The sequence below is a fragment of the Sutterella massiliensis genome, from assembly GCF_016899755.1.
Taxonomy (GTDB): domain Bacteria; phylum Pseudomonadota; class Gammaproteobacteria; order Burkholderiales; family Burkholderiaceae_F; genus Sutterella; species Sutterella massiliensis.
In genome coordinates, this window is the sequence record NZ_JACJJC010000011.1 from 1 (window position 1) to 100,039 (window position 100,039).

The window sequence follows — 100,039 nt, forward strand, 5'->3', positions numbered from 1 at the left end:
CCAGAGGAAGAGCGCGATCGTCCAGCCCCAGTGGCTCGTCGCAACCTGTTGGGTGAGATTGAGCATGTCAGCCGTCATTTCGATACCACCACGAAGAAGTTGGGCTTCGTGCCTTTCTGAGGCAGGATCTTTTCACACCGCGACGAAGCAATGCGGCGGGAAATTTCCGAGTTCTCGTCATTGATGTCGCCGAAGCTCCGTGCATGCACGGGGCAAACCGACACGCAGGCGGGGAGTTCCCCGTTTCTGACGAGCTCTTCGCAGCCTTCGCCCATGCACTTGACCGGGAGCCCCGTCTTCGGGTGCATCCAGCGTACGTCGTAGGGGCAGGCGGTGACGCAGTACCCGCAGCCGACGCACCGATCCGGGTCCGTCTTCACCATGCCCGTTTCGGGGTCGACGACGTTGGCGCCGAAGGGACAGACCTTTACGCAGGGCGCATCCTCGCACTGCTGGCACTGCACAAGGATCTGCACCGGGCGGCGGGCACGCTCGACGGTGGCCTTGCGGATATTCGCCGGCAGCCATGCCCAGCCCGAGTTTTCACCTTCGAGCAGGTCCGGGTAGTTCACCTGCGCGCAGGCAACCACGCAGGCGGAGCACCCGACACATTGCGTCGCGTCGAAGAGGTGCGCGAGACGCTTTTCTTTTTTCTGACTCATGAGTGACCTCCATCAGACGCGCTTGATGCGCACGGAAACGTTGTTGGCCATGTTCCCGCAGGAGACCTGCGAGTAGCCCGTCGCGAACCAGTGTGTGTTGATGCCTTCGCGCACCCACTCGTATTCGGGCGGGAGGTTCTTCGTGCGAACGCCCCCGGAGAAGCCGTGCGAGAAGAGGACGCCCGCCATCACGCGGTTCGTCACCGTCACTTTGGTGCGGCCCTTGACATGGTTGTCGAGCCCTTCTACTTCAACCGTGTCGCCCGTCTTGATGCCGAGGCGCTCGGCGTCGACCGGATTGATCCAGAGCGTGCGGTCCCCCAAGAACTTCGTCGGCCACGTGAAGAGCGTCACGCCCGCGTTCGTCGCGCCGTCCTTGCCGGACACGATGATGAATTCGTCCGAGAGGGGCTTGGGATGCGTGTAGGCCTTCGTCGTGTAGTGTTCCGGAATCGGCTGAATGCCTTTCGCCGACGGCATCGTGAGGACGTAGAAGGAGACGATTTCGGCCTTGCCCGTGGGCGTCGTGAAGGGGCGCTTGTAAGGCACCTGGTCGTAGACCTTCCAGGCCGTCTGCGCGTAGCCCTTTTCCTCGACTTCGCGGGCGATGCGGTCGCCTTCGCCGGGCTTGGCGGCATTCTTCTTCGCGATGAAGCCCGCCCAGGCTTTGTCGACAATCTGCTTGTCCCAGAAGGCCTGCCATTCCTTGCGGGTCTTCAGTTCCTTCGTATAGCCCACGCGCGCGGCGTATTCCGGATTGATGCGGCGCAGGAGTTCCATGAACTGCCAGATGTCGTGGCGCGCCTCGCAGCCTTCGGGCGGATCGAGCGTCGAATCGGACTTCTGCACCCAGCCGTCGCGGGCGTAGTTGACGCCGAGATACTCGTGATTTTCCATAAAGAAGGTCGACGGCAGCACGTAGTCGGCCCAGTCGTTCGATTCCTGCGGAAGGATGTCCTGACTCACGATGAGGTCGAGCGACTTGAAGGCGTCGATGAGGCGCTGCGAATTGGCTTCGCGGTGGAACATCGAGCAGCCCGTCATGATGAGCGCGCGGATCGGATAGGGCTTGCCGGTCTTCATCGCTTCGAAGGTCGTCCAAAGCGTGCCGATGCCTTCGGGGAAGAACTGCTTGTCGAGGGGCTTCCCGGCGTTGTATTCCCAGCTGACGCCCGTCGGACCCGTGCGGGTCTTGCCCGCGGCCTTGATGCCCGGACCGCCGTAGCCGCCGCCCACCGTAATGATGCAGCCGCCCTTGTGGTCGAACCGGCCCGTGAAGAGGTTGAGCACGTTCATCATGCCGTAGGCTTCGACGTCGTTGGCGTTGCGCGACGAGTACCAGCCGTCGTCGCAGACGCCGCCGAGCGTAAAGAATTCGCGCGCAGCTTCAATGATCGTGTCGGCGGGAATGCCCGTGATCTTCGCGGTTTCCTCGGGCGAATACTTGTCGTTGACGGCGCAGAAGGCGTGATAGGCGGTTTGCGCATTGATCGAGCGGCCGTCGGCCGTCGTCACCGTGCCCGTCCAGTCGAGCGCAAGCTCAAGCGTCGGGTCTTCGTCAAAGCCGACGGGCTGACCCTTTTCATTGAGCTTCGGGCCCTGGAAAACCATCGAGCCGTCCGACTTCGAGATGACGGCGAAGCGCCGGTTGCTTGCTCCGCTCTCTTCGCCCTTCATGACGCGTTCGGTAACGGGCATCAGGTCTTCGCCGACGAGGTAGGCCGCGTTCGTCCAGCGGGCGAGCCACTCGAGGTCGACCAGTTTTTCCTTGCGGCCGACGTAGATCATCGCGTGCAGGAAGGCCGCATCGGTACCGGGCTTGATCGGGATCCACTGTGCGTCCGCCCAGGCCGTTTCCGGCATGCGCGGGTCGACGAAGACGATCTTGCAGCCGCGCTCGCGGGCACGCGCAATCGTCGTCTGCACGCCGATGGCGCAGCTCACGGTACGACCGACGAGGAGGAGATAGCGGGCGTTTTCATAGTCGGGTTCGACAAGGCCGAGGCCCGAGAACGTCGGCCCGAAGATCATGCGGCGACCGAGCGTCGACGCGGAGTTGCAGGTGGCCGAATGGTTAATGACGTTGGGCGTGCCGAAGGGCGCCGCAAACCAATTCTGATAGCCCGTGAAATTATGGGACGTGAGGCAGATCGAGCGTTCGCCGTGCTTGGCGGCGAGTTCCTTGATCTTGCCGGCGATTTCGTCGAGCGCCTGATCCCAGGAGATTTCTTCGAATTTCCCTTCGCCGCGCTCGCCCACGCGCTTCAGGGGCTTCTTGATGCGCAACGGATGGTCCCAGGCCCAGATCGCCTGTGCGCCGCGGCCGCAATAGCCGCGCTGCGGATGGTCCGGATTCGGGAAGATGCGCACGGTCTGCATCGAGGGCTTTTCGCCTTTCTTCTTCATCGCGAGCATGCCGCAGCGCGCACCGCACATGCAGCAGGCCACCGGGTGCGCTTCCCAGCCCTCGGCCTTGAGACGCTCGACCTCTTCCTTGGCCGAAGCCCAGGCAGAAGCGCCGAAGCCGCCCGCAGCAGCGGCCATGGCGGCGCCGCCCACGAACGTTCGCCGCGAGAGCTTCAGGCCGGCGTTGGCGGTCTGTTCTCGGGTTTGCTTTTCCATATTGAGTCCTCCTTGTCGCGCCGCACCGCTCCCCCGATACGGGACCTTCGGCGGGAGGCTTCGGGTCCGGCGATCGGCGGCGCGAGCGCTCGGAGGGTCCTCGACCTCTTTGTGTTCGCGCCGTCCGCAGCGGCACCGCGCATGCGGGTCTTTTGTCACCCGGTCTCGACAGTCGAAACGCTCGGTGTCGGGACCTGACGCTCGTACATTAGGAGGAGGCTTTCATCTCGCTAATGGGGGTTGACCCTTAGAAAACGAACATGCGCTATTCATGAAAGGAATAATGAACTTTTAGAAAATTCAACCGCTTTCGTTGACGAAAAAATCTTTTGACGGTGTTTCCAAGGAAATCAGGTTATTGCGGAACAACTGCGATGACGGCCGTCTGAGTCGCTCACAAAATACGTAGTAAATAGCCCTATTCGATCGACTGAATTGGAATTGGCTATATCCGAAAAACGGAAGTTGCTTGAAAAGCCTTGAAAAAGGCACTGTCGTTTCGATAAATCGAATAAGAAGATTGAAGAAATCGAATGCGAGGGCGCGCTCTGCTAAGCTCTGTTCCTATTGCCTCCTCTATACTCTTCCGGGAGTTATTCGAGCATGATCGGGGCAAAAAACAAGATGAATTCGCCCCCCGTAGCGGCGGTCGGACCGTGCTCGGTGCAAAAGAAAGACGCGTGCGCGAGCCGACGCCGCAAGAAGAGACGGCCGCGCAGGCAAAGGAGTGAGCGAAATGGGCGAAGATCGCCGAAAGTGTCTGATTCGCCGGGAGGAACAGACCGAAGGTCTTGCGGGCGACGAAGAGCGCTGCCCGCTCGAATACGGCTTTGAAATTTTCTGCGGCAAGTGGAAGCCGCGGATTCTCTGCCTTCTCGGTACAAGCGAAACGATGCGCTACTCGGCGCTGCGCCGCGAGATGGCAAACGTCTCCGACACGGTGCTCGCGCAGGCGCTCAAGTCCCTCGCCGACGAAGGCATTGTCGAGCGTCGTCAGTACGCAGAGATTCCGCCGCGAGTCGAGTACACGCTCACCGAGAAAGGCCGCTCGGTGCTGCCGATTCTCAAAAGCATCTGCCGCTGGTCGCGCGCTTACGGAAACGAGGCGACGCTGCGTTCGGCGCGCGATTGCAAGGGGTGCTGCTCCTCTTGATGGCAGACAGTCGAAGACGCACGCCAAAGAAAAAGTGCGGTGCAAGCGTGAGAAACAATCGGGGCGCACGGTGCTCAAGCCGTACGCCCCGAGTTTTTCAGGCGATCAGTCGATCGGCTGATGTGCTTTTAGAGCAGAACCGGATCGAAGTAGCCCGCAAAGAGGATCGCCGCGCGAAGCGCAAGCGCACCCACGATCGACGCAGCGCCCGTGATGAGGCCGAGGTTCGGGAGGCTCTTGCCGATGCGGTTCATGACGAGCGGCACCACGATGCCGACAAAGACGGCGCCGCCCCAGAAGAGCGTGGCCTGCGCGCCCGCAACGAGTGCTTCCGCGCCCGCAGCGGCACCCGGCGTTCCCGAGAAAGCCGACTGCACGAACGCAAAGAGCACGAGCGCTTCGGCAATGTGCGCGACGTCGGCGGCGGTCGTGAGGCCGTGCGGCGCATGGACGTCGAGCTGCTTACCGCTTTCGAGCATTTCAACGAGACCGAAGGCGCAGGCAAGGCCCGAAAGGAGCCAGAGAACCGGAAGCGCCGCGGTGTTCCAGAGCGCAACGCCCGCCGCCTGCGTGAGAAGAAAGCCCGAGTACGCGGTCGCGGCGACGCCAAGAATGGCATTGAGCCAAGCGACGATGTCGCTCTCAAGGAACGTTTCGTACTCGTTCTCGGGTTCCTTCTTCTGTGCGGCGATGACGAGGAGCGACTCGATCACCGTCACGATGCAGAGGACCGCAAGGATGCAGATGCCGATGAACATCCAGCTGCCGAAGTTGAGACTCCCTTCCATAAGGGCGTTGATCGCCGCAAACGGGAGGTTGAGGAGCCGCGTCAAGTGGGAAACCACGAGAAGCGTCCCCGCGACACCGGCGACCGTCGAGAGAAGGAGCACCTTCTTCGAGCGCAGCCAGAAGTTGAGCGTGAGGCTCATGCCGGAGAGCCCCACGAGCCAGAGGAAGAGCGCGATCGTCCAGCCCCAGTGGCTCGTCGCAACCTGTTGGGTGAGATTGAGCATGTCAGCCGTCATTTCGATACCACCACGAAGAAGTTGGGCTTCGTGCCTTTCTGAGGCAGGATCTTTTCACACCGCGACGAAGCAATGCGGCGGGAAATTTCCGAGTCGGCGTTGTTGATGTCGCCGAAGCTTCGGGCGTGCACGGGGCACACCGAGACGCACGCGGGCGCCTCGCCCCTGCGCACGAGCTCTTCGCAGCCTTCGCCCATGCACTTGACCGGCAGCCCCGAGACCGGGTGCATCCAGCGTACGTCGTAGGGGCAGGCGGTGACGCAGTACCCGCAGCCGACGCACCGGCTCGGATCCGTCTTCACCATGCCCGTTTCGGGGTCGACGACGTTGGCGCCGAAGGGGCAGACCTTTACGCAGGGCGCGTCTTCGCACTGCTGGCACTGCACGAGAATCTGCACCGGGCGGCGGCTCTGTTCGACCGTTGCGCGGCGGATGTTCGCCGGCAGCGACCCCCAGCCCGTGTTTTCACCTTCCAGAAGGTCGGGATAATTCGTCTGCGCGCACGCGATGATGCACGCCGAGCATCCGACGCACTGGGTCGCGTCAAAGAGGTGCGCGAGCTTCTTTTGTTCTTTCGTAGACATGTACTGCTACCTCCGTCAGATGCGCTTGATGCGTACCGAGGAATTGTTGGCAAGGGATCCCGTGACGGGTTCGCGGTAGCCCGTGGCAAACCAATGCGAATTGACGCCTTCGCGCGTCCAGGCATAGGCCGGGTGGAGCTTCTTCGTGCGAACGCCTCCGGAGAACCCGTGCGAGAAGAGAACGCCTGGCATCACACGGTTCGTCACCGTCACCTTGGTCGTCCCCTTGACGCCGTTGTCGAGCCCTTCGACTTCGATCGTGTCGCCCGTCCGGATGCCGAGGCGTTCGGCGTCGACGGGATTGATCCAGAGGGTGCGGTCCCCCAAGAACTTCGTCGGCCACGTGAAGAGCGTCACGCCCGAGCACGACGCGCTGTCCTTGCCGGAAACGAGCACGAATTCGTTTGAGCGCGGCTTCGGTTCCGTGTAGGCGAGTTCCGCCTCGTGGGTCGGCACGGCCTTCCAGCCCTTCGTTTCGTACTTTTCCGCGCAAAGGAAGCTCACGAGTTCGGGTTTGCCCGTGGGCGTGCCGAAGCACTTCTTCGTCGGATACTGGCCGAACTTTTTCTTCGCGGCAAGCGCCCAGCCGTTCTTTTCAACGTCGCGTGCGATGCGGTCGCCCTCGCCCGCTTTTTCGGCGTTCTTCTTCGCGATGAACTTCGCCCAGGCCTTGTCGTGCTTGGCGTCGAGCCAGGCGCGGAATTCTTCCCGCGTCTTCATTTCGTGGTCGTAGCCCAAGCGCTCGGCGGCGCGCTCGGGATAGGCGCGGCGCAGAATTTCGCAGAACTGCCAGATTTCTTCGCGTGCGTCGCACCCTTCGGGCGGCACGAGACCGGCGTCGTTCTTCTGCACGCACCCGTCGAGGCACCACTTGAGGCCGGCGTACTCATGCCACTCGAGGAAGAACGTCGTCGGGAGCACAAAATCCGCGTAATCGATGATTTCGTGCGGGAAGATGTCCTGGACGACGAGAAGATCGAGCGCCTTCATGGCTTCTTCGAGGCGCGCGGAGTTCGCTTCGCGATGGAACATCGTCGTCCCCGTCACGAAAGCGGCGCGGATCGGGTACGGGTCGCTCTTCGTCATGGCGTTAAAGAGCGCCGAGAACGTGCCCGAACCTTCCGGGTAGTACTTCTTGTCGAGCGCCTTTTCCTTCGGCACCGCCCACTTCTGGCCGTCGGGGCCCTTGCCGGCCTTGACGCCCGGGGCGGAGTATCCGCCGCCCTGCGTGACGACGAAGCCGCCTTCGCGGTCGATGTTGCCCGCAAAGACGTTGATGAGGCTCATCAGCTGGTAGGCGGGCGTGTCGTTGCCGTTGCGCGCGGAATACCAGCCGTCGTCGCAAACGCCTTCGAGCGTAAAGAATTCGCGTGCAATGCGAACGATCGTCTCGGCGGGGATGCCTGTCTCGGCGGCGGCTCTTTCGGGCGTCCAGGCGTTCGCTTCGCGCATGAAGGCGGCAAAAGCCGTCTCTACGGCCATGCGCGTGCCGTTCACTTCGATTTCACCCTCGAAGTCAAGCACGGGCTTGATGCCTGCGGGTTCGTTGAAGCCCTTCACGGCGCCCTTTTCGTCGCAGTGGAGCCCCATCGCGGCAAAACCGCCCGACGCCTCGTCCATGACGACGTAGCCGTTTTCGGCAAGCCCGCAGGCTTTGGCATAAACGGGGCGGCGAGTGTTCTTTTCGATAAGGTACGGTGCATTCGAATGCTTGGCGAGGAATGCGCGGTCGACGAGGTTTTCGCGTACGCCTACGGCAATCAACGCCTGCAGAAACGCCGAGTCCGTACCCGGCCGAATCGGCACCCATTCAGCGGCCGAGAGCGCGCCTTCGGGCATGCGCGGATCGACGAAAACAACGCGCGCACCGTTTTCTTTGGCCTTGGCGAATACCGACGCGACGCCCATGGCGCAGTTGAGCGTGCGGCCGATGAGGAGCAGATAGCGGCAGCGTGCATAGTCGGGTTCGACCTTCCCCGCACCGTCAAAGCCCTTGCCGAAGACTGCGCGGCGGCCGGCGACCGAGGCGGAATTACAGGTCGACGAGTGGCTCACGATGTTGGGCGTGCCGAGCGCGGCGCCGAACCACTGCTGGAAGCCCGAGAAGTTGTGACTCGTCATCGTCACGGCGTGTTCGCCGTAGTGCGAAACGATGTCCTTGACGCGGGCGGCGATTTCGTCAAACGCTTCGTCCCAGGAAATTTCCTTGAATTCGCCGCTGCCGCGCTCGCCCACGCGCTTCATGGGCTTGCGAAGACGCATCGGGTGGTTCCAGACCCACATGGCCGACGCGCCGCGCGCGCAGCAGCCGCGCTGCGGGTGCGTGGGATTGGGCATGATGCGCACGGTTTCGGGTGAGGGCTTCGTGCCTTTCTTATGCATGGCAAGCAGTCCGCAGTAGCCGCCGCACATATTGCAGGCACACGGGTGGGGTTCCCAGCCGTCCTTCTTCAGGGCTTCGACTTCACGAACGAGCTCCGCCACGGAGGCGCCCGGTGCGAAGGCCGCACCGGCAGCGCCCGCTGCGGCGCCCAAGAAAGTGCGCCGCGAGAGCTGCGGGCCCGAGCCCGCGCCGATCTGATGATTCATCTTTTTGTCTCTCCTTACGACATCGGCAGGCATCGCGCGGAAAAAGTAGGCATGCGCGACCCGCTCGAGGTCTTTTGGCGAGGCGCGTGCAGTTCTTTGTCGCGACTGCTTTCCGGCCGACGGCGTCGGTCGTTGCACCTCAAACGGGCTAATCCTAAGGATTACTTAGAACTTAAGACTTAGTAATTTCCATGTAGGAACGTAGCGCAAGTATCGTTATGTAGCTTTAGGAATAACCGTGCGCTTTAATCGAGATTTTTATGGAAAATAACCCGAAGACACTGAAAACAAATCGGATCGATCTTACGAGGAAATACTTCTAAGCATGATTGGGAGCTTGATCTGCCTTTTGCGTATGGCGAGTTGAGAGGATATCCGAAGCGATCGGTTTGTTAGGTACAAGCTATTGCTAAAGAGAAAAGCGTTTAGCTAAGCCGAACGGCAGTCTTGAGACGAAGAAATGCGAGGCTGCTGCGGGCGGTTTTGTCGACTGCCCGCGTGGAAATGACATGCGCGAGAGTGCACGAAAGCGAGAACCTTCCTAAAATGATCGGATTCGCTCGAGGACGGGCCCGGGCGAAGCGACCCCGCGGCCCCGCCCTTTTGAGCCCGAAACGGAACAACGCAATCAACAAGAACCCACGCCCGCGCAGGCGCCCGCCCGCGCGGCACAACATTTTTGAGAAGGTAGAAGCAAGTGTCCGCCATCATTCTCGGTCATAAGAACCCCGACACCGACAGCATCATTTCCGCCATTGCCTGCGAGCACCTTTACAAGGCCCGCGGCCTTGACGTCGTCGCGCGCGCGCAGGGCGAGCCCGCGCCCGAAACCGCGTTCGTGCTCGAGCGCTTCGGTCTCAAGGCCCCCGAAGTGATCACGTCCGTTGCCGGCGAAGACGTCTACCTCGTCGACTACTCCGACCTCGGCCAGGCGCCCGAGGACTTCGCGCAGGCGAATCTGAAGGGCATCGTCGACCACCACAAGCTCGGCGACGTCACCTCCTCCTCGCCCGTCGAATGCGTGATCATGCCCGTTGGCTGCACGAACACGATTCTGAAGGGCATGTACGACTTCCTCGGCATCGAAATCCCCGCCAACATCGCGGGCGCGATGCTCTGCGCGATCCTTTCGGATACGGTGATCTTCAAGTCGCCGACCTGCACGCCCGCCGACCGCCGTGCTGCCGAAGAGCTCGCGAAGATCGCCGGCATTGAAGACCTCCAGGCTCTCGGCATGGAACTCTTCACCGCGAAGTCCGCCGTTGCGGGCGTCGCGCCGCGCGCGCTGATCTGCCGCGATTTCAAGGACTTCAACATGTCGGGCGCCAAAGTCGGCGTCGGTCAGCTCGAACTCGTTGACCTCGCGATCATCGAAGACCGCATCCCCGAACTCCTCGAAGAGCTCGCCGTCATGAAGGGCGAAGGCCGTCACACGGCAATGCTGCTCCTCACCGACATCATGAAGGAAGGTTCGCGCCTCCTGATGGCTTCGGACGATCCCGCGAAGATCGCCGCTGCTTTCGGCGCCGAACTTGCCGACAAGATTTGGCTGCCCGGCGTCATGAGCCGCAAGAAGCAGGTTGTCCCTGCCCTTGAAGCCGCTTTCAAGGCCTAATCGGCTGGAAACATCGTTCGAGCGACCCGGTCGGCCTTTCGGCCGGGGTTCGCTCTCGGCGCAAGACGCCCGACAAAAACGCCCGCATCGTGCGTTCAAACGAAGTGCGGGCGTTTTGTTTTTTTGAATGCGCGACGCAGCGCCTGAGTCGATCACGCGGTCTTTTTGAGAAGGTCGCGGATTTCGGTGAGAAGCGCCACCGTTTCGGCGTCGGACTTCTTTGCCGCGGCCTGGATCGCGGCCTGTGCGGCGTCTTCCTTTGCTTTTTTTTCGGCTTCGGCCGCCTTCTCTTTGGCCTTTTCTTCGGCCTTTGCCTTCTCGGCTTCAAGCGCAGCCGTCTTTTCGTCCGAAAGCAGCTTTTCGGCCGTTTCGGCAATTTTCGCGCGTGCCGTCATCACGATCTTGATGAGCCAGAAGACCGCGAAGGCGAGGAGCAGGAACTGGATGACGGCCGTGAGGAACGCGCCGTAGCCGAAGACCGTGGCGCCCGCCTTGACGAGTGCCTCGTAGGTATTGGGGCCCGTGTACCCCTCAACGGGCTTGAGCACGATAAAGAGGTTCGTAAAGTCGGGGCGACCGACGAGCACGCCGAGGATCGGGTTGACGATGTCCTTCACAAGACTGTCGACAATCTTCGAAAACGCCGCGCCGATGATGACCGCAACGGCGAGGTCGAGCACGTTGCCGCGGGAAATGAAGGCCTGAAATTCGCTGAGAAACTTTCTCATTTTTGGGGTTCCGAGGGAGAGTGTTTGGGCGGTCGGCGGACGACTCGCTGAGTGCGAAAGCTGCGCGCGGCTTCGGTCCTGCGTCCGAATGAGACTACAGGGGCGAGCTCGCTTATCTTCGTCGGCCGCTGCGGCAGATGCCGCTCTGGGCGCGCACGCCACGATTGTAGCAGGCGTGTGTCACTAGTCTTCGGGTTTTCTTGAATCTGTGCCCGCACTGCCCTCGTTTTCAAGCCGTGCGGCAGTCGCCGCCGGGCGGCTATCGGCTGCCAGCGGGCGTTTCGACTGCCCCGCTCGGGACGTCGAGCCCGTCTTTGGGTTTTGAGGCATAGACCGTGCAGGGCGGCAGGTTCGCTGCGATTGTCTTGATGGCGAGCGTGAGCGACTTCTTCGCATCGTCGGAAACACGATAACTGTCGCGCACCTTCTGCACGGCTCGCCGTATCGTGACGATGTCGACCGACTGGGTTTCTGCGGATTCGCGCAGCCACGTTGCGATTTCGTCGGGGAAACGGATGAAGAAAATCGATGCCGCCCAAGCGAGCGCCATGGAGACGTAGTAGTAGCGGCGTGCGTGTGCCCGGACGTTTTGATTGGAAAAACCCTCGAGAACCCAATCGAGTTCGTTGCGGTCGATGTAGTGGTGGAGCATGAGAACGAGACCCGTACGCACGTACCAAGGCGACTCGCTCACGAGCAGCGATTCGATAAAGGTCCTGCCCGCCGCTCGGTTTTGCTCAAAGTCGCGAAAGGCCTGCGCAAAGGTGTCGCACGTGGCCCAGTTGGTGAGAAACGGGAGGTAATGCCGCGTCGCTTCGAGCTTCTCTTCAAAAGTCATTCGCCAGTCGCCTGCGAGCACAAGACCGACGACGAGAATGACCTCGTGGGTTACGAGCTTCACGGAAGCGGCCTCCGTGAGGAGCGCGCGGGTTTCACCGAGCCGAATGATGTCTCGCGCAGCTTCTCGTACAACGCTCATCGGTACGCCCATGCGGTTGGCGACGCCCGGAAGCATCGCGCCCGCGGTGTCGTAGTAATGCGGGTGGGCGCCCATTTGGAGCTTGAGGTGAAGCTGATCGAGAAGCATTAGACTCATCCATAAATTCCGTGCAACAGTATGGATGATACGACGAGCCGCCCAAGGGCGTCGTTTACGGATTCTGTTTCGAAGCGGCGCTGCGCATTGAGTGCATTTCACCGAACGTACTGTCAGCGCAGAGAAACCGAGCGAGGTGAAGCATGAACTACGTGGTACGAGCATTCAAGCCGAGTGAAGAACAGTACGTCGCGGATCTGCACGAGCGGCTCTATAGCGGCGAATATGCCTGGGGCCCCGGCTTCATCGACTATGCACGGAAGATTGCGCTCGAATTCCCGAAGCGCCGATCCCCCGATACCGATGAACTTTGGGTCGCCACGGACGAGCGTGACCGGCCCGTCGGCTCGATCATGCTTTGCCCAACCGACGACCCGAAGGTCGGCCAGCTGCGGCTCTTTGCGGTCGAAGAGACCTGCCGCCGACAAGGGATCGGCGGGAAGCTCATGGGGGCACTTCTTGAAAAAGCGCGCTCTGTCGGCTTCGAGCGGCTCGTGCTCTGGACGGCGGCGTCGCTTGAGGACGCGATCCGTCAGTATGAGCGCATCGGTTTTCGTGTGGTGGAAACGGCTGAAAACACGTCCTGGCGCACGGACGAAGGCACCGTTATGGAAATCAAAATGGAACTGACGCTTTGAGGCGTCCCGGTCGAGCTTAGTGAGCGCCGCGGGCGACAAAAGACTCGGTTAAGTCGACAAACGGTTGCCGTTTGGCGCTCTGAAATGCAAAGAAGCGGCATTCTGTTGCGGCTGCGCATCCATTTTCCTGCAGAGGACGCCTTCTGAGCAAAATTGCCGATATGAAAACCGAACGTCTTCTATAAAATGCAGAGACGCTCCCCAAAGGAGGTATTGTGTCCGGCGCATGTTCGCAAACGAGTTCGGCACAGGATTTCCGGGGCCAGCGGCGTCGGACGGCCTGCCCAAGTCGGCATTCCGGCGTCCTTCCGACAACGACAAAAATAGTGCTTGCAAGGCACGCAACGACTGGGAGACAACAATGTCCAGCAAAGAAGAAGCGCCCGTCGCACCCGAAGAAGAAAAGGTAACGATCGGCGGCTACATCTCTCTCATCATCGCCGTTCTCTTCTTTTCGGGTCTGATGGTGTCCGACCGATGGTGGGGGATCTTCGACTACACGGTCTTGAACGGCAGCTTCGGCCAGCTCGTCTCGAAAGTGACCGAATCGGGCGGCGAACTCACGACGCAGATGGCGAGCTTCCGCGGCAAAGGCGGTTCGGGTGCCATCGACGGCTTCATGTTCGCCTTGACGCTTGTGCCCTCCGTGATGCTCTCGGTCGCCATGGTGAACGTGTTCGAACACTACGGCGCCATCAAGGCTGCCGGGCGTCTTTTGACCGTCATCCTTCGCCCGATCTTGGGCCTTCCGGGCTACACCGCCCTTTCGATCATTGCTTCGCTGCAGTCGACCGACGCGGGTGCGGCGCTCACGCGCACGCTCAAGGATGAAGGTCGCCTCACCGAGCGCGAAACGCTCATTTTCGCGACCTTCCAGATGACGGCAGGTGCTGCGATCGGCAACTTCCTCTCCTCGGGCGTCGTGATCTTTACACTCACCGACGCTTCGGGTGCGCTCTGCGTGCCGACCACGATCGGTGCCTGCCTCGGCATCATTCTCCTCGGCAAGCTCCTCTCGGCCAACATGATGCGCTTCATTCTCATGCGCAAGAAGGATTGATCCGGCCGGCGCAAAAGCCCAATCCGACAAACGAACCCGTCAGAGCGACAACTCCGGCGGGTTTTCTTTTTTACTGAGAAAGCGCGGCGACCGTCCGGGCAGGTGTTTTTGACGGAAATCGAAGAAATTTCAAGGAGATGAGTGTAAAATTGTAAAATTCTGTCACACTTCGGGACCCGTATGTCCATCGTCAAACGCTTCGGATTTCACCTCCTCGCCCTTTTTGTCATCGTCTGTTGGGGGCTCACCCCGATCTCGACGAAGGTGCTCTATGACCACGGCATGGGTCCGTGGGCCGTTCTGGTGCTTCGCGTCGTGCTTGCCTACGGCGTTCTGATATTCATATCGCCGAAGATCGTTTACGCGGGCACTCCCCGCGACGAAGGTCTCTGCGTTCTCTTGGGACTCACGCTGGTACCCGTCTATTACGGTCTTCAAAACATTGCGCTCGATATCGGCAGCGCGTCGACCGTGGCAATCGCTTCGACCATGGCGCCCATTCTGATCGGTGCGGTTGCGGTGGCGCTCTTTCGCAAGCCCGTTCACTGGCTCATGGGGCTTGGCGCCTGTGCGGCGGCAACGGGTCTCGTTCTTCTGGGGTTTGACAGCTGCGTCATGCAGGAGATGCCGCTTGCCGTGATCGGGTGGTCGTTCGGGGCGGCGGCGGGTTTTGCGCTCTATTCGATGCTCTTGCGTGCAGCGGGCGACCTGCCGCCCCTCCTGATGCTGCGCAAATCCATGGGTTACGGCCTTCTCGGGGCCTTCCCCTTTTATTACACGGAATTCAAGACGGAAGCCTTCCTCCTCACGGACCCGGTCGTTCTCGGCAACCTCCTCTTTCTCTCGGTCGGGGCGCTAGCGATCTGCTGGGCGCTTTGGCACGTCGTGACGCGCAACATCGGTGCATCCGCTGCCGGGATCTGGAGCTACTTTGCGCCCGTGGCGACCATTCTCGGCGGGATTTTCATCCTCAACGAATCGATTTCCTACATCGGCATCATGGGCGGGACGATGATCATTTGCGGCGTGATTTGCGCGCAGACGGGGCTCGCGAAGATTGCCATGGATGTTGCAAGGCGATTCTGACGGCTGCTTGAAAAGTCCATCACGTTTGTCAAAAGACGGCGCGCCCGGATTTTCGTCCGGGCGCGCGTCTTTTTGGGATGTCGTTGTTGGAGCGTTCAAGCGCCTGCCGTTAACTCGCTGCGCAGGATGTCATCGGCGAATTCTGCGGCGTAGCGTGCGCTGCGAGAACCGAAGACGGGACTTCGGGCAAACGAATTTCGTCGTTCGTCGACTGGAGATAGTCGAGCATGATCGCTTCGGCGGGCGGTTCGTACCATGTGCCGTCGGGCAGACGAACGGAGGTTTCCTTCAAGCGAGCGGCAGTAGCGCCCACCGTCCAGAGTTTGTAGGCGCGCATCTGGAAGCAGAGGCACGTCTTTGAAGCAATGTGCGGGCGCTTCACGCTCGGGTCGGCTGCGAGCGCCTCGCGATAGGCCTTGAGGTACTGACAGTCGCCGTGGTCGAGCATGTAGCCGTATGCTTCGCACTGGGGCTTCGCGTCGGAGTTGATCGCAGGCGAGTTCGCAAGCATGCGCATCGGGTAGCCCGTGGGCGAAATGCCGTTCACGACGACGTCGCCGGCTTCGGCGTTGAAATACTGCTGCTTCACAGCCGAGGGTATGCCGGATTCCTTGGCAATCGTGAAGCGCGTGGCAACCTGCACGCCGGCGGCGCCCGCTTCAAGCAGGCGTACGCCGTCCGTACCGGTAAAGACGCCGCCCCCGGCAATCACGGGGATGTCGAGCGACTTTTCCTTGAGGAAGGCAATGACTTCGCCCGTAATCGTCGCGAGGTCGAACTTCTGCCAGTCCTCGAGGCCGAAGCCCAGGTGCCCGCCTGCGAGCGGCCCTTCCACGACGACAAAGTTGGGCAGACGGTTCGTCTTTGCCGTGCGGCGCAGAAAGATGTTGAGCGCGCGCACGCTCGAGACGACGATGCCGAGCTTGGCATCGCGAAAACGCGGATGGTCAGCCATCATCGCAAAAGAAGACGTGTGCAGACCCGCGGAAAGACTGATGCCGTCGATGCCGCCGTCGAGCGCGGCATTGAGACGGTGGCGAAGCGTTTCGCCCGCGTCGTTCATCGTGAGTTTTTCCATGCAGTTGATGAAGACGAGGCCGTCGCCCTTCTTTGCACTCATGACGTCCTGGACGTACATGCGCGTGGCGCGTTCGATTTCGATCGGGTCGAAATGCATGTCGGGCTTGGGGTCGATGCCGGCCATAGACTTGCACTGACGGGCCTTCAACGACGTGAAGCGCGTGTTGTAGAGACGGTCGGCGACGTCGGGCATCATCGCGTCGGAAATGTGGCCGACGCCGCCCAGGCGTGCAACCTCGAGCGCGAGCTCCTTCGTGGAGATATTGACGCCCATTCCTCCCTGGAAGATCGGCTTGACGGTCTTTTCGCCGAGCTTAAGCACGTAGTCGTCGATTTTCTTGTTGGAAAGGTCCATTTGCGTGACTTCCTTATGGACCGCACAGCACGTTGTGCAGCCTAAAACTACCGTCTCGGATGCGCATCGCGTCCCGAGCGCTTGTTGAATTCGGGTCGAGTCGAGCCTCGGCTGCCTGTGTGGAGCTCTCTAGCGAGCGCAAAGGAGGCTTTGCTCGGCGGCAACGGTCCTTCCATAGAAGGGAGAAACCGAAGATCCTCACCCGAAGCGGCGCATCTGCCGCCCGACTGTTCCTCATGCCCCGAGTGTTCGGGGCGACGGGCCGAAAGGTTGGGCTGCTTGCGGATGAGGCACGGCGAATATTCGCAAGCGAGAAGCCTGAAGAACGCGTTCTAAAATTCGGGTAAATCCCGATATAAAGCCCCCTGCGGCGTGCATGCGAAAGTGACGTCGGCGCGAAATCAAGGGATTGGAGGCTGCCGGCGTGATTTGCAATCATCCGAAGAGATGATCTGATCAACGTGATTATCACTGGGTATAAGTCGTAGGTAAGGACGCGACTTCATGCGATCCTTTGTCGTTCGAACGGCAGCAGCCCGCTGTCCGGGATCGTTGCGCGGCGGTTATAGGCGGTACGGCCGCAGCGTGACGAGGTAGTCGCAGCGAGCGACCCCGTCCGGCTTGTATCTGAGTGTGCGTCTCTTGATCGACGGCGCAGCCCGAGAACGACCTTGCAACGGCGTCGGTTCGAAGAGTGCGTTGCGGCACATCGAAGACGAATGTCGCAAGATCATTCTGAAAGATCGAATGACGCATCGGAACTTCGCAAACAAACATTTCGATCATTCGAAGTAAATCGACACAGTCGAATAGAACGAAAAAGAAATCTTCCGAAGTATTGAAGGCCGTTGCCCGAAGCGGCTTGAAGCACCATAGGCAACTTCTTTTCGTGACCTTCCCGAATTAAAAGGGAGTGCAGTGATTTCGCTTCAAATTCCTGCTATCGGAAGCATTGCCGAACGTATTTCGCACGAATTTCCTTTGCCTTGAGGCGTCCTCTTTCTGCAGATGTGCTCTGAAAAGCCTTTTAAACGCGTCACCTCATAAATGACATCATAAAAGCTGATGAGGCTAAAATCAGACCGGTCCCGTCAACGAGAGGAGAGCGTGAGGCCACGACGAACGCATCGAAGTGTGATGTGCGTCTTTAACTGAGGGCAAAATCGAAACCGCCCGCAGCTGTTCTCAATATCGGCTGAACGGTGACTCACTGGACGCGTGTCCGGGAATTCGGTTTTTGGAGAAGACTCGACAGAAGAAGACTTACAGGCGAGCGAAAAGCTGGAAACAGCACTCAAAACGGCAGGCATTGACCAATCGATAACTGGAACTCAACGTCATTACCTGACGAACCCCCTTTATAGAAATAATCTCAATTCGCAAAATAAGGTAAATAAAACCTTTTAACTCTAAATATAGTGTGAATAAAAGAAATTATTCAGCTTTGTTAAATATCTCGGAATTCACTGATAATCGAAGAAGAAGATCAAGTAAACACTTAGTTGATCCTAGCTTGTTGACCGACGTATAATTTCACGTATCTTATGAACAAAACAAATTAATTCATAGGATTCGTGAAGTATGAGAGCATCGTTCGCAGTTGAAGAATCCGTTCGCCTCCTCGGCGAAAATATCCGTACGGCGCGCTTGAAGCGTCGCCTACCCCAGGCACTGGTGGCAGAGCGCGCCGGGATTTCCGTGAACACGCTCTCAAAACTCGAGAACGGCGACCCCGGGATTGCGATCGGAAATGTCGCAGCTGTTCTTCAGGCGCTCGGTTTTGAATCCCCCCTCGCCTCGCTCGCGGATGCCGGCACTGATGATACCGGGCTTCTTCTGGAGGCGAAGCGCTTGCCGAGACGCGTTCGTTCGAAAAAGAATCCGTATGCAGAATAACCCTAGCAATCAGCAAAATTGATGTCGAAAATGAAGCGTGCTTACGAAGTCGTGGCGACGGCCATTCCCGGCGCGCCCAAAATAGGCACCCTATTCTTTCCGGTTCTCGATACTGGTTCTGAAAGGAAAACCTCGGGGCAGCGCTCCAGCGGACGGCGAGACAATTCCAGAATTGTTCACGAATACGATTCCAATCTTGAACGACGAAACGAATTTGAATCAAGCTTCACTTTTTCGAATGAGCGTCGCCCATATCAAACGGATCGTTCCCAGCAATCTCGTCATAATCCTTCACTGAATCTTCGAAGCGATTTCGACAATCGCCCCATTTTTTTATATGACGAGAAGTGGCTCGAAACGGGTTTTGCAATTGGGGCCGATCTGCCGCTCGGTGCAGAGCCGATTCGCCCGCCCGACGGCATGCGTACGTTCGCCTTTTTGAAAGAGCGTTCCATCGACCGCGTCGCGATTGCCCTTTTGCGTGATGCACTGACGGACGCTTCCGGCGATGTTGATGGCATGTCGGCTCGTTCTCGGCGCACGCTCTCCCGCTTCGGCTTGAAGTCGCGCATCAAAGATGGGGGTGCTGCCGCCGCCGATGCCGAGGATGCGTCGCTCGATGCCGCCCCCTCGTCTGCCGACTTCGGACTCGAGATCGGGCGCGGCGTCGACCGACTGTTTGCCGGCGGCCTCTACTCGCCCGAGGAACTTTCGGGCGTAAGACTTCCGCATGCGTTTCGACATGGGGGCGGCATCGATCTGATTGAGAACGGAGCCGCCTGCGGCATTCGTACGCGTACGGCTTCAGAGTCGACGTCGCTCGACGCCCTCATCTACGCTTTCCACGCCAACGAGCACGGTCGCGCGCATGCGAACGACCGGCTTCGGCTTGCGGCGGATGCGGTCCTCGGCGGTCGGCGGACGCGCATATCCGTCATGCATAAACGAAGCGAGTGCGCCGTGACGCTTCGCCGGCTCGATGATCCGATCGACGTGCCTGTTTGGCGCGCCGTGGCGCTCACCTTGGCCCGTCGTGCCGGGATCGAGACGCTCGACTTCACCATTCGGAGCGCAATGGGTACCGCCGCACTGCTGACGGACCGCTTTGACCGGACGATCGATTCGACGACCAAACTGCGTACGGCACCGCTTTTGACGCTTTCCGCGGAAGCGCTTCTTCCCGTGAAGCCTCTGGGTCGAGGTTTTGCCGCGCCGCGGCCGGGGCGGCTCCCCTATTTGGCGCTCGCAGACATACTCAACCGCACGGGGGCTTCGCCCAAGACCGATCTGCCTGCGATGTGGCGGCGAATGGCGTTTTCGGTGATGCTTGGCGCCAAGCCGAAGACGTCCGACTGGCAGTTCGCAAGAACCTCGCTCGATGCGCTCGGTTGGCGTCTTTTGCCGATGCACTCGATCTCGATTCTGCCGCGCGACTGGGCGACGGGTTCGGGCGCAACGCTCGACGGGCGCACGCCCCTTGAAACGCCCGAAGCCTGCATTGCCTACGCTCGTTATTTTGCGATCAGCATGGGCGAGGCGAAAACCGCGATCTTCGAGATGCGCCGTGCACTTGCCGACTGGGAGCGCGTCGCGCTCGATTTCGGTGCCGATCCCCGCGAGATCGACCTGATGGCATCTGTCTTTGAAGAAGGCTGAAAGCGGTTCGGCTGCCCGGTTTGCTTCTTCTTGAGCGTCATAGAAACGACGAAGCCCGAAGCGCGCGGTCCTGCGTTTCGGGCTCCGGTTTTTTGCGCCTGCGAGCCGCAAGCGCTTTTCTCTCCGGGGCCGCGGTAATGGTCGCTCTCGCTACCCCGGTGCGGACTTTCTCAGTCTTTTTCGACGAACTTCACCGAGTTCTTCGTCTTTTTGGTGCGCGGACTGATGTAGCCTGCCTTTTGGCCGCGTTTGCGCACAACCGTCTGCGGTTCTTCGGGCTGGGCTTCGGCATTGGGTTCGTATTCGCCCTTGAATTCGGCTTCCCAGACGTGTTCGCCGTCGCGCTTCATCACGGCTTCGTTCTCGAGTTCTTCAACGGTAAAGCGAGCGCCCTCGCCCGAGATCGTGAGCGAGGCGCCGAAGTGATGCAGCACGTCGATCACCATGCCGATTCGGATCGTTTCCTTGCCGTTTTCGAGTTCGTTGAACCAACGACGTCCGACGCCGCATGCCTTGGCGGCTTCGGTCTGCGTCATGCCGGTGCGCAGCCGCAAGACGCGGATCAGGGCGCCAAGTTCTTCGGTCGAGCGAATGTAGGCGTGGCGCGTCCGATAGACAAGGTGCTTGCCCGCCGAGCGCGAGCGTCGATTGCCGCCTTTTGTCGACCTAGTGCTCTTGGCAGGCTTTACGGTCTTGTCGGCAGACGAGTCCACGGCCGCAGCCGCCCCATCATCGTGTCGGTTTTCGGCAAAAGCGTCTTCTTGCCGAGTGTTCTTGGTCTCTGACATATGTTCTAGCCTTCCCGTTCTTTTGGCGACGGGTAATGCGTTTTAACTGGTCCGTCGATCAGTTTACAAGAGTTTTCGGCGATCTCTTGTGTGTTTTTACACAAAATTTTAATGCCTACTCGCTTCGTATTCAGTGGTTTCAGGCGAATTTGCCGAGTTCTAGCGGACGGCTTTCCGTCTGCTTCGTTCGCTTCTGTCCGTGCAATGTCGCACGTACGCAACGGTCGACCGGCGGGCGCCTATTGTCGACATTTGTCGCCGAAAACTGCAACTTAAGACAACGAACGTTAACGTTAAGAGGATACGAATAATAATGGGTCGCAAAGTAATTTTGGAAAACCGGTGCGGTCTGAAAACGGTTTTTTCTTGTTACTGTCGCAAGCGACCGGCCGGCACGAGCTTGGCCGGCGCTTTTTGCGAGTTCGGAAAAGGAAAGGGCCGCAGCTTTTCGTCGCTGCGGCCGCTTTTTCGTGCCGTTTCTCCAAGGTGCTGATCAGCCTCGTTGAGCTTAGTTCTGCGCTTGTGCGCTTCGATCGAACGTGAGCGTCATGTCGTACCAGACGGCGCCGCCGTGAACGGAAGCCGAGACGCCGCTCGAAACAAACCCGAAGCGCGAGTAGAAATCGATGAGTTCCGCTTTGCAGGTCAGGATGACGCCCGCACGGCCTTCCTGACGCGCTTTTTCAATGAACGAGCGCAAGAGCGCGGAGGCGTAGCCCTTCTTGCGGTCCTGCGGGCGGACGGCGAGTCCAAAGATGCTCTGCCATTTGCCGCGTGGGTCGTGCAGCTCGGCATTGGAGAACATCTCGTCGCGAATCTTCGGCTCGTTCGTCACCATCCCGTCAATGAGGCCGACGGCCCGGCCGTTCTCTTCGAGAATCAGAAAGCAGTCGGCAAAGGCGGCGAGGCGCTTTTCAAAACTCTCGCGCGTGGCCTTTTCGGCGGGCGGGAAGCTTTCCGCCTCGATTTCGGTCAGCGTGTCGACGTCCTTCATTGAGGCCGTGCGGATGCGGATCACGTCAAATCCTCCTCATGTTGTCGTGGTCACTTCTTCTGTCCCTGACGGGCGCGAGATTTCATTATGCACGGCCCGCTTTCCTTTGACACGATTTGGCGTGCAGGACGGGTATGTATCGCCCGTCCTGTCGCTTTTGCGCAACGACGGTTCGTTCACGATTCTTTTCGTTTCTTTTCATTGTTGGCGCCGGTATGGATGCGCTCGTCAGTGATAATGGACACATGAATTGTCTTTCACTCATTTTCGCGAGGTGCCCGAGATGCAAGGAACGAAATCAAAGACACGAAAGACTCGCCGAGCGGTTTTTGCCCTGTCGGCTGCAGCGCTCGTCGCCGGCCTCACGGGCTGCCATCACTGGCATCACCGTCCTCCGGCGGGCGGCGGCCCGGGTCGTCCCGGTCCGGGTGGTCCGGGCGGACCTGGAGGCGCAGGCCCCGGGCCTGGCGCCGGTCCGGGTCCGGGCGGCCGTCCCGGCGGTCCTCGGTAATCCTATGAGGCAGCTCTTTGGGGCTGCCTTTTTTACGTGTTCACCGGTGTTACTTCGGCCGGCAATGTCGGTGCGCAGCGTGCGCAGAGAAAAAATGCCGATGGCCGCGGATCCCGAAGTGCTGCGTTGCTTGAGGCGCGTCGAGAAGCGGCTCAATGCCGTTGCTGCGGCGCTTTCGCGCTTATTTGCCGCTTTCTGCTGCAGCTGCCTTCTCGCGGGCGATCTTCGCTTTCATTCCGCGGTCGGTAGCGTCCCAGCAGAGAAGCGAGCCCGCAACAACAATCGCGACGCCCGCCCAGAAGGTGCCTCCGAGCTCGGCGTTGATCCAAAAGACGGCAAAAACGCACGAGAGGACGGGCGTGAAGTAGGAGGCGAGCGCCAGGATCGTGATATTGCCCTTGCTCATCCCGTGCGTCCACGCGGCATAGGCGCAGCCCATGGCAAGGCCGCCGAAAACGACGGAAAGAATCCCGCGCATAGACGCTTCGTCGGGGCCGCTGCCGATCCCGGCCGCCCAGAGGCAGCCGAAAATCAGGGCGTCGACCATGAAGACGAACGTACTCGGATTGATCCCCTTCGACCAAGCGCGCGTCATGCTTGAGAATGCAGCCCAGGTGAGTGCGGCGAGGAGCGCCAGTACATAAGAGACAGGATGCGCCGCCACACGGTCGGCGAATTCCGTTAACGAGAAGCCGTGGTCGCCGCTCAGAATTACGACGATCCCCGTAAAGGCGACGGCGAGTCCCGGAAAAAGCCACCATCGCGTGCGAACGCCGTTAAAAACGACGGCAAAGAGAATCGTGAGCGAGGGCCAGAGGTAGTTGATCATGCCGACTTCGACCGTCTGGGCGCCCCCTTCGGAAAAGAAGATCGCCAGGCAGAACGTGAGTGAACTCAGGTTTGCCGTCGGTATGCCGATGCAGAGGTAGCGCTTGTCCATGCGCCGAAAGTCCGGCAGCCCTACGAGAAAGAAGAGGAAGACGGCCGCGACGCAGTAAAGAAGACACTGTCCCTGGGCGAGCCCGAATCCTTCGGCAATGCCGCGTACAAGACTCACCGACATGCCCCAGCAGATCGGCGCAAAGAGGCCGATCATCGTCGCCCGGCGAACAAGCGAGACACTCGTGTCGCTTGCGTTTGCCGAGACGGGTTTGGGGGCGCCGTTCTTGGAAACTTCTGCGGTCATTTCTGCGATGTCCTTTGTGCGGTTTCGTGGCAGAGCGCCGTCATGAGCGGTCGAATGGAGACGACGTGCTGCGAGAGTCAACTATGCACGAACCGCCTTCAAAGAGCGCCTTGCCCTTTGACGATGCTCAATGAGGAATGCGAAATCGAATCGAGCTGCGCTGCCCGCGTCTCTTCCGACCCACAGTCTCGATTCACCGTCCGCCCTTTTCTCATCCTTACCGCCTCTCGGACCGATGCCTGCGTTTGTGATAGCTTCAAGCTGTCTTTACGCGGCTTTGGCTCGCCTTTGACGCGTCCGCAATAGTGTTTTCTCGTGCAGCAAGTGTCCTGAAAACGACGGGAGGAGCAGCGAGATGAACGGTCAACGGTCCGAACGGTCCGAATGTTTCGGTCGGATGTACGAGACGCACTCGCGATCGTGCGCTCGGTCCACTTCGGCGGAACACGTATCCGCTGATGCTTTGGCTTCGCGCCGGCACATGAACGAACCACTCGCTTCAGTTCTCCAGCCGCTCTTTGTGCATCGGTTTCGTTTGTCGCCGATTCCGAGGATCGTGACCGTTGCCGTTGGTGCGTCGCTCGCGATTTCGCTTGCGGCAGGCGTCTTAATTGAACATGCCAAGCGTTCGGATTCGGCGCTCCTTTTGCAAACGCCCGCCTCGCCTTTGGTCCTTCAAATTGTCGAGGCGTCGGCAAAGAACGGCGCTCCGGGCTTCATTGCGCACGCTGCCGGCGAATTGGATGGCCACAAGTATCTCAATACGGAAGAAGCACTCAACGCTTCGCTCGCTGCGGGCTACCGCTACATCGAGCTCGACCTCAAGAAAACGCTGAGCGGCCGCTTTTTCGGGGCGCATTCCGTGCTTGAATTGAACGATCGTACGGGAGCGAGCTGGTCCTGGCGTATTCCGCCCGTCTCCGAAAGAGCGGTTCGCGAGCGCCGCATTGATGGTCGTTACACGCCGCTTTTGCTCTCGGATCTGAACGAACGCGTTTCGGGTGATCCGAATGGGCTCGGTTTTGTCCTTGTCGTCGACAAGACGGATGACTATGAGGGCCTCTTAAAGGCCTTCCCGCACCCGGAGCGCATGATTGTGGAGACGGGTACGCTCGCCGAATACGCCGAATACGCCGAGGCGCTGCGAGCGGGCATCACGACGCCGGCACTTGCCGTCAGTCATTTTCATGAAGCGCTTACGTCGGGGGTGCGGGCCGTCGTCGTTGATCCGCGCACCGTCAAGAGCGATCCCGCCGGCGCTGCCCTCTTTCGTCATAAGGGCGGCATCATTCTCGCGGCGACGGTCGAAGACTGCCGAGCGGTCGGGGAAGACCCGACGCTCTCGGCCAATGTCGATCTTGTGTATGTAGACAGATGCGAAGCGCCAACAAACGAAATGCTGAATGAGGTCAAAAGCGCAAAACAGCGCCCGGTCGAAACGATGACCGAGCGCCTTGATGCTGCTTCACCTCACGAATCGTTCACCAAGCCCGGATGGGTTAAGCGTGGTGCTTTGCGTTCGATTCGGTGCAAAAGGTCGTGTTTCGCCTGCGAGGTCAGGCCGCACGTTCCTGCCCGGCATTTGTGCCGGCAATTTGCCCGTAGACAAAGCAATCGAGAAGCGCGTTGCCGCCGACACGGTTCGTACCGTGGATGCTGCCTGTGATTTCGCAGGCAGCGTAAAGACGCGGCATAACGTTTCCTTGCCAGTCGAGCACCTGCGCCTTGACGTTGCAAGAGAGACCGCCCATCGTATGGTGAACGGTCATCCCTCTGTAGCAGGCCCAGAAAGGACCGTGCTTGAGCTGCAGATCTGCCTCGCGGCGATTGACTGATCGGTTGTGTAGCCCAAATGTCACAAATAAGTAACAAAAAGATGAAGCGATATTTAGGACGTTGATTTTTCGAAGAATTATTTGCTGCCCAAGACGTGCTTCTTCTTTTGAAGATGGCTGAAAGTGACCTTATGCGGCATCTGCCCGCCCCATTTTTCCCCTCGTCGAGTGCGACAGACGCGTTGCCCGTTCTGCACGTTTCAGCCAAGTGTCATATAGCGTCACGCAATCTTCATCTTGCCTTAGCGGCGGTTTCATATCGAACGGCAAGAATGTGCCCTGTCGACAAGGAGGCCGTCTGAATGTGCTTCAGGGGAAGTCCGGAATCGACCCGAATTCAGCTTTTCGAGCCTGCACCGCTTCTTTCGCAGAATCTTCGAAACGACCCGATGGTGCGAATGGCGGCAAGGGGCTTCTTCGAAAACCGCTCTTACTGGCAGGCTCGAGGCAGGAATCGCGAAATACGCGAAATTTTCAATCGACAGTATCTACCGCTCCATTCCGAAGGAATCCGTACCGAAGCCGATTGAATGTTCTCGAGTCCGATCGGCAAGTCTTGTTGAATGTCTGTCGTAACGATCGAGAATATCGAGCATTCATGGCTTTGAGAGTGATTCCCGAGGATCGCTCGAAAAAATGAAATTTGCCAAGCATTCCGTCTCCGCTCTCGTCCTTGCCCTCGCGGGCGCCTTCTCTGTTGCCGCTCAAGCGAGCGCCGACAACATGGTTGTCGCTGTGCAGCAGCTCCCGCCCACTGTTGAGCCGCAGGGCGTCAACAACAACGCCAACGACCGCGTCGCCTATTCGATTTACGAAACGCTCATTCGCGCCGACCAGAAGACGGGTGAACTCCATCCGGGGCTTGCCGTTTCCTGGAAGCGCATCTCGCCTGAAACGGTTGAATTCAAGCTCCGTGAAGGCGTGAAGTTCCAGGACGGCACGGACTTTACGGCCGACGACGTCGTTTTCTCCTTCGGAGAAGAACGTTTTATGGGCAAGAATGCGCCGGGCCGAGCTGCTGCGGGTGAATTCTTGGGTGGCCTCAAGTCCGTCGAAAAGGTCGACGACTATACGGTTCGCGTTACGATGAATACGGCCGATCCGTTGATCGAACGCCGATTCTCCGCCCGCATGTCCGAAATCATTTCCGAAGACGGCTACAAGAAGGCGGGTGGCTGGGACAACTGGATCAAGCATCCGATCGGAACGGGTCCTTACGAAATCGTCGAATTTAAGACCGGCAACCGTCTTGCGCTGAAGCGCTTCGAAGGCTACTGGGGCGAAAAGGCGCCCGCCGCGAAGCTCACGTTCGTCGAAGTGCCGGAACTTTCGGCACGCGTGGCGGGTCTTCGTTCGGGCGAATTCGACATCATCACGGAAGTGCCGCCCGATCAGGTGAAGCCCCTCTCGGCCGACGGCCGCATTGACGTTGTGGGCGGCCCGATCGACAACATCTACGGTTTCGTCTTCGACTCGAAGTCGAACAAGATTATGCAGAGCAAGGAGCTCCGCCAAGCGTTCCTCCACGCAATCGACCGTGAGATGCTCGTGAACGCCCTTTTCGCTGGCCGCACGACGCCTGCCTACAGCTTCCAGAGCAAGACCTTCGGCGACCTCTGGATCGAAGACTTCAACAAGAACCTCTACGATCCGGCCAAGGCCAAGGCCCTCATCAAGGCTTCGGGTTATAAGGGCGAACCGATTGTCTGGCGCATTCAGCCCGGCTACTACACGCTCGAAATGACGGTTTCGCAGGCCGTTGCCGCGATGCTCAAGCAGGTCGGCATCAACATCAAGCTCGACGTCAAGGAAAACTGGACGCAGGTTGAAGCTGCCGGGCGCGACCGCATGATCAACAACGCCTCCTTCTCCGCTTATTACCCGGATCCGGCCGCGCAGCTTTGGCGCCGCCTCAAGCCCGGTGCCTTCTGGGAGGCCGACGGCTTCATCGTCGAGAGCCCTGAATATCAGGAATTCGTCGCGCAGGGGAAGATTCTCGAAACCTCGATCGATCCGGCCGAACGCAAGGCCGCCTGGTCGAAGATGCTCAAGGCCTTTGCCGAGAACCCCTATGCCTGCCCGCTCTATTCGCTCCCGATGATTTACGCCAAGCAGAAGAACGTCGAGTGGACCCCGGGTACGCAGGGTTCGATGGACTTCTCGGCAGCGAACCTGAAGTTCAAGTAATGCGCGGCCGCTGAGCGGCCCCCCGAAGCGTCGAGCGCCGTTCGACGCCCGAGATTCCGAAAGCGAGGATCGGGCGCCGCAGCGGCACTTCGACGTACTTCTTCTCATGAAATCAAGCGCTAGGGTGTTTCGTTTGTGCCGGCAGTCGTCCGGTCCGAACCCCGAAGCGCAGCCCTCGGCAACCATTCAAAAAAGAAGCCTCCACCATGCGCACTCCCCAAGCGGCAAATAAAGTCAAAGCGCCGCTCCTCAAAATCCGGGACCTGCGCGTCGCTTTCGGCGACGTCGAGGTCCTGCACGGCGTCGATCTCGACGTCGTGCCCGGTGAAATCCATGCACTGATCGGCGAATCGGGCTCCGGAAAGTCCGTGCTTGCACGATCCATTCTCGGGCTCGCCGGTCACCGCAGCCGCCTCACGGGCTCGATCGAATTCGACGGCCGCACGATCTCGGGTCTCACCGAGCGTGAATACGAAAAGCTGCGCGGTGCCGACATCGGTCTGATCGTTCAGGACGCGATGGCCGCACTCAATCCGATGCGAACGATCGGTCAGCAGCTCGTCGAAACGATTCTCTACCGTCATCCGAAGTTCCGTACGCAGGGCAACAAAGCGGCGCTCGCCGCGAGTCACCGCGCGGAATTGAACGAGATGGCGGTTTCTTACTTGAAGCAGGTCGGGATCACCGCCCCCGAGAAGCGCATGACGAGCTACGCGCACCAGCTCTCGGGCGGTATGCGCCAGCGCATCATGATTGCGCTCGCGCTCGTCGGTGAACCGAAGCTGCTCCTTGCCGACGAACCGACGACGGCTTTGGACGTCGTCGTGCAGCGCGAGCTTCTGCAGGAAATGCGCGAAATCGTGCTTGCGCGCGGCATGTCGATGCTCCTTGTGACGCACGACCTGCACCTCGCGCACGACGTCGCCGACCGCGTTTCCGTCATGTACGCGGGCTACATTCTCGAGGACGGGCCGGTGGCGAAGGTGCTGCCGAATCCCTCGCACCCCTATACCGAAGGGCTCCTTGACGCGATGCCCGATATGGAGAGTACGCGCGGGACACTGAAGCCCATCAAGGGCGAGATTCCGCCCCCTGAAAAGCTCGGCCGCGGCTGCCCCTTTGCAAGCCGCTGCGTGCTTGCAACCGAGCGCTGCCGCGGGTTCCTGCCGAAGATGGCCGAAGTGGCGCCGGGGTGGACCTCGCGCTGCATGGAGGCGCACGTCAAGGCTGCCGAGCTTGACGACCTGGCGCTCGAGGACGCCGAGCGCGAACGCGAAGCCTCGGGCGTCGCCAAAACCGAAGGCAATCCCCTCGGGCACAAGCAGGATACGGATTTTGCCGTCGTCGTCGACGCTCGCATTCTGCGCCACTGCTACTACGCCCGCAAGGGCTTTTTCGGGCGCCGCCGCCCCTGGAACGTGCTCGAAGACGTTGATCTTAAAATCCGAACCGGCGAAGTAATGGGGCTCGTTGGCGAATCGGGCTGCGGCAAGTCGACGCTCGCGCGGCTCATGCTCGGTCTTGCGCGTCCGACGGAAGGCTCCGTGCGTTTTAAGGGCGAAGAATATCCTGAGCCCCGTACGCGCGAATGGCGCGCGCAGCGTCCGGCCGCACAGATGATCTACCAGGACCCCTTCTCGTGCTTTGACGAGCGCATGTCGGTTGTTGACCAAGTGGCCGAACCCCTCATGGTGCACCGAGGGCTCTCGAAGGACGAAGCGCTCGCCAAGGCTTTTGCCGTGCTGCGCGCTTCGGGGCTTCCCGAACACCACGCCAAGAAACTCCCCGGCGTCATGTCGGGCGGGCAGCTGCAGCGCGCGGCGATTGCCCGAGCGATTGCGCTGCGACCGGCGCTTCTCGTCTGCGACGAACCTGTTGCGTCGCTCGACGTCTCGATTCAGGCGCAGGTGCTTGAACTTCTGAACGAACTGAAGCGCACCACCCGCATGGCGATGCTCTTTGTCTCGCACAATCTCAACGTTGTGCGCTACATCTGCGACCGTGTCGCGGTGATGTACCTCGGGCGCATGGTCGAAACGGGCGACGTCGACGAAGTCTTCCATCGGCCGCTTCACCCGTATTCAAAGCTCCTCACGGCGTCGACCCCGGGCGCGGACGCTTCCGTCATCCGCATCTATCCGAAGGGCTCGATGCCGAGTCCGATCGACCGGCCTGCGGGCTGCGTTTTTGCGAACCGCTGCCCGCTCGCGCAGTCGCGGTGCCTCAAAGAAGTGCCGAAGCTCACTGCCGTCGAAGGCATGGGTGAAGGGCGCGCCGTTGCGTGCTTTGCGCCCTTGGAAAAGCTCGTTGCACTCTCCGAATACGACGCGCTCGCAACGAGCGAATTCGCCCAAAACGGCGCCATTCAGTCAACCCTCGCGAACCAGCCGGAGGCATAAGCCATGGCCGCACTTATTCTTCGCATTGTGGGTCGTGCGCTCCTTACGCTCCTTCTCCTCACGGCCTGCGTCTTCTTTGTTCTTCACATGACGGGCGATCCCGCGCGTCTGATGCTCGGCACCGATGCGGATCCCGCCGCCATCGAAGCCTTCCGAGAGCAGTGGGGGCTCAATCGTCCGCTCTGGGAGCAGTTCCTGGTCTACCTGCAGAAGGCCGTTCACTTCGATATGGGGATGAGCTACATGACGGGGCTGCCCGTCAAGGACGTCTTCCTCACGGCGCTCGGGCCGACCTTGAACCTCATGATTCCGACGGCGATCGTGACGCTTGCGATCGGTATTCCTGCGGGCGTCATCGCAGCGCTTCACCGCGATACGGCGATTGACCGCGGGATGATGGTCGCTTCCGTCTTTGGCTACGCCGTTCCGAACTTCTTCATGGGCGTCATTCTTCTTCTCATCTTCTCGATCTGGCTCGGGTGGCTCCCCTCATACGGCAACAGCACCCCCTGGCACTACATCATGCCGATCGTGACGATGGCTACTTCCGAAGCGGCGATCTTCTCGCGCTATGCGCGCAGCGCCATGATCGAAGCGATGCGACTGCCCTGCGTTCGTGCGGCGCGCATGCGCGGGCTGCCCGAATCGCGAATCATTTGGCTGCATGCGCTTCCGAACGCAATGCTCTCGATTCTCACGATTCTGGGCTTCTTCCTCGGCACCCTCGTTGCCGGGGCTGTCATCACGGAATCGGTTTTCTCGTGGCCGGGCGTAGGCAAGCTGCTCGTACAGTCCGTTGCCAACCGCGACATTCCGGTCGTGCAGATGATCGTGCTCGCAACGGGCGCTTCGCTCGTCACCGCGAACCTCCTTATGGACATCCTCGCCCTCGTTGTCAACCCGCGCCTTCGCAAGGGCTGATCGGCATTGAAGAACCCAAGTCAGACATCTCAAACCATGCTTAAGAACTTCTTCAGATCGCTTTCGAGCGCCCAGGCGGGCTTCCTTGTGAAGCTTTCGGGATGCATTCTCGCGGTCTTCTTTGTGTGCGGGCTTCTTTCGCCCTGGATCGCGCCCTACGGGCTCGAAGACATGGACCTCATGAGCCGCCTTGTGGCGCCCTTTACGTCGCTCGCGCACCCGCTCGGTACCGACGAGCTTGGGCGCGACGTGCTTTCGCGCCTCCTTTATTCGCTGCGCCTCTCCTTCATTCTGGCGGTGACGGGTACGCTCCTCGGTGCCGTTCTCGGGACGGCGCTCGGGTTCCTTGCGGCGCGCTTCGGCGGCATCGTTGACGACCTCGTCAACACGGGGATCGACTTCACGGCGTCGCTTCCCTTCATCATCCTCGCGCTCACGATCCTCGCCTTCCTCGGCACCGACGTCACCGTCATCATCGTAATCATGGCCGTTTACGGGTGGGACCGCTATGCGCGTCTCACGCGCAACCTCGCGCGCTCGGCCTATACCGAAGGGTACGCGGCGGCGCTCGAAGGACTCGGCATCCCGACGCGGCGCATCATGCTCGGGCACATTCTCCCGAATATTGCTTCCGCACTCGTCGTCAACATGACGCTCAATTTCCCCGGGATGATTCTCCTTGAAACGTCGCTCTCCTTCCTCGGTGTCGGCGTGCAGCCCCCGATGAGTTCGCTCGGCACGATGCTCGGGTTCGGTCGCGACTACCTCACGACCGCTTGGTGGATTGCCGTTATTCCGGGCGTGGTCATCGTGATTTCGACGCTATCGATGTCGATTCTCGGCGACTGGGTTCAGCAGCGACTCGAGCCGCAGAATCGTTGATATAAAACTGCAGTTTTCGGTGCATCCGGCGATCCAAAACGATCAAGCACTCATGATCGACCGGTGCATCGATTCGATTTGAAAACTAGACGAGCATCTGATTTACGCCTTCGTCGTAGCGAAATTACGAAGAAATAACCGTACGGCGAAAGGCTTCGGTGAAAAAAAAGTTATGACTGAAAAGATCAAAAACAATACGACTGCTTACGGTGAAGCACCGATCAAATTCATCATCGTCGGTTTTGACGGTCTTCGACCGGACTATGTGAAGCCGGATGAAATGCCGGCTCTTTCGAAGTTTGTTTCGGAAAGCCACCACTGGACGGACTACCTCGCCTGCTTTCCGACGGAAACGTACGTGAACCATCCGTCGATCTTCTCGGGTTTCCGTCCGAATCGACACGGCATCATCGCCAATTGCTTCTACAACGCCTCGCCCGAAGCGAAAACGCCTGACGAAAAGCTTTTCGCCGGCTGGAGCGTTGCGAGCGTCATGGCGAACGACCGGCTGGCGGGGGGCCTCTATCAAGTGCCCGACCTGGGTGAACGGCTCGCACGCGACGGCAAGCGCCTGCGCGTTCTGTGCGCGAATTCGCCGGGCAGTACGCGCCTGCAGCACGTGCATGCCGAAGGATGCGACGGGCACCTCAACTGCTGCGTGCATGCGGTGCACTCGACGCTTCCGACCTCGGAAGCCAAAGCGCTCGCGAAGGAATACGGCGACGGCGTGCCGCTGCAGTTCCCCGACAAACGCGGCACGGATCTTCTGGCCGAACTCTTCTTTAAGCGTGAAGCCGTCAACGGTGCGGCGGGTCTTGCGGACGTAACGGTGCTTTGGATCGGCGAGCCCGACCACTCGCAGCATGAATTCGGGCTCGACGACCCGCGTACCGTCGAAGCGCGCCGCCACGCCGACGCGACCTTTGCGCGGATTCTTGCCTGGTGGGAAGAGAACGGGCGCGACGCCAACGTGCAGCTCGTCGTCATGTCGGACCACGGTCACGGCGAAGTCGTTCGTCACGTCGACCCGAAGGCGATCCTCGAGCGCGCAGGGTTTAATGTCGCCACGGGCGACGACATTCGCGAGGGGCGCGACGTCTCGCACGCCGACATCGTGATGGTGGGGACCTATGCGACGGGGCTTTGGCTGCGCAACAAGACCCCCAAGATGCTTGCCGCCGTGCGCGACGTGCTGATGGCGTCGCCCGAAATCGGTCTCGTCTTCTCGCAGCCAGCGCTTTCACGCCCGAACGAAGATCTCGCCGCCGTTGACCCCGTCGAAGGGCGCGTACCCGGCACGTTCTCGGAAGCGCTTGTCTTTTCGGATTCCGAACGCGGTCCCGATCTGCGCTTTGTCACCCGAGGCGAGCGCTCGACAGGGAAGCTTGTGATGGCAGAAGAGCTCGCGATCGGTGCGGGCAACCACGGTGGCCTCAATCCGCAGGAAACGCACTCGCTTCTTGCGATTGCGGGCTCGCGCTTCCCGGGCTACGGCGAACACCAGGAGCCGGCTTCTCACGACGACGTTGCGATGACGATGATGACGATGCTCGGGCTCCTCGACGACGAAGCAGCAGCCCCGATGCCGACGGGCCGCATCCTCGGCGAAGCGTTCCGTCCGCTCACGAATGATCCGATTGTGAATGAGCGCCTCACGCTCGGCTGCGGACGCTTCGAGCAGGAAATCGTGCGGCTCGTCTATAAGGGGCACGCCTATGTGATCGAAGCGGGCCGTATCGACAACGACGGCTGGACGGCCGAAAAAGGCATCGTGCGATAACCGCGTTCGATCGAGGTATGCCGCTTGACGGCTGGCGGCGCCCCCATTGGCGGCGAAGAACGTTGAGGCGCTCTTCGCCGCCCAATTTTTTGTTTCGGTTTCAAGGCGTGCAGTTCGTCTCTTTGGCCGATATCAAATCTTCATTTCAATAGCCGGCTAATAAAATAAATGATCGGCGATACATATCTTGCTCATAATGAGCAATTTTATTTACAAATAAACGAAATATCAAAACAGCAGGAATCTCCGGGACCGCAATGCACCCATGACGCCGGGTGAGCTCGCCGAACGTTTGGGCGTTGCGGATGCCACCGTTTCGGTGATGGTGAAGCGCATGCTTCGCGAAGACCGCCCGCTCATCGAGCGTATTGCTTCGCCCACGGACCGACGCAGCGTTCTTGTTGCGCTTTCGCACGAAGGCTGGGCGCTTCTGCAGCGCACGGCCCCCGGGCACTTCGAGCGCCGCTACCCGCCTGATCGGCTGCCCGTTGCCGATCCCGACCCTCGTGCGGCTATTCGGGTTTTGGCGCGACATCGGTCTTCGCGGCCTCGATTTCAACGCCATTTCAGGCTCGGTCGGCTGGTTTCTTCTTTACCGCGTGTTTCTGGCGATCCTCTTGACCATTCGCTTTCGCATGGACGAATTGAAGCGCCGATCGGAAGTGCGCGCCTATTGGCGTGCCCTGGGTGAAACGGGCCGAGGTTCGCAACTAAGCATCGATCGCGGATAGACCGAACATATCTATTGCGGTGCGCAGCGCTCGATTGGCGTTCCGAAGCGAGTATTCTTTTTTTAATCGTTTCTGGCATCAGAGCCGACGGCGAAAAAGAAGAACGTAAAACGACAATCCGCGCGGAAACGCCCAACGGATAAACCAGCACACCGGACAACCAAAAGGACTGCGCATGAATTCCTCTTTCCCTCCGAACGGCAGAAAGCGCGCTCGTGAATACGGCATCCGAATCGGCGTCCTCCCGACGGGCGAAAACAACGCCATTACGGACGTCGAAGGCGTCCTCGTCGGGCACGTGACTTTGAACGACGAACGCATCGGCATGCACACCGGTGTCACGGCCATTCGCCCGCATCCGGGCAACGTTTTTCAGGAGAAGGTCCCCTGCGGCGTTTTTCTCGGGAACGGCTTCGGGAAGATGACGGGCTATGCGCAGGTCAAGGAGCTCGGCAACCTCGAAACGCCGATCATCCTGACGAACACGATGAGCATTGCCGCGGCGATCGACGGCCTCATCGATTGGACGTTTGAGTATGAAGAAAACGAAGACGTCATGAGCGTCAACTGTTTTGTGGGCGAAACGAACGACTCGGGCGTGAACGACATCCGCGCGCGCTTCGTGCAGAAGGCGCACGTACTCTCTGCGTTGAAGCACGCCGCTTCCGGCCCCGTCGTCGAGGGTGCCGTAGGCGCTGGTACGGGCACGAAGGCTTTCGGCTTCAAGGCGGGCATCGGAACTGCTTCGAGAAAGCTCCCCGATTCGCTCGGCGGCTGGACCGTGGGCGCCCTCGTGCAGGCAAATTTCGGCGGCATTTTGACGATCGACGGCGAAGCGCTCGGGCTCGAGCTCGGCGGCTACCCCTACGAGAAGCCGATTGAGGCGGCGCTCGCCAACGCCATGGAAAACGCGGACGGCTCGATCATGATGATTGTCGCGACCGATGCGCCGCTCGACGCGCGCGGGCTCGAACGGCTCGCCAAGCGGGCCTTCATGGGGATGACGCGCACGGGCGGCGTCGCTTCGAACGGTTCGGGAGATTTCGCCGTGGCCTTTTCAACGGCCGAGAGCGTGCGCGTGAAGCACAAGGCGCCCGAATTCTCGCTCGAAGGCGGCAAGCTCGTGCGAAACGACGACATGACCCCCCTCTTCATGGCAGCGATTGAGGCAACCGAAGAAGCCATTCTCAATTCGCTTTTCCTCGCGCACGACATGACGGGCAGCGACGGCAAGTTCGTGCGTGCGATGCCTCTCGAGCCCGTTCTTGCTCGCCTGCGCGCAGCGGGGAAGCTTCACGCGGACTGAGCGCTCTAAGGCGCCCGGCGTCGTTGTCAAGCGCTTCGGTACCGGCCGCGGGCAATAAAAACGGCGGACTGTTTCGCGTCAGTCCGCCCTAATCAGACAACAGTTAAATAAAAAAGACGCCCGGACTCCCCGGCCGCATGCACGCGCGGCCGCCCGAGTGAGGCGCCTCGCCCTCTAGAGGCGCCTCGTGAAGGCATCGCGAGAAGGTTACTTCTTCGCTTCGCCTTCGGCAGCTGCGGCAGCCGGTGCCGCCTCTCCCTGAGCCTTCTGCTCAGTCTTCTGTTCGGGCGCAGCGGCAGGCTGCTGTGCGGGCGCCTGCTGTTCGGCAGCGGGAGCAGGCGCAGGTGCCGGTTCTTCGGACTTCGAGCAAGCAGCGGTCGAAAGCGCGAGAACGACGGCAGCGGCCGATGCGGCGAGAACGGACAGTTTCGTCATAGATTGTCTCCTTTGCTTTGCTGTTCGGTCATAGGGTGCTCTCAATTGAGTTCCCTTATGGACATACTATCGGGCCGCACCGTAAAGCGCAGTTCGGATTTTGTATCGACTCGCCGACAAACTTTGCAAAATGCAACGGCATGCGCAAAAATGTGCAGATTCGCCGCTCGAAAGAGGCGTTTCGCCCGACTGCATTCGAATGCTTTCGCCCGTAATCAAAGGACCTTCAGGGTGGGCATATATTCGATCGCCGGCAACGCCGTTCGCAAATTTCGAGCGGAATTCATGTCGATACCCATAGGTGCGGGAAGGAGGCCCGGATGACGTTATTCGAACTGAGACAGACCGTTCTGCTCTTGATTACCGCAGCGATTTGGGGCTGCACCTTTGTTGCGCAGTCTGTCGGCATGGATCACGTGGGCCCCTTTACATTTACGGCTTCACGCATGTGCTTAGGCGCCCTCTTTCTTTTGGGACCGGTGCTTTTCATGCGCGCGCGCCTCAAGAAAACGAAGCCCGACGAGTGGAAGCGGCGCAAGGACCCGGCCTACATTCGATCGCTTGTTGTCGGTGGCGCCGCCTGCGGGCTTTGCCTCTTTGGCGCCGAGTCGCTGCAGCAGTTCGGGCTCGCTGCCGAAACGGAAGCCGGGAAGTCGGGCTTCATCACGGCGCTCTACATCGTTCTCGTCCCGCTTTTGGGTCTCCTTCTCGGCAAGCGCTCCCGCCCGGCCATCTGGGCGGCGGTCGCGACTGCCTGTGTCGGTCTTTGGTACCTCTGCATACCTGCGGACGGTTCGTTTTCGCTTCGGCTCGGCGACTTCTATACGCTCCTTTGCGCCTTCGTCTTCTCCTGCCACATTCTGGTGATCTCGCACTTTGTGGTGCGAGTCAATCCGGTCGAACTCTCGATGATGCAGTTTGCCGTGGGTTCGCTCATGGCCTGTACGGCGATGCTTCTTTTTGAATCGCCCGAATGGGACGGCTGGGTCGCGGCGCTCATTCCGATCCTTTGGGCGGGCATTATGAGTAACGGCATCGCCTATACGCTTCAGATCGTCGGTCAGCGCGGCATGAACGACACGGTTGCGAGCCTCATCATGTCGCTCGAGAGCGTGGTCTCCGTGATTGCCGGGTGGCTCCTTCTCGACGAAGTGCTCTCCGGGCGCGAACTCTTCGGCTGCGTCGTGATGGCGGCGGCCGTCGTGATCGCGCAATTGCCCGAACGCAAGAAAAAGACGTCGGCCTCATGACCCCTGTTGGCCGATCGTTTTGATCCATCGCTAGCTAGATGGACAAAGGGCACGCGCCAAAAAGCCGTGCCCTTTGTTTTGACGTTAGTTGCCGGCAGCGCCTTTGACGAAACGGCAACTTTACCGAGTCGCAATCAGTCGACAGCAACCATGACGCTCGAAGCCTTGATGACGGCGTAAGCCTTGTCGCCGATCTTGAGGCCGAGATTCTTGGCGGACTTATGCGGCGACCCAAGTCATAAGTGTTTCCCTGAATTTTCTGTTGATGGTGTCCAACGCCGTTATCCGCTCGAGACTGCCTGAAAAACAGCGGATTGCCGCAAAGAACCAGGAAGAACGGCGAATGGCGGCGTGCTTCTGCTTTCCTATAATGATTCTCAAACACCTTTCGTTAACACCCAAACGAAAGTGTGGCAGTTGAAATTCAGGAGGAACCCGGATGAATTTTTTCATCATCAATGCGGGCTGCCGGCATTTCGGTCGAGGCGGCACGCTCTCGAAGACCTTTGTCGAGACGGCACGCGAAACGCTTGAGGGCTTCGGTCATGAGGTCGTCGTTACGAATCTCGACGACGGCTGGGTCATTGAAGACGAAGTGAAGAAGATTCTTGCTGCCGACGTCGTGATCGTGCAGAGTCCCGGCTGGTGGATGTCGCCTCCCTGGCAATTCAAGAAGTACGAGGATGAAGTCTTCGTGCAGCCCGGTATCAGCGCGGGCGACGGGCGCAGCCGTCACGATCCGACGAAGCGCTACGGCACGGGTGGTCAGCTCAAAAACAAGCGCTACCTCCTCTCCTCGACTTGGAATGCGCCGCTTGAAGCGTTCACGGATCAGGATCAGTTCTTCGAAGGCCGGGGCATCGACGGCGTCTGGATGCCCGTGCACAAGACGTTCGAATTTATCGGCATGCAGCGCCTGCCTTCCTTCATGGCCAATGACGTCTTCAAGAATCCCACGATTCCCGAAGACCTGGAGCGTTGGAAAAAGCACCTGACCGAACTCTTCGGTTGATGCCTGAGCGAAAGCAGGACTGAACGAAAAGCCTGCCGACTGAATGCGGCGGGCTTTTTGCACATATTTAGCCGCCGAGACGCGTTCTCATCGCCTCTTCTTTGGCGGCGACGAGCCTTGCCGCTTGAGCGGCCCGTTCACCCGTGAGACGGCCGATCACGAAGCAGTTCGCGAGCGATCCGCCGCCGAGACGGTCGCGGCCGAAAATGCCTCCCACGACTTCGCCTGCGGCAAAGAGTCCAGGGATGGGGCGTCCGTCCTTGTAGACGACGCTGCCGCGCGGGTCCGTCGCGATGCCGTCGAAGCTCGTGTGTACGTAGATGTGTTCTTCACCCCAGTAGAAAGGCGGCTTTTTGATTTCCTGCGCGAAGACATCCTTTCGGAAGACCGGGTCGAAGCCGTCGCGCACGCACCGGTTGTATTCGTTGATCGTGCGCTCGAGTGTTTGAGCGGGTATCCCCATACCGTCGGCCATCTCTGCAATCGTCTCGGATTTCTTCACGATGCCGTTCAATAGCTTGATGCCGAGTGTCGCCCCCTTATACGACTGTGCATCCGTGATGACCCAAAAGCGTTTTTCGGGAAGCCGCAGAATTGCTTCGGCAATGCGTCCCCAGCTCAATGCTTCGTTCACGAAGCGCTTGCCCTCGAGGTTCACATAGATGTCGCCGCCCACGTAGTCGAGGAGACGACCGCCCCAAAAGGGCAAAAGCTGCAGCCCGTAGCCCTCCATGAAGATCCCGCCAGCGGATAGCGCGAGATCGATGCCGTCGCCGTCTGCTCCGTCCCAAACGCGTCCGTAAGGATTGGCGCTCGTGTGAACATCGGCGCCGACGAGCGGATTGATGCGTTCGCGTCTTGCCACATTGGCTGTAAAACCGCCCGTCGCAATGACGACTGTTCGTGCTCGGATTTTTCGAAGCGCCTCGGTCTTGCGGCCCATTTGGGGCTGCAGCTGCGTGGCGCCCACATTCACGCACCAGCCCGAGCCCGTACGGGCTCGCTCGAGCGACACGGCACGCGCGTTCATTTCGATTCGTACGCCTATTTCACCCGCGCGCCGCGCAAGCGCAAGGATGTAATTGCGGCCCGCACCGTTTCCCGGCATGGCGTAGGAGCGCGGTCTCACTTCCGAGTACGCAATGAAAGGTGCGCCAAAACGCACGCCCATGCTTTCGAGCCAGTCGAGCGCCGATTCGGAGCCGAGTGCGATTTCGCGCAGATGCGCAGCGCTTCCATGGTTGCCGCCCACAACAAGGGCGTCGGCGACGAACTGTTCGATGCTGTCTTCGGTCCCGGTTGCGCGCGTGCGTTTCGGGGAAACGGCCGCTATGGATCCCGAGGAATAAAGCGTGTGTCCGCCGATCAAGGGGCCTTTTTCGAGGAGCAGCACATTGGGCGCGCCCGCCTCGCGTGCGGCAACGGCCGCCGATAGGCCCGCCGCGCCCGAGCCGATCACAAGAACGTCGACCACGGTGGGCGCCGTGCGGGCGGGGGGCCGGGCACGCAGGGGTCCTGCAGCGAGACTTAGACCTGCCAGGATTGCACCTTCGGTGGCGGCCGCAAGAAGCCGACGGCGCGCGGGGCTCAACGGGCTCTCCAATCGATAGGTTGTCATGCGCTACCCTTCCCGTCCGATTCGTTCTGCGCCTTGACGGCTTTACCCGAGAGCGGTTGCGGAACGTTTTCGAGCCATTGGTAGGCTTCGAGCGCGCTTCTGACGCCGATTTTCCCGAAGGCGTTGGCGCGGTGCATCTTCACCGTTTCGGGACTTAACCCCAGGCGTTCGCCCATGTCTTTGTTCGAGAGGCCGTTGGCCGCCATGCGCAGCACTTCCTTTTCGCGTGCGGATAGCGCGTCGAACTTTGCTTGCTGCATGCGGTCGGCGTTGAGTGCGTGAAAGGCGCTCACGGACTTCTCGCACGCACGCTCGACGGTTTCAACGAGCACCATCGGGTCGCCCTCTTTCTCGATGAAGTCGAATGCGCCCGACTTCATCGCATGGACCGCAGTCGTTACGTTGCCGTGTCCGGTCAGAAAAATGACGGGAATTCGTTCAGCGACATCTTCGAGTCGACGTTGACATTCAATGCCCGTCATTCCCGGCATTCGGATATCGAGGAGAACGCAGCCCGGACGCTCCGGATCAAATGCATCGAGAAAGGATTGTGCGTCGGGCCAGTCTGCCACCGGCAGATTCAGTGCGCACAAAAAGAGCCGCAGGCTTTCTCGAAAGCTTTCATCATCGTCAACGATTCGAATGAGCGGTTCAAATTCGGTTGCCATGTTTTCAATCCTTTCTTATTGACGTTTCGCCGGGGCTTCGGCGTCAGCGGCATCGTTCGTCGTCTCTTCGAGCGCTTCCTGCGGTTCGGCGGCAAAGACTGCAAAGGCTGCGATACCCCCGGCGGCGCGGCGCTCGAAGTGAAGTTCCGCTGCGTGCGAGTCCGCGATGCCTCGGCAGATCGTGAGTCCGAGTCCCAAACCGGCCGGCGCAACGGCCACTGAGTCGCCGAGTCGCTCGAGCGCTTCAAAGGCACTTTCGCCGAGCGGTTCGCCTGAATTTTCCACTTTGACGAGCCAAGCAGGTTTCCCCATTTCCATGCTCGATTTGCAATCTTCGGAAAGCGATCTCTTCGACTTTTCGGGATTGGAAGCCGGCGCATCACCGACCGTTTCGCTCGCATGTGATCTGTTGCCGCTTAAAACCGTTTTCTCGATGGAAATCGAAACGAAGGGCGCATGTTTTTCAAGCGTACACGACATTCGATTGGCCGCATTCACACCCGCGACGGCTGCTCTGGCACCGTTTCGAATGAGGTTCAGGAAAAGAATTTCGAGTTCCAGAGGATTGCCGAGAATAACGACGGGCGCATCCTTTTCGCTGCAAATGATTCGGCACGCGCCCGTTCCGCGGCCGTCGGCTTCGGCACGGTACGCAGCGATGCTTTTTGCGAGAACGGCTCGAAGATCACAGGGGGCATGCGCCTGTGCGGTTGATTTTGCGTAGGCGCGCACGCGGGAAATGATGCCGCTGATGCGAACGGCTTCCTTGTCGATGGCGAGAACGGCGGACGCGATGAGGCGGCGGTCGGCTTCACTGGGCGTTTCGGCCGTCATGCGGGGCATCGGCGCCGCACCGGAAACATCGGCGGACGGCTGCGTGCGGATGCCGAGCTTCAGGCGCAGGAGCGCCGCGTAATTGCGCACGACGCCTACGGGGTTATTGATTTCGTGCGCGATCATGCCCGACATTTGCTGCACGATCGAGCGGCGCTCGAGTCCGGCCAAGCGCGTGCGGATTTGCGCGGCTTCCTTTTCCGTTCGCATCCGGGCGGCGAGCGCCTCCCGAAGGTCCGCCGTGCGTCTGCGAACGATCCGGTGCAGACGCCATTCGTTGAGCAGCAAAAAGAGGACAAGGAGCGCCGCCGTTATGAGTTCCGTGCGGTAACGCGCAAAGAGCGCCGACGGACTCATGTCCCGCAAATACGCGTAGGGTCCGATTCGAAGGGAGCGCTGCAGCTGCTGCACCGTGATGTCCGAGACGTTCGTCACCCACTCGTAGTCGGGGTTCGTATAGTCGATGTCGCGTTGCTCTCGGGCGGATTCTTCGCCTGTCTGCATGGCGATTCGACCGGCTTCCCGTTTGGGAAGCGTCAAGAGCGCCACCGTGACGTCGCGCACGGCCTGCTCGGGGGCGGACGCAAGCGCATGAATCGATACGTCCGGGTAGAGCGCCGTCGAATGACGGCAGGCGAGGCCTTCGTTCTTTTCGTTGACGACGCGCAGGTTTGATGCGTCGACAAGCCGCATCTGCGCGGCCGTCTCAAGCAGGCACGCGGGCAGAATCGCTACGTCGATACGCTTGGCTAAAAGCGAACTCAGGACGTCCGGATAGGCGTTGTTCGAAAAGTCGACTTCACTGAAGAACTTTTCCGGATCAAACCCGCGGGCTTGAATTTCGCCCGAGGCGGCCACCCAGCCGTCGATCGCCTGCGGAATGCTCGCCCCTGCGCGCATGCCTTGCATGGACGCGAGATCCGTAATGCGCGTATCGGTCTTGCGAACGACAAAGGCGGCCCCGACCGACGCCGAGGCACTTCGGGCAAAGGACGTTCTGCGCGTCGCGATGCGAAAGCTGCCGACGCCGCGCTCGAGCTGCGCTTCGGCAGAAAACCCGGCGGACGCAAAAATGAAGTCCGGTTGCGCGGCGCGAATGTTCTCGTAGGCTTCGGCCGTCGTCAACGTGATCGTTCGCCACTCGTACTGCGGCAGCGCTCTTTCGAGCGAAGCAACCGTATCGCGAAGCGTGAAGGCGTCAAGCGGATTGATGAGCGTATCGAGAAGTGCGACCGTGAGAAGGGGCTTCGTTTCAAACGCATTGAGCGCTTCTGCGTCACGGCCCCCGTCTGCTTCGCTCTCCTTGTGCGCGGTGGCCGCTGAGAGAGCGTCCGGTGCTTCGGCGGCGAACGCTTGTGTCTGCGTGCCCTGGTGCCCCCCAAGCATCGCGAGACCGATCGAGAGCCAAAGCATTGCCCGCTTTGTTCGGCGCACAGTCGCCCGCACATACACCCGGCCGGCGCGGCGTGCGTCCCAAGCGGCTTCTTCATTCGGTACGTTCCTTGTCGGCATGTGGCGGATCGGTGTTCGGTCGGATGGTCGTCTGGCGAATGGGCAAACGCGTCGAGGAGCGTTCTCACGATGCGGCCTTGCGCTTCATTATAGGGAGCGGCCATTCGCGCAATTCCCAGAAGTGCTTCTCCAAGGTACGTTTGCGAGCTTGCCTGCGGTGCAGCGGAGCCGATACCCCCGTCGAGGGGTATGTCTTTTTGCCCAATTCCGAGAGAATGCCTCTCGAAGTCGACGGCCGGTCGTTCTCTGACCGCGCCCGCGGCGGTTTTTGCGTGTGCGTGCAGCATTGCGGAAACGTCATTCGGGCACCCCGGCCGACCGTCTGTCTCTTATGAGCGTCTCTAGCCCAACCTTGCGACTCGGCCGTCCGTCGAGACGCGGAGAACCACATACAGATCAGAAAGGATTCGAAGATGAAACGCCGTCAATTCCTCTTTGCCGCTGCGAGCGGTGCAGCGCTCGCCGGTGCAGCGCACGCGAGCGTCGTCGACAAGTTCGGCGACAAGATCCGTCCCGTCGACACGATGAACCACGTCGAAGGCTGGGATCACGGCACGGTGAAGCCCTTGGTTCTCAAGGGGCGCGAAATCGGCGTGGGTCGCCCGAAGATGATTGCCCCGACGACCGCGAAGGACGTCAAGGGCCTGATCGAGAATGTTCGCACCTTTGCCGGCATGAAGGAACTCGACATGATCGAGGTTCGCCTCGACTACCTCGGTAAGCTTGAACCGGCCGCCTACGGCAAGGCCGCCGCGGATGCGAAGGCAGCGGCAGGCGACAAGATCGTGCTCGTTACGCTTCGAAACGGCACGGACGGCGGCGGCTTCGTCGCTGACGACGCCTTCTACGAAAAGGCCAATGCCGCGATTGTCGAAATGGGACGTCCCGACGTCATCGACTTCGAGCTCTTCCGCAATGCCGACATGATTCGCCGCCTCGTGAAGCAGGCCCATGCTGCGGGCACGAAGGTCATCATCTCCGACCATGAATTCAAATTCATGCCCGACGAAGCCGAACTGATCCGTCGCCTCCTCCTCGAGGAAGAATTCGGCGCCGATATTCTGAAGCTCGCCGTCATGGCGCACACCGTTGAGGACGCGCTCACCATCATGAGTGCGACCGCCAAGGTGCGCCGCTACTACTCCAATAAGCCCATGCTGACGATGGCGATGGGCAAGTGGGGCGTGCTTACCCGCATCACGGGCGAAGCGTTCGGCAGCGACCTGACCTTTGCGAGCGTCGGCGGCAAGGCAAGCGCCCCCGGTCAGATTCCTGCCGAAGACTGCGAAGCCGTGCTGCGCATCCTTCACGAAGCGATGAATCCCGGCGCCTGATCGCTGGGGAGCTAAGTTACAACCAAGGTCCGCTACTCATAATGAATGCGGACCCGAAACGATTTTTTGGAGTCAAGAACCATGAAAACCAAGTTGATCGCATTCGCTGCCGTTGCAGCGTTCTCGGCCGGCGCTGCCTGGGCCTCTCCGCAGTTTAAGGCCGGGACCTACCAAGCCAAGGCCCCCGGCATCCACGGCGACGTTGTTGTCGAAACGTCCTTCTCGAAGGACCGCATCGAGTCCGTGAAGGTTGTGAAGCAAACCGAAACACAGGGCATCGGCACGAAGGCCGTCGACATGCTCCCCGGCCGCATCGTTGACGCGCAGTCGACGAAGGTCGACACGCTCTCGGGCGCAACGATCACGTCGAAGGCCATTCAGACGGCCGTTGACGACTGCATCCGTCAGGCCGGTGTCGATCCCGCGACGCTTGTCCCCGTTGTCGTTAAGAAGGCTGCCGCTACGAAGGAACTGACGACCGACGTCGTGATTGTGGGCGGCGGCGGCGCGGGCATGTCCGCGACGATTCGCACCCGCATGAACGGTCTCGATGCCGTTCTCGTCGAAAAGATGCCCTTCATCGGCGGCGCCGCTTCGATTTCGGGCGGCCAGGTCGTTGCTCAGGGCTCGAAGCTCCAGAAGGCCTTCGGCTCGACGGACGACTCCGTCGATTCGATGGTGAAGGACTTCCTCGCCAACGGCAACAACTTGAACGACCTCTCGAAGCTCACGCTCTATGCAAAGAACGTCGGCCCCACGATCGACTGGCTGCACGAAGAAGTGGGCGTGAAGTTCATCCCGAACGACCTGCCCTTCCTAGCCGAATATTCGCACCGCCGCGCCCTTGAATTCCAGGGCGGCGCCGGCACGATGGCGCAGCACCTTCGCGACGTGATCGCCAATAACGGCGCGCATGTTCTCTACAACACGAAGGTCGAGTCCCTCATCGTCGAGGACGGCAAGGTGATGGGCGTGAATGCCGTCGACACGGCTTCCGGCACGAAGTACACGATTCGCGCGAAGAAGACCCTCCTTTCGACGGGCGGCTACGGCAACAACAAGGCCATGCTGACGCCTGAAATGCAGAAGGTCCTCTACTACGGTCCGGTCTCCTCGACGGGCGACGGCCTTCGCATGGCACAGGGGCTCGATGCCAAGACGCAGCTTCTGCAGTACGGGAAGCGCTATCCGAACGGCATTGAAGTTGCGCCCGGCATCGCCAAGTCCACGATTTACGCCAATGTCGGCGCGTTCGACCAGGCGGGCATCCTCGTCAACGTCGACGGTGTTCGCTTTGTGAATGAAAAGGCTTCGAACCGTCACATCCTCGAGCCGATGCTCAAGAACAAGAACGGCCAGGCCTACGTCTTCATGGACCAGAAGTCCTGGGAAGGCTTCTATAAGCGTGCGCCGGAAACGGGTGTCTCGCAGGCCGACATGGACAAGTACCTCGCCAACGACGGCAAGAGCGCTCCGCTCTTCGTGAAGGGCGCGACGATTGAGGAAGTCGCCAAGAAGGCGGGCATCAACGCCGAAGCGCTCAAGGCCACCGTCAAGAAGTACAACGACTTCGTGAAGGCCAAGAAGGATGCCGACTTCGGTCGTCCGGTCGAATACATGAAGGCTGAAATCGCAGCCGAAGGCCCCTACTACATCGTCGAACAGAAGCCGCGCTTTGCGACGACGATGGGCGGCGTCTGCACGGACGACAACCTCAACATCGTGAAGACCGACGGCAAGGTCATCCCCAACCTTTACGGTGCGGGTGAAATCGTCGGGGGCGTGATGGGCGACGACTCGCCTGCGGGCGCCAACGTCGGCTGGGCGCTCACCTCTGGTCGCGTGGCTGCCGATGCGATGGCGAAGGCCATCCGCGAAGGCAAGTAATTGCACAATCGGTCGGTCTCTCTTGAGACCGGCCGACGAAAAGCAAACATTGCCCCTCAAGGCGAAGAGCTTCCGTTTGACCTCGCGGAGGCTCTTCGTCTTTTGTGTTGAAGTCGTTGCGGAGAATTCAATTGAGTTTTGTGCGTTCGTTTCTCTGCCTCATTTCACAGCCGTCAGGTGTGCCGGATTTGAGTCGATAAAACTTTCCATCAATGACGAAGCGGTCCGAATCATTTCGATGTCGGACCGCTTTCACTCAATCGATCGCTTTCAAACTTCGATTACATGATTTTGCCGTTGAAGGCTTTGTTCACGTCGAAGGCAAACGCCTGATAACCCGTCGTATTCTTCAACTGGATTTCGACAGCAGGCGTGGTCGAACCCCATTCGAACTCGTCAAGGTACGGGTTCGGTGCCGAAGTGAGACCGCCCGTCTTGAGGTCGTAATTGGCACCTGCCGTGGCGGCATAAGCGATGATGGAGTCCTTGTCGGGCATGTATTCGACCAGGCTCGTCACGGGGCTGAACCATTCGTGGCCCATTTCCTTGCCGTATTCCCAGATCTGTTCAACCGTTCGCTTTTCCTGATCGATCTTGTAGATGACCGCACGGCTGTACTTCATGTCGGGAAGCGGCGGCTGATCAAATCCGCGGCCGTCGCCGTTGTCGAAGACCGAAATGAAGATCGTTTTCTTATCGGACTTCGAATCAATTCGGAATGCCGTGTGCTGCGTCCAGGTCCAATCGAAGTTCGTGTTTTCGCAGGCGGCATCTCCGCAGGCGAGTGGCTTTCCGTTTGCGTCAACCGGCGTCAGCAGCGCGTCCGACCAAGGCTTCTTCCAGCCGCGCGGCGCACCGAGGATCCATTTCACCTTCTTGTCGCGCCCGATCTTGATCACCGCGCACTGGTGGCGCGACGAAATAATGATCGAGTCGTCCGTCGGATCGTAATCGACCGAGTTGACGTGCGCCCAGTTGCGCCCCGGTCCCGTACCGACAATGTCGCCGAAGTGCGCCTCTTTGTCGAGCTTCTGGAGGTCTTCACTCGAAAGCGTCTTGCCGGCGAGCTTCGGATCGATGTTGAGGCACACCGCCCCCTGGTCGAGCGCCTTGATAGCCGTGTCGCGGTACGGGTCGAGGATTTCCCAAAGACGCCATTCTTCAACGACGTTGCCGTTCTGATCGACTTCAACGATCATGTCGCGCACTGTACGCACGTTGCGTCCGTCGCTGCGCTTCAGGTTTGAGGAGGCAACGCGCAGGAAGTAGTGGCCGTTTTGCGCGGCGTCCATCGTGTGCGAGAAGTCGTTGTACCCGTAGGGAAGTCGCCGATTCCAGATTTCGCGCCCCATGATGTCGTACTTGACGTAGTGCTGGCCGTAACCCCAGGTAATCGCGCCGTCTTCATTCTGGCGCAGGCCCATCATGATGCCGCCGTCATAGAGCGAGTCGACGTCGTAGATGCCGATCGGATAGAGGTACCAACGAACGTCGCCTTTCGTGTCGATAATCATGTTGAGCGGATAGGACGACCACTGCAGCGCACCGCCCTCGGGGTTGTTCCAGACGGCATGGCGCGTGTTGTTGTTGCCGCCGATGTTGTTGATGTAATAGAGGCGGTCTGCGAATTTTGCAGGCGCGGCTTTGCGAACGACGGCCTTCGGGAACGGATGAAGACCGAAGATATCGTTCGTTGCCATCGTGTAAGTCTCCGTGATGCGCTCGGTCTTGCCGTAGAAGATCCGGTCGTACGTCACTTCGACCTTATTGCGGTAGTCGGGATAAAGACCGAAGACCGGAATGCCGCCGTGCGTGAGGAGCTGCGAATCCGAGACTTTATAGGCGATTTCCTGGCCGCCCTCTTTCGGGACGATGCGAACGCTTGCGTTCCTGAGCTCATAGCCGCCGTTGCGGATGATGGCCGTGAGCGGTGCGATCTTATAAGGATTCATGATCACTTCGCCGATCTTCTGCTTCTTGTAGATCGTCGAAGGTCCGGACGGGCCGCCGAAGGCGTGAGCGACCATCGGGACTGCGGCTGCGGCGGCAGCAAAGACAGTGAGGCGTGCAAAATCGCGGCGTGAAATACCGGACATGGTTTTCTCTCCTTTTAACGAAGCTTTTGCGCGGTCTAGGCTCGCGCGGCGACCGAGCGCAAAGACTGTCAATCATGCTGAGAGACTTTAATGAGCAAGTAATTTGATGAAAATTGATCTTTCCCCTCGGCGAATTCGCATTTTCGTCAAAATGTTTTCAATGTAATTTTTCCGTAGACTCGTCAAAAGCAACGTTCTTCTCTCCCGAGAGGGGCATCCTTTTACGCTTTGAGGTTCTATCTATGTCGAAATCGCCGCTCGACAATCTCCAGTCGCTCAGACTACTCGAAGAAATTTTGCGTACCGGGCAGCTTTCCGCTGCCGCCGAGGCGCTTCTAGTGAATGTGGCGACGGCAAGCCGGCAGCTTAACGACTTGCGCTCGGCGCTCTGCGATGAACTTTTCGTGCGTAACGGCAAAGGACTCGTGCCTACCGCACGCATGCTTACGCTTCGGCCGATTGTTCGCCAGATTCTTCAGAACGTGGAGGCGCTAGCAAACGACGATGTTTTCTCGCCCGAACGCGCAACCGGCACTTTCCGAATCCTCACTTACGACAACGCTCTGCTCCTTTACATATTTCCTGCGCTGCCGACCATACGGTGTAAAGCGCCCGAGCTTAATCTCGAGTTCGGCTTTGTTGCAACGACCGAGCAGCTTATCGACGAGCTTCGCCGCGGCGAAGCCGATCTAGCGATCTTTCCTGTGCCGCCCAAACGTTCCGACATGATTGCGATCGACCTCGATGCACAGCATTACCGGCTGTTGATGCGGCAAAACCACCCGCTGTCAGACCAACGCATTCCGATAAATGCGGTCACGCTGCGGCCCTACACGCAGCTGATGCCGGGCAGTCGACCGATTCGTCCCTGGACGACCCTTCGTGATGAAGGCCAGCCGTCGATCGTCATTCCCTATTTCAATACGGCGCCGTTTCTCGTCTTGGAAACCGACTTCATTATGTGGATTCCTTCGAGAACCGCCGAATATTGGCTCGCTCGAGGCGGCTATGCCGTACGCGACTTGCCGCCTGAGCTTGCTTACGCCTTCAGTCCGAAGCTCATCTGGAACACGCGCTCGGATGGCGATCCGCTGCATCAGTGGGTGCGCTCTCTCGTAGCCGCACATCATGAAGCGGGAAGCGAATTGTCTGAAAAGTGAATTTTGTCGTTGCTATTCGTACGCGAATAATGGGAAAGCGATTTGGTTGTGTCGTCGGCACTTTTGCAAACTGACGTCGATCAAACCAAAACATTTTATGCGGATGCGAACGATTTACATTCGTTCCTATTTCGTCGAAAATTGACAGCCTGAACTGCGGATTTGCTTTCACCGGCAGGCGGCATACAATTAGTGGGGTCGGATCCCAATGGACCGCGCATGACTGCAAGCCCTCCGTATACCCCCGCAAACGGTTCAGTGAAGCGTGAATTGCGGAAGCGTTAGACCGATCGATAACCATTAATCAATGATCGGGCGTTTCCGTCGTTGGAGTAACAGAAAAATGAATCAGAACGTCAAATACGGACTCTTTTTCCTCGGAGGGGTTGCCCTCGGTGCGCTCGGCGCCGTTGTTGTTACCCGCGGCAAGCTTGATGTGAAGCCGCTCGCGACGAATCTCATTTCGGGCGGCATCGACCTGCGCGAAAAGGCGCTCGCCGCCGTCGAATCCGTGAAGGAAGACATCGCCGACGTCGTTGCCGAAGCGCAGGTGAAGTCGCAGGAAAAGCGCGAAGCGGCCGAAGCCGCCGCTGCTGCCGCGACGGCCGCCCAGTCGGAAGAAAAGCCCGCCGAGGCGCCCAAGGCTGAAACGCCCGCTGCGCAGCCTGCCTGCTGATTTGAACGAAGAAGTCGTGCGCATGCGCGGCCGCCCGGACGTTACCCTCGTCCGGCGTTTTGCCCATGCGCACCATTCGCTATCTTCAATCGACTGACGCAATCGCGTCCGTTCCTCGTTGAAGACGGAACGGGCGCTTTCGCCGTCACCAGGGAGGCAGCATGATTTTTACTTTGAAGCACGCCGTCGGCAACCGCGAGCGCTGGCGTACGACGACGCCCTTGACGGCCGCGAGTGCCGAGGTGCTCGCCGACGAAGTGGCTTCGGTTGACGGAGTCACGGGCGTTTCCGTCAACGTTCGTACGGGCTCGGTTGTTCTGACGGTCGATTCGCTCGAGGCGAAGCGCCGCACGGCCGCTTACTTCGCCTCGCTTGCGAAGAATCCCCTTTATTACAGAGCTGCTCGCAAGAAGAGCGCATCTCCTGAGAGGCCGGCTGCGTCCGCCGCGTGCGCGAAGCTGCCGCGAGATCGTGCTCTACGCAACGATCTCCCCGCGCTCGAAGCGCGCTCGGGTGCCGCCCGGAGTGCGGCTTCGCAGGGCTTTATTTCTGCTGGCAACATCATCGAAGGCACCGTGAACGAAATCGGCCGCGGTTTCACCCGTATGCCGCTTCTTGCGGTGCTCGGCCGCATTCGCGAGATGATCACCGAGGCGCTTTCGGGCGTCAAGCGCGGCAAGAATGCACTGACGCGCGCAGCCGCTTCGTCGGCGCTTTTGCCCGTGAAGCCGGAAGACGGTGCCGAGCTCGATTTTTCGAGCCTCGCGCGCTACGTTTTTTTGCGTCCGGTTCTTCCGATGATTGTCAATATCGGCAACGCCGTTCTCGGCGCACTGCCGATCATTGCAGAGGGCCTCAAGAATCTCTTTAAGGGCAAGCTCAACGTCCCGGTGCTCGATGCCGCCGCGCTGATCGTGTCGCTCTTGCGGCGCGACTTCAAGACCGTGGGGCTTCTCGTCGTGCTCTTGGGGCTTGGCGAAATGCTCGAAAACTACACGCGCAAGAAGTCCCTCGATTCCCTTGCCGACGAGCTTGCTCTCAAGGTCGACAAGGTGTGGGTGCGCCGCGGCGAGACGGGTGAGCGCGTCGAGTCGATTCCGCTCTCGGACCTCACGCTCGAAGACACCGTTGTCGTGCGTGCGGGGTCCGTTATTCCAGCGGACGGCATCGTTGTCTCGGGCGACGCCTCCGTCAACCAGGCGACGATGACGGGCGAGCCCCTCCCTGTCCACAGAACGGCGGGCGGGAGCGTTTTCGCGGGCACCGTTGTCGAAGACGGCGAGATCGACGTGCGCCCGACGGCGCTCGGCGACAAATCGCGCCTCTCGAAGATCGTTCGCTTCATCGAAACGAGCGAAGCGGCCAAAGCGGGCATCCAGGGGAAGGCCGAACACTTGGCCGACGCGATTGTGCCCTACAACTTCCTTTTGGCTGGTCTCGTTTGGCTCTTTACCCGCGACCTCACCCGCACGGCTTCTGTGCTCCTTGTCGACTATTCGTGTGCGCTTCGTTTGGCAACGCCGCTCGCCATTCTTACGGCGATGCGCGTCGGCACGGGCCGCGGCGTCCTCGTGAAGGGCGGTCGATACCTCGAGGCGCTCGCGGAAACCGATACGGTCGTTTTCGACAAGACGGGGACCCTCACGCAGGCGTCGCCCGTTCTTTCCGACGTCGTTTCGCTTGATCCCGCATACGACCGCAAGGCGCTTTTGAAGCTCGCGGCGTGTCTCGAAGAGCACTTCCCGCATCCCGTTTCCCGCGCCATCGTACGCGCAGCCGACGAGGAAGCGGTCTTCCACGACGACGAAAAGCACGATACCGAAGTGCGCTACATCGTCGCGCACGGCATCTGCTCGTCGGTGGACGGTTTGAAGTGCGTGCTCGGCAGCCGACATTTCGTCGGCGACGACGAAGGGGTGGACCTCGCGCTCGCGCAGCCTGTGGTCGAAACGCTCGCGGCCGATGGCAAGTCGATTCTCTATTTCGCCGTGGGCGGCAAACTCGTGGGCGTACTCGGTATCGAAGACCCGCTTCGCGAAGAGGCGGCCGAAACGGTTCGCGCGCTTCGCAGCCGCGGCATCAAGCGCATCGTGATGCTCACGGGCGACGACGAGCGCACGGCTGCGACCGTCGCGGCGAAGCTCGGTCTCGACGACTTCCGCGCGCAGGTGCTTCCGGAAGAAAAGGCGGCGCACGTCGAGGCGCTTGTTCGTGCGGGCGCCAAGGTGCTCATGGTGGGCGACGGCATCAACGATTCGCCTGCGCTCTCCGCGGCAAACGTCGGCGTCACGCTTCGCGACGGCACCGATATCGCGCAGGAAGTGGCCGACGTCGTCCTGACGGGGAACAACCTCCTCGGTCTCCCGGTTGCTATCGACCTCGGCCGCGCAGCCATGCGACGCATCAAGCAGAACTTCGCGATCTCGGTGGGTCTCAATACGGGGTTCCTCGCGGGCGGCTTGACGGGGCTCCTGCAGCCCGCGGCCGGCGCGCTCCTGCACAACGCGACGACGATCGGCGTTTGCCTCAATGCCATGCAGCCGACGCTTGCTCCGCAAGGACATCGTACTTTTGCCGACCGCATGAGCGACATCGCCGAAAACCTGCATGGTACGCTCGAGCACATACGCGGCGACGCAGCGGCTGCTTCCCCTGTTGCTGCCGCTTCATGAAGAATTGAGAGGTTTTCATCATGGAAATGACCGACATCAAAACCTGCGTTCGATCGTTGACGCGCGGGCGTGCTCGGCTTCGTCACGAGAGGCTTTCCGGGCTTGACGCGCAAACGATCGCAACGGCCGAATCGTTTCTCATGGGGCTCGAAGGCGTAACAAGCGCCGCGATCAATCCGCGCGTGGGGAGTCTTCTTCTCACGTGGGACGAATCGGTGACGAATGCCGAAACGCTTCTCGAGTCGGCGCAGTTTTTCATGGCCTTCCTTGGCGACGATGAGGACGCTCCTCGCGATGCGTGCGGGTCCGAACCCTGTTGCGGCGAATGCGACTCGGCCGAATCCGCATCGCAGACGGCTTCGCACGCCGATTCGTGCCGATGCTGCGAATCGGCGCGCGGTGCGATCCGCGCCGTTGAGGGCGCCATTCACCGCACGGGCGGCGCAGCGCTCGACCTCTTTGCGCCTGTCCTTGCGCCCGATCAGCATAAGGGCGGCCGAAAGCGTCGCGTAACGCAGAACCGCCTGATGCTGCTTGCCTATCTTGCAAGCATCGGGATACTCGGCTTCGGTGCAAAGCGTCTGCACTGGGTGATAGGAACGGGCTTTACGGCGCTCCTCGGGGTGCACCTCTATCAGCACCGCCGCGTGCTCTGACGGATCGCCTTTCTTGGCTATAGTGCACAAAGCTGCGGATGCGTTTCCGAAAAGCGCATCCGCAGCGCCGTTTCGGGCGTCGAATTATTTTGAAAAACGCCCTTCTCTCTCCCTCTTGCAGTCGCTGCCGCTATGAAGAAGCTCCTTAAGAACGGCGTTGCCGGTGTAGCCGCCCTGCTCCTTGCAGCCGCCGCCATCGCACTCCTCGTTTTCGCGTTTGCGACGCTCCTTGGCGTAGCGGCGGTTCTCGGACTCGTCGCGGCCGGCGTACTGATCGGTGCGCCTGCGGACGCCATAACCCTTATCCGAGACCTCATGGGTGCCATTTCGAAGTGGGTCGCGGATTTTGAGCGCATTGTTGCGTCTGCCGGGGAAACGATGCTCACGCTTCTCGGGAAGCACGCAGCGCAGGCGCCCGCGGATGGGGACGCTGCGACTGCGTCTTCAGCCGGTAAATCCGGTACGGGGGCGTCAGTGCAAGCGTCAGATGATAAGCCACGCCAAAGTGCTGGCGACAAAGCGCTGCATCCCGCAGCGGCGGCTATCGTCTCTGCCGAGCGGTCTGAGCCGCCCGCTTCTTCTGATGCGGCTAAACCGAACGCCCCGGCCAATAAATAGTCGCAAAAAACGCGACCGATATTTGTCGACCAATACTGAAATTATTCGGCCCGTATTCAAACAAAACCTGCTATAGTAGGCACTTCAGCCTGCGACGTGCCTTAGGCATGCCGCAACTTCGAGCATCTCCCCCTTGATCTTTCTCGGAGATGCTCTTTTTTTTAGATCCCGCCCGGTCTCTCTACGAACCGGGCGGAATCTTTTTGCTCAGGCTGTCCGTCGGCTGTGACCGGCTCTTCACCTGCTCTCGCGTTGAGGGTCGAGACGAATGCACGTTTCGTTCAGACCTCTCGAGCAGAATATCGCCGACGCTGCGTCGCTTAACGACGCAAACGATACGGGCCGCACGTGAGGCCTCATCTTGCGTATGCTTGGCCTCTTGACTCGCCCGCTCTCTACAAAGAACGTTCATTGCCATGACCCATTCGACGGTGCCGACCTTTCGCCCTTCTCAAACCGCATCCGCTTGCCGCGGCGACTTCGAAATCCTTGCGCCTGCAGGCAGCGATGCGGCGCTCTCCGCTGCCATTGCGGCAGGCGCGAATGCGGTCTATTTCGGTGTCGGTGAGCTCAATATGCGCGCGCACGCAACGGGCGACTTCACGGTGAACGATCTTCCTCGACTCGCGCAGAAGTGTCGTGCTGCGGGTGTTCGCTCGTACCTTACCGTGAACACCGTTCTCTATGATTCGGACCTTGAAGCTGCGAAGCAGCTCCTTGAAGCGGCAAAGGCGGCCGGCATCAATGCCGTTATTGCGGCCGACGTTGCTGTGATGCTTTACGCCCGATCGATCGGACTTTCGGTGCATCTCTCAACGCAGCTTTCCGTCTCGAATGTCGAAGCGCTGCGCTTTTACGCGCAGTTTGCCGACACGGTGGTGCTCGCTCGCGAGCTCACGCTTGAGAAAGTCGCCTACATTGCCGAAGCGATTTCGCGCGAACAAATCGTCGGTCCTTCCGGCCGACGCGTTCGCATCGAGTGTTTTGCCCACGGCGCGCTCTGCATGGCCGTGAGCGGCCGTTGCTATTTGAGTCTGCACACTCGCGGCAAAAGTGCCAATCGCGGCGAGTGTCTGCAGACCTGCCGACGCCGCTACCGCTTGACCGATCCCGAACGCGGTACCGAGATCGACGTTGAAGGTACGCGGTTTCTCTCGCCCAAAGATTTGAGCACGATTCGCATCTTCGACAGACTTGTCGCGGCGGGTGTTCGCATTTTCAAGATTGAAGGCCGTGCTCGCGGTCCCGAGTACGTGAGCGCGACCGTGCGAAGCTACGGCGAAGCGCTCGATGCGGTTTTGACCGGGACTTTTACCCCGACACTTGCCCAAGCACTCGAGAACCGCCTTGCGCGCGTCTTCAATCGCGGCTTCTGGGAAGGCTGGTACATGGGTGCGGATACGCTTGAGCGCACCGACGATTACGGCTCGAGCGCGACAGTGAAGAAAGTCCATGCCGGGAAGTGCATCAACTTCTTTGCGAAGGCCGGCATCGGGCACTTTTCGATTGAAGCGGGCAAGCTTGCCGAAGGCGATGAAATCATGGTGATCGGCCCAACGACGGGTGTTGTGGAAACCCGTGTCACTGGGCTTCGCATCAACGACTTGCCGGCAGCGCCCGAGGCTGCCGCCAAGAAAGGCGACGAAATCACCTTTGCGCTTCCCGCGCGCGTGCGCCCGGGCGACAAACTCTACCGCGTCGTGCCGCGCTAAAAGTTCGCTTTTCGCAGCAAGCATTCTCTTTTTGCACTCGCCGCTCACGAGAACGAGAAGTCAACTTGGTAGAAAAACCGATCTCAAGGTCGGGATTTCGGTTTAGGCTCTCTGCATAACCTCACGAACGGCGCGCTTGCGTCGCCTTTGCCGGCAGCAGAAGCGATGCGCCGCGCCGAGTTCTTTGCCAAGGGAGTTCACATGACGAACGGCAAACTTTTCGCGCTTTCGCTTTCGCTCGCTTTCGGTGCGCTCGGCGCCTTTTCGGTCGCTCAAGCTGCTCCCGTCACGACGGAAGGTACGGGAACGGGCAAGCACGGCGACTTGGTCGCCGCGGTTACTTTCGATAACGGCAAGATTCAGGCGATCGACATCAAGAAGTCGAACGAAAACAAGATTCTTGCCGAGAAGGTCTTCACCGACATGAAAAACGCGATGATCGAGCACAACACGGCCGATGTCGATCTCGTTTCGGGCGCGACGATGTCCTCGAAGGCGCTCCAGGACGCCGTCAAGGCCGCTGCCGAGAAAGCCGGGGTAACCTTGGCCGGGCCCGTCGTTCTCATGAAGCGTGCAACGAAGGTGCCCGAATCGAGCGTCTACGACGTTGTCGTCATCGGTGCGGGCGGCGCGGGTTTCTCGGCTGCCATCACCGCGAAAGATGCGGGTGCCAGCGTCGTCGTGCTCGAAAAGATGCCGACGGTCGGCGGCAACTCCCTTATTTCGGGCGCCGAAATGGCCGCCGCCAACAATTGGGTTCAGCGTAAGCTCGGTATTCTCGACGATTCGGTTGAACGGCACTTCGAAGATACGATGAAGGGCGGCGACTACAAGGGCGACCCTGCGGTCGTGCGCACGATGGTCGAAAACGCTCTTCCTGCCGCGCTCTGGTGCCGCGACGTAATCGGCGTTGAATTCCAGGAAGACAACCTCTTCTTCTTCGGCGGTCACTCGCGCAAACGCTCCCTCATTCCGAAGGGCGCGACCGGCATGGAATTCATTCAGAAGTTCATGGCTGCTGCAAAGAAGCGCGACATTCCGATCATCACGGGCATGAAGGCCGAAGAACTCGTGAAGTCGCCCGAAGGCCGCATCGTGGGCGTCAAAGCGACGATGGACGGCAAGACCTACACCTTTAACGCGAAGAACGGCGTGATTATCGCTTCGGGCGGCTTTGCTGCGAACGTCGAAATGCGCGCCAAGGCGAATCCATTCTACGGTGCGGGTTTCAAGACGACGAATGCGCCAGGCGCGACGGGCGACGGCATCGTGATGGGCGAAAAGGCAGGTGCTCAGGTGGTCAATATGGACCTCATCCAGACCTATCCCATGTGCGACCCGATCACGGGGGCGATTGAACTCATCGACGACGCACGCTTTGAGGGCGCCATTCTTGTCAATCAGGAAGGGAAGCGCTTCGTTGAAGAGCTCGAGCGTCGCGACGTCATGAGTAAAGCCATTCTCGAGCAGACCGGGCAGTACTGCTACGCGCTCTTTAACGATGCGATCGAAAAGAAGTCTCACGCGATCACCCATCACCAAGACGAAGTGGAAGTCTTCACGAAGGCCGGGATTCTTCACAAGGCCGATACGATCGAAGAAGCGGCCGAATTCTTCAAGATTCCTGTTGAGAACCTCAAAGCCACGGTTGCGCGCGTGAACGAATTCGCCAAGACCGGCAAGGACCTCGACTTCAACTATCGTGCGCGTTTTGTCGATCTTTCAACCGGCCCCTATTGGATCTATCGCGGCGTGCCGTCGTGCCACCACACGATGGGCGGCCTCAAGATCAATCCGAAGGCGCAAGTGCTCGACAAGAACGACAAGCCGATTCCGGGCCTCTGGGCCGCCGGCGAAGTGACGGGGAGCACGCACGGCACGAACCGTCTCGGTTCGAACGCCTATGCCGACATCATCGTCTTCGGCCGCATTGCTGGCGCAGAAGCGGCGGCAGCCAAGTGAGGCGCAGCAGCGCAGAAGCTTTGAACCCAAATACCTTTGAATTTTGAGCCTCTCGATCGGCGCCCTCGGGCGCCGATCGTTTTTTGACGGTGCTCGAGAATGCCCTCATGATGCCGGCGGGCGCCGCTCAGACTGTTGCCGAGCGAACGTATCGTTCGTCGCATCCGCGCTTCGCGTGTATTCGGTGTACTTCGCGATGACGTCGGAATTCTCAGCGACGAAGCGCTCCGATATGAGACAGAGTGCCATATGCATGCCGGTGTAATGTCCGAAGCCGTGCAGAACTTTCCGTCGACGCATCGGCGGGCACGCTTTTGCTGCTTCGTGTCGATGAGCTTCTTGCAGCCGAGGTTCTCGACCAGATCGTCCGGCGGCAATTGGCCGTTTTCTTCCAGACGAAAGTTTTCTCTGCGAAGAACCGTCGATCCCGTCCAGATTTAGAAGTCAAAGCCGACGACGAAGAGCTTGCGCATCTTCATTTCCGCAGAAAGTTCGGTCGAGAAGCGATATCGAGGATACTCTCAGGCATCCGACCAAGGGACTTGGCAAACCGGAGCCGCTCAAAAAGGATTTGTCCAGTTTTTGGAGTCGTCGCATCAATCAAGAGCACCGATTGGTCTATGCTTTCGACGAAGAATCCGTAACGATATTCCATGTCGGGGGCATGACGCATGACCCTCGCGGCGTCTCGAACCAGCCATGAATGATGAGGCTTGCGGAGCCGTGATGATCAGCCGGAGGGGGGGTGCATGTCCCTGCTCGGGCGTAGTCGCGCTTCGCGGTTCGTTCGTTTCCGCCTCCTCGGCTGCCAACGTCGCGGCGGCATCTTCTTGTCCTGCCTCGCCGCGTCCGACGAGGCTAACCGCTAGGTCTCATGCCTCTGCATAAGCGACGATCCGATTTCTCGTGCCTACAATTGGACTCGGATTCAATGACGACGGGAGAACATCATGAGAAAGAGCGCGCGCGCCCTCGCTAATCGCGATGCCGAACACATTCGGGCAAGGGCTGAAGCGAAGTCACCTGCTCCGAAACGCGGCCGTCAGGGAATCAAGGAAAACCGCAAGGGTGAAATGAGTCGGAAGGCCATGCTTACGGCTGCGAGACGGCTCATCGTCGAAAACGGCATCGAAACGCTCTCGCACAACACGGTGGCGTCCGCGCTCGGAATGAGCAAGAGCGCCGTGATCTGGCACTTCCCAACAAAGCGCGCCCTCTGGGAGGCGCTGATCGTCGAGTATGTCGAGCACCTCGAGGCAGAGCTCGATCGGCATTGCGCGCCCTTCGTTCGTGCCGGTCTCGCGCCCGATCGCGCAATTCTTCCCGCGATGCGGAGCTGGTTCGGGAGCTTCAGCGCGAACCGCGAAGGCTGGATTGAAGTGGGCGCCGCTCTGATCGGGCTTGCCCGACATGACGCGGCCCTCATTGAACCCATTCGTGCGTGGTACCGCGAGCTCTATGCGAGGCTTTCGAGCTCGGGGCTCGAGCGCACGGCTGCCTTTGCTGCCATGATGGCTTTCGACGGCTTCTTCAACGCTTCAAAGATGGGCATTCTCGTTCTCTCGCGAGAAGACGCCGACAGCGTGCAGAAAGCGGTGCTTCGGACGGTTTTCGGCGACTTGCCGGTAGGCGTTCCCGAAACAAACTCAGATAAAGTCTCGATTGCATCCAGCGAAGCGCAGTAAGACTTCAAAAACACAAAAGCGGGCGACCCGGCAACGATGCCGGCGCCGCCCTTGAGCAAGATTCCGGAAGCGTACTTTCGCACGGCCTTCGCCGCATGCGGGTCGTCCGCTCCTTGCTCGCATGGCCGAACGTCCTCGCAGCAGGCAGTCAATTGTTTGAAGCTGGCGCGCCTCAGAACGAATGCACGAGACCCAACCCGCCCTGGAAGGCCTTGGTCTCAAGCTTTTCTCCGCCATCCGGCTCCGTTTCCTGGTCGTAGTAGCCCATACCGAGGTAAAGGCTTGTGCGGCTGCTCAGCTCATAGTTGTGGAAGAACGCTACGCCCCAGACCGAGACGTCCGTCTTCGTTTTCACGGGGTTTGAGGCGCCGCCCGTATAGACGTCGCCGTCGCCGTCAGACCAGAAGGCCGAAAGCTGTGTTTCGCCGAGAGAGTTCAGCACAACCGCCCCGAGATGAACAGCGTAGCCGTCAAGATCCGCATAGTCGCTGCCATCGGTGTCAAAGCCAGCGATCGTGTTTTCGTGCTTGCCGTATTGAAGGCCCAAGAAGGGTTTGACGACGCCGAAGTCGTAGTTGACGCCAAAGCTCACGCCGAGAGCATCGTCTCGATCTTTGGCGTAGTGGTTTTCATCAATCGAGCGATTTGCTAGCACCGAGTCGACAACAAGTACGGCATTGAGGTTCCCGGCCGTAAAGGTTGCGCCCAAAGCGGCATAACGGTCCTTGCTGCGGGAGTGATTCGCATCGTCGGCATTCGTGCCGAAGGAGTACTGCGCAAAGGCCGTGAAGCCCCCAAATTCAGGCGACTGATAGGTCGCCATGTTGTCGTAGATGCCGCGATCGAGCCAAAAACCCGTGCCGACGTAGTCGCCGTAGCCGCCGTCCATCGAGTCGGCGTGAAGCATGAAGATGTCGTACGTGCCGTCGCCGCCCGTGAGCGACCCCATGCGGCCGAGCGAGAGCGTACCCAAACGCCCTGAGATCGACACCTGTGCTTCTTTGTCGAAGAGGCGGCTGTCTTCATCGGCAAAGGTGCCGTCGTCGGAATTGAATGAATTTTCGAGCACGAAGCTTACGGACATGCCGCCGATCTCTTCAGTGCCGCGCAAACCGAAGATCGATGCGGTGTTGAAGCCGGAGCTCATGGCGAAGTTGTCCTGCTTCTCTTCTCCGGTGACGTCTTCATGCGTGTAGACAAGACCCGTATCGATCGTGCCGTAGAGAGTGACGTCGGCAGCAAAAGCGGCGCCCGAGATGGTCGTCATCACAGCGGCGGCAACTATGGATTTTTGAAACATGTGGTTCTCCGATCAAGGAGGCCGCACGCTGTTTCCGCGAGCGTACGACCAGGAAAGTTGAGGAAACGAGAACGATTCGCGTTCGTTACGTTTCGCAATTTTATGCAAACGATTCTCACTCCCGTCAAGAGCAATTGATCGGAAAACGGTAGGAAGACTGCGAAGTTGCTTTAAATATTTCGAGGTATATGCAATGAATATTTGCTTAATTAACAGGAAGATGAAGAATTTTTTCTTTCAGTTTGCCTCTGTTGATTCCGTTGCTTTAAAGCAACGCAACTGAAAACCATTCGCGTTTCTTGAACATCTTTCACCTTCTTTCGACGCTTCTCTGAGATGAATTACTACATACGAAAGCGTCTCATCCGCATCCTCATTGATATTTGCTACCGACAATAGTTGGCTGATTGCAAATAGCTCTCGGTTGCATTTCGGTTTGCATATGAGAAACGTTCTCGTTAGTATTTCGGTGTTCCCGTGCGCAGGCCAGCGGCCGGCGCTCCTTTTTTCTTCAACAAGCACTACGAAGGTCGGAAATGATGAACGGCACAAAGCGCATTCGGACTTTGACGGAGCTCGGCCCGAATTCCCCGGCGACGGTGGCGCGCATGAAGCTCGACCAGAAAGATATTGATCGGCTTGCCGATCTCGGTATGCGCTTGGGCGCCGAAGTGCGTGTCCTGCAGTCTGCCCCGGAGGCGCCGCTGCTCGTTGCCGTGCTCGACGCACGCATCGCAGTCAACTACGACATCGCCAAACGCATCTACGTGTATTGAGATTTCCAATAAGCGAGGTCGGTGCTTTAAAAAGCCCGGCCTCTGCGCCATTTCGACTCGGCGAAACGGAAACCAAGCCCCATTCTCAGAATTAGACAAGAGAGGTAACCCCGCATGTTTCTCAAAGATCTTCCCGTTGGCAGCAAAGGCCGGATCGTGAGCTTCGGCAAGGACCATCCCGAATACAGGCGACGCCTCGTGATGCTCGGTGCAACGCCGGGCACGCCGTTTGACGTAGTCCGTATCGCGCCCTTGGGCGATCCGATCGAAATCCGCGTTCGCGGCAGCTTCATCAGCGTGCGACGAGACGAAGCCGAACTTATGCAGGTTGAGCGCATCGACTGACGTCGCTCTGTTTCAACAATCGACAAGAAACCGACAAAAAGGCAGATTAAGACATGGCCAAGCACATCGTTGGCGTCGTCGGCAATCCCAATTGCGGCAAAACGACGCTTTTCAACGCCCTCACCGGCTCCAAGCAGCGCGTCGGCAACTGGCCGGGCGTGACCGTCGACAAAAAAACGGGGTTCTTCTCCCACAAATCTGAAGAGATTGAGCTTGTCGACCTTCCGGGCATTTATTCAATCACGCCTTCGTCCGCTTCCGGCGAAGATGAGCGCGTCGCTCGCGATTACATTCTTACGGGCGAGGCGGAGGCAATCATCAACATCGTTGATGCGTCGAATCTCGAGCGCAATCTTTACTTGACGGCTCAGCTGATCGAGATGCGCGTTCCGATGATCGTTGTCGTCAACATGCTCGATATCGCCAAGCAGCATAAGCTCAAGCTCAATCTTGAGGAGCTTTCGCACGAGCTTGGCTGCCCGGTCGTCGGCGTCATCGCCAACCGCGAGTCGGGCGTCGACGAAATGAAAGACGTTCTAATCGACTTTCTCGCCAAGCCAGCCGTGCCGCCGCTTCGCGTTCGGTTTGAAGAGAAAATCGAGGTTGCGCAGAAGTCTGTCACGTCAATTTTGAGCGATGCAGCCGTTTCGCATGCGGACTGGTTTGCCGGCCAGCTTCTCGAGAAGGCGCCGGGCATTGAAGAAAAGCTCCCGGGGGTTGATCTTTCAAAGGCTCGCGAGATCGTCTCGAAGCTCGACGAAGAGTACGACGGCGACCTCGATATTGCGATTGCGAATGCCCGCTACGAATTCGTTGCCAAAGTTGCCGAAAAGTCCCTCGTTCGCGAAGGAGAGATGTCGGCGACGATGACCGACAAGATCGACCGAATTGTGCTCAACCGCTGGCTCGGGCTGCCGATCTTCCTTCTCATCATGTACGTGATGTTCCTCTTCACGCAGAATCTCGGGGCGGTTTTCATCGACTTCTTCGATGTTCTTGTGGGCGGCGTCATGGTGGACGGCTTCGGGCAGCTTCTTGAGTCTATCGGTACGCCCGAGTGGCTCAAGGTCTTCTTGGCTGACGGCATCGGCGGCGGCCTGCAGACGATTTCGACCTTTATTCCGGTCGTCTTCTTCCTCTTCCTTTTCCTCGCGTTCCTTGAAGACTCGGGCTACATGGCCCGCGCCGCCTTCGTTATGGACCGTCTGATGCGCGCGCTCGGTCTGCCGGGGAAGGCCTTCGTACCGCTTCTGGTCGGCTTCGGCTGCGGCGTGCCCGCCATTATGGCGACCAGAACGATGGACCGCGCAAGCGACCGTATCATTACGGTCATGATGGCTCCGTTCATGAGCTGCGGCGCGCGTCTGCCCGTCTATGTTCTCTTTGCAACGGCTTTCTGGCCGACAAACGGTCAGAACCTTGTTTTCGGACTCTATTTGATCGGCATTCTCGCTGCTATTCTCACCGGGTTCCTCTTGAAGCGCACCGCGCTGCCGGGGGCAGCTTCGGCATTCGTGATGGAAATTCCTCCGTACCACATCCCGACCTTCAAGGGCGTGATGCTTCGCACGTGGGATCGCGTGAAGACCTTCATGTTCCGTGCGGGCAAGGTGATCGTTATGATTGTCGCCTGCATTGCGTTCCTCAATTCGCTCGGCACTGACGGTACGTTCGGCAACGAAGATTCCGATAAGGCTGTTCTCTCATCGATCGGCAAAACGATCGTGCCGATTTTCGAGCCCATGGGTGTTCAGGAAGAAAACTGGCCCGCTGCAGTCGGCATCTTTACGGGCGTGCTTGCTAAGGAAGCCGTTGTCGGCACGCTCAATTCGCTTTACGACACCATGACAGTGAACAAAGCGAAGAAGGTTGAGGATGCCGCTGCAGGCGGCGCTTCAGAAGAAGCAGCCCCGGAAGAAGCGGCCGAACCGTGGTCCTTCTCTGCCGTATTCTCCGAAGCTGTCGGTACGATCTCTGAAAACTTCGCCGGTCTTGCCGGCGCCCTTACCGACCCCTTGGGCATTACCGTGGGCGATCTCTCCGAAGAGGCCTCTGCGGCTGAGGAACAAGGAGTTTCGACGGGTACGATCGATACCATCAAGGTCCTCTTCGGCTCGAGCACTGCTGCTTTCGCCTATCTGCTGATGGTTTTGCTCTACCTCCCCTGCTGTGCTGCCATCGCCGCGATTTACCGCGAAGTCGGTGCTGCATGGACGATCTTTGCTGCTGCTTGGACGAGCGTTCTCGGTTACAGTGCGGCGACGATCTTCTATCGGGTGGCCACCTTTGCCGAAAATCCGACCTACTCGATCATAGCGATTGGTGGCTGCGCAACTGCACTTGTCGGGATGTATTTCTGGATGCGTTCCTTTGCCAAGCGTGATGCCGCAAAGGGGCCGAAGGTAATTCCCATCTACGCGAACAAGTAAGCCAAGAACACGTTCGCATGAAACCAATGTCCGGGATGGGATAGTCGTCCCGGACGCTCACAAAGTCCAAAGCCCCGAGATCGAAAGATCCCGGGGCTTTCGCTTCAAATGCGGTGTTTTATGCAGGGAGCCTCAGCCGAAGCAGTCTCTTCGCTCTCTTGTCAGATGCGAATGAGAATGAGAGGCTTCCGGAGGTTCGCTGCAAGGTCGCGCGCCGTCGTGCCGATGACGAGTGCCTTGAGGTTGCCCTTGCCGTGCGAACCGGCGACGATCATGTCGAGGTGTTCGGCCGTATAGTCGGCGAGCATCTTGCCCGGACGCCCCTTTAGCTGCACGCCCGAAGCCTTGAGTCCCGCAGCGTTGAGCTTATCGACCACGGGCTTCACGATCTTCTCGTACTCCTCCGCTTCCATGTCGGGCACGCTCGGGACGATCTTCGAAGCCATCGCACTCATGTAGTTCGCAATGAGACCCGCATAGTCCGGCACGACCGTGATGACGACGAATTCCGCATTGGCGCCGAAGAAGTTCTTCGCGCGAATGATAAAGTCCACCGCAGCCATCCCGTAGTCGGAGCCGTCAACGGCAATGCCGACCTTGAGACTCGCCTTTTTGGGTGCACTCTGCGGATGAACGATCATGAGCGGCGTCTTCGATTTCACGATGACGCTCTGCGAAACGGAGCCGAGGAACACGCCCTCGATCATCGAGTTTCCGCGCGCGCCCATAACGATCATTTCGGCTTCGGACTGCGCAGCATATTTCGCGATGGCCTCACCCGCATCGTTTGATGAAACGACCTTCTTTTCGGGCTCTGCCGGGAGTTCCGCCTTGTCAATTCCCAGCTTTTTGAAGACCGCCGCCGCTTGGGCGGCAGCGTAGGCTTCACGATCGAAGATGGAGAACGCCGAAGCGAGATGCGCCGGAATGGTCGGCTCGACATTGAGAAGCGTCAGTACGGGCGCATCGGATTCGAGCCAACTCTTGCGACTTGCGACGAAATCGAATGCTTCTCGCGCGCTGTCGCTGCCGTCGACGGGAATAAGGATCCGCTTTAGCATGAACGCCTCCTTTCTGCAGCAACTGCAGGATTGCGGTTTTTCGTTTTTATGGCGGGGAAGAAGCGCTCACATCGACTGGGACAGCGTTTCTTGTCCCCTCGTATTCATATTAACGCGCGTCAAAAATACGACAATGGGCATTTGTCAAATAATCCGTTTCCTCTTCGGGTTAATCCTTGGTTTTTCATGTTTCAACGCGTTCGAGTAAACCGAACGGAACGTTCGGCAAGCTTTCAACAAACTGAAAATTCTGAAATAAATCCTTGCAAAGCGTTTCAAAGGAATCGACAGCTTTAAGGTTCCGAGAAAGATTCATCGATTAGTATTTTTCCCAACACGAGGACGGAAGGCAGACCGTCCGAGTTGCTTGGTCAAGAGACGGGGTCGCGTCCGGCGCAACGGAGGCGGCCCCGTCATTTTTTCAATATCGTGTGTCAGCGTTGCCAGGAAACATCGACTGCGCCGTCAGCCCGGCAAATCGCGCAAGAATCCTCGCAGCCGCCTATCATTTGGGGATCGAATCATTTTTTGGGCGGCCACCATGAAAAAACGCGATCCCGAGATCCTCGTTCTTCAACCTTACGAATTCTGGAAGGCTGTTGAGCACCTTCCCGTGAAGCAGCAACTCGTGCTGCCCTTGCCGCTTTTGAATGAAGGCGATACGGTGTTCGGCCTCATGCGCAACGAACTGCGTACGCCCTGGGGAATTTTTCTTGCTTCGTTTCCCGTTTCCTGGCGGCGCAAGTGCTTTGAAAAGCCCCGCGTGCTCGAACCGGTAGAGATCACCCAGAAGCAGCTCGCGAAAATCGAACTGAAGACCGATGACCCGTATCTCCTCACGAAGATCCTTCAGAAAGTCGGCCTTTTCAAGACCGACATCGACGACGATTTTGAAGATGTGAGAACACCGGGATTTGTCGGCCGCGTCGATGACGATTGTCTCGAAGGCGAAGCGAAGCTCGTCTTTGAAGACACGGATGCGCCGGTCGATGACCTCATCTGGGTACCGCGCGACATGCGGAGCGTTTGCCGTGTCGTCGATGGCGCCGTTTTTGCGCCGAAGGACGTTCTCGAACGCCACGACGTCTACTGGCGCTGAGAACGACCTTAGAAACACAAAAAGCGCCCGAAGGCGCTTTTTCTTTGGCTTGGAAAGGATAGACCGCGATGACTCTCCTTTCCGCATTGCTCCCATTAGCCGTTCACGGCCTTCTTGAGCGCGGTGCCCGGCGTGAACTTCGGACGCTTGCCGGCCGGGATTTCGAGCGTTTCGCCCGTCTGGGGGTTGCGGCCGGTGCGAGCGGCATACGTACCCACTTCAAACGTGCCGAAGCCGATGATCTGAACCGATTCACCCTTGGCGAGCGCGGCTTCGATCGTGTCGCAGAAAGCGGAAACGGCCTTGGCGGCATCAACCTTGGAAAGGCCGGCCTTTTCGGCAACGGCGGCGGTAAGTTCAGTCTTGTTCATGGAATTTGCTCCTTGCTCAATCAATCGTGCTTCCGGCTAGAGCATGCGCAAGCACGTTTAGAATTCGGCTCCTACTATACCTAAGAAATAACCAAACCGTAAGACTCTTTGCCGCGGCCTACATCGGCGGTTTTGGCTGTACTGCAGGGAAATGCGGCTGTCTATTTCCAGACCTCAAGGTGTACCGCTCCCCCCTCTTCGAGTCAAATTTCAGACGACTGAATTAAACAATACGTTCAAATTTTTCCCGTTTTCCATTGAGTTAGCTTCGTGTGAAACGAGCGATCGTTCTCATCTGCGGGTCACCGACCGATACTGCTCTTCGTTGTTTTCACGTCTTTCCTTTTCCTGCAAGGGAACTGAGAACCAACCGCGTTCGTTGTTTTACGCCTGTTAAAGAATGTAACAGAGTGATTCTTCTTTGACTCAAGCCAAATAACGAAGGGTTTTGACGAAGCTTGCTCATCTTCAGAGGGCACGGAAAATCTCTGTTTGTTCTCTTCAATCGGACAGGAGTCCTGCGTCTTTTCTCGTGCGTCTTGCGTTTACGCCACGTCCATGGCGGAATCCGAACAGCGGCAGTCGCTCGATATTTCGCTACGATCGTCTGTCTGGATCGAAAAGGAAACGCTCATGCTCAGCATGTTCAAAAATTTGCCTCTCGGAACGTCCGACTTTAAAGCACTGCGCTCACGCGGACAGATTTATGTGGACAAGACGTCGATGCTCCTACGCCTTGCGGAGGGGCGCAGCGCGAAGGTGCTTTTCACGCGGCCTCGCCGCTTCGGAAAAACGCTTTTGTTGTCCACATTCGAGTCTCTCTTTGCGGAAGGCCTGCGACACTTCGATGGACTTGCGATTGACGGCCGCTGGACGGACCACACGTATCCTGTCGTTCGACTGGACTTTTCACAGCTTGCTTTCTTTGCCGACGCGGCTGAATTCGAAAGGAAGTTCCGCGATTTCATTGCATTCAGTTTTTCGGAAGCCGGTTTTGAATGCGAGCAGCCGGACGGTTCGCTTGGTTTTCGACTCTCTCGGTGGTTCAACGGCTTGCCGCCCGACAGTCTTGTCGTCCTCGTTGACGACTATGATGCGCCGCTTCTTGCTGCTATGGGCTCGCCGTCGACTTTTGAAGCAGTCGCCTCTCTACTTCGCGAATTCTTTGCGGTGCTGCACTGCAACGAGGATGTTTTGCGTTTTCTTTTTGTCACGGGGACGGTCAAACCCGCCAATGCACGCGTGTTTGACGGATTCGGCAGTTTGACCGATATTTCGCTCGATTCGGCATACGGCACGCTCGCGGGCTTCACGATCGAAGAGCTTGAACGCGACTTGACACGTCCTCTTTTCAATGCAGCAAGCGAACAGTGCCTAGGCAAAGAGGCGCTTTTGTCCCAACTTGAGGAAATGTACGGCGGCTATCGCTTTGACGCCTTAGCCGAGCAGCCGGTTTTGTCGCCGTGGTCAGTGTTGCGATTTCTCGCTGAGCCCGCGAGAGGCTTTGAGCAATACTGGTTTTCAAGTCCCGGCTTGTCGGCGAAGCTCCTGGATAATCTCGGCGAGAATCCCCTGTTGGTGCCGAGCGCTTATTCGACGGCGCACGAAGTTCGTCTCTCCGAACTTCAGGCGGCACCTCTTCCGAACGATCTGGGGCAGGTCGCGCTTCTTGCGCAAGCCGGCTACTTCACCGTTAAAAGTGTGAATGCTGCAGGCTTCGCGTCGCTCGGCTACCCAAACCGTGAGGTAACGGTCGGCATGGCGCAGATCTATGCCGACATGCTGCTCGGGCGCCGTCGATAATCTCAATCAACCGATATAACTCATCGAGACGAAAGGCGGCGGAAGGCATTTTCGCTGCCATCAACCTTTCAGAGTCGCCGTTCGAGCACAATCATGTCGGTGAGGCGAACACCGGCATCAACGATCGGATGGTCGTAGTTCGCCGTGAAGAAGTTTTTGATTCGGTAGACGCGAACGAACCCGCACTTCTCATAGAAAGGCAGTGTTGCAGGGCTTTCGCCCGTACCGACACGCAGCACCGAAAAGCGGTTCTTATATTTTTCGACGAGGAACTCGATCATTGCACGGCCGTAGCCTTCGCCTTGATGCTCGGGATCGGTAGCGAGGTTCTTGATTTCGAGAATGCCCTCTCCTTCATCCGTTACCACGCACTCGCACTTGATGCCGTTGTCGTCCAGTACGTACATGGTGCCGCGCTCGAGGTAGCGGTCGATCATGGCTTCGCTCTCGTCGGCGAGAAGTAGGAGCGCGAGGAACCGCTTTTTATCGTCTGTAACTTCTCGAAATTTCATGTGCAGTGACCTTTCTGGCTTGTTGATTGCTGTCGACTATTCTGCGGCGAAATCCTGTTCGTGTTTCGATTATTTTGAGGGCAAGCATAACGGCAGCGCTTCCAGGGTCGCTGCCGTTATGCACTCTGTCAAAGTGCGCCGCGTTTCGAAGTTATCTCATCCACGAGGTGACCGGCTTCGACATCTTCGGGAGCGTTTCGCTTAATGCGATCTTCGGCGATCGCGTTTTGTCACCTTGGGTTGTTGAGACAGCGCTGGCGACGACGGGCAATTCATGCTGTACAAGCATTGGAGAAAGCTGGTGCATCCGTTAACGACATCGATACGTGGATAAAGCACGTAACGGCTTCTCTTCTAAGTATTGACGATCAATAATTTTATTCACTTAAAAAAGAAAGGTGCTTCTCCATGACGGAAAGCACCATCAAGTCATTAATACTTATATTTTTTCGATTTATGTCTTTTAAACAAAGAATTAGTTTGATGACTTTTTAATTTCAATCGCTTTACCTTTGTCTTTGTTTTTGTCACTCGTTACGATATAGGCACCGAGCAAAACAAAGACGAGTGCGATTGGTTTATCCCAAGTAAAGACGTCCATGCCGATGAGAATGGCAGTAATCGATGCGACGATCGGCTGCAGGTCATATAGATGCTGACGACCGCTGCACTCACCGTCCGCATGCCGATCGGGATCAAAATGTAGACAGCAATCGTTGCAAAAATGATTAAGAAAGCAATTTCCGTAATACCCCGCCCAATCGCCGGTGATGCAAGAATTGGCTCGGTGAGGTATGTGCCAGAGAGCACCCAGTACGGGCAGACGAGAAAGGCGCTTAAACTGAAAATCCATTTCATCTGGGTGACTGCGTGATACTTGCGACTGATGTCGGCACAAATTACGACGTAGCCGGCAAAGGAACTTACCGATACGATAGCGAAAAGAATCCCAAGCAGGTTGTTGCTCCCTTGTGCGCCGGCTTCCATAGCCGCTCTCACGGCAAGGATTGCTGCACCGAAAATGCCGAACGCAATGCCAAGCATTTTTCTTTTTGTAATCTTTTCATTGAAAAAGATCGATTGCAAAATGAGAACGACGACCGGTGACAAAGCTAAGATCAAAGAGAAATAGACTGGTGTCGTGTACTTGAAACTCAAGGATGTCAGATACTGTGAAAAGACAAACCCTAAGAAGGCGCCTAGAAGGATGAGCATAAAATCCTTGCGCTCTATTTTCTGCTTTTTTGCGAAGATCTGTACGATCCAAAAGAAAAGCGCCGTGACGGCTGCGCGGATACCAATATAGGCAAATGGGCTAAAGTAGTTCAGAAGAATGTCACGCGTAACCGGAATGTTCAAGCCCAGAACGACCTGCGTGAAGATGATCAGGAGGTGGCCCGCGACGACTTGGTTTTGCTTCATAGAATTCTCTTCATTGAGATCAGTGTAACTTTACGTTTCGCGGCCTTCGGGTAATTGCCGATTCCTTCCGAAGAGTTGATTGACTCGATCAGCCTTTACTGCTCTGGACACTTTTTCCATAGGGGTTTCGAGTTCGCTGCTATCACAAACCGTCTCTCCTTTGCTCTCCGAATTCTCGTATCACAAATCGGACTCATTATTTGTCATTCTCTATTGAAAAGAGGAAATTAGTCGTTTTAAATAACCGCATAGAATGATAGTTCTAGGCGGTTATAATGACATTCGAAATTCTTACTCGTTCGCCTGCTCTTCACAAGTTAATGGCGTTTTTCGTCTGTCCTTTCAGGAACGAAAAATGGAATTACTGTTCGGGTATGGTGTTTTCAGAGGCGAATTTAAATTGCGTTTCAGAATTACTGGCGAGTATCTGATTGACGAGCGAAAAAATAAACGCGTCTCTGTAGACAGGATTGGTAGACATGAATCCCGATTATTCCGTCCTTGATGTCGTCGAAATGCCGATAATGAACTCAGGTAGTCAACTTTCGACGCATGTTTCCAACTGTACAAGTACGCCGCTCAACCCTGCGCTTAAATACCTCGAGACCTTGTCTTCAGAAAATTCAAGAATTTCAATGGCAAGCAAACTCAATGTTGTCGCGAGAATGGTTGGCGCCGAGAATCTACTCGTCTGCGACTGGTCGACGCTCCGCGCAGAACATGTGCTTTCCGTCATGAAACGGCTCGAAGTCCCCGACTATGGCGAGCGCAAGCATGGTCCCGCAACTGTGAACTGCTACCTTTCCGCCTTGAAAGGTGTGGCAAAAGCGGCTTGGCTTTCAGGGCTGATCCCGCACGAAGTTTATCTACGGATTCAAGCAGTTCGCCAGCGACGCTTTCACCGGCTCCCGACTGGGCGCAGCCTCACCTTCTCCGAGTCCAAACAGTTGGTGGCGGCTTGCGATCTTTCTTCACCCAAGGGTTGCCGCGATCGGGCGATTCTGCTTCTCATGCTCGGCTGCGGTTTGCGACGCGGCGAAATTCCTGGACTCATGCTCGCGCACTACAACATCTACGACCGCTCTCTTTCCGTCATCGGGAAAGGCAACAAGGAGCGGCGTGTCTTCCTACCCGATCAGGCAGCGGCAGCACTCAATGCATGGATTAATAATTTTCGTGGCGCAGAGCCCGGAAGGCTATTTGGACGAATTTATAAGAATGGACGCATTTCACTTGAGCATCCAATGGCAGCTCGTTCGATCGGCGACATCCTCGCGGTCCGCATGAGCAGTGTCGACTCGCCCGAAGACGCGTTCGGCCGCAGGCCGAAGACAACTTCGCACGATTTGCGCCGAACCTTCGCAACTCGACTTCTCGACGAGAACATCGACATTGTGACGGTCAAGAACATGATGGGCCACGCGAGTGTGACGACGACCGCCCAGTACGATCGCCGCGGCGAGGATGCGCAGCGCGCGGCGGCGAATCGAGTTCGAATCTAATCATTTACCGAAACCAAGACAATTTCGGTTCCGACTCCACCCGCATTTGCTCAGCGTCGGTAAAGCATCATCGACGAACCTTTTGCATTGGAAGAAAGCCGTGGCAAGCGTAAAACATGCAGGAATGTTCGCGAATCATCGTCGTTAGGCTCTGTAAGAATACCTCGAGACCCGTCGATCTCGGCCACTTGCCATGTTCTTTCTAATGCAGGACGAAGAAGATCATACCCAAAGCAGCAAAGCTGATAGTGACTCTCGACAGCAAGTCTTCCGAACAAAATAACCGAGATAAGATTGGATATGTTTCTACGCAGCGCGCATTGATTTCACTATGTATCAGCGCATGATTCGAGTTGCAGCAGTAACAAGCAAAATGACAAAAAGCGTTGGTTGTCGGTACGTAAGTCCGACTTGAGTGCAAGGTCCTTAATTCGGTCTGCTTCTTTCGTGGAGTTATTCATTCAAAGATCTGACACCAAATCGAAGTTTTCAAACGATATCTCTCCGAGTCTGGTAAGCGGTTTGGTTCATTGAAGCTTAATCCGCTCATGACTTATTGACTTACGGTAAGGGTCGGATTCAAGTCGACGGCGCCCCTCCCGAACCTTCTGGCTTAGTGGTTGTCGAGAATATCCATGACAGCTTCAAACTGTGCGTCGGTCAGATAAGTGACGTTTCTGTCGAGTCGTGAAGCGAACACAGATCCGAGATCTTCTACAATGAGATCCGTTTTCGTCAAACTTGAACTTTTGAAAAGTTTATCCAGTCTTTTTGTAGTGAACACTGAAAGTCGAACTTTGAACGCGACAGACATATATTCCTCATTTAGGTTGCTTATCTTGTCTATTAATCAGATCATATTGCAAAATGCAATACATAAAGATAGATAGATAACATCGATTGTCCGTCTTGTTTAAATCAGAAAAGAGCCCGCTTGTTAGTGATGAAAGTTCATCTTTCAAAGAGACTAAATAAAACGGAGATTGTCTAAGGAAAGGTTAATGCTATTTAGCATTATGAAGGTAATCTTTCCGAATCAAAGTTCGAGCTCAAAGGCCTTTCAGCGAAAGAAGACGTTTCGAATGTTAGGACGATCTCAAGGTCGTCTATCGTGTCGTTTTTATTACAACTCCGATAACAACTTCGTTGTGTTCACTAACCGCGTATTCGACAGCTTCAGCCTGCGGGGCAATTGCCGAGTCCGTCCGGCGTTTGCAGGGCCAACCTGAGGTTGATGCCTCAATGACGGTTCTGGACTCATACAAAAACGCCGGTCTCTTCGAGAGTCGTATCGAGGAGAAACCGGCGCTTTGTCTTTTTGGACTCGCCTCAGCGAAGCCCGTTGAGGTTAAGTGCCCCTTGCTGCGAGAGGATGAGTTCCTTGAGCAGCTGCGCGAGAACGCGCTGCTTTTCTACGGGCATCCCCTTCATGAAGTCGTTTTCAACGCGCATATGCGCAGTCACGGCCTTGAGTGTCAGGTCGCGTCCGGCGGGTGTCGTTTTGAGAATGACGCCGCGACGGTCATCGGGGTCCGGCAGGCGCACGACGAGCCCCTTCTCTTCAAGGCGCTTGATGCGGTTCGAAAGTCCCCCCGAGGTAATGAGGATCTTCGTCTGGAGAATCTTCGGGGTGATATCGGCTTCGGGGTTTCGCACGAGCACGGCGAGCACCTCGAATTCACCGCGAGTGAGGCCGAAGCGTTCGAAGTTTTCGTCGACTCGCCGTGCGATGTAGTAGCCGAGACGCACGAGACGCGCCACGCAGGGCAGGCCCTGAGCGGGAAGATCGGGCTCCTCCGCGAGCCACTCTTCCTGCAGTGAGTCCACAAAGTCCTTCAGGTCGACGTAGGGATCGCTTTCGACGACCGGCTGCGGTTCCGGTCGCATTGGCCTGCCGTTCATATAGGTATTCATTTTTTTATTTGTACCTCTTTTGCGCAAAAGGGAACGGGCGGCAAAGGAAAGGATGACGACGGGAAGTCCTTCACGCGCCCGTTTGCTACAGGGTAACAGAGAAAAAGACGCCGCGGTAAGGGTTTTCAATGGAAACTTTGAAAAACCCTGTCCCAGCGGCATTTCAGACGAAAAAGCGGTGCAAATGCGTACGGCAAATGCACCGCTTTTTGCTCTTTTCGTGCTCCCCTTAGGTTAACTAACGGGTGCCTTCCCTCAGTCCTGACGCTCGAGGTGACGGATGAGGAGCGAGCGGTAGATCGAGAAGATCGTCATGAGGCGCTTTTCTTCGAAGTCGAAACCGGCCGTGTGGTGGCCGCCTTCGAGCTTCGAGCCCACGACGATGTAGGCGCCCTGGCCGCCTTTTTCCTGCACGCGCTTGATCATCACGGTGGCGTCGTCCGAGCCGTTGAAGTTCATCGTGTGTTCGACCTTCTCAACATAGGGTGCGGCCTTGGCGGCTTCGATCGCGTAGTTTTCGGCTTCACTGTCGGCGACAAAGTCGCTCGCTTCGCCCTGGATGATGTAGCTCGATTCGCATCCGTACATGCGGGCGGCGCCTTCGACGCGGGCGATCGCTTCTTCGAGCATGAAGCGGTTGATCTTTTCGTTTTCGCCGCGCACTTCGGCCTGCATGTAGGCGGTCGAAGCGATGACGTTGCGGCCTTCGCCGGCGCGAAGCGTCCCGACGTTGATGCGGGTCATCCCTTCTCCGTGGCGCGGCAGCGCCATGAGGGCGATTGAGGCGGTCGAAGCGGCGAGAAGCGCGTTGCGGCCCACTTCCGGCTGCATGCCCGCGTGCGAAGGCGTGCCCTTGAAGGCGAAGTCGACCTTGCAGGTGCAAAGGAACTTCTCGGGCGCCGTCACGACCGTGCCGCCCGGGATGTCGCAGCCGATGTGGATCGTGTAGAAGAAGTCGATGTCGTCAAGGATGCCGCTTTCGGCCATCGGACGGCCGCCGCGGCAGCCTTCTTCACCGGGCTCGAAGCAGAACTTGATCGTGCCGCAGAGGTTGTCTTTATTGGCGACGGCCCATTCGGCGACGGCAAGGAGAACGGCCTGGTGGCCGTCGTGCCCGCAGGCGTGCATGAAGCCCGGGCGCTGAGAGGCATAGCCGCCCGCGACCGGACGGTGCTTCGGATCGGTCGATTCGGTAACGCACACGCAGTCGAGCTCGGCGCGGATTCCGATCACGGGGCCGGGACGGCCCGTTTCGAGGATGCCGACGACGCCCGTAACGCCGTCAAGGCGAGCGAGGATCGCTTCGGAAACACCCTTCTTCTTTGCGTCGGCGAGAGCTGCCGCCACCTGCGACTCAACGGCGCCCGCACGGAATTCCGTGTTGATGACTTCTCGGCCGCAGAGCGTGCGGATGCCGAGCGACTCGAGCTTTTCGATTGCGCGGGCGCTTGAAACAAACTCGCTCCAGCCGGGTTCGGGCCAGGCATGGATTTCTTCGCGCGCCTTGATGAGCGCCGCTTCGGTAATGGGTTCGACGTACTGACGGGTCATGATTTGTTCTCCGGTTTCAAATCAAAAGACTCAGAGGTAACGGAAGAAGGCGATCGCGAGAACGGCGGCTTCGCCCACGAGGAGCGGCACGGCCGTACGCTTCACGATGTTGAGCGGATTTTCGCGGATCGTGGCAGCGACAATGATGACGACGGCGGCCACAGGCGAAACGGCGCGGATGAGGTTCGAGGTGCACTGCATCGGGAGTGCAACCATGATCGGGTCGATGCCCGCTTTTTCAGCGATCTGCGGAATGAGTTCGATGAAGGAGTAGAAGACGGCGTTGCCCGAACCCGAAATGAACGTGATGAGGCCCGTGATGCCCGAGAAGGCGAACATGAGGCCCGTGTCGGCGCTCTCGACGCCCTGGAGCGAATTCGAGATCATGTCGATGAGGCCCATCGAGGAGAGACCCGCAACCATCGTTGAGGCTGCGACGATGAGGACCACCACCTTCGAGAAGCCGTCGCCCATGCCCTTGAAGAAGAGATTGGCGTCGCCGAGGAGCTTCTTTCCGTTCGTCGTCGGGTCGTTGCGGCGGCGAACGATTTCGCACGCGAACGCAAGCGCAAACGAGAAGAGCGTGATTTCAACGAGGCCGACCTTCGCGGACTTGAAGAAGAGCCAGAAGAAGATCGTGAGAATGAGCGGGAGCACCGGGAAGATGGCGTAATAGGTCGGCGCTTCTACGTTTTGCTTGAGTTTGGACTCGTCAAGGCTCATCTCACCCGAAGCCGGCGACTTTTTGTCCATATAGCGCTGCCAGAAATAGTGCGCAAACCCCATGATGATGATCGCCGGAATCGTGATCGGCGCATGGTGGTAAAAGACGTAGTCGACGACGTGTTCGAACCCGAGAACGCGTGCGGCAACAACGTTGTCCCCGCCCAAGGGCGTCGGCACGATCGTTGCTGTCGTAGCAATGACACCCGCAGCCGTGAGCGGCGTCATCTTCGCCGCGCGCAGCACCGGATAGAGCGTTGCCATGAGGATGACGGCAAGCGAAGCGGCACTCGGAATGATGATCGAGAGAAGCGTGCCGAGCCAGAAGACGAGCGGCACGAGGATATAGGGCGAACGGATGCCCGAAAGCGGCTTCGAAAGGACTTCAATCACCTTCTGGTTTGCACCGATATGCGACATGTAGGCTGCAAAGCCGAAGAGCGTCAGAATGATAAGGCCCGCGTTCGAGTACTGCTTCACGAAGAGGTCGCGCACGACCTTGAAGGGATCGACCCATGAGAGGCCCGAGCTTGCCTTGGCGGCAAGTACCGGATGGCCGAGAAGAACGGCGAGATAAAGGAGAATGAGGCCCGTCACGAAGAGCACGACCTTGGCGTCGTAGTTCTTCGCAATAGCCCAGCCTGCGAGCACAAGAGCGATGAGGCAGAGTACTGCTTCGAGCATGGCGATGGATATCCGCTAGAGGTTGAGTTTTCGAGGTGCCGATCCTTATCGGCGCGCCGACCGCAAAATCCAAAAGCCCGCGGTTCCGCTTTCGACGGAAGTTCGCGGGCCTGCGCCTCTTCTAATGAGGTTTCTCCGTTTCGCTCGAAGTTTGGGCTTCTTCGAGTCGGGATCAAGCTGTCAGGGCGCCTAATGGGCGCGAGGGAAAATAAAAAGACGAGAACGGGTTTCTCAAAACTTTCTAGCTTTCCTTCGCCGTCCTTTCGGCTGCCGCCATAATGCGCCTATTCGCACGAAGATTCTTTGTGAAAAGAGGTTTTTCGTCTTCACGTGAAGTAACTAATATTGAAGCTTATCGGCTTTCTCGATAAACGGTGTCGTGTTACCGATCGAGAACAGCGGCGGGCAATCCTGTTTTCTCAGAAAATTTCCCCTTCTGGCTTCAGAATGCGCCGCCCGTCCACTCGTGCGGGCGACCATTCAACATGTCGCCAGATGTACCAGGTCCCGAGTCCGAGGCAGAAGCCGTAAACGGTATCGGACGTCCAAATGAGCGCAACGCTTGTTGTCGCCGCCGTGATGAAGGCGACATACGCAACGTAGACAACCGAGGATGCGATACAGGTGATGAAGGAAGGCCTCGCGAAGCCCAAGGCGCCGATCACGAAGTAGTAGAAAAAAGGCGGCGTTGTGACAATGTAGCTCGCAAGCATCACATAAAAGGCAGGCTCCGACGCGTCAATAACTTCAGGAAGATTCGTGAACCACCCGAGCACCCACTGAGGGAAGAGCCCGAAGAGAATAACGACGGGCATCATCGTCGCAAAGGAAAGAGAAAGCCCTCTTTTCACCACCGCGTTGATGAGATCCGAGCGCCCAGCCCCGTACAGATTGGCAGCAATTGAGCCGCACGTCGTACCGAAAGCGTGAACGAAGAGGAATAGGAGCGATCCGAGCTGCCGTACGACATTTGAAATCGCGAGCGCCCGTTCGCTTACGTGTTCTACGGCGCCGAAGAAATAGATCCAGGCGCCGATCGAAACGCTTTCCTGCAGCATCAGCCAACGTCCGAGGTTGAAGAGCTTGAGCTGCATGTCGCGATCAAAGGTCAGCGAACCCGCGAGCGAATGCTTTTCGATCTCTCCGTCGCGAACAATTTTCCCGGCAAGAAAAATTGCACAGGCGACTTCGCTCAGAGCCGACGCTATGGCTGCTCCCGCCGTCCCCATCGGAGGAATCGGTCCCCAGCCGAAGATGAGGAGCCAGTTGAGAACGCAATTCGTCGCGACCATGACGACCGAACTCCAGACGAGTATGCGCGTCTCGAGAATGGCAATAAAGAAGGTGCGAAGAAGCACGCAGAAAAAGGCCGCCGGCATGCCGACGCCGCGCCAGAAGAGGTAGTCGGCAGCGGCCATGCTGACAGCTTCGGAGTCGGCAATATGCGACATGATTGCGTCCGCACTCAAGACAAGAAGCACTGCAACGGCCAATCCCAAGGAAAAAAGAAAGAGTCCCGCTTGCCTGAAAACGCGTCCGAACGCGGCATAGTCTCGCGAGCCGTTCGCTCGTCCCATGAGGGACTGTGCGCCGATCGCGTAGCCCAAAGCCTGAGCAATGAAGAAAAAGAAAACGACGCTTCCGAGCGCTGCAGCGCCGAGCTCAACCTCGCCGACTCGCCCGAGAAAAACCGCATCGGTCATGCCGATCAGCTGCTCGAGCAGCAGTCCGAAAAGAATCGGAGCGGCATTCTTGAGAATCGCCCTGCTCGAGGTGTCCGTCAGAGCGACTGCCGCACCCGACGCATGCAAACGTTCGTCTAACTTTTTCGTCATACAATCCTCAAAAGTACGAAGTCGCCCTTATTCGGCCTCACATGACGGCGGAGCGGCCGGCGGGAAAAGCGGGCGAGAAAAATGCGACCTCGTACGTGCCGGTCCTTTCCGGGACCGGCAGATGTGCCTATTTTTGCGGCCTATTTTTTCATGCCGTCAAAGAACGGCGACTTCGCTTTCGCTTTGCCAGAAATCTTGTCGACCGTTACCTCCCAAAGGGCGACGTCCTCAATGCTGCCTTTGATCGTATCGAGCTGTTTTTCCTTGCTTTGCGACGACGCGAAGCGCTGTGTGTAGGCTTCGAAAATTTTCTGCATTTCGGCGCGGTCGGTTACCAATCGAGCAGATCCAGCGATCATGGCCGACACGTACTTTACCGTGAACTCATCTTCTTTGAGCGGATCCGTTCCTATCCAGACGATCGAAACCTTCGGATTTTGTCTGAGGTTCTCAAATTTGCGGCTCTTAGGATCTTTCGTGCCGTGTATGTAGATCCTGCCGTTCAGAAGAAGCGGCGTAATCGGTACGGCATACGGAACGCCTGACGCATCGGCAGTACCCATGACGGCATTGGGCGTGTTTGCTATGACATACCAAGCTTCCTCTTCGCTCAAAAGATAGTCGGTCCTGCGAACCGGTCGTTCTGTTGAAGATGCGGTGTGCGCTGCCTCAACTGAAGCCGAGGCGGCGATGCCGGCAGCAAGCCCGACGAGCAAGTTTCTGCGTTGCATGGTTTTCCCCTTTTCGACTAATGAAGCACCAAGAATTTCGATCTCAAATTTGCTCCATTGCCGCCCGCAGCAGTGCGGCGGGCGGTCGGTTTGATTATGCCGAACGGGAAACTTGCAGCTTCATCGGCTTTTCTCTTAAGCAAACAACCCGAAACGTCTTTGCGCCGGCATTATTGCGGCGTTGAAATATCTATGCCAAAAAATGCTTCGGAGAGCTTCTTGAGTTCTCCAGACGCGCGAAGTTTTTCAATCGCTTCGTCAATGGCTCTGCGAAGCGAATCGCTCTGAGCTCCTTTTTTCATGGGAATACCGATTTCGCCAGCCTGCGGAACGAAGCACGCAATGCGGATAGGGGCATCGGGGTGCGACTTTTTGTAGTCGTGGAAGGTGACTTCGGAGTTGAGCGTCGCATCTATGCGGCCTGAAAGCAGAAGCTCGAACGTCTGGTTGAGATCGTCGACGCCGATCACCTCTGCGCCGGCCTTTTCGGCTGTTTCAGCATAGGTGCTCGAGATGGTGTTGGCCGTCTTTTTGCCCTTGAGGTCTCCCATGCCATTGATTGCGTTGTTTTTCTCGAGCACGATCACAGCCACGCGGTCGAACGCGTAAGGAATCGAAAAGTCATAGGCGCGACGGCGCTCTTCTGTAATGCCCACACCGTTCACCATGATGTCGTAGCGTCCGGCATCAATCCCGGCGAGGAGCCCGTCCCATTTGCCTTCTACGAATTGCGGCTCGACCCCGATTGCTTCGGCAATTTTGCAGCCGACCGCAACGTCGTAGCCCGTGAGGACGCCCTTTTGATCGTGATACGTCCAGGGCGACCAGGTGCCTTCCATGGCAATGACAAGCTTGCCGCGTTCGCGGATAACCGCGAGGCTCTCGGTTGCTTTCGCAGAACCGCGTTGCGCTTCAGCCTTCGTTGCTCCCGAGGCGCCTTGCGCGGGAGCCTCCTTTTTTTCGGAGCAGCCTGCGAGCGTGAAGCCAGTCAAAATTGCGGCGGCGCCAGCCGCGCCACGCAATAGAACTTCTCTCCTCTTCATTTTTGTCTCCCTTGGGAATTTGATTGTTGCGAATTCAGAATTTCTGTATTGGCGTCATCTGCGGAAAGTTTCGAGGAAGGCACGCGTTCTTGCTTCCTTGGGGTGCCGGAAAAACGTGTCTGCGTCGGCAAATTCGACGACGCGCCCCGCTTCAAGGAAGAGCGCCTTCGTGGCGACGCTCTCGGCGAAGCCGATCTCGTGGGTCACCACGATCATGGTCATGCCTTCGGCAGCAAGCGAACGGATTGTAGCGAGCACCGATTCGGTCAATTCCGGATCAAGCGCGGAAGTCGGTTCGTCGAAATAAATGATGTCAGGGCTCCCGCCCAAAGCACGGGCAATTGCGACACGCTGCTGCTGACCGCCGGAAAGCTCGCTCGGGTAGTTGTCGGCACGATCCGAAAGACCGACGCGCTCGAGCAGCGCTCTGCCCTTCTCTTCAGCATCCTTCTTTGAAAAACCGCGTGCCGTGATAAGCGGTTCCGTGATGTTTTCGAGCGCCGTTTTATTGAGAAAAAGGTTGTAATTTTGAAAGACAAAAGCGGTACGTCGACGAATGCGCAGAACGTCTTTTCTCGATATCGAAGCGAGGTTGAACGTCTCCCCTTCGAAGTTGAGTTCGCCTGCATCGGCATGTTCTAGAAAGTTAAGGCAGCGCAGCAGCGTCGTCTTTCCCGACCCGCTCGGCCCGATCACGACAACGACGTCGCCCTTTGCGACCTCAAGATCGACGCCTTTGAGGACCGGCTCGTCGCCAAAGCGCTTTTCAACACCGCGCACTGTGAGCATGACCGTCTTATTCTCTTCGTTTTGCATCCGTTTATCGCTCCGTCCTCAGTGTTTCAGCGGCGGCCGTACGTGTTGAGGCGCTTTTCGCCTGCTGTCTGCAGCTTCGTAAGAACCGTGCAGAAGATCAGATAAATGAGGCCTACTTCAACGTATAGAAGAAGCGGTTCGTAGGTGCGTGCGACAATTCGCTGCGTTGTCATGAACATTTCCGTTACGGTGATGTTTGCCGCAAGCGACGTATCTTTCACCATGCTGATGAGGCTGTTGCCCAGTGTCGGAAAAGCCGTTCGGAACGCCTGGGGCAGAATGATGCGGCGCATCGTCTGCATGTATGTCATCCCGCTCGTCAAGCCCGCCTCGAGCTGCCCCGTCGGTACGGATTCGAGTGCCGCGCGCATGGTTTCGGCGCAGTAGGCGCCCTCGTTGATCGAGAAGACAATGACCGCAGCGGCAAAAGGATTGATGAGGAATCCCGCGTGCGGGAGTCCGTAAAACACGACGAAAAGCTGCACAAGAATCGGCGTGCCGCGGATCACCCAGATATAAAAGCGGGCGAACTCCTTGAGCACGGGAACCTTTGCGTACTGGATGAGCGCTACGGTTACGGCAATGGCGAGCGCAAGCGTAAACGAAATTGCCGTGAGCGGAATCGTGACCTTGATCCCGGGAACGAGAATCTGCCAGAAGGAATCGATGAAGAGTTCCGCGAGTCTGCCGTCCATGCTGCGCCTTCCGTTTTGTTGTCTCTTTTGTTTTTAAGCGATGCGTCTTGTTGTCTTTCCAACGAAAAGATGGATTCGCCCGGTATTGAGCGCCTGCTTTCGCCCGCCTTCTCGAAGTGATCAAATCTTAGCAACGTAAGCGCAAGCGCAAATATCCTTTTCGACCGCAAGATTGCTCTTTTCGCTTGCGTGCGGGCACAGATGAGAAACTCTGGCAAGCCGTCTCGCGAGTTCGCTTTTCGGCTCCAGATTTTCCGGAAGGTCAAGGCGGATAAACGTTGACCGTCCTTTCAACGAACTGTCATCGAAACGTCAATTGAGCGTCCTAAAATTATCTAATAGGTGAGTCCGTCCGCACAGAGCCGCCAGCTTTTGGCAAAGACTTCAAACGGAGGGAAGCCGCCAGCCGATTCAACCACGAAAAGAGAAGAGAAATGGAAGATAAAACAGTCGCCGCACCCGCTTCGACCGCCGCAGCCGGCGCTGCTCCCGCCGTGCCTGAAACCGCAGCTGTGCCGAAGACCGTCCAGGCGACCGTGGGTGCAAACGAATCCCAAACGCCGGCAGTCGACGCCGCTCAGTCTGTCGAAGAACCCGAGGCCGCAGCCGCTGCGCCCACGGCTTCGCCCGCCAAGCGCGTGCGTCGTACGCGGGCCGCTGCAGCCAAGTCCGAAACGGCTGCCGAAGCAAAGGCCGAATCCGTTGAGAAAGTCCAGGAAGAGCCTGCAAAAGCAGTGAAAACTGCGAAGGCCGCCAAGGGAAAGACCGCGAAGGCTGCAAAATCGGCGAAGACAGCCAAATCCACCAAGACGACGAAGAGCACGAAGACTGCACGCAAGGCCGTCAAGGCGCAGGAAGACTCCGAGGACCTGCCGGTCCTGCCGCCCGTCGACGGGATCCCCTCTCTTGACGATCCGGCACTCTTCATCAACCGCGAGCTTAACTGGATCGAATTCAATCGCAAGGTTCTCGACGAAGCCTGTGATCCGAACGAGCCGCTTTTGGAGCAGCTCAAGTTCCTGTCGATTTTCTACAACAACCTTGACGAATTCTTCATGGTTCGCGTAGCGAACATTTTCCGTCAGTACAACGCCGGCGCACAGTCGACGTCCGCCGACGGCTTGTCGCCGGCAAAGCAGCTGACGGAAATCCGCCGCCGCGTGGTAACGATGCTTAATCGCGCGCAGGACCTCTGGAAGAATCGCCTGCAGCCGTCCTTGGCCGACAAGGGCGTGCGCATTGTCCGCTACAAGGATCTCACCGAAAAGCAGAAGACCTTCCTTGAAGGCTATTTCGAAAACGAGATTTATCCGATTCTGACGCCGCAGGCGATCGATGCCGGTCATCCCTTCCCGACGATTTCCAATGTGAGCCTCAATTTCCTCATTGAGCTCAAATCGAATCAGGACGGCACGACTCGCTACGCTCGACTGAAGAATCCGAACAACATGCCGCGTTTTATCTTCGTGCCGCGCACGAAGCAGTCCGCTTACGGCGAGCTCGGCTTCAATTCGAACGGGCGCGATGACGACATCATTCTGCTCGAAGACTTGATCCGCGAGCATCTCGACAAGCTGTTCCCGGGCCACACGGTCGTGAAATCGGTGCTGTTCCGCATCACGCGCAACACTGATATTGAAATCGAGGAAGACGAAGCCGATGACCTTCTTGAAGCCGTAAAGGACTTCGTCGAACAGCGCCGCTTCGGCGACATCATTCGACTTGAAATTGAAAATTCGGCCGATACGCCGCTTCTTAATTTCCTCGTTGAAAAGCTCGATCTGCTGCCCTTCCAGATTTACCGCACGAAGGGTCCCATGGCGATGAGCGAATTCATGCCGCTCACCGGTCTCGACCGCCCGCACCTGAAGGAGTCGAGCTACAAGGGGGCCGAACCCGCTTTCATCGAAAACGGGAGCGTCTTCGAGACGATCCGCCAGAACGACGTTCTTCTCTACCATCCGTACGAGAGCTTCTCGGGCGTGCTCGACTTTATCCGGCGCGCCGCGGACGACCCGCAGGTCGTCGCCATCAAGCAGACGCTCTACCGCTGCGGCAGCAACAGCCCGATCGTTGCTGCCCTCATTGATGCGCGCAAGCGCGGCAAGCAGGTCACGGCAGTTGTTGAACTCAAGGCCCGTTTTGACGAAGAGCGCAACATCAACTGGGCCGAAGAAATGGAAAAGGCCGGCGTCAACATCGTCTACGGCTTTGCGGGCTTGAAGATTCATGCCAAGGTGTGCCTCGTCGTCCGGCGCGAAGCCGAAGGCATGACGCGCTACGTCCACATTTCGACCGGCAACTACAACCCGGGGAGCGCGAAGATCTATACGGATTTCTCGCTCTTTACGGCCGACAAGGAAATCTGCGGCGACGCTTCCGACCTCTTCAACGTGATGACGGGGTACTCGAACCAGACCGTCTACAAGAAGCTTGTTATTTCGCCGCACTCGACCCGCAATGCGATCATCGCCGGGATCATGCGCGAAATCGAAAACAAGAAGGCCGGCAAGGACGCCGAGATCGTTCTTAAGTGCAACCAGCTCGTCGACCGCAAGATCATCACGGCCCTCTACCAGGCAAGTCAGGCCGGCGTGAAGGTCTCCCTCATCGTGCGCGGCATCTGCTGTCTGCGTCCGGGCTTGCCGGGCGTGAGCGACAATATCCGCGTTGTGAGCATTGTGGGGCGCTTCCTCGAGCATGCGCGCGCCTACTGGTTCAAGAACGCGGGCGATCCGTACCTTCTCATCGGCTCGGCCGACCTCATGCCCCGCAACCTTGACGGGCGCATTGAAGTCCTCGTGCCGATCGAGGATCAGGCGCTCAAGAGCCGCATCAAGGCAACGCTCGATCTGCAGCTCGCCGACAACGTCCAGTGCTGGGAGCTCCAGAGCACGGGCACCTACAAGCGCCTCAAGGTTCCTGCCAAGGGCAAGGCACTGAGTTCGCAGGCGGTGCTCGCGAAGCGCTACGGCTACGCGGCCTAAGCGCGACGTGAAGACGCGGGGAGCAAGCGCTTAGCGCTTCTTCTCTGCGTTCGCCCGCTGCCGCCAGAAATAAAAACAAGCCCGGCTTTCGCATAGGAAGCCGGGCGCGTTTTATCGGGCGACTTCGTAGTCGTTATGCACGTTAGAAAAGGAAATCGGTCCGAATTCCGAATTCTGTTCTATTACCGCCGACTGACTGGGTGATCAGTTTGCATCCGGCTCCGGGATGGGACCGATTGTTGCCTTGAATTATGCGGTCGATCAATCGCGGCGTAGAGCCGATTGCCGGTACTTCACGCGTTTCTCACCGTCTGATTTTCCCGTGCCTTCATATGGTTACGAGAGTCTCGCGCTCTTGACCGATCGTCACGCAAGCGCTTCGTTCGGGGCATTGAAAGCACGCAGGAAAGTCAGATGCTTTTCGTATTGATCGAGCACGTCGTTGATGATCTGCTCTCGACTCCAACCCATGAGGTCGTAGTCTCGGCTGCCTTCGCGCAGGAACACCTCGGCGCGCGTGAATTCGCTGCGGTCGCTCTCGGGCGTCGTTTCCGGGCTTTCGTAGTGGCGAAGTCGCACTTCATAGAGAAAGTCGGGTACTTCGCGGTATGAGATGCGAAGCGAAATGCGCTCTTCGTGTTTCACGAGCACCGTTCGCAGCGATGCCTTTTTGAACTCGGCCGCCACCTCTTCGAGTGCGGGCGCTATCGTATCGTCGAACCAGCACTTCACTTCCGCTTCGTCCGGGTAGGCAACGATCGTACGAAGTCGCCCGCGCCAATCGGCGGGCGCTCGAACGCCGACGGCGGGCGTGACGGTACGCTGCCGCGTCTGGCGTCGCATGTCGTCGTAGCGAAGCCACCGCAGAAGTCCGAAGAGCGAAGCGAGGAGCACAACCGCAAAGGGCAGTGCCGAGACGAGCGTCATCGTTTGAAGTGCTTGAAGACCCCCTGCCTCAAGAAGCACCGCTGCAGCGACTGCTGGGAGCATCGCCCAAAAGACACGCTGGAGCGCAGGCGTGCGCCGGGCACCTCCGCTTGCGATGGCGTCCGATACAAACGCACCGGAGTCGGCTGAAGTGACAAAGAAAATCACCACTATCGCCATGCCGACAGCGCAAAGCACGGGCGTAAAGGGAAGATATTCGAAGAACTTGAAGAGTGCCGTCGAGACGTCCGCGGAAACCGCTTCGGCTAGCGCCGTCCCCTGCCCGCTCATGATGAGGTCGATGGCGGAATTCCCGAAGGCCGTCATCCAAAAGAGCGTAAAGCCCGCCGGAATCAGAAGCACGCCCGCGAGGAACTCCCGAATGGTTCGGCCGCGCGAGATCTGCGCAATGAACATGCCGACAAAGGGCGACCAAGAGATCCACCAGCCCCAATACTGCAGCGTCCAACCACCGAGCCACTCGGTGTTTTGCGGCTCGTACGCGTAAAGCGTGAAGGTCTTCGAGACAATCCCGGAGAGATAAATGCCGGTATTTTCAACGAAGTGTTTGAGGAGCGCCGCAGTCGGCCCGAATGCGAAAACAAGGAGCAAAAGCAGGACCGCGAGGGCGAGATTCGCTTCGGACAACAACTTGATGCCGCGGTTGATGCCCGATGCCGCAGAGAGGGCCGCGATCGAGCTGATCCCGATGATCATCGCCAATTGCGTCGTCGTTGTCGGCTCAAACCCGAAGAGATATGTGAGGCCCGAGTCAATTTGAAGCACACCGAAGCCCAAAGACGTTGCCATACCGAAGACGGTTCCCGTAACGGCGAATACGTCGGCAGCGTCGCCAATCGGCCCGTAGATTCGGTTCCCGATCAGCGGATAGAGCGCACTTCTGAACGTAAGCGGCAGACCGTGCCGATAGCCGAAGTAGGCAAGCATGAGGCCTACCGAGGCATAAATCGCCCAGGCATGCAGTCCCCAGTGAAAGAAAGTTGTTTCGAGCGCCGAGCGCGCCGCCGCAATCGTCATCGGGTCGCCCTGCGGTGGCGACAGGAAATGCATCACGGGTTCGGCAATGCCGAAAAACATGATGCCGATCCCCATGCCCGTCGAAAAGAGCATGGCAAACCAGACGGGCAGGCTGAATCTCGGGCGCGCGTGATCGGGCCCCAAGCGAATGGAACCGAAGCGCGAGATCGCTATGAGCGCCATGGCGCAGAGAATAATGGCGACCGCGAGGATGTAGAACCACGAAAGATTCGCAGAAATGAAATTCTGCACCGAACTGAAAAAGTCGGCCATGCTGTCGGGAAAGACGCACGCCAGTCCGACCGTGAGAAGAATGAAGATAACCGCCGGCCAGAAGACGGTTCTGCGAATAACAAGGCCGCTTTTCGTTTTGCGGCCGACGAGAGACGGCATGTTGCCGGAGACGGTGATATTGCTATCAGACAAATCGTTCTCCTATTGAGAGGCGTCCCTCGAAGCATTCGGCTTGGCGCTTACAGCGCTTTCCAGAATGCTGTGTCGGGAACCAAAAAGAAAAGCCGCACGATCGAAAGGCCGGCCGGCGCTTGTCTGAATGCTCTTCGCGTTCGGGCTTTCGGTTCGGCGGATTGCTTTTTAGGGTAACACGCGACCTTGGGAATTCCGGTTGCCTTGACCTCTATAGGGTTTCTACGATAGATGCCGATGCCATCAAAATTCAAACCATCTTCCCGATAAAACAGTGCGTTGCGGGTGTTACAAATTTTTACGCGAAGACTTTAGGAAGTTGGTCAACGAAGAGCTGAATTGATGGCTTTTAGTGTTGCGTTAATGAAAGTTGTCGCCGTGATATGTCGCATTTTTGCGTCCGTCATTAAAGCGCTTCGAAGACTGGCGGCGTTTTCGAGCCGCATTCCCTTTCGAGCTGCTGCCAGAGAGCGAAATTGTCGTCGACACGTTCGAGCGCCTCTGCGGCTTTTCTGGCGACGATGCCAACCGCCAGTCATGTGACGTGTTCAACGCCGCTCGCATCCGGTGCAAGGCAGCATGCAGGCATTCGAAGGCATTCAAGATGCCCCCCTGCCGATCATCTCGAGTAAGCTACGCTCCTCTTTCATTTTTTCGTGCCGGACCTCCGCAATGCTGCCCGCCGATCGCCCCCAGCGCTTTCATTTCTCTTGTCGCGAATGTCCCCTTGATTTCGACGCAGGGCTTCCGTCCGTCTGGTTCGGCGCGCCGAGGAGCATTGCGCTTGCCGCCCGCGATGAGGCCTATAGACGCCAACTTATTCCCCAAACCTTTCGCGGGCGCGCCGGGCTTCTTTGTTCTGCGCCGCGCGAGAGCGCCGCTCGCGACGCTTCCGTTGATGTGCGCCTGATGCTTGAGCCGTTTGTCGAACCGCCGCTCGCCAACGACGACCCGTTGTCGCTGCCGCTGCCGAAAGCGGATTCACTGGTCGGCATTTCCCCCGAAACCATGTTCGAGCCGCTCGCTCGCACCATCCGCTTTTTGACGGGCAGCGGTGAACCGTTCTCGCTTTTTTCACTCGCCGAAAAACTTCGGGAAGGCAAGCCCAAAAAGATCGCCCGCGGGGGCGGCGCAGGTCTCAATCTCACGCACGAACATTGGAACAAGGCGCTTCTAGACGCCGTCCGTTCTCCCTTTGTTGCAAACCTTGCGGACCTCAATTTCGAACGTAGGCATCTTCGCGAGTCGGGTGTTTCCGAAGCGTTGCTCCCCTGCCCCGTCGCGGCGCTTGAATGGTGGTGCGGCGAGACGCCCGCATTCGACGTGAAGTTCGACGGCATGCCGCTTTCGCCGCGCACGACGACGAAGCCTTTGGCCGAACGGCTCCTCGAGGGTTATGCCGTTTGCCCGGATCCCCGCTTCACGGAACCGAAATGGACCGAGAAACGTCCGGCGATCATCATGGACGGTCCTGATTGGGTTGTGATCGATAAGCCCTCCGGGCTCCTTTCCGTGCCGGGCGCCATGGGGCTTCCGGACGCCATGACCATGACGGCCGAGATGACGGGCTCGACCCTCACGCCCGTACACCGCCTTGATATGGATACGTCGGGGCTTCTTGTCTACTCGAAGAACATCGAGACAACGAAGGCCCTTATGGCGGACTTTAGAGAGGGACGGATCGAAAAACGCTACCATGCGCTCGTTCGCGGCGTACCGCAGACTGTGGAGGGAGAAATTCGTTTTCCCCTCACAACGAATCCGCTCGATCGACTCCGCCAGATAGCCGCTTTGGGCGGACGTGACTCGGTCACAACCTGGCGCCTCCTTAAGACGATCGAGCGCCCGGACCTCCACGACGGCTCGATGGGGCTTTTGGAGCTCACGCCTGTCACGGGGCGCACGCACCAATTGCGCGTTCATTGCGCGCACAAGCTCGGACTCGGGATGTCTATCCTCGGCGACCCGTACTATGGCCCCGAAGGGCTTTGTGCGGAGACGCCCGAGACGCCGCTCGCTCTGCATGCGGCAGAACTGCAGTTTACGGATCCGAAATCCGGGGCACGCATGTACTTCGAAATTTTGGCCCCTTTCGAAGAAGAGGCTTTCCGCCGCTAAAAAATTCGCCCCGCAGCTCGTGCACAGCTGCGGGGCAGGCCCATTCAAAGTTCGCAGTCAACCTGCGAAATTTAGAACTTGTGGATCAAGCGGCCATCACTTCGATGGACGACGGATCGCGGTCGCGTTCTTCCTAGTTCTTCATGCTCTCCTTGATGTAGGAAGCAGCCGTATAGACGGAAGTACGCTTCGAGAGGTTGTAGTCGTAGCCGACGGCGATGTTCCAGCGGTCGATTTCCTTCTTGCCGTAAGCGGTGCCTTCGTCATCGACACCGAAGCTGTAGCCGCTGCCGATCGAGCTGTCCTGTTCCTGCGCGGACTTGAGGCCGACCGTCGTCGCTTTCATGAAGTGCTGCGCCTGACCGTAGAGCTTCATGAACTGGAAGTCGTAGGAGCAGCCGAGCGTGATGTTGATCTGGTCGTCGAGTTCATCGCCGTTCGCTTCATCGTGCCGGCGATGGCGTAGCAGCGATCCAAACCGGCCGAATCTTCGCGTCCGTGGGTCTTTCCAGATTTCTTCGCAAAATTCCCGTTCGAGTACCGATAAAAACTCTTCTGTCGTTTATTTCTTCGGATGCCAAACGCTCGATACAAAGAAAAAGCGGCAGCCGTTTTTGAGGACTGCCGCTTTTTCTGCGCAATGACGCAGCGTCTGGCCGCGCGGCGTTAACGAGTCATTACGCTCTGTCAGGCAAGACGAAAGACGCGCCCATTCCGACGCGGCTTAGCCGCGGGTTCGGGCTCGGCCGCGTAGCCGAGAATGCAGTTGCCGATTCCGACATACCCCGCGGGAACACCGGCTTTTTCGAGAATGGCTTTGCCCTCAGGCGTTTCAAAGACCTGCTTGGCCCGATGGATCCAGCAGCTCCCGAGTCCTTCGGCATGCGCGGCATTAAGAAGATTGCCCATGACGAGTGCGCCGTCTTCGAGATACGTCCCCGCGAGTTCGGGTGACGCCAGCACGACGAGAACAACGGGTGCGCCGTAGAACGGGTCGCCTTCGAGATGCATGACGGCAGCATTCAATCGCGAGAGTTCGTCTCGCACTTCCTTGTTTGTCACGGCAAGGATTACGGGCGACTCGCGTCCCATGCCGCTCGGCGCATAGAGGCCTGCCTCCATCACGCGGTTAAGCACGTCATCGGGGACAGGATCGCTTTTGTAGCTTCGCACGGCACGGCGCGTAAGCAGATTTTCGAGCGCAGCGTTCTGCATGTTCGTCTTCCTCAAAGGCTCAAAACAAAGCGAGGCGACCGCTTTTGTAGGCAAGGCGCCTCTAAAAACGCTTTAATTGTATGCCCGAATGATGGGACAGAATCTTCCGTCGTTTGCTGCTGGCGGGTCGATTAGTCACCGAGCACAAGCTTCACGGAGAAGAAGAGGAAGAGCGCGGCGACGGCACTGTTGCCGATCATGCTCCAGACGGGACGGTCGCCGAAGAAGCGCAGCAGGAGCTTCCCGACGCGCGTAAGCGACGTCATGTAGATGACGCTCCAGAACTGCAAGGTGAGCGCAAGCACCAAGAAGGCCATGCCGGCACTCCCTTTACTCGTGTCGATAAAGGGGACGAAGAAGGAAAGCATGAAAAGAATGGCTTTCGGGTTCGAAAGACTTAGGACAAGCGCCGTTTTATAAGCCTTTGCGGGTGTAATCGTCTTCTTGTTGTCAGAAGTCCCCTCTCTTTCAGCCGCTTCACGCGCGGCCTTTCGAGCGGCGCGTACTTTCTCAATCGCTTCGCTCTTTGCCGCAGGGCTTTTCGCCCCCTCGTCGAGCGTCAGCTCCTTCCCGTGCACCTTGTGCTTCATTTTGACCCAGCTCTCGCGCGTGCTCAAGAGAATCTTGACGGCGAGGTACGTGAGGTAGAGAGCACCCGCACACTTCAGTGCAAAGAAGACGTCCGGGTTGGCGGCAATCATGGCGGCGACGCCGAAATAAGTCGCAAGCAAAAGCACCGTGTCACCTGAAAAAACAGCGAGCGCGGCAGCCATCGCCGCCTTCGGGCCCGCATAGACGCTCGTTCGGATCACGTATATGCTGTTGGGGCCGGGGCACAAAACGATCAGAAGCGACCCGATCAAAAAGGTCGGATAGTCGATAACGCCGAGAGTTTCGAACATTTTCGAGAGAGTTGCAAAAGCGCTTCCGGCCTCCTGCCGAAAGAGAGTAACTTGCGGAAATTGAAGAAATTTCGCGTAAGGACCGCGAGCGGACGGCGGATCATATCAAAAAACGGTCAAGCAGGCCTTTCATTCGGTTTATTTGCAGAGATCGAATCCCGCTTTACGAATACGACGATCTGACTCAAGCCGCGACAACCAGGGCCCTCAAACGGTTTAAAACGCAACCCGTTTCTTTCCATGACACGCTCCTCCGACTTCGCCTTCTTTCGACTGCTCGCACGCTCGAGTTCTCTCACGGATGCCGCCCGTTTGCTCTCTATGACGCCTTCTGCCGTGAGCCGGCGACTTAAAGAAATCGAATCGCGCTTAGGCACCGAGCTCGTTCTTCGCAGTACGCGAAGCATGCGCCTCACGCCTCAGGGCGAACGGTACCTGCAGGGCGCCGAAGTCATCCTGCGGGAAACCGAAAGGCTTGAGACTGAAATTGCCTCACGACCGCTCGGCCGTTTGCGCATTTGTGCGTCGTTTGGGTTCGGCGAAACCTTTATTGCGCCCGTTATTGCCGAATATTCACGCACGAATCCGGCCGTGCGCGTCGATTTGACGATCACGGACAGGCCCGTCTCCATCGTTGAAGACGGCTTCGATATCGGCATCCATTTGGGAGCGCTTCACGACTCCCGCTTGCGGGCGCTCAAGCTGATGTCTAACGATCGCATCCTTTGTGCGGCGCCCGTCTACCTCCATGCGAACGGCCTCCCAGAGAAACCCGGCGACTTGGCTTTGCACCGGCTGATCGAAATTGCCGAAGACGACAACACGGTCGGGCGCTGGATCTTGACGCGCCGCGGTACGAAGGAAACGGTTACTTTGGCGGCCGTACCCGATCTTCGCACCAACTCGGGCGCGGCGGCGCTCGAATGGTGTCGTTCGGGACTCGGCATTCTGCTCAGAAGCCGCTGGCACGCCTACCCGTCTATTGCCGCGGGTGAACTCGTCGAGGTGCTCCCCGATTGGCATATGCCGGCCGATGTCTATGCGTATTACGCTGCGAAGCGGCCTGCCCCGCAGGTGCGTGCCTTTTTGGACGCACTCAAAGAACGTTTCATGCAGGCTCTCGTGCGTTCCGGACAGAACGGCTTTTCGGCGTCCAGTCAATAAACGGTTTTGCTATTTTCTTGAATCAGTTTTGCGTTTTCAGAACGAATCGATCGCTGGAGCGTTACTACACTTTGCCTTGCTCAGACTGCTCGCTCGATTGGCGATTTGCTTCCAGGAAATGTATCGAGCGCAGCCTTTACCAAAGGAGACCTAGATGACCGCGCCGAAAACGCTGTACCGAAAGATCGTCGACGCACACACCGTCAAGACCATAGACGCCGATACCGTACTTCTTTACTGCGACGTGCACTTTGCCAATGAATACACGTCGCCACAGGCTTTCGCAGGCTTGGCAGAGCGAGGCCTTCCCGTCGCTTCTCCCGACTCGCATCTTTGCGTTGTCGACCACATCATCCCGACCAAGGACGAAAGCCCGCGCCGCATCGTCGATGTTGCGTCCCTCAGGCAGGCGCAGACGCTTGAGGCGAACTGCCGGCGATTTGGCATCGACGCGTTCTACGGACCCGACGATCCCGACCAAGGCATCGAACATGTCGTTATGGACGAACTCGGACTCGTCCGGCCCGGGATGGTCGTCATCTGCGGCGACAGCTTGAGCCTTTATTTTCAGGCATCGACAGCGCACTAAAATATTTTCCACACTTTTTTCCATACACCATAAAAAAATGCCGCTGAGCTGCGAAGCCCAACGGCATTTTTTCTCTAACGACGGTGTAAGACTAATTTTGGCAAACGAGGAGTGAAATGAGCTAGTACGAAAATCTGCTCCAAGACGTCCTTGAGCACGGGACCAAAAAGAATGATCGAACCGGCACAGGCACGCGATCAGTGTTCGGGCGTCAAATCCGCTTCGACCTCTCCAAGGGCTTCCCGCTTCTCACGACAAAGAAGCTTCACACCCGCTCGATCATCTACGAGCTTTTGTGGTTTCTGAACGGCGATACGAACATCAGGTATCTCAACGATAACGGCGTGACGATCTGGGACGAGTGGGCTGACGACAACGGCGACCTTGGCCCTGTCTACGGCCGTCAATGGCGCAATTTTGGCGCGGACGGCCTCAGTTACCGAACAGTTCGTACTGTTCAATGGGACGAGAACGGAGAGCCGTTCATCGAGAAGCTCATCGAAGGGACGGTTGATGGAAGCCAAGGCGTTGATCAAATTGCCAATCTCATTGAGACAATAAAGACCAATCCCGACTCCCGCCGGATGGTTGTCTCCGCATGGAATCCGATCGAGCTTCCGAGAATGGCCCTGCCGCCCTGTCACTGCCTGTGGCAGGTCTATGTTGCGGACGGAAAGCTTTCGCTGCAGCTCTACCAGCGAAGCGCCGACATTTTCCTCGGCGTGCCGTTCAATATCGCGAGCTATTCACTCTTGGCGCATATGCTCGCCCAGCAATGCGGCTTCGAGGTCGGCGATTTCATTTGGACGGGCGGCGACGTTCACCTTTACGAGAACCATATCGAACAGGCAACGCTTCAGCTCTCGCGCGAGCCGCGCCCCTTCCCTACGCTCAAGATTCTGAGTAAACCCGACTCGATCTTTGAGTACCGCTACGAGGATTTCGCCTTCGAGGGGTACGATCCTTGGCCCGCCATCAAGACTCCTGTCGCTGTTTGACCTCAATTGATTTCCTACAATGGAAACGAGTTCAAATGCGTCCAAAGTGGACTGCTCTTCGGCGCTGAAGATCTGGTACGTATTCAGCGCTAGTTGCTTTGCCCTAAACGCAAAAAGAATCCCCGCCGAGCCGTTAAGCCCGACGGGGTTCTTTGTTCAGAAGTGAAGGCACCCGGCGCGCGTAGCTCGCGCCTGTCGGAAAGGAAGCTACTCCCCGCCGCATCCCGGCCGCGCACCGGTCTTTGCGGCTTTTTGCTGTAGCCAAAGGTTTCTTGGCGACTCGTACTCGCCTACTCCCATTCGGGAACCCAGACCAGCAAGACACGATAGGATCAGCTTTTTGCGACCCTCCGCTCTTCGGGGGGCTTTTTCAGCGTGATCCGTATAGAAGACCTCGCGGGTTGCAGTCTGCGCCGCTGAAGCGGGCTGGCGGCCTTGGCCTTCGGTCGTCTTAACAGATCCTGTGCGAGGTACGCTTTCGATTGCCCCCACGGCGCTCTACGCCGCAGGTGCGAAAAGGGAGTGGATGGAGGGTGTCGAACCCTTTGGGCCTCTAGAAAGCCTCGCGTTCCGTCCGACAAGACGGGCGCACAGTTTCCGCAAACTGTAAGCCATCCTCAAGTGGAGCGGGTGAAGGGAATCGAACCCTCATCGGAGGCTTGGAAGGCCCCTGCTCTACCATTGAGCTACGCCCGCAATTTTGGTGGATAGGGATCGATTCGAACCACCAGCGTTTCTATGTCACGGATTTACAGTCCGCTGCCTTCACCGTTCGGCGCACCTATCCGATGCCTCCCCTTGTATCCGATTTGGATACGCACCGGGCGCTACCCGGACCTCAAGCGCCGTGCGACGGTGCCAAGTGCGACATGGCTTTTCCCGTCTAGTTCGCGACATCGGAAGGATAGTCAGCTCACTATTTTACACAAGTTAAACGGAAAAGACCCCTGGCACGGCAATACCGGAGGCCTTTAAATCGAAGCTTTTTTTCGATGTTGCGCTCGATAGTAAGAGGGGCGGCGTTTATCCCCTATTTGTAACCAAGTAATTGATCGCAAAGCTTCCTGCGCAACCGCCCTTTTTTACTCTTACCAAATAAATAAGTCCCGCAACCTGACTAGTTGAGCCGCGGGACTTCCTTCGCTTGCGTCCGTAGGCTTGCGCTTACGACGCCGGACGACAAAATTCATTTTAACAGCAGTCTTACGGCGTCTCGGTCGCCCGATAGCTCTTGAGCCACTCCGACGCATCTTGTAAGAAGCGCTGAGCATCTTGCGACAAGGTCCGCACCTCCTCGGCACGGCTCGACGTGAGACTTGTCGGGATTTGAATCGGCTGCGGGCACTCGACGCTTAAGGGCGTCGTACTCGCCGCGCACCCGCTCAAGATCAGCAGTGAGGTTGACAGCATCAGCGCGAGCCTTGTCGCGCTCGGCCCACGCTGCAACCAGCGCATCCGTTTGTCCCTTCTCTTTCTCACGATATTTAGTCTCGAGCGCCGCAGAGCGTGTGGCGTAATCCTCACGCAGTGCAGCGATGTCTGCGCCGTAGAGAGCCGCTGCGTAGCGGTAGCCGGAAACAAAGATCAGCGCCGCCGCTATGACAGTTCCGCCTACTTTCACCCAAGTTGCGACCGACATTTATTCCGCACCAAACAGCGGGTTGATCATGCCGGTCCATTGAACCGTGACGGTCTCGCCTTCGTAATCCCACAGTTTCCAACCAAGGTTTCCGCGGATGCAGCGCGACTTCCAGAACGGATACTGGTAGACAAAGTAAAACTGCCAGTAAATTGCCTTTCCATCGCGCTTCAACTCGCGATAAACCCAGCCGCTGTGCGCGGGTTTCGTGTCGGTTTCGAGGTCACCCGACTCTTCGAGGAAGTCCCCTGCTTTGCACTTCGCCCCCAAAATCTCAATATCGAAGCCGTAGGCCACGTTGCGCCAAAACCAAGCCATGCGGCGCTTATAGGTGCTCCAAGCGTCGGTCCCCGGATGTCGTTCCCAATGGCCCTCATCCCCGTCGCACGGGTTGTCAGGGGTTTGAAACCACCAAAGCCAATCAGGCAAATAACCGTCCTCTTCAACGAATAACGGCAGGATCGGACAGAGCAAGCGGCCGACGATCGCCATCAGCAAAGACAGCGGAGCAAGAATAGCCCAATGCAAGTACATCATTGCATCTACCTCACATATATGCACCTGAGCTATCGCCAATAAGCTCCTTTTTCAACCTTTCGATCTCTTCTCGACGGCGTTTTCTTTCTACGGCCTTTCGAAGTCGTTGCAACTCCTCGATCTGTTTGCGATCCTCTTCGTCTTCGCCGATGAAAAGCTCTCTCGTATGAGTCTCCGTCACTCTCTCCATGCGCCTGATCTGGTCCCAATAAGGGTCATCGATCGACAATCCGAGCCCCCAAAACTGCACTTCAAAGTCCCTCCATGAAGCGCTCGTACTCGCGCTTTCGACGTCCGACGAGCCCTGGGCCACCGCCCGTGACGTCAAGAAATTCCTTCGCTGCCGCTTCGTAGTCCTTCGAGTTCAAAGCACGCATTATCTTCGGGCACTTGCGTGGGACATTGCTCGCGCCCAGATTGAAGGCCAAGCTTGTCAGAGCCACGTACATGCCCTCAGAAACGGGAACATTTACGTAGTGAGCAAATTCGTGAGCCGTTTCTGCAATGTCTTCTCGCAACCACGTGTCTGCTTGTTCCTGCGAAATTTCGTCGCCCTCTTTGACGCCTGCCGTGTGGCCGTAGCCGATCGTCAGCACGCCCGCGCTGCAGCGGTAAGCCTTAAGCCGGCACCCCTCTTCTCTCGCAATGAAATCGAATACCAGATTCGGTGAGTAACTTCCGTATGCGTTCATTTCGTGAGGTCCTTATCGTCGTGCTCGATACCGAGGCGGCGCATAACGCCATGCTTCGCAAAGTCAAAGACGCTTGCCCCCATGTTCCCCGCGAAGCCTGCAGCGCAGGCGCACAGCGCATCCGGCTGCTGTAACACGTCATGGCACACCCAAAAGGCTAGAAAACCAACGAAGCAGCTCGTGAACATGTCCAGCAGGAATCCACAGAGAGAGAAATTCTTCACGTAACGCATCTCTTCCCGGTACCGAATGAAGCCGCCACCAAAACTCGCGCCCAAGGCAACGAGGATGCTTAACCAGCTCCACGTATTGATATCTTTTTCAGGCATGCCGCCTCTCTTGCCTACAGAAGCAGGCCAATGCCAACGCCAATGGCAAACGTGACAGCCGAAATCGCCGCCCAAACAGCACGAACCTTACGGCGCGTTTCCGTATCCATCTGCGACTTTGCAGCGTCAATGTTGGCAAGCATTTCGTCCGTGATTTCGGAAACCTTTACGCCCAGCTTTTCAAGCCAGGCCTTAGCTTCTTCCTTCGTCATCTCTTCCGCCTTCTCTTTCACGGCATCCAGTAGTGCCGATTTAATGGCCGCAATTAAAGCGTCAAGCATCGGTCTCCCCCTCTGCCGCAGTTGATTGTTCGTCAGTCAACTGTAGGGGAGCCGGTAGGGTGGTTCGGACGGTTTTTTCCTTTTAAGCGGAAAACAGACGAAAGGCTTCGATCTGACGCCAGTGAGAATTTTCGAATCAAGGAGAGATTCGAATGACAAAAAGCACCAGTTCGAAGGAAAGAGCGCATCAGGTTGCTCTTTTGTTAGCTTTAAACCTTCAATACGATTTATCCATCAATGAAGAGGAAATCGATCTTCTTGGTGGATTGATCGAATATCAGAGACAAATCATCATCGAAGCGGATTCACTTGCAAAAGTGTTTTCCGAACTACTCGATCAGAACAAAACTGAACCGCTAGAGAACAGCCCCCTGCCGCTTAGCGTTATGGCAGTAGTCGATACGGAACCTAAAATAACGATCAGAAATGGATTTTTCGGCTCAAAAAACACTCAAGCAGCCTACTTCCGATATCCCTTTGGAATCGTTAAGGTCGTTTTGAAGCATTTTCTTCACGAGGATGAGGACTATCGAATAACAGAAGATGACTTGCGCTTTATTCCAGTTATCGTTAGAGAATATTGGCCGTGCGAACACAAAAAGGGTACCAATCGGAACGGTGCAAAAACGGAATGGAGGGTGATCAGAGGTAACCGCGAACTTGTGCTGGTTACCGAAGAGGAGAATCCGAGGATTATCCCTGGGTCAGACAATGAAACCTTGGTGACCTTTTACGTTCAGAACCCCAGGAAACGAAGAAAAGACAAACTTCTTTCCATAAAGAAATAGGCACTCTCGAATCCTCTAAACGAGTTCCTAACCCCTGTTAGTTTAGAGATACTACCGCGCGGCTTCCAAAACTTGCCTCTCGACCATCCCATTACGGGGCAGATCACTACGCGGAGTCGAGTGTGCCTTTAGCAAAGAGAATAGCATAGAACCAAACTGCCGCCGCCCCGTGCTTGCAGCATGGAGCAGCAGTTGTCTGGCCACTGCGCTTTCGGTGGCCGAACAGCTTCACCTCCACCGAAAAAATCAACCATTTTCAGGGATTTCCGAAAATCATTTTTCGCGTGTTGAGCATGAACTTTCGGGTGCTCAGAATGCTTGCGCTCTGAACTTTCAGTTCTTCCTTGGCTTCTTCTGCCGCCTTCTGATTCTCATTAAGAGTGACCTGCAGTGAGCGTCGCGGACATTTTTCGTTCGTGCAGATGCCGTTCTCATCCTGCTCGTGCCCGCAAGCCGGGCAGTAACGTTTTTCAGTCGCCATTTGATTCTTGTCCTCTTGCGTTGTTAGTCGGCCGACTGAGCATCAAGCCCCATAAGCGTGCGGTATTCGCCTCGCAACGCCTCCATCTGCTCGGTGTCGTTCATCAGGTTCGCGAGTTCCATGCGCGACTTGATAGAAGACAGCTGAGAGTCGAAATCACTGAGCGCGGCATTCGCTTCGTTCGCGGCCTTTTCTTCTTCCGTAACGACTTCGACGTACCACGAAAGATCTTCCCCTCGGCCTTCGCGGTAGTCACTACCGCCCTTCTCAAGAGCCTTTTGCAACTTCTCACGAAGCTTGATGTCATGCGGCGTATCCGAATAGTGATCGATTACAACCCCTACGAATTCTTCACATGTCGTGGGATCTACCTCCACACTCCAAGATTCGCCGTTCCAGTTGAAGGACACGTCTTCTTCTGAAGCGTCCTGAGGCTGAGGCGGCGGAGTCGGCGTCACGTTGGGCGGCAGCAGCGGCTCCCCGTTCACGATCTGAACGGAAACCGGGCCGATGTAATAGCCCTCATCGTCGAACTGGTAGTACTCGACCAGCTCGCTGGTTTTAACCTTCCCCTCTTCCATATGAAGAACTCCAAGCTAACAACAAAAAAGATCGCCTCTTTGAAACCTCAAGCCCGTCGCTACTCGGTGGCAGACGGTCATGGACTTACGTTGAAAGTGCAGCCGACCGGAACGAAAAGCTGGTTCCTGCGCCTCTCAACAAACGGCCGAGTTACCGATATCGTCCTCGGCCATTGGCCCGAAACCTCTCTCATGCAGGCCCGGCAAATGGCCCGCAGGAGACGGAAGGAAGTTCAGCTCGAGCCACCTCGCGGTTACGTGCTTAGAGACGCCTTTCGTCTTTGGCGCAACCTGAAACGCGGACGCATCGTTTCGTATAACGACGAGAAGCGACGCATCGTTCGGTATCTGATCACCGTACTGAATAAATTGTCCATATATACCCAAATATGCCTAAATATCTGAGCATATAAAGCCAACTCGTTCTTCCCCGATCTTCGGATCGCAGTTAGACGAAGATTTCTCTCCGACCAGAGCTGCATCCATCACCGTGCTCCGTTCTTGACGTCCGCGGGATTGCTTCCCGCGGGTTTGGGAACGGCACTGACCACCTCTATCCCCTTGCAGGGAAACGGGGCTGACG

General features: G+C 58.0%; 81 protein-coding genes, 2 tRNA genes and 2 pseudogenes. 41 read left to right on the forward strand and 44 right to left on the reverse strand.

What is annotated here, in order from left to right; all coding sequences use genetic code 11:
* Positions 1–74: 74 nt before the first annotated feature.
* Both H6A60_RS07625 and H6A60_RS07630 read right to left on the reverse strand, forming a co-directional pair.
* The gene (locus H6A60_RS07625) at positions 75–662 is read right to left on the reverse strand and encodes a 4Fe-4S dicluster domain-containing protein (RefSeq protein ID WP_205103043.1); all 588 of its coding nucleotides are present in this window, start codon (positions 660–662) and stop codon (positions 75–77) included.
* Between the two features lie 12 nt (positions 663–674).
* A complete protein-coding gene (locus H6A60_RS07630) occupies positions 675–3,284 on the reverse strand; it encodes a molybdopterin-containing oxidoreductase family protein (protein WP_205103046.1) in 2,610 nt (869 codons plus the stop codon).
* A 736-nt stretch (positions 3,285–4,020) separates the two neighbouring features.
* Between H6A60_RS07630 and H6A60_RS07635 the strand changes: the two genes are divergently transcribed.
* Complete coding sequence (locus H6A60_RS07635; RefSeq protein WP_205103048.1) at positions 4,021–4,437, forward strand: winged helix-turn-helix transcriptional regulator; 417 nt, start codon at positions 4,021–4,023, stop codon at positions 4,435–4,437.
* Positions 4,438–4,565: 128 nt separating this feature from the next.
* Here the strand turns inward: H6A60_RS07635 and nrfD are convergent, their stop codons facing one another.
* Genes nrfD through H6A60_RS07650 form a run of 3 tightly spaced genes read right to left on the reverse strand, consistent with a single transcriptional unit; the run spans position 4,566 to position 8,635 of the window.
* On the reverse strand, positions 4,566–5,462 hold the full coding sequence (gene nrfD, locus H6A60_RS07640; RefSeq protein WP_205103049.1) for an NrfD/PsrC family molybdoenzyme membrane anchor subunit: 897 nt from the start codon (positions 5,460–5,462) through the stop codon (positions 4,566–4,568).
* Positions 5,459–6,046 (reverse strand): 4Fe-4S dicluster domain-containing protein, encoded by a 588-nt coding sequence (locus H6A60_RS07645; protein ID WP_205103050.1) that lies wholly within the window; start codon positions 6,044–6,046, stop codon positions 5,459–5,461. Before H6A60_RS07645 ends, nrfD begins: the two co-directional genes overlap by 4 nt.
* 15 nt (positions 6,047–6,061) lie before the next feature.
* Positions 6,062–8,635: a molybdopterin-containing oxidoreductase family protein gene (locus H6A60_RS07650; RefSeq protein ID WP_205103051.1), complete on the reverse strand. Its 2,574-nt coding sequence runs from the start codon at positions 8,633–8,635 to the stop codon at positions 6,062–6,064.
* Positions 8,636–9,332: 697 nt separating this feature from the next.
* Between H6A60_RS07650 and H6A60_RS07655 the strand changes: the two genes are divergently transcribed.
* Positions 9,333–10,250, forward strand: coding sequence for a manganese-dependent inorganic pyrophosphatase (locus H6A60_RS07655; RefSeq protein WP_205103052.1), 918 nt, complete (start codon positions 9,333–9,335; stop codon positions 10,248–10,250).
* 152 nt (positions 10,251–10,402) lie between these two features.
* On the opposite strand, the gene mscL is transcribed toward H6A60_RS07655, so the two are convergent.
* Together mscL and H6A60_RS07665 are read right to left on the reverse strand one after the other, a co-directional pair.
* Positions 10,403–10,978 (reverse strand): large conductance mechanosensitive channel protein MscL, encoded by a 576-nt coding sequence (mscL, locus tag H6A60_RS07660; RefSeq protein ID WP_205103053.1) that lies wholly within the window; start codon positions 10,976–10,978, stop codon positions 10,403–10,405.
* Between the two features lie 259 nt (positions 10,979–11,237).
* The gene (locus H6A60_RS07665) at positions 11,238–12,074 is read right to left on the reverse strand and encodes a DNA alkylation repair protein (RefSeq protein WP_205103055.1); all 837 of its coding nucleotides are present in this window, start codon (positions 12,072–12,074) and stop codon (positions 11,238–11,240) included.
* Positions 12,075–12,217: 143 nt separating this feature from the next.
* On the opposite strand from H6A60_RS07665, the gene H6A60_RS07670 reads away from it, so the two are divergent.
* The 3 genes from H6A60_RS07670 (at position 12,218) to H6A60_RS07680 (ending at position 14,858) form a co-directional block, all read left to right on the forward strand.
* Positions 12,218–12,712: a GNAT family N-acetyltransferase gene (locus H6A60_RS07670; protein ID WP_205103057.1), complete on the forward strand. Its 495-nt coding sequence runs from the start codon at positions 12,218–12,220 to the stop codon at positions 12,710–12,712.
* A 361-nt stretch (positions 12,713–13,073) separates the two neighbouring features.
* Complete coding sequence (locus H6A60_RS07675; RefSeq protein WP_205103059.1) at positions 13,074–13,772, forward strand: nucleoside recognition domain-containing protein; 699 nt, start codon at positions 13,074–13,076, stop codon at positions 13,770–13,772.
* A gap of 180 nt (positions 13,773–13,952) precedes the next feature.
* Positions 13,953–14,858, forward strand: a complete 906-nt coding sequence (locus H6A60_RS07680) for a DMT family transporter (RefSeq protein ID WP_205103061.1) — start codon at positions 13,953–13,955, stop codon at positions 14,856–14,858.
* Between the two features lie 109 nt (positions 14,859–14,967).
* On the opposite strand, the gene H6A60_RS07685 is transcribed toward H6A60_RS07680, so the two are convergent.
* Positions 14,968–16,293, reverse strand: a complete 1,326-nt coding sequence (locus H6A60_RS07685) for a nitronate monooxygenase (RefSeq protein WP_205103063.1) — start codon at positions 16,291–16,293, stop codon at positions 14,968–14,970.
* A gap of 1,581 nt (positions 16,294–17,874) precedes the next feature.
* Between H6A60_RS07685 and H6A60_RS07690 the strand changes: the two genes are divergently transcribed.
* Together H6A60_RS07690 and H6A60_RS07695 are read left to right on the forward strand one after the other, a co-directional pair.
* The gene (locus H6A60_RS07690) at positions 17,875–18,189 is read left to right on the forward strand and encodes a helix-turn-helix domain-containing protein (protein ID WP_205103066.1); all 315 of its coding nucleotides are present in this window, start codon (positions 17,875–17,877) and stop codon (positions 18,187–18,189) included.
* A 519-nt stretch (positions 18,190–18,708) separates the two neighbouring features.
* Positions 18,709–19,845, forward strand: coding sequence for a HipA domain-containing protein (locus H6A60_RS07695; protein WP_205103068.1), 1,137 nt, complete (start codon positions 18,709–18,711; stop codon positions 19,843–19,845).
* Positions 19,846–20,015: 170 nt separating this feature from the next.
* Here H6A60_RS07695 and H6A60_RS07700 read toward each other — a convergent pair whose 3' ends face one another.
* From H6A60_RS07700 to yddG, 3 genes are all read right to left on the reverse strand, one after another.
* Positions 20,016–20,633: a helix-turn-helix domain-containing protein gene (locus tag H6A60_RS07700; protein ID WP_205103071.1), complete on the reverse strand. Its 618-nt coding sequence runs from the start codon at positions 20,631–20,633 to the stop codon at positions 20,016–20,018.
* A 508-nt stretch (positions 20,634–21,141) separates the two neighbouring features.
* Complete coding sequence (locus H6A60_RS07705; protein WP_205103073.1) at positions 21,142–21,651, reverse strand: GNAT family N-acetyltransferase; 510 nt, start codon at positions 21,649–21,651, stop codon at positions 21,142–21,144.
* Positions 21,652–22,319: 668 nt separating this feature from the next.
* Positions 22,320–23,324 (reverse strand): aromatic amino acid DMT transporter YddG, encoded by a 1,005-nt coding sequence (gene yddG, locus H6A60_RS07710; RefSeq protein WP_205103075.1) that lies wholly within the window; start codon positions 23,322–23,324, stop codon positions 22,320–22,322.
* 556 nt (positions 23,325–23,880) lie between these two features.
* On the opposite strand from yddG, the gene H6A60_RS13930 reads away from it, so the two are divergent.
* Positions 23,881–24,990, forward strand: coding sequence for a PI-PLC domain-containing protein (locus H6A60_RS13930; protein ID WP_205103077.1), 1,110 nt, complete (start codon positions 23,881–23,883; stop codon positions 24,988–24,990).
* Between the two features lie 13 nt (positions 24,991–25,003).
* On the opposite strand, the pseudogene H6A60_RS13935 reads toward H6A60_RS13930, so the two are convergent.
* Positions 25,004–25,093, reverse strand: a pseudogene (locus tag H6A60_RS13935) (hypothetical protein); the annotation flags it as partial.
* A gap of 702 nt (positions 25,094–25,795) precedes the next feature.
* Between H6A60_RS13935 and H6A60_RS07725 the strand changes: the two are divergent.
* From H6A60_RS07725 to H6A60_RS07755, 7 genes are all read left to right on the forward strand, one after another.
* The gene (locus tag H6A60_RS07725) at positions 25,796–27,346 is read left to right on the forward strand and encodes an ABC transporter substrate-binding protein (protein WP_205103079.1); all 1,551 of its coding nucleotides are present in this window, start codon (positions 25,796–25,798) and stop codon (positions 27,344–27,346) included.
* 206 nt (positions 27,347–27,552) lie between these two features.
* Positions 27,553–29,745 (forward strand): dipeptide ABC transporter ATP-binding protein, encoded by a 2,193-nt coding sequence (locus H6A60_RS07730; protein WP_205103081.1) that lies wholly within the window; start codon positions 27,553–27,555, stop codon positions 29,743–29,745.
* Between the two features lie 3 nt (positions 29,746–29,748).
* Positions 29,749–30,666: an ABC transporter permease gene (locus tag H6A60_RS07735; RefSeq protein ID WP_205103084.1), complete on the forward strand. Its 918-nt coding sequence runs from the start codon at positions 29,749–29,751 to the stop codon at positions 30,664–30,666.
* A 36-nt stretch (positions 30,667–30,702) separates the two neighbouring features.
* Positions 30,703–31,548 (forward strand): ABC transporter permease, encoded by an 846-nt coding sequence (locus H6A60_RS07740; protein ID WP_205103087.1) that lies wholly within the window; start codon positions 30,703–30,705, stop codon positions 31,546–31,548.
* 172 nt (positions 31,549–31,720) lie between these two features.
* Entirely contained in the window at positions 31,721–33,328 is a 1,608-nt protein-coding gene (locus H6A60_RS07745) for an alkaline phosphatase family protein (RefSeq protein ID WP_205103090.1), read from the forward strand.
* A 265-nt stretch (positions 33,329–33,593) separates the two neighbouring features.
* Entirely contained in the window at positions 33,594–34,019 is a 426-nt protein-coding gene (locus tag H6A60_RS14020) for a MarR family winged helix-turn-helix transcriptional regulator (RefSeq protein WP_205103092.1), read from the forward strand.
* Positions 34,020–34,234: 215 nt separating this feature from the next.
* On the forward strand, positions 34,235–35,365 hold the full coding sequence (locus H6A60_RS07755; RefSeq protein WP_205103096.1) for a DmpA family aminopeptidase: 1,131 nt from the start codon (positions 34,235–34,237) through the stop codon (positions 35,363–35,365).
* Positions 35,366–35,572: 207 nt separating this feature from the next.
* Here the strand turns inward: H6A60_RS07755 and H6A60_RS07760 are convergent, their stop codons facing one another.
* A complete protein-coding gene (locus H6A60_RS07760; RefSeq protein ID WP_205103100.1) occupies positions 35,573–35,800 on the reverse strand; it encodes a hypothetical protein in 228 nt (75 codons plus the stop codon).
* A gap of 320 nt (positions 35,801–36,120) precedes the next feature.
* Between H6A60_RS07760 and H6A60_RS07765 the strand changes: the two genes are divergently transcribed.
* Positions 36,121–37,050 (forward strand): DMT family transporter, encoded by a 930-nt coding sequence (locus tag H6A60_RS07765; RefSeq protein WP_205103103.1) that lies wholly within the window; start codon positions 36,121–36,123, stop codon positions 37,048–37,050.
* A 134-nt stretch (positions 37,051–37,184) separates the two neighbouring features.
* Here the strand turns inward: H6A60_RS07765 and H6A60_RS14025 are convergent.
* A pseudogene (locus H6A60_RS14025) lies at positions 37,185–37,262 on the reverse strand (TOBE domain-containing protein); the annotation flags it as partial.
* A gap of 227 nt (positions 37,263–37,489) precedes the next feature.
* On the opposite strand from H6A60_RS14025, the gene H6A60_RS07775 reads away from it, so the two are divergent.
* On the forward strand, positions 37,490–38,062 hold the full coding sequence (locus H6A60_RS07775; RefSeq protein ID WP_205103107.1) for an NAD(P)H-dependent oxidoreductase: 573 nt from the start codon (positions 37,490–37,492) through the stop codon (positions 38,060–38,062).
* Positions 38,063–38,129: 67 nt separating this feature from the next.
* Here the strand turns inward: H6A60_RS07775 and H6A60_RS07780 are convergent, their stop codons facing one another.
* The 3 genes from H6A60_RS07780 to H6A60_RS07790 are packed head-to-tail and all read right to left on the reverse strand — an operon-like array spanning position 38,130 to position 42,694.
* Positions 38,130–39,680 carry an FAD-dependent oxidoreductase gene (locus H6A60_RS07780; RefSeq protein WP_205103109.1) on the reverse strand — a complete coding sequence of 517 codons (1,551 nt, stop codon included), beginning with the start codon at positions 39,678–39,680 and terminating at the stop codon, positions 38,130–38,132.
* Positions 39,677–40,348 (reverse strand): response regulator transcription factor, encoded by a 672-nt coding sequence (locus tag H6A60_RS07785; protein WP_205103112.1) that lies wholly within the window; start codon positions 40,346–40,348, stop codon positions 39,677–39,679. The genes H6A60_RS07780 and H6A60_RS07785 overlap by 4 nt, the downstream gene beginning before the upstream one ends.
* A gap of 15 nt (positions 40,349–40,363) precedes the next feature.
* The gene (locus tag H6A60_RS07790; RefSeq protein WP_205103117.1) at positions 40,364–42,694 is read right to left on the reverse strand and encodes a PhnD/SsuA/transferrin family substrate-binding protein; all 2,331 of its coding nucleotides are present in this window, start codon (positions 42,692–42,694) and stop codon (positions 40,364–40,366) included.
* 413 nt (positions 42,695–43,107) lie between these two features.
* On the opposite strand from H6A60_RS07790, the gene aroD reads away from it, so the two are divergent.
* Together aroD and H6A60_RS07800 are read left to right on the forward strand one after the other, a co-directional pair.
* Positions 43,108–44,028: a type I 3-dehydroquinate dehydratase gene (gene aroD / locus H6A60_RS07795; protein ID WP_205103121.1), complete on the forward strand. Its 921-nt coding sequence runs from the start codon at positions 43,108–43,110 to the stop codon at positions 44,026–44,028.
* An 81-nt stretch (positions 44,029–44,109) separates the two neighbouring features.
* Positions 44,110–45,915 (forward strand): FAD-dependent oxidoreductase, encoded by a 1,806-nt coding sequence (locus H6A60_RS07800; RefSeq protein WP_205103124.1) that lies wholly within the window; start codon positions 44,110–44,112, stop codon positions 45,913–45,915.
* A gap of 281 nt (positions 45,916–46,196) precedes the next feature.
* On the opposite strand, the gene H6A60_RS07805 is transcribed toward H6A60_RS07800, so the two are convergent.
* Positions 46,197–48,011 carry an aryl-sulfate sulfotransferase gene (locus tag H6A60_RS07805; protein ID WP_205103127.1) on the reverse strand — a complete coding sequence of 605 codons (1,815 nt, stop codon included), beginning with the start codon at positions 48,009–48,011 and terminating at the stop codon, positions 46,197–46,199.
* 242 nt (positions 48,012–48,253) lie between these two features.
* Between H6A60_RS07805 and H6A60_RS07810 the strand changes: the two genes are divergently transcribed.
* The 9 genes from H6A60_RS07810 to H6A60_RS07850 all read left to right on the forward strand — a co-directional run bounded on the left by H6A60_RS07810 (position 48,254) and on the right by H6A60_RS07850 (position 59,152).
* Entirely contained in the window at positions 48,254–49,171 is a 918-nt protein-coding gene (locus H6A60_RS07810; protein WP_205103130.1) for a LysR family transcriptional regulator, read from the forward strand.
* Positions 49,172–49,514: 343 nt separating this feature from the next.
* Complete coding sequence (locus tag H6A60_RS07815; protein WP_205103134.1) at positions 49,515–49,847, forward strand: DUF1116 domain-containing protein; 333 nt, start codon at positions 49,515–49,517, stop codon at positions 49,845–49,847.
* 161 nt (positions 49,848–50,008) lie between these two features.
* On the forward strand, positions 50,009–52,519 hold the full coding sequence (locus tag H6A60_RS07820; protein ID WP_205103137.1) for a heavy metal translocating P-type ATPase: 2,511 nt from the start codon (positions 50,009–50,011) through the stop codon (positions 52,517–52,519).
* A gap of 26 nt (positions 52,520–52,545) precedes the next feature.
* Positions 52,546–53,175 (forward strand): hypothetical protein, encoded by a 630-nt coding sequence (locus H6A60_RS07825; protein ID WP_205103141.1) that lies wholly within the window; start codon positions 52,546–52,548, stop codon positions 53,173–53,175.
* Between the two features lie 132 nt (positions 53,176–53,307).
* Positions 53,308–53,793 carry a hypothetical protein gene (locus H6A60_RS07830; RefSeq protein WP_205103145.1) on the forward strand — a complete coding sequence of 162 codons (486 nt, stop codon included), beginning with the start codon at positions 53,308–53,310 and terminating at the stop codon, positions 53,791–53,793.
* Positions 53,794–54,209: 416 nt separating this feature from the next.
* Positions 54,210–55,505, forward strand: coding sequence for a peptidase U32 family protein (locus H6A60_RS07835; RefSeq protein ID WP_205103148.1), 1,296 nt, complete (start codon positions 54,210–54,212; stop codon positions 55,503–55,505).
* Between the two features lie 201 nt (positions 55,506–55,706).
* Complete coding sequence (locus tag H6A60_RS07840; RefSeq protein WP_205103151.1) at positions 55,707–57,467, forward strand: flavocytochrome c; 1,761 nt, start codon at positions 55,707–55,709, stop codon at positions 57,465–57,467.
* Positions 57,468–57,975: 508 nt separating this feature from the next.
* Positions 57,976–58,170: a Txe/YoeB family addiction module toxin gene (locus tag H6A60_RS07845; RefSeq protein WP_338054852.1), complete on the forward strand. Its 195-nt coding sequence runs from the start codon at positions 57,976–57,978 to the stop codon at positions 58,168–58,170.
* A gap of 247 nt (positions 58,171–58,417) precedes the next feature.
* Positions 58,418–59,152, forward strand: coding sequence for a TetR/AcrR family transcriptional regulator (locus H6A60_RS07850; RefSeq protein ID WP_205103153.1), 735 nt, complete (start codon positions 58,418–58,420; stop codon positions 59,150–59,152).
* 172 nt (positions 59,153–59,324) lie between these two features.
* On the opposite strand, the gene H6A60_RS07855 is transcribed toward H6A60_RS07850, so the two are convergent.
* Positions 59,325–60,452, reverse strand: a complete 1,128-nt coding sequence (locus tag H6A60_RS07855) for a porin (protein ID WP_205103155.1) — start codon at positions 60,450–60,452, stop codon at positions 59,325–59,327.
* Positions 60,453–60,988: 536 nt separating this feature from the next.
* On the opposite strand from H6A60_RS07855, the gene H6A60_RS07860 reads away from it, so the two are divergent.
* The 3 genes from H6A60_RS07860 to feoB all read left to right on the forward strand — a co-directional run bounded on the left by H6A60_RS07860 (position 60,989) and on the right by feoB (position 64,002).
* On the forward strand, positions 60,989–61,228 hold the full coding sequence (locus H6A60_RS07860) for a FeoA family protein (RefSeq protein ID WP_239477653.1): 240 nt from the start codon (positions 60,989–60,991) through the stop codon (positions 61,226–61,228).
* 114 nt (positions 61,229–61,342) lie between these two features.
* Positions 61,343–61,573, forward strand: a complete 231-nt coding sequence (locus tag H6A60_RS07865) for a FeoA family protein (RefSeq protein ID WP_205103157.1) — start codon at positions 61,343–61,345, stop codon at positions 61,571–61,573.
* Positions 61,574–61,626: 53 nt separating this feature from the next.
* Positions 61,627–64,002: a Fe(2+) transporter permease subunit FeoB gene (gene feoB / locus H6A60_RS07870; RefSeq protein ID WP_205103160.1), complete on the forward strand. Its 2,376-nt coding sequence runs from the start codon at positions 61,627–61,629 to the stop codon at positions 64,000–64,002.
* Positions 64,003–64,163: 161 nt separating this feature from the next.
* On the opposite strand, the gene H6A60_RS07875 is transcribed toward feoB, so the two are convergent.
* A complete protein-coding gene (locus tag H6A60_RS07875) occupies positions 64,164–65,063 on the reverse strand; it encodes a universal stress protein (protein ID WP_205103163.1) in 900 nt (299 codons plus the stop codon).
* A 541-nt stretch (positions 65,064–65,604) separates the two neighbouring features.
* Between H6A60_RS07875 and H6A60_RS07880 the strand changes: the two genes are divergently transcribed.
* Positions 65,605–66,162 (forward strand): hypothetical protein, encoded by a 558-nt coding sequence (locus H6A60_RS07880; RefSeq protein ID WP_205103165.1) that lies wholly within the window; start codon positions 65,605–65,607, stop codon positions 66,160–66,162.
* A gap of 95 nt (positions 66,163–66,257) precedes the next feature.
* Here H6A60_RS07880 and H6A60_RS07885 read toward each other — a convergent pair whose 3' ends face one another.
* Entirely contained in the window at positions 66,258–66,533 is a 276-nt protein-coding gene (locus tag H6A60_RS07885; RefSeq protein ID WP_205103167.1) for an HU family DNA-binding protein, read from the reverse strand.
* Positions 66,534–67,091: 558 nt separating this feature from the next.
* On the opposite strand from H6A60_RS07885, the gene H6A60_RS07890 reads away from it, so the two are divergent.
* The gene (locus H6A60_RS07890) at positions 67,092–68,336 is read left to right on the forward strand and encodes an AAA family ATPase (RefSeq protein ID WP_205103169.1); all 1,245 of its coding nucleotides are present in this window, start codon (positions 67,092–67,094) and stop codon (positions 68,334–68,336) included.
* Between the two features lie 68 nt (positions 68,337–68,404).
* On the opposite strand, the gene H6A60_RS07895 is transcribed toward H6A60_RS07890, so the two are convergent.
* Both H6A60_RS07895 and H6A60_RS07900 read right to left on the reverse strand, forming a co-directional pair.
* On the reverse strand, positions 68,405–68,848 hold the full coding sequence (locus H6A60_RS07895) for a GNAT family N-acetyltransferase (RefSeq protein WP_205103171.1): 444 nt from the start codon (positions 68,846–68,848) through the stop codon (positions 68,405–68,407).
* A gap of 534 nt (positions 68,849–69,382) precedes the next feature.
* On the reverse strand, positions 69,383–70,270 hold the full coding sequence (locus H6A60_RS07900; RefSeq protein ID WP_205103173.1) for a DMT family transporter: 888 nt from the start codon (positions 70,268–70,270) through the stop codon (positions 69,383–69,385).
* A 635-nt stretch (positions 70,271–70,905) separates the two neighbouring features.
* Between H6A60_RS07900 and H6A60_RS07905 the strand changes: the two genes are divergently transcribed.
* A complete protein-coding gene (locus H6A60_RS07905; RefSeq protein ID WP_205103176.1) occupies positions 70,906–71,772 on the forward strand; it encodes a tyrosine-type recombinase/integrase in 867 nt (288 codons plus the stop codon).
* Between the two features lie 1,329 nt (positions 71,773–73,101).
* Here H6A60_RS07905 and H6A60_RS07910 read toward each other — a convergent pair.
* The 8 genes from H6A60_RS07910 to H6A60_RS07945 all read right to left on the reverse strand — a co-directional run bounded on the left by H6A60_RS07910 (position 73,102) and on the right by H6A60_RS07945 (position 81,764).
* A complete protein-coding gene (locus tag H6A60_RS07910; RefSeq protein ID WP_239477654.1) occupies positions 73,102–73,686 on the reverse strand; it encodes a MarR family winged helix-turn-helix transcriptional regulator in 585 nt (194 codons plus the stop codon).
* 255 nt (positions 73,687–73,941) lie between these two features.
* Positions 73,942–75,237: an amidohydrolase gene (locus H6A60_RS07915; protein WP_205103177.1), complete on the reverse strand. Its 1,296-nt coding sequence runs from the start codon at positions 75,235–75,237 to the stop codon at positions 73,942–73,944.
* A gap of 30 nt (positions 75,238–75,267) precedes the next feature.
* Entirely contained in the window at positions 75,268–76,644 is a 1,377-nt protein-coding gene (gene dcuC, locus H6A60_RS07920; RefSeq protein WP_205103179.1) for a C4-dicarboxylate transporter DcuC, read from the reverse strand.
* A gap of 419 nt (positions 76,645–77,063) precedes the next feature.
* Positions 77,064–78,479, reverse strand: coding sequence for an MATE family efflux transporter (locus tag H6A60_RS07925; RefSeq protein WP_205103180.1), 1,416 nt, complete (start codon positions 78,477–78,479; stop codon positions 77,064–77,066).
* Positions 78,480–78,619: 140 nt separating this feature from the next.
* Positions 78,620–79,210 (reverse strand): pyridoxamine 5'-phosphate oxidase family protein, encoded by a 591-nt coding sequence (locus H6A60_RS07930; protein WP_205103182.1) that lies wholly within the window; start codon positions 79,208–79,210, stop codon positions 78,620–78,622.
* 170 nt (positions 79,211–79,380) lie between these two features.
* Positions 79,381–80,253: a transporter substrate-binding domain-containing protein gene (locus H6A60_RS07935; RefSeq protein WP_205103184.1), complete on the reverse strand. Its 873-nt coding sequence runs from the start codon at positions 80,251–80,253 to the stop codon at positions 79,381–79,383.
* A 54-nt stretch (positions 80,254–80,307) separates the two neighbouring features.
* Positions 80,308–81,069, reverse strand: a complete 762-nt coding sequence (locus H6A60_RS07940) for an amino acid ABC transporter ATP-binding protein (RefSeq protein WP_239477655.1) — start codon at positions 81,067–81,069, stop codon at positions 80,308–80,310.
* A gap of 26 nt (positions 81,070–81,095) precedes the next feature.
* On the reverse strand, positions 81,096–81,764 hold the full coding sequence (locus H6A60_RS07945; protein ID WP_205103185.1) for an amino acid ABC transporter permease: 669 nt from the start codon (positions 81,762–81,764) through the stop codon (positions 81,096–81,098).
* Positions 81,765–82,198: 434 nt separating this feature from the next.
* Between H6A60_RS07945 and ppk1 the strand changes: the two genes are divergently transcribed.
* Positions 82,199–84,751 carry a polyphosphate kinase 1 gene (gene ppk1 / locus H6A60_RS07950; protein ID WP_205103187.1) on the forward strand — a complete coding sequence of 851 codons (2,553 nt, stop codon included), beginning with the start codon at positions 82,199–82,201 and terminating at the stop codon, positions 84,749–84,751.
* Positions 84,752–85,117: 366 nt separating this feature from the next.
* Here the strand turns inward: ppk1 and H6A60_RS07955 are convergent, their stop codons facing one another.
* Entirely contained in the window at positions 85,118–87,142 is a 2,025-nt protein-coding gene (locus tag H6A60_RS07955) for a BCCT family transporter (RefSeq protein ID WP_439145079.1), read from the reverse strand.
* Positions 87,143–87,814: 672 nt separating this feature from the next.
* Between H6A60_RS07955 and H6A60_RS07960 the strand changes: the two genes are divergently transcribed.
* Positions 87,815–89,260: an RluA family pseudouridine synthase gene (locus H6A60_RS07960; RefSeq protein WP_205103189.1), complete on the forward strand. Its 1,446-nt coding sequence runs from the start codon at positions 87,815–87,817 to the stop codon at positions 89,258–89,260.
* Between the two features lie 133 nt (positions 89,261–89,393).
* Here the strand turns inward: H6A60_RS07960 and H6A60_RS07965 are convergent, their stop codons facing one another.
* The 3 genes from H6A60_RS07965 to leuE all read right to left on the reverse strand — a co-directional run bounded on the left by H6A60_RS07965 (position 89,394) and on the right by leuE (position 91,377).
* Positions 89,394–89,774 carry a porin gene (locus H6A60_RS07965; RefSeq protein ID WP_205103223.1) on the reverse strand — a complete coding sequence of 127 codons (381 nt, stop codon included), beginning with the start codon at positions 89,772–89,774 and terminating at the stop codon, positions 89,394–89,396.
* A 173-nt stretch (positions 89,775–89,947) separates the two neighbouring features.
* Entirely contained in the window at positions 89,948–90,475 is a 528-nt protein-coding gene (locus tag H6A60_RS07970; protein ID WP_205103191.1) for a nitroreductase, read from the reverse strand.
* Between the two features lie 131 nt (positions 90,476–90,606).
* Positions 90,607–91,377, reverse strand: a complete 771-nt coding sequence (gene leuE / locus H6A60_RS07975; protein ID WP_205103192.1) for a leucine efflux protein LeuE — start codon at positions 91,375–91,377, stop codon at positions 90,607–90,609.
* A gap of 240 nt (positions 91,378–91,617) precedes the next feature.
* Here leuE and H6A60_RS07980 point away from each other — a divergent pair, with 240 nt between their 5' ends.
* The 3 genes from H6A60_RS07980 (at position 91,618) to H6A60_RS07990 (ending at position 94,128) form a co-directional block, all read left to right on the forward strand.
* A complete protein-coding gene (locus H6A60_RS07980; RefSeq protein ID WP_205103194.1) occupies positions 91,618–92,541 on the forward strand; it encodes a LysR family transcriptional regulator in 924 nt (307 codons plus the stop codon).
* 154 nt (positions 92,542–92,695) lie between these two features.
* The gene (locus tag H6A60_RS07985) at positions 92,696–93,130 is read left to right on the forward strand and encodes an aconitase family protein (protein WP_338054851.1); all 435 of its coding nucleotides are present in this window, start codon (positions 92,696–92,698) and stop codon (positions 93,128–93,130) included.
* Positions 93,131–93,264: 134 nt separating this feature from the next.
* Entirely contained in the window at positions 93,265–94,128 is an 864-nt protein-coding gene (locus H6A60_RS07990) for a thymidylate synthase (RefSeq protein WP_205103224.1), read from the forward strand.
* 622 nt (positions 94,129–94,750) lie between these two features.
* Here H6A60_RS07990 and H6A60_RS07995 read toward each other — a convergent pair.
* From H6A60_RS07995 to H6A60_RS08025, 7 genes are all read right to left on the reverse strand, one after another.
* Positions 94,751–94,824: transfer RNA gene (locus tag H6A60_RS07995), tRNA-Gly, on the reverse strand.
* 5 nt (positions 94,825–94,829) lie between these two features.
* Positions 94,830–94,915, reverse strand: a tRNA-Tyr gene (locus H6A60_RS08000).
* A gap of 399 nt (positions 94,916–95,314) precedes the next feature.
* On the reverse strand, positions 95,315–95,767 hold the full coding sequence (locus H6A60_RS08005) for a DUF2514 family protein (protein ID WP_205103196.1): 453 nt from the start codon (positions 95,765–95,767) through the stop codon (positions 95,315–95,317).
* Complete coding sequence (locus tag H6A60_RS08010; protein ID WP_205103197.1) at positions 95,768–96,304, reverse strand: DUF7338 family protein; 537 nt, start codon at positions 96,302–96,304, stop codon at positions 95,768–95,770.
* A 251-nt stretch (positions 96,305–96,555) separates the two neighbouring features.
* Positions 96,556–96,996 (reverse strand): lysozyme, encoded by a 441-nt coding sequence (locus H6A60_RS08015; protein WP_205103199.1) that lies wholly within the window; start codon positions 96,994–96,996, stop codon positions 96,556–96,558.
* Positions 96,993–97,325: a phage holin family protein gene (locus H6A60_RS08020; RefSeq protein ID WP_205103201.1), complete on the reverse strand. Its 333-nt coding sequence runs from the start codon at positions 97,323–97,325 to the stop codon at positions 96,993–96,995. Before H6A60_RS08020 ends, H6A60_RS08015 begins: the two co-directional genes overlap by 4 nt.
* A gap of 14 nt (positions 97,326–97,339) precedes the next feature.
* Positions 97,340–97,606 (reverse strand): hypothetical protein, encoded by a 267-nt coding sequence (locus H6A60_RS08025; RefSeq protein WP_205103203.1) that lies wholly within the window; start codon positions 97,604–97,606, stop codon positions 97,340–97,342.
* A 152-nt stretch (positions 97,607–97,758) separates the two neighbouring features.
* Between H6A60_RS08025 and H6A60_RS08030 the strand changes: the two genes are divergently transcribed.
* A complete protein-coding gene (locus H6A60_RS08030) occupies positions 97,759–98,394 on the forward strand; it encodes a hypothetical protein (RefSeq protein ID WP_205103205.1) in 636 nt (211 codons plus the stop codon).
* A gap of 256 nt (positions 98,395–98,650) precedes the next feature.
* Here the strand turns inward: H6A60_RS08030 and H6A60_RS08035 are convergent, their stop codons facing one another.
* Complete coding sequence (locus H6A60_RS08035) at positions 98,651–98,875, reverse strand: hypothetical protein (protein WP_205103207.1); 225 nt, start codon at positions 98,873–98,875, stop codon at positions 98,651–98,653.
* Positions 98,876–98,898: 23 nt separating this feature from the next.
* The gene (locus tag H6A60_RS08040; protein WP_205103209.1) at positions 98,899–99,456 is read right to left on the reverse strand and encodes a hypothetical protein; all 558 of its coding nucleotides are present in this window, start codon (positions 99,454–99,456) and stop codon (positions 98,899–98,901) included.
* On the opposite strand from H6A60_RS08040, the gene H6A60_RS14030 reads away from it, so the two are divergent.
* Complete coding sequence (locus H6A60_RS14030) at positions 99,457–99,861, forward strand: Arm DNA-binding domain-containing protein (RefSeq protein WP_205103211.1); 405 nt, start codon at positions 99,457–99,459, stop codon at positions 99,859–99,861.
* The last annotated feature ends 178 nt before the right edge of the window (positions 99,862–100,039 follow it).

Bases quoted from the DNA above. Each gene is read 5' to 3' on its own strand.
- H6A60_RS08035 (WP_205103207.1), bottom strand. From the start codon at position 98,875: ATGGCGACTGAAAAACGTTACTGCCCGGCTTGCGGGCACGAGCAGGAT.
- H6A60_RS07890 (WP_205103169.1), top strand. From the start codon at position 67,092: ATGGCGGAATCCGAACAGCGGCAGTCGCTCGATATTTCGCTACGATCG.
- H6A60_RS07935 (WP_205103184.1), bottom strand. From the start codon at position 80,253: ATGAAGAGGAGAGAAGTTCTATTGCGTGGCGCGGCTGGCGCCGCCGCA.
- H6A60_RS07930 (WP_205103182.1), bottom strand. From the start codon at position 79,210: ATGCAACGCAGAAACTTGCTCGTCGGGCTTGCTGCCGGCATCGCCGCC.
- mscL (WP_205103053.1), bottom strand. From the start codon at position 10,978: ATGAGAAAGTTTCTCAGCGAATTTCAGGCCTTCATTTCCCGCGGCAAC.
- H6A60_RS07740 (WP_205103087.1), top strand. From the start codon at position 30,703: ATGCTTAAGAACTTCTTCAGATCGCTTTCGAGCGCCCAGGCGGGCTTC.
- H6A60_RS07635 (WP_205103048.1), top strand. From the start codon at position 4,021: ATGGGCGAAGATCGCCGAAAGTGTCTGATTCGCCGGGAGGAACAGACC.
- H6A60_RS07830 (WP_205103145.1), top strand. From the start codon at position 53,308: ATGAAGAAGCTCCTTAAGAACGGCGTTGCCGGTGTAGCCGCCCTGCTC.
- aroD (WP_205103121.1), top strand. From the start codon at position 43,108: ATGAAACGCCGTCAATTCCTCTTTGCCGCTGCGAGCGGTGCAGCGCTC.
- H6A60_RS07855 (WP_205103155.1), bottom strand. From the start codon at position 60,452: ATGTTTCAAAAATCCATAGTTGCCGCCGCTGTGATGACGACCATCTCG.
- H6A60_RS07735 (WP_205103084.1), top strand. From the start codon at position 29,749: ATGGCCGCACTTATTCTTCGCATTGTGGGTCGTGCGCTCCTTACGCTC.
- H6A60_RS07940 (WP_239477655.1), bottom strand. From the start codon at position 81,069: ATGCAAAACGAAGAGAATAAGACGGTCATGCTCACAGTGCGCGGTGTT.
- H6A60_RS07670 (WP_205103057.1), top strand. From the start codon at position 12,218: ATGAACTACGTGGTACGAGCATTCAAGCCGAGTGAAGAACAGTACGTC.
- H6A60_RS07665 (WP_205103055.1), bottom strand. From the start codon at position 12,074: ATGAGTCTAATGCTTCTCGATCAGCTTCACCTCAAGCTCCAAATGGGC.
- H6A60_RS07680 (WP_205103061.1), top strand. From the start codon at position 13,953: ATGTCCATCGTCAAACGCTTCGGATTTCACCTCCTCGCCCTTTTTGTC.
- H6A60_RS07880 (WP_205103165.1), top strand. From the start codon at position 65,605: ATGAAAAAACGCGATCCCGAGATCCTCGTTCTTCAACCTTACGAATTC.
- H6A60_RS07915 (WP_205103177.1), bottom strand. From the start codon at position 75,237: ATGACCCGTCAGTACGTCGAACCCATTACCGAAGCGGCGCTCATCAAG.
- H6A60_RS07730 (WP_205103081.1), top strand. From the start codon at position 27,553: ATGCGCACTCCCCAAGCGGCAAATAAAGTCAAAGCGCCGCTCCTCAAA.
- H6A60_RS08015 (WP_205103199.1), bottom strand. From the start codon at position 96,996: ATGAACGCATACGGAAGTTACTCACCGAATCTGGTATTCGATTTCATT.
- H6A60_RS07810 (WP_205103130.1), top strand. From the start codon at position 48,254: ATGTCGAAATCGCCGCTCGACAATCTCCAGTCGCTCAGACTACTCGAA.
- dcuC (WP_205103179.1), bottom strand. From the start codon at position 76,644: ATGCTCGAAGCAGTACTCTGCCTCATCGCTCTTGTGCTCGCAGGCTGG.
- H6A60_RS08030 (WP_205103205.1), top strand. From the start codon at position 97,759: ATGACAAAAAGCACCAGTTCGAAGGAAAGAGCGCATCAGGTTGCTCTT.
- H6A60_RS07865 (WP_205103157.1), top strand. From the start codon at position 61,343: ATGTTTCTCAAAGATCTTCCCGTTGGCAGCAAAGGCCGGATCGTGAGC.
- H6A60_RS07800 (WP_205103124.1), top strand. From the start codon at position 44,110: ATGAAAACCAAGTTGATCGCATTCGCTGCCGTTGCAGCGTTCTCGGCC.
- H6A60_RS07745 (WP_205103090.1), top strand. From the start codon at position 31,721: ATGACTGAAAAGATCAAAAACAATACGACTGCTTACGGTGAAGCACCG.
- H6A60_RS07820 (WP_205103137.1), top strand. From the start codon at position 50,009: ATGATTTTTACTTTGAAGCACGCCGTCGGCAACCGCGAGCGCTGGCGT.
- H6A60_RS07625 (WP_205103043.1), bottom strand. From the start codon at position 662: ATGAGTCAGAAAAAAGAAAAGCGTCTCGCGCACCTCTTCGACGCGACG.
- H6A60_RS07875 (WP_205103163.1), bottom strand. From the start codon at position 65,063: ATGCTAAAGCGGATCCTTATTCCCGTCGACGGCAGCGACAGCGCGCGA.
- H6A60_RS14020 (WP_205103092.1), top strand. From the start codon at position 33,594: ATGACGCCGGGTGAGCTCGCCGAACGTTTGGGCGTTGCGGATGCCACC.
- H6A60_RS08025 (WP_205103203.1), bottom strand. From the start codon at position 97,606: ATGCTTGACGCTTTAATTGCGGCCATTAAATCGGCACTACTGGATGCC.
- H6A60_RS07945 (WP_205103185.1), bottom strand. From the start codon at position 81,764: ATGGACGGCAGACTCGCGGAACTCTTCATCGATTCCTTCTGGCAGATT.
- H6A60_RS07980 (WP_205103194.1), top strand. From the start codon at position 91,618: ATGACACGCTCCTCCGACTTCGCCTTCTTTCGACTGCTCGCACGCTCG.
- yddG (WP_205103075.1), bottom strand. From the start codon at position 23,324: ATGACCGCAGAAGTTTCCAAGAACGGCGCCCCCAAACCCGTCTCGGCA.
- feoB (WP_205103160.1), top strand. From the start codon at position 61,627: ATGGCCAAGCACATCGTTGGCGTCGTCGGCAATCCCAATTGCGGCAAA.
- H6A60_RS07850 (WP_205103153.1), top strand. From the start codon at position 58,418: ATGAGAAAGAGCGCGCGCGCCCTCGCTAATCGCGATGCCGAACACATT.
- H6A60_RS07675 (WP_205103059.1), top strand. From the start codon at position 13,074: ATGTCCAGCAAAGAAGAAGCGCCCGTCGCACCCGAAGAAGAAAAGGTA.
- H6A60_RS07765 (WP_205103103.1), top strand. From the start codon at position 36,121: ATGACGTTATTCGAACTGAGACAGACCGTTCTGCTCTTGATTACCGCA.
- H6A60_RS07690 (WP_205103066.1), top strand. From the start codon at position 17,875: ATGAGAGCATCGTTCGCAGTTGAAGAATCCGTTCGCCTCCTCGGCGAA.
- H6A60_RS07650 (WP_205103051.1), bottom strand. From the start codon at position 8,635: ATGAATCATCAGATCGGCGCGGGCTCGGGCCCGCAGCTCTCGCGGCGC.
- H6A60_RS07760 (WP_205103100.1), bottom strand. From the start codon at position 35,800: ATGACGAAACTGTCCGTTCTCGCCGCATCGGCCGCTGCCGTCGTTCTC.
- leuE (WP_205103192.1), bottom strand. From the start codon at position 91,377: ATGTTCGAAACTCTCGGCGTTATCGACTATCCGACCTTTTTGATCGGG.
- ppk1 (WP_205103187.1), top strand. From the start codon at position 82,199: ATGGAAGATAAAACAGTCGCCGCACCCGCTTCGACCGCCGCAGCCGGC.
- H6A60_RS14030 (WP_205103211.1), top strand. From the start codon at position 99,457: ATGAAGAACTCCAAGCTAACAACAAAAAAGATCGCCTCTTTGAAACCT.
- H6A60_RS07825 (WP_205103141.1), top strand. From the start codon at position 52,546: ATGACCGACATCAAAACCTGCGTTCGATCGTTGACGCGCGGGCGTGCT.
- H6A60_RS08010 (WP_205103197.1), bottom strand. From the start codon at position 96,304: ATGATGTACTTGCATTGGGCTATTCTTGCTCCGCTGTCTTTGCTGATG.
- H6A60_RS07780 (WP_205103109.1), bottom strand. From the start codon at position 39,680: ATGACAACCTATCGATTGGAGAGCCCGTTGAGCCCCGCGCGCCGTCGG.
- H6A60_RS07645 (WP_205103050.1), bottom strand. From the start codon at position 6,046: ATGTCTACGAAAGAACAAAAGAAGCTCGCGCACCTCTTTGACGCGACC.
- H6A60_RS07885 (WP_205103167.1), bottom strand. From the start codon at position 66,533: ATGAACAAGACTGAACTTACCGCCGCCGTTGCCGAAAAGGCCGGCCTT.
- H6A60_RS07700 (WP_205103071.1), bottom strand. From the start codon at position 20,633: ATGTCAGAGACCAAGAACACTCGGCAAGAAGACGCTTTTGCCGAAAAC.
- H6A60_RS07790 (WP_205103117.1), bottom strand. From the start codon at position 42,694: ATGCCGACAAGGAACGTACCGAATGAAGAAGCCGCTTGGGACGCACGC.
- H6A60_RS07835 (WP_205103148.1), top strand. From the start codon at position 54,210: ATGACCCATTCGACGGTGCCGACCTTTCGCCCTTCTCAAACCGCATCC.
- H6A60_RS07905 (WP_205103176.1), top strand. From the start codon at position 70,906: ATGGCAAGCAAACTCAATGTTGTCGCGAGAATGGTTGGCGCCGAGAAT.
- H6A60_RS07985 (WP_338054851.1), top strand. From the start codon at position 92,696: ATGACCGCGCCGAAAACGCTGTACCGAAAGATCGTCGACGCACACACC.
- nrfD (WP_205103049.1), bottom strand. From the start codon at position 5,462: ATGACGGCTGACATGCTCAATCTCACCCAACAGGTTGCGACGAGCCAC.
- H6A60_RS07805 (WP_205103127.1), bottom strand. From the start codon at position 48,011: ATGTCCGGTATTTCACGCCGCGATTTTGCACGCCTCACTGTCTTTGCT.
- H6A60_RS07685 (WP_205103063.1), bottom strand. From the start codon at position 16,293: ATGGACCTTTCCAACAAGAAAATCGACGACTACGTGCTTAAGCTCGGC.
- H6A60_RS07630 (WP_205103046.1), bottom strand. From the start codon at position 3,284: ATGGAAAAGCAAACCCGAGAACAGACCGCCAACGCCGGCCTGAAGCTC.
- H6A60_RS08020 (WP_205103201.1), bottom strand. From the start codon at position 97,325: ATGCCTGAAAAAGATATCAATACGTGGAGCTGGTTAAGCATCCTCGTT.
- H6A60_RS07775 (WP_205103107.1), top strand. From the start codon at position 37,490: ATGAATTTTTTCATCATCAATGCGGGCTGCCGGCATTTCGGTCGAGGC.
- H6A60_RS07725 (WP_205103079.1), top strand. From the start codon at position 25,796: ATGAAATTTGCCAAGCATTCCGTCTCCGCTCTCGTCCTTGCCCTCGCG.
- H6A60_RS07960 (WP_205103189.1), top strand. From the start codon at position 87,815: ATGCTGCCCGCCGATCGCCCCCAGCGCTTTCATTTCTCTTGTCGCGAA.
- H6A60_RS07840 (WP_205103151.1), top strand. From the start codon at position 55,707: ATGACGAACGGCAAACTTTTCGCGCTTTCGCTTTCGCTCGCTTTCGGT.
- H6A60_RS08040 (WP_205103209.1), bottom strand. From the start codon at position 99,456: ATGGAAGAGGGGAAGGTTAAAACCAGCGAGCTGGTCGAGTACTACCAG.
- H6A60_RS07755 (WP_205103096.1), top strand. From the start codon at position 34,235: ATGAATTCCTCTTTCCCTCCGAACGGCAGAAAGCGCGCTCGTGAATAC.
- H6A60_RS07970 (WP_205103191.1), bottom strand. From the start codon at position 90,475: ATGCAGAACGCTGCGCTCGAAAATCTGCTTACGCGCCGTGCCGTGCGA.
- H6A60_RS07695 (WP_205103068.1), top strand. From the start codon at position 18,709: ATGTCGGCTCGTTCTCGGCGCACGCTCTCCCGCTTCGGCTTGAAGTCG.
- H6A60_RS07910 (WP_239477654.1), bottom strand. From the start codon at position 73,686: ATGAATACCTATATGAACGGCAGGCCAATGCGACCGGAACCGCAGCCG.
- H6A60_RS08005 (WP_205103196.1), bottom strand. From the start codon at position 95,767: ATGTCGGTCGCAACTTGGGTGAAAGTAGGCGGAACTGTCATAGCGGCG.
- H6A60_RS07815 (WP_205103134.1), top strand. From the start codon at position 49,515: ATGAATCAGAACGTCAAATACGGACTCTTTTTCCTCGGAGGGGTTGCC.
- H6A60_RS07860 (WP_239477653.1), top strand. From the start codon at position 60,989: ATGATGAACGGCACAAAGCGCATTCGGACTTTGACGGAGCTCGGCCCG.
- H6A60_RS07900 (WP_205103173.1), bottom strand. From the start codon at position 70,270: ATGAAGCAAAACCAAGTCGTCGCGGGCCACCTCCTGATCATCTTCACG.
- H6A60_RS07785 (WP_205103112.1), bottom strand. From the start codon at position 40,348: ATGGCAACCGAATTTGAACCGCTCATTCGAATCGTTGACGATGATGAA.
- H6A60_RS07895 (WP_205103171.1), bottom strand. From the start codon at position 68,848: ATGAAATTTCGAGAAGTTACAGACGATAAAAAGCGGTTCCTCGCGCTC.
- H6A60_RS07925 (WP_205103180.1), bottom strand. From the start codon at position 78,479: ATGACGAAAAAGTTAGACGAACGTTTGCATGCGTCGGGTGCGGCAGTC.